102 protein-coding genes, 5 tRNA genes, 1 other RNA gene and 3 pseudogenes (1 of these 111 running past the window's edge) are annotated in these 115343 nt (G+C 39.0%); 61 read left to right on the top strand and 50 right to left on the bottom strand.

Annotated features, from left to right (window positions below):
* Window positions 1-244, bottom strand: the 5' end (the start) of a protein-coding gene (locus A3Q33_RS02075; RefSeq protein WP_081178413.1) for a type II secretion system protein GspD. 1274 nt of this gene lie to the left of the window's left edge; the window shows 244 of its 1518 coding nt (coding positions 1-244); the start codon lies at window positions 242-244; its stop codon lies off the left edge, out of view.
* A 576-nt stretch (window positions 245-820) separates the two neighbouring features.
* Between A3Q33_RS02075 and A3Q33_RS02080 the strand changes: the two genes are divergently transcribed.
* Window positions 821-2173 carry an 8-oxoguanine deaminase gene (locus tag A3Q33_RS02080; protein ID WP_081178416.1) on the top strand — a complete coding sequence of 451 codons (1353 nt, stop codon included), beginning with the start codon at window positions 821-823 and terminating at the stop codon, window positions 2171-2173.
* 185 nt (window positions 2174-2358) lie between these two features.
* Here A3Q33_RS02080 and A3Q33_RS02085 read toward each other — a convergent pair whose 3' ends face one another.
* Complete coding sequence (locus A3Q33_RS02085; RefSeq protein ID WP_081178418.1) at window positions 2359-3171, bottom strand: sterol desaturase family protein; 813 nt, start codon at window positions 3169-3171, stop codon at window positions 2359-2361.
* Window positions 3161-3568: a hypothetical protein gene (locus A3Q33_RS02090; RefSeq protein WP_081178421.1), complete on the bottom strand. Its 408-nt coding sequence runs from the start codon at window positions 3566-3568 to the stop codon at window positions 3161-3163. The genes A3Q33_RS02085 and A3Q33_RS02090 overlap by 11 nt, the downstream gene beginning before the upstream one ends.
* Window positions 3569-3665: 97 nt before the next feature.
* Here A3Q33_RS02090 and A3Q33_RS02095 point away from each other — a divergent pair, with 97 nt between their 5' ends.
* Window positions 3666-4598, top strand: a complete 933-nt coding sequence (locus tag A3Q33_RS02095) for an AraC family transcriptional regulator (protein WP_081178424.1) — start codon at window positions 3666-3668, stop codon at window positions 4596-4598.
* Between the two features lie 362 nt (window positions 4599-4960).
* Here A3Q33_RS02095 and A3Q33_RS02100 read toward each other — a convergent pair whose 3' ends face one another.
* The 9 genes and pseudogenes from A3Q33_RS02100 to A3Q33_RS02135 all read right to left on the bottom strand — a co-directional run bounded on the left by A3Q33_RS02100 (window position 4961) and on the right by A3Q33_RS02135 (window position 11977).
* Window positions 4961-6085, bottom strand: coding sequence for a hypothetical protein (locus A3Q33_RS02100; protein ID WP_081178426.1), 1125 nt, complete (start codon window positions 6083-6085; stop codon window positions 4961-4963).
* A 108-nt stretch (window positions 6086-6193) separates the two neighbouring features.
* A pseudogene (locus A3Q33_RS20540) lies at window positions 6194-6319 on the bottom strand (IS3 family transposase); the annotation flags it as partial.
* 237 nt (window positions 6320-6556) lie between these two features.
* On the bottom strand, window positions 6557-7330 hold the full coding sequence (locus tag A3Q33_RS02105; protein ID WP_231295767.1) for a transposase: 774 nt from the start codon (window positions 7328-7330) through the stop codon (window positions 6557-6559).
* Between the two features lie 272 nt (window positions 7331-7602).
* Entirely contained in the window at window positions 7603-8577 is a 975-nt protein-coding gene (locus A3Q33_RS02110; protein WP_081178431.1) for a transposase, read from the bottom strand.
* 86 nt (window positions 8578-8663) lie between these two features.
* Window positions 8664-8771, bottom strand: a pseudogene (locus tag A3Q33_RS20545) (Type I secretion system protein TolC); the annotation flags it as partial.
* A 194-nt stretch (window positions 8772-8965) separates the two neighbouring features.
* A pseudogene (locus tag A3Q33_RS02120) lies at window positions 8966-9250 on the bottom strand (transposase); the annotation flags it as partial.
* A gap of 112 nt (window positions 9251-9362) precedes the next feature.
* Window positions 9363-9656: a type II toxin-antitoxin system PrlF family antitoxin gene (locus A3Q33_RS02125; RefSeq protein ID WP_081178435.1), complete on the bottom strand. Its 294-nt coding sequence runs from the start codon at window positions 9654-9656 to the stop codon at window positions 9363-9365.
* A 252-nt stretch (window positions 9657-9908) separates the two neighbouring features.
* Window positions 9909-10247 carry a hypothetical protein gene (locus A3Q33_RS02130; RefSeq protein ID WP_081178437.1) on the bottom strand — a complete coding sequence of 113 codons (339 nt, stop codon included), beginning with the start codon at window positions 10245-10247 and terminating at the stop codon, window positions 9909-9911.
* 194 nt (window positions 10248-10441) lie between these two features.
* Window positions 10442-11977, bottom strand: a complete 1536-nt coding sequence (locus tag A3Q33_RS02135) for a Fic family protein (RefSeq protein ID WP_081178439.1) — start codon at window positions 11975-11977, stop codon at window positions 10442-10444.
* A 243-nt stretch (window positions 11978-12220) separates the two neighbouring features.
* Here A3Q33_RS02135 and A3Q33_RS20550 point away from each other — a divergent pair, with 243 nt between their 5' ends.
* From A3Q33_RS20550 to A3Q33_RS02145, 3 genes are all read left to right on the top strand, one after another.
* A complete protein-coding gene (locus A3Q33_RS20550) occupies window positions 12221-12382 on the top strand; it encodes a hypothetical protein (protein ID WP_155866677.1) in 162 nt (53 codons plus the stop codon).
* A 349-nt stretch (window positions 12383-12731) separates the two neighbouring features.
* Window positions 12732-13619: a tyrosine-type recombinase/integrase gene (locus tag A3Q33_RS02140; protein ID WP_081178441.1), complete on the top strand. Its 888-nt coding sequence runs from the start codon at window positions 12732-12734 to the stop codon at window positions 13617-13619.
* Window positions 13616-14674 carry an IS91 family transposase gene (locus A3Q33_RS02145; protein WP_081178443.1) on the top strand — a complete coding sequence of 353 codons (1059 nt, stop codon included), beginning with the start codon at window positions 13616-13618 and terminating at the stop codon, window positions 14672-14674. The genes A3Q33_RS02140 and A3Q33_RS02145 overlap by 4 nt, the downstream gene beginning before the upstream one ends.
* A gap of 240 nt (window positions 14675-14914) precedes the next feature.
* Here the strand turns inward: A3Q33_RS02145 and A3Q33_RS02150 are convergent, their stop codons facing one another.
* Together A3Q33_RS02150 and A3Q33_RS02155 are read right to left on the bottom strand one after the other, a co-directional pair.
* A complete protein-coding gene (locus A3Q33_RS02150; RefSeq protein WP_081178445.1) occupies window positions 14915-15403 on the bottom strand; it encodes a DUF2306 domain-containing protein in 489 nt (162 codons plus the stop codon).
* Between the two features lie 130 nt (window positions 15404-15533).
* On the bottom strand, window positions 15534-15986 hold the full coding sequence (locus tag A3Q33_RS02155; RefSeq protein WP_155866678.1) for a hypothetical protein: 453 nt from the start codon (window positions 15984-15986) through the stop codon (window positions 15534-15536).
* Between the two features lie 208 nt (window positions 15987-16194).
* Here A3Q33_RS02155 and A3Q33_RS02160 point away from each other — a divergent pair, with 208 nt between their 5' ends.
* Together A3Q33_RS02160 and A3Q33_RS02165 are read left to right on the top strand one after the other, a co-directional pair.
* Window positions 16195-17157: an integron integrase gene (locus tag A3Q33_RS02160; protein WP_081178449.1), complete on the top strand. Its 963-nt coding sequence runs from the start codon at window positions 16195-16197 to the stop codon at window positions 17155-17157.
* A gap of 13 nt (window positions 17158-17170) precedes the next feature.
* The gene (locus tag A3Q33_RS02165) at window positions 17171-17587 is read left to right on the top strand and encodes a hypothetical protein (RefSeq protein ID WP_081178451.1); all 417 of its coding nucleotides are present in this window, start codon (window positions 17171-17173) and stop codon (window positions 17585-17587) included.
* Window positions 17588-17650: 63 nt separating this feature from the next.
* Here the strand turns inward: A3Q33_RS02165 and gcvP are convergent, their stop codons facing one another.
* From gcvP to A3Q33_RS02200, 7 genes are all read right to left on the bottom strand, one after another.
* Window positions 17651-20551: an aminomethyl-transferring glycine dehydrogenase gene (gene gcvP, locus A3Q33_RS02170; protein ID WP_081178453.1), complete on the bottom strand. Its 2901-nt coding sequence runs from the start codon at window positions 20549-20551 to the stop codon at window positions 17651-17653.
* A gap of 253 nt (window positions 20552-20804) precedes the next feature.
* The gene (gcvH, locus tag A3Q33_RS02175; RefSeq protein WP_081149426.1) at window positions 20805-21194 is read right to left on the bottom strand and encodes a glycine cleavage system protein GcvH; all 390 of its coding nucleotides are present in this window, start codon (window positions 21192-21194) and stop codon (window positions 20805-20807) included.
* A gap of 164 nt (window positions 21195-21358) precedes the next feature.
* Window positions 21359-22447 (bottom strand): glycine cleavage system aminomethyltransferase GcvT, encoded by a 1089-nt coding sequence (gcvT, locus tag A3Q33_RS02180; protein ID WP_081178455.1) that lies wholly within the window; start codon window positions 22445-22447, stop codon window positions 21359-21361.
* A gap of 385 nt (window positions 22448-22832) precedes the next feature.
* Window positions 22833-24143, bottom strand: coding sequence for a UbiH/UbiF/VisC/COQ6 family ubiquinone biosynthesis hydroxylase (locus A3Q33_RS02185; protein ID WP_081178457.1), 1311 nt, complete (start codon window positions 24141-24143; stop codon window positions 22833-22835).
* 73 nt (window positions 24144-24216) lie between these two features.
* Window positions 24217-25494 (bottom strand): 2-octaprenyl-6-methoxyphenyl hydroxylase, encoded by a 1278-nt coding sequence (ubiH, locus tag A3Q33_RS02190; RefSeq protein WP_081178459.1) that lies wholly within the window; start codon window positions 25492-25494, stop codon window positions 24217-24219.
* Window positions 25495-25544: 50 nt separating this feature from the next.
* Window positions 25545-26879: a Xaa-Pro aminopeptidase gene (gene pepP, locus A3Q33_RS02195; RefSeq protein ID WP_081178462.1), complete on the bottom strand. Its 1335-nt coding sequence runs from the start codon at window positions 26877-26879 to the stop codon at window positions 25545-25547.
* Window positions 26880-26969: 90 nt separating this feature from the next.
* Window positions 26970-27539 (bottom strand): UPF0149 family protein, encoded by a 570-nt coding sequence (locus A3Q33_RS02200; RefSeq protein WP_081178464.1) that lies wholly within the window; start codon window positions 27537-27539, stop codon window positions 26970-26972.
* A gap of 233 nt (window positions 27540-27772) precedes the next feature.
* Here A3Q33_RS02200 and A3Q33_RS02205 point away from each other — a divergent pair, with 233 nt between their 5' ends.
* From A3Q33_RS02205 to A3Q33_RS02245, 9 genes are all read left to right on the top strand, one after another.
* Complete coding sequence (locus A3Q33_RS02205) at window positions 27773-28078, top strand: cell division protein ZapA (protein ID WP_081178466.1); 306 nt, start codon at window positions 27773-27775, stop codon at window positions 28076-28078.
* Between the two features lie 139 nt (window positions 28079-28217).
* Window positions 28218-28399, top strand: a non-coding RNA gene (gene ssrS / locus A3Q33_RS02210) — 6S RNA.
* 435 nt (window positions 28400-28834) lie between these two features.
* Window positions 28835-29689 carry a glutamate racemase gene (gene murI / locus A3Q33_RS02215; RefSeq protein ID WP_196798035.1) on the top strand — a complete coding sequence of 285 codons (855 nt, stop codon included), beginning with the start codon at window positions 28835-28837 and terminating at the stop codon, window positions 29687-29689.
* Window positions 29690-29961: 272 nt separating this feature from the next.
* Entirely contained in the window at window positions 29962-31149 is a 1188-nt protein-coding gene (gene metK / locus A3Q33_RS02220) for a methionine adenosyltransferase (RefSeq protein WP_081178468.1), read from the top strand.
* Between the two features lie 261 nt (window positions 31150-31410).
* Complete coding sequence (rsmE, locus tag A3Q33_RS02225) at window positions 31411-32157, top strand: 16S rRNA (uracil(1498)-N(3))-methyltransferase (protein ID WP_081178470.1); 747 nt, start codon at window positions 31411-31413, stop codon at window positions 32155-32157.
* A gap of 179 nt (window positions 32158-32336) precedes the next feature.
* Window positions 32337-33290: a glutathione synthase gene (gene gshB / locus A3Q33_RS02230; RefSeq protein WP_081178472.1), complete on the top strand. Its 954-nt coding sequence runs from the start codon at window positions 32337-32339 to the stop codon at window positions 33288-33290.
* 75 nt (window positions 33291-33365) lie between these two features.
* Entirely contained in the window at window positions 33366-33920 is a 555-nt protein-coding gene (locus A3Q33_RS02235) for a YqgE/AlgH family protein (protein ID WP_081178474.1), read from the top strand.
* Window positions 33920-34357 carry a Holliday junction resolvase RuvX gene (ruvX, locus tag A3Q33_RS02240; protein WP_081149408.1) on the top strand — a complete coding sequence of 146 codons (438 nt, stop codon included), beginning with the start codon at window positions 33920-33922 and terminating at the stop codon, window positions 34355-34357. The genes A3Q33_RS02235 and ruvX overlap by 1 nt, the downstream gene beginning before the upstream one ends.
* 93 nt (window positions 34358-34450) lie before the next feature.
* Window positions 34451-35404, top strand: coding sequence for an AEC family transporter (locus tag A3Q33_RS02245; RefSeq protein WP_081178476.1), 954 nt, complete (start codon window positions 34451-34453; stop codon window positions 35402-35404).
* Here the strand turns inward: A3Q33_RS02245 and A3Q33_RS02250 are convergent.
* The 3 genes from A3Q33_RS02250 to A3Q33_RS02260 all read right to left on the bottom strand — a co-directional run bounded on the left by A3Q33_RS02250 (window position 35401) and on the right by A3Q33_RS02260 (window position 38419).
* Entirely contained in the window at window positions 35401-35946 is a 546-nt protein-coding gene (locus tag A3Q33_RS02250) for a DsrE family protein (RefSeq protein ID WP_231295768.1), read from the bottom strand. The two genes, A3Q33_RS02245 and A3Q33_RS02250, sit on opposite strands and share 4 nt — an antisense overlap.
* A 275-nt stretch (window positions 35947-36221) precedes the next feature.
* Window positions 36222-37349, bottom strand: coding sequence for a PilT/PilU family type 4a pilus ATPase (locus tag A3Q33_RS02255; protein ID WP_081178478.1), 1128 nt, complete (start codon window positions 37347-37349; stop codon window positions 36222-36224).
* A 26-nt stretch (window positions 37350-37375) separates the two neighbouring features.
* Complete coding sequence (locus tag A3Q33_RS02260; protein ID WP_081149400.1) at window positions 37376-38419, bottom strand: type IV pilus twitching motility protein PilT; 1044 nt, start codon at window positions 38417-38419, stop codon at window positions 37376-37378.
* A 69-nt stretch (window positions 38420-38488) separates the two neighbouring features.
* On the opposite strand from A3Q33_RS02260, the gene A3Q33_RS02265 reads away from it, so the two are divergent.
* The 7 genes from A3Q33_RS02265 (at window position 38489) to tadA (ending at window position 43944) form a co-directional block, all read left to right on the top strand.
* Window positions 38489-39163 (top strand): YggS family pyridoxal phosphate-dependent enzyme, encoded by a 675-nt coding sequence (locus A3Q33_RS02265; protein ID WP_081178480.1) that lies wholly within the window; start codon window positions 38489-38491, stop codon window positions 39161-39163.
* 136 nt (window positions 39164-39299) lie between these two features.
* Window positions 39300-40112 (top strand): pyrroline-5-carboxylate reductase, encoded by an 813-nt coding sequence (proC, locus tag A3Q33_RS02270; protein WP_081178482.1) that lies wholly within the window; start codon window positions 39300-39302, stop codon window positions 40110-40112.
* 104 nt (window positions 40113-40216) lie between these two features.
* Window positions 40217-40765, top strand: a complete 549-nt coding sequence (locus A3Q33_RS02275; protein ID WP_081178484.1) for a YggT family protein — start codon at window positions 40217-40219, stop codon at window positions 40763-40765.
* 71 nt (window positions 40766-40836) lie between these two features.
* Window positions 40837-41277, top strand: a complete 441-nt coding sequence (locus A3Q33_RS02280) for a DUF4426 domain-containing protein (protein ID WP_081178487.1) — start codon at window positions 40837-40839, stop codon at window positions 41275-41277.
* Window positions 41278-41637: 360 nt separating this feature from the next.
* Window positions 41638-42237: an XTP/dITP diphosphatase gene (locus tag A3Q33_RS02285; RefSeq protein ID WP_081178489.1), complete on the top strand. Its 600-nt coding sequence runs from the start codon at window positions 41638-41640 to the stop codon at window positions 42235-42237.
* On the top strand, window positions 42238-43383 hold the full coding sequence (gene hemW / locus A3Q33_RS02290) for a radical SAM family heme chaperone HemW (protein WP_081178492.1): 1146 nt from the start codon (window positions 42238-42240) through the stop codon (window positions 43381-43383).
* A gap of 30 nt (window positions 43384-43413) precedes the next feature.
* A complete protein-coding gene (gene tadA / locus A3Q33_RS02295) occupies window positions 43414-43944 on the top strand; it encodes a tRNA adenosine(34) deaminase TadA (RefSeq protein WP_081178494.1) in 531 nt (176 codons plus the stop codon).
* Window positions 43945-44497: 553 nt separating this feature from the next.
* Here the strand turns inward: tadA and A3Q33_RS20555 are convergent.
* Together A3Q33_RS20555 and mltF are read right to left on the bottom strand one after the other, a co-directional pair.
* Window positions 44498-44656: a hypothetical protein gene (locus tag A3Q33_RS20555; protein WP_155866679.1), complete on the bottom strand. Its 159-nt coding sequence runs from the start codon at window positions 44654-44656 to the stop codon at window positions 44498-44500.
* Between the two features lie 236 nt (window positions 44657-44892).
* The gene (gene mltF / locus A3Q33_RS02300; RefSeq protein WP_081178497.1) at window positions 44893-46326 is read right to left on the bottom strand and encodes a membrane-bound lytic murein transglycosylase MltF; all 1434 of its coding nucleotides are present in this window, start codon (window positions 46324-46326) and stop codon (window positions 44893-44895) included.
* Between the two features lie 195 nt (window positions 46327-46521).
* On the opposite strand from mltF, the gene purL reads away from it, so the two are divergent.
* Entirely contained in the window at window positions 46522-50472 is a 3951-nt protein-coding gene (gene purL, locus A3Q33_RS02305; protein ID WP_081182210.1) for a phosphoribosylformylglycinamidine synthase, read from the top strand.
* A gap of 83 nt (window positions 50473-50555) precedes the next feature.
* Here the strand turns inward: purL and A3Q33_RS02310 are convergent, their stop codons facing one another.
* The gene (locus tag A3Q33_RS02310) at window positions 50556-51428 is read right to left on the bottom strand and encodes a universal stress protein (RefSeq protein ID WP_081178499.1); all 873 of its coding nucleotides are present in this window, start codon (window positions 51426-51428) and stop codon (window positions 50556-50558) included.
* A 311-nt stretch (window positions 51429-51739) separates the two neighbouring features.
* Between A3Q33_RS02310 and A3Q33_RS02315 the strand changes: the two genes are divergently transcribed.
* Entirely contained in the window at window positions 51740-52015 is a 276-nt protein-coding gene (locus A3Q33_RS02315) for a hypothetical protein (RefSeq protein ID WP_081178501.1), read from the top strand.
* A 118-nt stretch (window positions 52016-52133) separates the two neighbouring features.
* Window positions 52134-52808, top strand: a complete 675-nt coding sequence (locus A3Q33_RS02320) for a nitroreductase family protein (RefSeq protein ID WP_081182214.1) — start codon at window positions 52134-52136, stop codon at window positions 52806-52808.
* A gap of 86 nt (window positions 52809-52894) precedes the next feature.
* Here A3Q33_RS02320 and A3Q33_RS02325 read toward each other — a convergent pair whose 3' ends face one another.
* Together A3Q33_RS02325 and A3Q33_RS02330 are read right to left on the bottom strand one after the other, a co-directional pair.
* Window positions 52895-53107: a hypothetical protein gene (locus A3Q33_RS02325; RefSeq protein WP_081178503.1), complete on the bottom strand. Its 213-nt coding sequence runs from the start codon at window positions 53105-53107 to the stop codon at window positions 52895-52897.
* Between the two features lie 20 nt (window positions 53108-53127).
* Window positions 53128-53481 (bottom strand): ribonuclease E inhibitor RraB, encoded by a 354-nt coding sequence (locus A3Q33_RS02330; protein ID WP_081178505.1) that lies wholly within the window; start codon window positions 53479-53481, stop codon window positions 53128-53130.
* A gap of 212 nt (window positions 53482-53693) precedes the next feature.
* On the opposite strand from A3Q33_RS02330, the gene A3Q33_RS02335 reads away from it, so the two are divergent.
* Window positions 53694-54566, top strand: a complete 873-nt coding sequence (locus tag A3Q33_RS02335; RefSeq protein WP_155866680.1) for an RluA family pseudouridine synthase — start codon at window positions 53694-53696, stop codon at window positions 54564-54566.
* A gap of 287 nt (window positions 54567-54853) precedes the next feature.
* Here the strand turns inward: A3Q33_RS02335 and dapA are convergent, their stop codons facing one another.
* The 3 genes from dapA to A3Q33_RS02350 all read right to left on the bottom strand — a co-directional run bounded on the left by dapA (window position 54854) and on the right by A3Q33_RS02350 (window position 57055).
* Window positions 54854-55762: a 4-hydroxy-tetrahydrodipicolinate synthase gene (gene dapA / locus A3Q33_RS02340; RefSeq protein WP_502687213.1), complete on the bottom strand. Its 909-nt coding sequence runs from the start codon at window positions 55760-55762 to the stop codon at window positions 54854-54856.
* 76 nt (window positions 55763-55838) lie between these two features.
* A complete protein-coding gene (locus A3Q33_RS02345) occupies window positions 55839-56234 on the bottom strand; it encodes a hypothetical protein (RefSeq protein ID WP_081178511.1) in 396 nt (131 codons plus the stop codon).
* Window positions 56235-56269: 35 nt separating this feature from the next.
* Complete coding sequence (locus A3Q33_RS02350; protein ID WP_081178513.1) at window positions 56270-57055, bottom strand: hypothetical protein; 786 nt, start codon at window positions 57053-57055, stop codon at window positions 56270-56272.
* 176 nt (window positions 57056-57231) lie between these two features.
* Here A3Q33_RS02350 and A3Q33_RS02355 point away from each other — a divergent pair, with 176 nt between their 5' ends.
* The 4 genes from A3Q33_RS02355 (at window position 57232) to A3Q33_RS02370 (ending at window position 62027) form a co-directional block, all read left to right on the top strand.
* Window positions 57232-58530 carry a CinA family nicotinamide mononucleotide deamidase-related protein gene (locus A3Q33_RS02355; protein WP_081178515.1) on the top strand — a complete coding sequence of 433 codons (1299 nt, stop codon included), beginning with the start codon at window positions 57232-57234 and terminating at the stop codon, window positions 58528-58530.
* Window positions 58531-59163: 633 nt separating this feature from the next.
* Complete coding sequence (locus A3Q33_RS02360; protein ID WP_081178516.1) at window positions 59164-59490, top strand: hypothetical protein; 327 nt, start codon at window positions 59164-59166, stop codon at window positions 59488-59490.
* A 37-nt stretch (window positions 59491-59527) separates the two neighbouring features.
* Window positions 59528-61213, top strand: a complete 1686-nt coding sequence (locus A3Q33_RS02365) for a flagellar assembly protein A (protein WP_081178517.1) — start codon at window positions 59528-59530, stop codon at window positions 61211-61213.
* Window positions 61214-61253: 40 nt separating this feature from the next.
* Window positions 61254-62027 (top strand): DUF2884 family protein, encoded by a 774-nt coding sequence (locus A3Q33_RS02370; RefSeq protein WP_081178518.1) that lies wholly within the window; start codon window positions 61254-61256, stop codon window positions 62025-62027.
* A 158-nt stretch (window positions 62028-62185) separates the two neighbouring features.
* On the opposite strand, the gene A3Q33_RS02375 is transcribed toward A3Q33_RS02370, so the two are convergent.
* Together A3Q33_RS02375 and A3Q33_RS02385 are read right to left on the bottom strand one after the other, a co-directional pair.
* The gene (locus A3Q33_RS02375; RefSeq protein WP_081178519.1) at window positions 62186-62947 is read right to left on the bottom strand and encodes a hypothetical protein; all 762 of its coding nucleotides are present in this window, start codon (window positions 62945-62947) and stop codon (window positions 62186-62188) included.
* A gap of 487 nt (window positions 62948-63434) precedes the next feature.
* Window positions 63435-65084, bottom strand: coding sequence for an electron transfer flavoprotein-ubiquinone oxidoreductase (locus tag A3Q33_RS02385; protein ID WP_081178521.1), 1650 nt, complete (start codon window positions 65082-65084; stop codon window positions 63435-63437).
* 333 nt (window positions 65085-65417) lie between these two features.
* Between A3Q33_RS02385 and A3Q33_RS02390 the strand changes: the two genes are divergently transcribed.
* The 4 genes from A3Q33_RS02390 to A3Q33_RS02405 all read left to right on the top strand — a co-directional run bounded on the left by A3Q33_RS02390 (window position 65418) and on the right by A3Q33_RS02405 (window position 68450).
* Window positions 65418-66170, top strand: coding sequence for an electron transfer flavoprotein subunit beta/FixA family protein (locus A3Q33_RS02390; RefSeq protein WP_081178522.1), 753 nt, complete (start codon window positions 65418-65420; stop codon window positions 66168-66170).
* Window positions 66167-67093 (top strand): electron transfer flavoprotein subunit alpha/FixB family protein, encoded by a 927-nt coding sequence (locus A3Q33_RS02395; protein ID WP_081178523.1) that lies wholly within the window; start codon window positions 66167-66169, stop codon window positions 67091-67093. The genes A3Q33_RS02390 and A3Q33_RS02395 overlap by 4 nt, the downstream gene beginning before the upstream one ends.
* 133 nt (window positions 67094-67226) lie before the next feature.
* On the top strand, window positions 67227-67625 hold the full coding sequence (locus tag A3Q33_RS02400) for an SUI1 family translation initiation factor (RefSeq protein WP_081178524.1): 399 nt from the start codon (window positions 67227-67229) through the stop codon (window positions 67623-67625).
* 36 nt (window positions 67626-67661) lie between these two features.
* Window positions 67662-68450: a response regulator gene (locus tag A3Q33_RS02405; protein WP_081178525.1), complete on the top strand. Its 789-nt coding sequence runs from the start codon at window positions 67662-67664 to the stop codon at window positions 68448-68450.
* 47 nt (window positions 68451-68497) lie between these two features.
* Here the strand turns inward: A3Q33_RS02405 and A3Q33_RS02410 are convergent, their stop codons facing one another.
* On the bottom strand, window positions 68498-70063 hold the full coding sequence (locus tag A3Q33_RS02410) for a sigma 54-interacting transcriptional regulator (protein ID WP_081178526.1): 1566 nt from the start codon (window positions 70061-70063) through the stop codon (window positions 68498-68500).
* Window positions 70064-70382: 319 nt separating this feature from the next.
* On the opposite strand from A3Q33_RS02410, the gene megL reads away from it, so the two are divergent.
* Window positions 70383-71594, top strand: coding sequence for a methionine gamma-lyase (gene megL, locus A3Q33_RS02415; protein WP_081178527.1), 1212 nt, complete (start codon window positions 70383-70385; stop codon window positions 71592-71594).
* A gap of 35 nt (window positions 71595-71629) precedes the next feature.
* Here the strand turns inward: megL and A3Q33_RS02420 are convergent, their stop codons facing one another.
* The 4 genes from A3Q33_RS02420 to topA form a co-directional block, all read right to left on the bottom strand.
* Window positions 71630-72061, bottom strand: a complete 432-nt coding sequence (locus A3Q33_RS02420; protein ID WP_081178528.1) for an HIT domain-containing protein — start codon at window positions 72059-72061, stop codon at window positions 71630-71632.
* A gap of 54 nt (window positions 72062-72115) precedes the next feature.
* On the bottom strand, window positions 72116-73048 hold the full coding sequence (gene ylqF, locus A3Q33_RS02425) for a ribosome biogenesis GTPase YlqF (protein WP_081178529.1): 933 nt from the start codon (window positions 73046-73048) through the stop codon (window positions 72116-72118).
* Between the two features lie 277 nt (window positions 73049-73325).
* A protein-coding gene (locus A3Q33_RS02430; RefSeq protein WP_502687237.1) for an IS630 family transposase occupies window positions 73326-74292 on the bottom strand; the annotation gives its coding sequence in 2 pieces (ribosomal slippage) (window positions 73326-73893 and window positions 73892-74292; 969 coding nt in all).
* A gap of 268 nt (window positions 74293-74560) precedes the next feature.
* A complete protein-coding gene (topA, locus tag A3Q33_RS02435; protein WP_081178530.1) occupies window positions 74561-77236 on the bottom strand; it encodes a type I DNA topoisomerase in 2676 nt (891 codons plus the stop codon).
* A gap of 398 nt (window positions 77237-77634) precedes the next feature.
* Here topA and A3Q33_RS02440 point away from each other — a divergent pair, with 398 nt between their 5' ends.
* Window positions 77635-78741, top strand: a complete 1107-nt coding sequence (locus A3Q33_RS02440) for an arginase family protein (protein ID WP_081178531.1) — start codon at window positions 77635-77637, stop codon at window positions 78739-78741.
* 91 nt (window positions 78742-78832) lie between these two features.
* On the opposite strand, the gene A3Q33_RS02445 is transcribed toward A3Q33_RS02440, so the two are convergent.
* Window positions 78833-81043: a beta strand repeat-containing protein gene (locus A3Q33_RS02445; protein WP_081178534.1), complete on the bottom strand. Its 2211-nt coding sequence runs from the start codon at window positions 81041-81043 to the stop codon at window positions 78833-78835.
* Window positions 81044-81507: 464 nt separating this feature from the next.
* Between A3Q33_RS02445 and A3Q33_RS02450 the strand changes: the two genes are divergently transcribed.
* A complete protein-coding gene (locus tag A3Q33_RS02450) occupies window positions 81508-82848 on the top strand; it encodes a dicarboxylate/amino acid:cation symporter (RefSeq protein ID WP_081178536.1) in 1341 nt (446 codons plus the stop codon).
* Window positions 82849-83013: 165 nt separating this feature from the next.
* Here A3Q33_RS02450 and kdsA read toward each other — a convergent pair whose 3' ends face one another.
* The 7 genes from kdsA to hemA form a co-directional block, all read right to left on the bottom strand.
* Entirely contained in the window at window positions 83014-83856 is an 843-nt protein-coding gene (kdsA, locus tag A3Q33_RS02455) for a 3-deoxy-8-phosphooctulonate synthase (RefSeq protein WP_081178538.1), read from the bottom strand.
* A gap of 36 nt (window positions 83857-83892) precedes the next feature.
* Entirely contained in the window at window positions 83893-85155 is a 1263-nt protein-coding gene (locus tag A3Q33_RS02460) for a DUF819 family protein (RefSeq protein WP_081178540.1), read from the bottom strand.
* Between the two features lie 71 nt (window positions 85156-85226).
* Complete coding sequence (locus A3Q33_RS02465) at window positions 85227-86027, bottom strand: SirB1 family protein (RefSeq protein ID WP_081178542.1); 801 nt, start codon at window positions 86025-86027, stop codon at window positions 85227-85229.
* A gap of 38 nt (window positions 86028-86065) precedes the next feature.
* Complete coding sequence (locus A3Q33_RS02470) at window positions 86066-86440, bottom strand: SirB2 family protein (RefSeq protein WP_081178544.1); 375 nt, start codon at window positions 86438-86440, stop codon at window positions 86066-86068.
* Between the two features lie 49 nt (window positions 86441-86489).
* Window positions 86490-87329 (bottom strand): peptide chain release factor N(5)-glutamine methyltransferase, encoded by an 840-nt coding sequence (prmC, locus tag A3Q33_RS02475; RefSeq protein WP_286160904.1) that lies wholly within the window; start codon window positions 87327-87329, stop codon window positions 86490-86492.
* Between the two features lie 50 nt (window positions 87330-87379).
* Entirely contained in the window at window positions 87380-88468 is a 1089-nt protein-coding gene (prfA, locus tag A3Q33_RS02480) for a peptide chain release factor 1 (protein ID WP_081178546.1), read from the bottom strand.
* 187 nt (window positions 88469-88655) lie between these two features.
* Window positions 88656-89924, bottom strand: coding sequence for a glutamyl-tRNA reductase (gene hemA / locus A3Q33_RS02485; protein ID WP_081178548.1), 1269 nt, complete (start codon window positions 89922-89924; stop codon window positions 88656-88658).
* A 303-nt stretch (window positions 89925-90227) separates the two neighbouring features.
* On the opposite strand from hemA, the gene lolB reads away from it, so the two are divergent.
* The 12 genes from lolB to A3Q33_RS02545 all read left to right on the top strand — a co-directional run bounded on the left by lolB (window position 90228) and on the right by A3Q33_RS02545 (window position 97196).
* Entirely contained in the window at window positions 90228-90854 is a 627-nt protein-coding gene (lolB, locus tag A3Q33_RS02490) for a lipoprotein insertase outer membrane protein LolB (protein WP_081178550.1), read from the top strand.
* Between the two features lie 4 nt (window positions 90855-90858).
* Window positions 90859-91725, top strand: a complete 867-nt coding sequence (gene ispE, locus A3Q33_RS02495) for a 4-(cytidine 5'-diphospho)-2-C-methyl-D-erythritol kinase (protein ID WP_081178552.1) — start codon at window positions 90859-90861, stop codon at window positions 91723-91725.
* A gap of 123 nt (window positions 91726-91848) precedes the next feature.
* Window positions 91849-92796, top strand: coding sequence for a ribose-phosphate pyrophosphokinase (locus A3Q33_RS02500; RefSeq protein WP_108455350.1), 948 nt, complete (start codon window positions 91849-91851; stop codon window positions 92794-92796).
* A gap of 297 nt (window positions 92797-93093) precedes the next feature.
* Window positions 93094-93726, top strand: coding sequence for a 50S ribosomal protein L25/general stress protein Ctc (locus A3Q33_RS02505; RefSeq protein WP_081178554.1), 633 nt, complete (start codon window positions 93094-93096; stop codon window positions 93724-93726).
* Between the two features lie 142 nt (window positions 93727-93868).
* Window positions 93869-94453: an aminoacyl-tRNA hydrolase gene (gene pth / locus A3Q33_RS02510; protein ID WP_081178556.1), complete on the top strand. Its 585-nt coding sequence runs from the start codon at window positions 93869-93871 to the stop codon at window positions 94451-94453.
* A 32-nt stretch (window positions 94454-94485) separates the two neighbouring features.
* Window positions 94486-95577 carry a redox-regulated ATPase YchF gene (ychF, locus tag A3Q33_RS02515; RefSeq protein WP_081178558.1) on the top strand — a complete coding sequence of 364 codons (1092 nt, stop codon included), beginning with the start codon at window positions 94486-94488 and terminating at the stop codon, window positions 95575-95577.
* 433 nt (window positions 95578-96010) lie between these two features.
* The gene (locus A3Q33_RS02520) at window positions 96011-96364 is read left to right on the top strand and encodes a DUF3718 domain-containing protein (protein ID WP_081178560.1); all 354 of its coding nucleotides are present in this window, start codon (window positions 96011-96013) and stop codon (window positions 96362-96364) included.
* A gap of 204 nt (window positions 96365-96568) precedes the next feature.
* Window positions 96569-96645, top strand: a tRNA-Met gene (locus A3Q33_RS02525).
* A 30-nt stretch (window positions 96646-96675) separates the two neighbouring features.
* Window positions 96676-96760, top strand: a tRNA-Leu gene (locus A3Q33_RS02530).
* 51 nt (window positions 96761-96811) lie between these two features.
* Window positions 96812-96886 (top strand) — tRNA-Gln (locus tag A3Q33_RS02535).
* 71 nt (window positions 96887-96957) lie between these two features.
* Window positions 96958-97032: transfer RNA gene (locus tag A3Q33_RS02540), tRNA-Gln, on the top strand.
* A gap of 79 nt (window positions 97033-97111) precedes the next feature.
* Window positions 97112-97196 (top strand) — tRNA-Leu (locus A3Q33_RS02545).
* 516 nt (window positions 97197-97712) lie between these two features.
* On the opposite strand, the gene A3Q33_RS02555 is transcribed toward A3Q33_RS02545, so the two are convergent.
* From A3Q33_RS02555 to A3Q33_RS02565, 3 genes are all read right to left on the bottom strand, one after another.
* Complete coding sequence (locus A3Q33_RS02555; protein ID WP_081178562.1) at window positions 97713-98729, bottom strand: IS110 family RNA-guided transposase; 1017 nt, start codon at window positions 98727-98729, stop codon at window positions 97713-97715.
* Between the two features lie 261 nt (window positions 98730-98990).
* A complete protein-coding gene (locus A3Q33_RS02560) occupies window positions 98991-100157 on the bottom strand; it encodes an FAD-dependent oxidoreductase (RefSeq protein WP_081178564.1) in 1167 nt (388 codons plus the stop codon).
* Window positions 100158-100188: 31 nt separating this feature from the next.
* On the bottom strand, window positions 100189-100686 hold the full coding sequence (locus A3Q33_RS02565) for a 2OG-Fe(II) oxygenase family protein (RefSeq protein WP_196798036.1): 498 nt from the start codon (window positions 100684-100686) through the stop codon (window positions 100189-100191).
* A gap of 279 nt (window positions 100687-100965) precedes the next feature.
* Here A3Q33_RS02565 and A3Q33_RS02570 point away from each other — a divergent pair, with 279 nt between their 5' ends.
* The 11 genes from A3Q33_RS02570 to A3Q33_RS02620 all read left to right on the top strand — a co-directional run bounded on the left by A3Q33_RS02570 (window position 100966) and on the right by A3Q33_RS02620 (window position 115184).
* Complete coding sequence (locus tag A3Q33_RS02570; RefSeq protein WP_081178566.1) at window positions 100966-101415, top strand: hypothetical protein; 450 nt, start codon at window positions 100966-100968, stop codon at window positions 101413-101415.
* Between the two features lie 43 nt (window positions 101416-101458).
* A complete protein-coding gene (locus tag A3Q33_RS02575) occupies window positions 101459-104254 on the top strand; it encodes a ligand-binding sensor domain-containing protein (protein WP_081178567.1) in 2796 nt (931 codons plus the stop codon).
* Window positions 104255-104391: 137 nt separating this feature from the next.
* On the top strand, window positions 104392-105834 hold the full coding sequence (gene miaB / locus A3Q33_RS02580) for a tRNA (N6-isopentenyl adenosine(37)-C2)-methylthiotransferase MiaB (RefSeq protein ID WP_081178568.1): 1443 nt from the start codon (window positions 104392-104394) through the stop codon (window positions 105832-105834).
* 137 nt (window positions 105835-105971) lie between these two features.
* Window positions 105972-107051 (top strand): PhoH family protein, encoded by a 1080-nt coding sequence (locus A3Q33_RS02585; RefSeq protein ID WP_081178569.1) that lies wholly within the window; start codon window positions 105972-105974, stop codon window positions 107049-107051.
* Entirely contained in the window at window positions 107041-107511 is a 471-nt protein-coding gene (gene ybeY, locus A3Q33_RS02590; protein WP_081178570.1) for an rRNA maturation RNase YbeY, read from the top strand. The genes A3Q33_RS02585 and ybeY overlap by 11 nt, the downstream gene beginning before the upstream one ends.
* A 204-nt stretch (window positions 107512-107715) precedes the next feature.
* Window positions 107716-108594, top strand: a complete 879-nt coding sequence (locus A3Q33_RS02595) for a CorC family transporter (protein WP_081178571.1) — start codon at window positions 107716-107718, stop codon at window positions 108592-108594.
* A gap of 18 nt (window positions 108595-108612) precedes the next feature.
* Window positions 108613-110169 (top strand): apolipoprotein N-acyltransferase, encoded by a 1557-nt coding sequence (gene lnt, locus A3Q33_RS02600; protein ID WP_155866683.1) that lies wholly within the window; start codon window positions 108613-108615, stop codon window positions 110167-110169.
* A 285-nt stretch (window positions 110170-110454) separates the two neighbouring features.
* The gene (locus A3Q33_RS02605; protein ID WP_081178574.1) at window positions 110455-111732 is read left to right on the top strand and encodes an efflux RND transporter periplasmic adaptor subunit; all 1278 of its coding nucleotides are present in this window, start codon (window positions 110455-110457) and stop codon (window positions 111730-111732) included.
* 120 nt (window positions 111733-111852) lie between these two features.
* Window positions 111853-112554 (top strand): ABC transporter ATP-binding protein, encoded by a 702-nt coding sequence (locus A3Q33_RS02610; protein ID WP_081178576.1) that lies wholly within the window; start codon window positions 111853-111855, stop codon window positions 112552-112554.
* 60 nt (window positions 112555-112614) lie between these two features.
* A complete protein-coding gene (locus A3Q33_RS02615) occupies window positions 112615-113925 on the top strand; it encodes an ABC transporter permease (protein WP_081178578.1) in 1311 nt (436 codons plus the stop codon).
* 44 nt (window positions 113926-113969) lie between these two features.
* Entirely contained in the window at window positions 113970-115184 is a 1215-nt protein-coding gene (locus A3Q33_RS02620) for an ABC transporter permease (protein ID WP_081178580.1), read from the top strand.
* Window positions 115185-115343: the final 159 nt, after the last annotated feature.

Genomic DNA, 115343 nt, shown 5'->3' on the forward strand with positions numbered 1-115343 from the left:
CAGTTAAGGGATTTTCTACTTTCGACTTTACTAGATTGTTGTCGCTGTTATGCACTAATTTAAGTGACGTATTCGAGGGAATACCATACAAATTGGGGATGGTTGGCTTATTTAAGTTTTCAGCTTTTACAGCAACTGACTCAGAAGGTTTTGCTTGTGTTGAATGTTTACTTTCATTTATCGAGCTACATGCACTCAATATAACCAGAGTAAGTATGCGGCAAACATTTATCCCAATACACATCCGCTGTCCTATTTTTAATAGTTATTATTAAAGCGTTATTTATGTCACCTCAAAGTAATTTAATAGTAGAAATAAAAGCTCGACTTAGCCAGAAAAGACAAAATTTAGTTATTTGGCAGCCAAAAGTGAATAACCGAAAAAACTGATTTAACAACTCCTATAGCATATATCGTAAGTGATTTTGGCGCTGGAATTAAGTTAATATATCAATGGGGTCAGTATCAATGGGGTCAAATTTTAAATACAATCTCTCTATCACGAGGTCAGAGTTAATGATGTAAGTATCAATAACTTTAACCCTATTGATTTGTCTTGATTTAAAGTATTGCGCTAACCATAATTTAATCCAAGTATTCTTTATAAAAACCAGATCATAAGTTATTTTATAATTGACATCGTGGTTTTTTATTGTTCAACTATTTATCGACAATGATTTGAAGGCAATCATTAAATAGCTGTGGTCTATGACCAACTAATATTACACCTTTCCGGTTTGTGTATTATTGGCTTCTACATCCGGGTTTAAGTAATTAAGATTTTCTTAATTTTTTCTAAACCTAATGACTAGGAGTTACTATGCAGGTTACATCTCAACGAATTTGGATCAAAAATCCCCTCGACTGTTTAGACCCAGCTTACGCGGGTGGTATTGTTATTCAAGATGATATTATTGTTGAATTAATAGCTGCTGGCTCTGAGCCATCACAAGCTGTTGATGAAGTAGTTGATGCACATGAACACGTTCTTATCCCCGGCTTAATCAACGGGCATCATCATTTCTATCAAACATTAACTCGTGCTTTTCCTACCGCGTTAAATAAAAATCTATTCCCTTGGTTACAAAGTCTCTACCCGGTTTGGGCTAAGCTAACACCGGAGATGATAGCGACATCTACCCAAATAGCGCTTTGTGAATTACTACTCTCTGGTTGTACTACAGCAAGTGATCATCATTATTTATTTCCTGATGGTTTAGAGCATGCTATTGATATTCAAGTAGAACAGGCGACAAAATTAGGTATTCGCGTGCATCTTACCCGTGGTTCAATGAGCTTAGGTGAAGACCAGGGCGGTTTACCTCCTCGAACAACTATTCAAACTGATCGTGAAATTTTAGACGATAGCCAACGGTTAATTAAGGCCTATCACCAATATGAAGATGGTGCGATGACGCGTATTGCACTAGCGCCATGCTCACCATTTTCTGTTAGTGAAGAGTTAATGCGCGCAACGGGCGATTTAGCCCGTGAACTTGATGTTAGATTACATACTCATTTAGCCGAAACCCATGATGAAACAGACTTTTGCATACAAATGTTTGGTGTACGTCCTGTCGACTACCTTGAGCGCGTTGGTTGGTTAAATAACCGTACGTGGTTGGCGCATGGTATTCACTTTAACGATGAAGAAATAGCACGATTAGGTAAAGCTAATGTGGGTATCGCCCATTGCCCCTCATCAAACATGCTCTTAGCGTCAGGGCAGTGTCCGACCATTGCACTGCAAAATGCGGGTTGTCCTGTGGGCCTTGGTGTTGATGGCTCTGCGTCAAATGATGGTTCGAATATGATTGGTGAAGTCCGCCAAGCGTTATTACTACAACGCTTACGTTATGGCGCTAAAGAGATCACTCATCAAAAAGCCTTCGACTGGGCAACAAAAGGCTCAGCTGGGTGTTTAGGTCGTGATGATATTGGTGAAATAGCGGTGGGTAAACAAGCCGATATCGCTCTATTTAAACTTGATGAAATACGTTTTGCTGGCTCAGGATCACCTGTGGCAGCAATATTACTTTGTGGTGCAACTAAAGCAGATAAAGTTATGGTTGCCGGTAAGTGGCGTGTGTTAGATGGTCAAGTAGTTGATATTGATATTAATCAATTAATGGCAAAACAAATTACGCTAGCTGCACAATTAGCTCGTGCTTAATTCACTTAAAATATCAATGGGGCCAAATATCAATAACCCCATTCATTGCTCTCACAGAAAATGCGTTCGTTTTTTCAAGCCGTAAATCAATATTCTATGGATCAGCTAAAACTAGCGATGAAAAATAAAATCGCTAGTCAGTAAAAAATACCTTAGTAAATTTATATTCTTGTCTTAAAGCAAAGCTATTTCAATTTACTTGGCTTATCAATGAGTAGCTTTATTGCCGATATGATATTTTTTTGCTGTTTAATATTTCTTATTAAAATACGCCATGGTGTAAAAACCACATCAAAAAATGCTACATCGTATTGGTAACCGACGACTCCGTAGCGCGGTTTTTCACCATCTGAGCAAACAAATGTTCCAAATAGCTTATCCCAAATAATCAATACTCCAGCGTAGTTTTTATCGATATATTGCGGGTTACTAGCGTGATGAAGACAATGATGTGTTGGGGTATTAAAAACCTTACCTAATAACTTAAATTCTGGTCCCATTTCAGTATGGACAAAAAACTGAAATGCCAAGTTTAGCGCAACAATTGCTAATACTAACTTGGGCTCAAATCCTAAAATAATCAGCGGTAACCAAAACAGCCACATGCCAACCATAGGGTAGAAAAGGCTTTGCCTCATCGCGGTTGAAAAGTTCATATTGTTAGAGCTGTGATGAACAACATGAGCAGCCCATAGCCAATTACATTGATGACTGCTGCGGTGAAACCAATAATATAAAAAGTCCTGCAAAATAAATCCGGCAATAACTGAAAAAGCCGTCAATTCAAAAGAGAATAATGCAAAGGAAGAATGTAACCAAAAAAACAACGGCAACAAAGCTAACATGGCCAATATATCGGTGGCCTGATGCGAAAGTGCTAAGCCAAGGTTTAGCAAAAACTCTTTTATTGAGTAGCTATTTTTTCGCTTTAACAGCTCCATAATGATGGCGATAATAAATAATGGACTCAATAAAATTAAGATAAACTCAACAGCCATTGACTGATCTCCATAGTCGTTTTCCTGCTAGGGTAAAGTCGTAATACATGACAAGCTTTAATAACCAAGTCGGTATCCAAGTGTTGCTCTGCCCTTCTATTTGATAATGTAAGTAATCACCATTAGCAGCTTGAATATAATTAATTTCGCCTCGATGGTTTTTAACCGGCCCGCTACCCTCTATTTGGTAGATAAGTTTACTATCACAAAGATGAAGGATTTTTTCCGTAAACTGATGGCCTCTCATGTTTATTAATCTACGGCGGCATGAATCATGTTTTTCAAGTTCAACAAATTCGCTGGCAAAAATTTCGCTTAAAAATGCACAATCAGCTAGACAAGACATATCGAAATGTTTCTCGCTTGGCAGTTTTATGGTGATGTCTAATAATGTCATATTAAGTAATTTCGCAATGGCAAGTTATGCTAGCTTAATCTGTTTAATCGCGACATACTTGTTTAATCATGTCATTTTTTTGTCTTAAGGCGCCATAATGTCAGATGTAAGCCGAGAATATTGTCAAATAATAGCCGCAAATATACCTAAGTCTTGGCTCAATTGTCAGCGGATACCTATTAAGATATACCTACAGGGTTTGAATATTACCGCAAAAGAAATGCGCGATACTTTATGGGGTTTTACCGTGGGTAAAACGATTACAAGCGCTGAATATGGCTTACTCGGTTATTTAGTGGAGTCGTGTGATTCTTTAAAGGCAGCACTTGACGCTTTATTGCAGTTTGATAAAACAGTGGCCGATATTGGTGAAATACAATTCACCAATATTGGTAATACAGCCAGCCTAAAGTGGCTACCTTATTTTCAAAATCGTCATGCAGTTTTACGTAATATGACGGCTTGGGTTGCTACGGTAAGACGATTAACCGGTAAGCAATTAACCCCTACAGTTGTTAATCTACAGGATGATTTCTCTAGTAAGGAACTAAAAACCCTCACTGAATGGTTTGGTTGTTCGGTGCAAGCTTCGTGTGACTCAAATGACATAATTTTCGATATATCTTTATTAACTATGCCTATTTTAACGCGTAATGAACTGGTAAATAATCATTTGTTGTTAGCAACGCAAGAAGCTAAAAAGTCTTTTATCGATCAACGTGGCTGGTTAAGCCAAATACAGCCTGTGCTTCATAGCGCTGATTTACACCATTTTACGTTAATGACGTTGGCGGGAACACTCTGCATGTCGCCACGCACATTACAAAGAAAGCTCAAGCTAAATGAAATGAGTTTCAGTCAATTGCTTGACGATGAAAGAAAGCGGCGCTTTGAACAGTTTGGTAATATGATGCGAAAACAAATGTTAAGCAACTTACTTGGCTACAGTGAACAAGCCTCTCTAAATAGAGCCTCTAAGAGATGGTTTGGTGTTTCACCAAGTCAGTATTTTAAAAAACACAGCACGTGAAATAAACGATTTATCGTTTTTATTATGCGTAAAACCGCAGGCACTATTGTTTATACATATCTGTTCGCCAAACCTTACTGGTTGACCATCTCGGGGTGTGTTGCTAGGGTTTAGTTTTCACAATACTTTGGGTTAACTTCCACAAATCACCAGTATCAAATAATTTAACAGGACATATATCTTAAATAATTTAGGATGAGTGTCCTGTTAACTTTGTTAACTTGTAACCAACAGAAGCATATTCCACTTAATATAATAGTCAGTTACTTTTAAATTAAGTGGCTTGGTCGAACTATAAGGCATTCAATAAGTAATAAGTATGGCATGATCACCGCAAGTTCCGTTAGCTATACGCTTACAATTTAACATCTTGCAGTAATAGAACCTAGTGTACAACTAGTTGTGCCATGTGCTGTAGAACATGTTTTGTACTTTATTGTTTTAGTACAACCTGATCCTGTTGAAGGAAGCCAGATCGAGCCGTCATTATTACCCCCCGGACCTGTACTGCCGCCTGATTCTCCATGCTCAATCTCTACATCACCACCCCTTTCTAATGCATCTAATAAACAATTTGATACAAGGTTTATTTTGGCATCAAAAGGAACACCACTCATAAACCTACCTATAGGAAAGCCATCAATTTGGGATGCACCTCTATTTAATTCAAAAGAAAGAGCTAATACTCTTCTTCCATTAACATTAGCCTCCCCCCCATATGAAACGTTAAAAGATAAGTTATTATCCGCATTACCACCATAAAAAATATTTGCAAAAACACCTATATTATTATGATGTAAAGTAATATTAACTCCTGCTCCATTCGCTGAAATTTGAAGTCCTCCTCCAGAAGTTAACGATTCATGGGAGAGGTCAGTCCAACTCTGATCTCCAATTTTATTTGCTATTTGATTATTTAGTTCTCTATGAGTAAATCTTTGAAAGCTTTCATCGGTAATATAATTTGCAGGATGGCTTTCACAAGATTCATTACTTTGGCTAGATATTTGCTCAAGCCCTTTAATTTTTTTCAAGTTAGATGTGGAGTGCCTTTGAGTCGACGCTAAGCTAGTATGTAATGAACCTGCTTCTTGAACTCCTCTACGAAACTCATAATCAATATCATAAAACTCTTCTAACGCATTTCTTTCATCATTCGTTAGAGATAGATCTGTTGCTTTTATTAATTGTGCATCACTAAATTGAGACTGCTGAGTCGCAGAAATTTTGAACTTAAATGCGGTTCTGCTTAGCGGGTTAGTAACAATTATATTTGTTGAAGTTGATGCACATTGATAAGTTGTTGAACCAAATTGAGAGTTACCATCGTTTAGGCCAATTACTTGGCAGGTTGGCTTTTTGTAATAAATTTTTGCAATATTAACCGAATCGCTGTAATCACAAGTGTCACACGATTTAGTTTCGGTTAAAGCGGCATAAACTGAACTACTAAGGAATATCAGTCCTATAGTTAATACTATTTTCATAATAATCCTTTAAATATAGAATAAAAACCACTCAAAAACCGAGTAAACTTCACACTATCAATATATAATGACCTGATCAACTAAATTCAGACACCCCAGTTAAGTTCGTTAAGCTACCTTTTTCAATTCTCTTTCTTTGCCTTCATACACATTTGGACTTTGGTAGCCCAGATATGAGTGCAATCGTTTGCTGTTGTACCACATCGTTATGTAGTTCATTACATCTTGCTGAGCTGCAATATAACTAGGACATCCATTCTAAGGAATTAAAAAAGACTGCAAGCTATAAGCTTTTATAAGCCCTTTCGCTGTTATGTGAAATTTAATAGATGGCTAAACAGAGTTCACAGAATCATTCGATAATGAAATCAGGCGAAAACTTAATGATTTAAGTGTTTTAAAGGCGTAAAAAAAACTTAAATCATTAAGTTTGAGGCCAATGTCTTATCGGGTATCGTTAAAACTAGATGGTTAAGCTAACAGTTTTTCACAGCACTTTAGGTTTTGTCGTCGCTTAAGTTCATGGTGTTGATAATAATCGGTTAGTGCCTCACTACGGCCTACCGCACCATGAAACAACTTTCTAAAACCTTTCGTCAGTATTAACCAATTGTCTGGATTTATTTTTAGCCGCTGCAACAGCTCATGTTGGCTCTGGGCAATGTAGCCAGCTTTATCTTCACGCATACAACGCCCTGTTAATTCGATTAATTGCAGATAGTCGATTAACTCAAACGGTAAACCTTTAGGCATGTCGCCTCTGGGGTTACCGACAAAGGGCAGTAGGTTTGTCGGTTGCTTTCCCTCTTGGGCTTTGATAACACGCGCTTTTACGCTGGTGTAGGCTGAGGTCTCAGGCGTTTGTGCTATGCCTGCTCTAACTGGGTTTAAATCTACATAAGCCATGCAAGCAGCAAGTGCCGCTTCATCAAGTAGGGCTTGTGATTTAAAACGTCCTTCCCAAAACCGACCGGAGCAGTTATATTCTTGATTGGCTTTTCTGGCAATGCTTTCATTGAGTAATCGCATAAACCAACTGATATCCATTAACCGGCTGCGATAGCATTCAATGGTATCGTTTAATGTCGGTTGTAAGTATTCCGCAATGGGCTCACCGCGACAATATTGCTGTGTTAACAAGGTGCCTTTAAAGAGTTGGTGCCAACGCTGAAGTACTTCCTCATTCGACCATGACTTGGCAATGGCCTCATCAATAAACAGCACTAGGTGGCTATGGTTGCTCATAATGGCATAAGCACATACGTCGATGGCGAACACCTGACTTAAGGTTAGAGAATTTTAAAATGACACTCATCTTAAATACGACCTAACTACATATCATCGAAATTTAAATATATCACCCGTTATCATGTTTAATCGGCACATTTTTAACAACTAGAGGCTAAATTATCGATTAATCCCCCAGCCTACACCAAAATATCAATTTTATGGCAAGTTTAAGCCTCAAGTAATGACCCGTTATGTGTATGGCTTTTTTTGATTAGTGAGCTCTGTGTTTACGCAAAGAGTTTATTGCAATGGCTTAAGTTTTGTCGTCGTTTTAACTGTTGATGTTCGCAGTAATCACTGAGTACATCTTCGCGGCCTACCGCCCCATGAAATTGTGTTCTAAATTCAGTTGTGATGATTAACCAGTTTTCAGCCGATATGTTTAATCGGTTGAGTATGCTCGGCAGGCTGTCTTCGATGAAGCCCGGTTTATCTTCTCTGATGCAACGACCCGTTAATTCGATTAACTGTAAATAGTCACTGAGCTCAAACGGTAGACCTTTGGGCATACTCTTTCTGGGGTTACCAACAAAGGGCATTAGCGTGTTAGGTTGTTGGCTTTGTTTTGCTTGTTCACAACGCAGCTTAACGCTGGTGTGCTCTGAGCTTTCAGGTGTGTCGGCAATATTAGCGCGAATAGGGTTTAAATCAACATAAGCCATACAAGCAGCAATGGCGGCTTCATCAAGTAACGCTTGAGATTTAAACCGTCCCTCCCAGAATCTGCCTGTACAGTTATCTTCTTGATTAGCGGCTCGGGCAATACCTTCATTAATGTGGCCCATAAACCAACTGATTTTCATCAGTCGTTTTCGATAAACCTCTGCGGTAGCTTCAACAATATCCAGTAACGGTTTCGCTAATACATCTCCACGGCAGTATTGTTGTGTCAGTAACGTGCCTTTGTGTAAACGGTGCCAGCGCTCAAGGACTTCATTCATGCTCCATTGCTTGGCTGTTGCCTCATCAATAAATAATACGACATGGTAGTGATTACTCATCACTGCATAGGCACAAACGTCAATCGCAAAGACTTGGCTGAGAAAATGTAACTTATCCTCAACCCATGCGCGACGATGCTCATAACTTTGCCCTGTAAAGGCATCTTCACCACATAAAAAAGCACGTCGAACACAACGTGAAATACAATGGTAATACGGGGTATCGACTAAACTGATTTGTCTTTTTCGAGGGGTTGCCATCCTAGCTTCCTGATTAAAATCCTATTTGCACAAGCATAGAACAGCGTTAATAAAATGCAAATTTGAGTGAGTGTCTTGTTAATTACCGTAAAGGCATCTTCACCACATAAAAAAGCACGTCGAACACAACGTGAAATACAATGGTAATACGGGGTATCGACTAAACTGATTTGTCTTTTTCGAGGGGTTGCCATCCTAGCTTCCTGATTAAAATCCTATTTGCACAAGCATAGAACAGCGTTAATAAAATGCAAATTTGAGTGAGTGTCTTGTTAATTACCAGTCGTTTTCTGGCGGTAGTCATCAATAAAATCCTTTTACTTTGACGGGTGTAATAAGCCTAGTCGAGGGCTTAATATTTATCAATTAAAAATGGATGTCCTAGTTAATATTGCTGAAGTACTTCCTCATTCGACCATGACTTGGCAATGGCCTCATCAATAAACAGCACTAGGTGGCTATGGTTGCTCATAATGGCATAAGCACATACGTCGATGGCGAACACCTGACTTAAGGTTAGCAATTTGTCTTCAACCCAGCCGCGCCTATGCTCAAAGCTTTTGCCAGTGAATTTATCTTCGCCACAAAGAAACGCACGACGAACACAACGAGAAATACAATGATAGTAAGGGGTGTCAACTAAACTGACGAGTCGTTTTCTGGCGGTAGTCATCAATAAAATCCTTTTACTTTGACGGGTGTAATAAGCCTAGTCGAGGGCTTAATATTTATCAATTAAGAATGGATGTCCTAGTTAATTGTTTTTGCACAAGCATAGAACAGCGTTAATAAAATGCAAATTTGAGTGAGTGTCTTGTTAATTTTATACTTGCGGTAAGGGGCTGAATCTTTTCAGGATACTCTTGCATATCTTTTGCAACAAAAGCTAAAAACGACTCAACAACGGGATCACTTTCTGTAGGTTCAACACGAGAAAGTATGACACTGCCATTTGGTTGAATGATAAATTTTATTTTATCTTTTTTATTCAAATGCAGAGCTTTACGAACAATACTAGGAACGGTTGTTTGAAATCTATCTGTCAATGTAGATTCAGTTTCTAAAGTGGCTTGTGTCATAGTAACCTCCAAAATATTAGGTTTACCTTACAACGGTAATGCAATCGCATTACCGTTGCAACTTTACCTATTTAAGAAGCTTTCATCACTTAATGCTGTATTCATAGAGTCATCAATAGGACCAGAGTTAATTAATGCACTTCGATACTACCTTAAACAATGAAAACGAGTCTAAGATATTTTTTATTATTTTATATCAAATAGTTACTAATATTCACAACCTGTTAACTCACTTAATACTGAATACACAATCTATGCATTTTTTAAATATTTTTTGTCTAATGCCTCATCTGATGTTAAATGAACATCAATAGTAGGCCTTGCTCTATCATCAAATGATTTTCCCTTAGTCGCATAATAGTTTTCATTTTTTGTAGCGTACTTAGCTTCAGGATTGCTTTTTTTCTTATTACCTTTTGATTTTACTATTTTTTTATTGCTTAGTTTAGAAGGAATAATCTCAAAATATTCATTCATCTCTGCTTCAGTCTTAGAGTTAGCTTTTAAATATTTAGCAAGCAAGTCTTCTTTACGCTCAGTGCTCAAATCTAACTTATCTAATTTTATAGTAAATTGTTTTACCAACTTCATTATTTCCTCCAGAAGGTTTGAACATAATAACTAACCACTAGGCGCCAGCCTCTATAGGTGGGTTAGTTCTAAATTTAACAGAGTAAATTTAACAGAGTAAATTTAACAGGACACTCATTTTAATTTAGGATGAGTGTCCTGCTAATTTTGCTAATTTATACAATGACTAACTGTTCACCGACAAAATGGTTTACTTAATCAAGCAAAAACACTTCTTGATATTTATTTTCTATTTCTTTTACTTCAACATCAGTTAGTGCAGAGAACTCTCTAGTTGTAGCCCTTATCGATAACCTACCATTACCCTGACGCAAAAAGTTAAGTAGTAAACTTAAGTTTTTTTGAGGCATATCAAACCGATTATTTACATAGTTCCAAATTTCATCGTATCTTTCAAGATAAAGGACTTCCTCAGGAAGAACAGTGTCTACAGTATCTTTTACGCACTCAAATAAAAACTCCACTTGGCGTGTCATATCTCCATATCGATACAAGTCAGCCGTTTCATTTGTTACATGAACATTGTTATCTATCGTTGGTTGCCATTCAACATACTTTAAACGTGGTTGTGTAAACTGCTCTAACACGGCTTTGTACTCTTCTATTTTTTCTAGAATTACTGCTGATACGGGAAAAATAACCCCTTTAGGCGTGAAGCCACTCTCAGCTAGTACATGATGAATTAAGTAGCGATGAATTCGTCCATTACCATCTTCTAACGGATGAATAATAACAAACGAAAAGGCAATGATTGCAGCAGCTAAAACAGGATGGAATCCTGAGTCTTTCATTAATTCATACCCATTTAGATAAGCAGCGAGTAGCTCATCAAGATCTTCTGGTTTGGCTGATATATGTTCAGGTATTGGTATGTTGGTCACACGATCATGCTCACCAACAAAACCGCCAACGCAACGAATTCCCGGCAGAATAAATCGACTATCAGGAATGACTACTTCTTGTAAACGTTCTATCTCTTCTACGGTTAATGGCTGCATGCCTGCTTGACCGATAACTTTCCCCCATCGCTCTATACGATTATGAGGAGGCGCTTCTCCTTCAATGGTATATGAAGCCTTAGAGTCTGAAAGCAGTAAAAAAGCAGCAGCTCTTGCAAGTAAGTCACTGTGAACAGTCCCTATATTCTTGACCGCTTTTTCGTCTAGGTTTTCTCCAATATACTGAACTAGCTTCTCTGTTTTCTTAATTAAAGGACAAAACCCTTTAACACCCGGTAAGTTGTTATTTATTCGTTGGCGTGAAACCTTGGTTTTGGCGCAGCCAAATTGTAGTTTTTCATTTAGCGCGTCAACATAATTACCAGTAGTAACATCCTCAATGGGTAGTACTTGCGCAGTGAGCCATTCATAGAAAAACCAAATTCTGCGGCTATACGCCCCTGTTATTTCATTTTCAACAGAAGCAGTAATATCTTCGATTGCCAAAGCGCCAAATAAACTTTTCATAATAGCTAAATCAACACCTTCGTATTTCAACGCAAATGTTAATTGTGCAAACCAATGGGCTTCAGGCTGATAACGGCTTCCCCATATTAACCACCTTCCTTTGCTTCGTTTAGCGTTTATAGCTGGAACAATGGCGCATATCGCATTAGGAGCAGGTACGCTTAGTTGGAATTCATTGATAATCCAAGCATATCCAACCAGCTCAGCTTCAGGCTCTGGATAGATTTCTTCATCAAAGAACTTTGCGCGTTTAGCTAATAACATATTACCCACCTAAAAATGATGATTTACCATGAAAAACGATTATCGACCATGAAAAACGATTATATAATTCATTACCTCATGAATTATGATTACAAACTATATTATGACTGAAAATTTAAATCAACTGCGTGAAAAATAATTACCAGGCGTGAAATATGGTTATACTTGATGCGACCGTGTGAATGATGGTTATTAGTCTTTGCCTATAATGAAAGGTAAGTAACTAGCAATGAGCATAAGAAAATGATCCCCCAAGAACAGCAAATTATTTCACAGGTAATAGAATGGGCTGGAAGTATTGACGCTGCTAAAAAATGGTATGAAAGAGAGCAAATACCAGCGCTTGATAGCACGGCAAAATCGCGGTTGATAATGGGCATCATCAGGCGGTATTGGATTACTTAGACGGCATTGCGGTTGGTGGCTTTTCGTAAGCACTCGTAGCGACTTGCAGTAACACAGGATTAATATTCAAACAATTTAACAGGACACTCATTTTAATTTAGGTTGAGTGTCCTGCTAATTCTGTACCTAGCTAATTTTTGGGGCATATGCATCCTTGAAAACCTAACGCCCAAATAACGGGCTAAAAATAGTGGGCTAAAATGGAGCGGAGCGAACAGCCCGCTGTTTTTAGTCCTTGTTGATTTGCTTGTTGAACGAAGCCGCTCTGCGGCAGAGTAGCTTTGAAACTACCTTCCATACTCAATAATAACATCGTCATTGTGACGGTGTGTTATTGGAGTATAACCTCATGAATACATCACAAGAGCAACACTATAATTTTCTTTATGAACAACATCTTATCAACTTAAGACTGCAAGGTAAACGTCCTTCAACTATTGATGCTTATGCCCGTGCTGTACGCCGTATAACAGCCTTTTTTGATAAGTCACCTGATACGTTAACAACGGCTGACTTAAAGCTGTATTTCAACAACCTCATTCAAACCCATTCTTGGAGTACCATTAAGCTTGACCGTAACGGTTTGCAATTCTTTTACCGCTATACGCTCAATAAACAATGGGAGTGGCTTTCTATCGTCAAGCCTCCTCAAGTAAAACGCATCCCCGATATTTTAACACCCAAGCAAGTGGATGATGTGATTAATCAAACCAAGCAACTTCGCTACCAAGTGTTTTTTATGACCCTTTACAGTATGGGGTTACGCTTAAGCGAAGGCCTTAATTTAACCATACACGATATTGATAAATCGACCATGTTGGTACATGTTCGTGATGGCAAAGGAGGAAAAGACCGCATGGTACCTCTGCCTGAGCTCACCCTCTTAGCGCTAAGGGATTATTGGAAAACTCACCGCCACGAGCGTTTGATTTTTCCTGGAACTCATACAAAAACGAATACGCCTATGGATAAAGGCAGTGTTCAAAAAGCGTTAAAACGTGTGCTTCAAGACTGCCACATTAAAAAACTCATTAGCCCACATTCGCTGCGTCATTGTTATGCTACGCACCTGCTTGAACAGGGGCTTGATTTACGCTCTTTACAGCATCTATTGGGACACGCAAGTCTCAACACCACGGCACGCTACACACAACTCACGAAAGTTAAACAACGTGATATGTCACGCGCGGTAAATCAATTAACAGATAAATTGACCATTACATGGTCGGTAAAATGAGCACCTTTATCGCGTTACTACGTCAACATCATCAAGCCCTTGAAACTCAGTATAGCCGTCAACTATCACATGATATGCGCCAAGCGATTTTTGCCATGCTGTCATGTAAAACGGGGCAACAAGGTCAATCATTATGGGCATGCTCAGCTTGTGAGCATCATGAGAGCCAAGCGCTTTCTTGTGGTCATAGAAACTGCCCACAATGTCAGCAAAGCACAACGTCAACGTGGCTTGAAAGACAAAAACAAAAACGCTTACCTGTGCAATATTACATGACAACCTTTACCTTGCCCTATGAGTTAAGAGCGTTAGCTCGCAAGCGACCTAAAGCCCTATATCAAATAATGTTTAGTGTCAGCGCGTCAATCTTAAAAGATTTTGCACGACGTAATAAGTTAGGGACAATAGGGTTTACGAGTGTTTTACATACCCACAGCAGAAGACGTGAGCTGCATCCTCATATACATATCATAGTGCCCAATGGCGGTTATGATGCAAAACGTAAGCAGTGGAAGCAAGGCAAGCCGGGTTATTTGTTTAATGCGAAGGCACTCGCTAAGGTATGGCGAGCTCGCATATTTGAGGCAATTAACCAACATCCTGAGTTATCGCTGAAAGACATTAACATCATGCCAAAGCAATGGGTCGTTCATTGTAAAAAGGTGGGCTATGGTCTGCCTGCGTTAAAATACCTTTCAAGATACCTTTATCGTGGTGTATTAGCGGACAAAGATATTATCAGCCATGACCATAAAAACGTCACCTTTCGTTATACAAATAGCACCACTAAAAAAACTGAAACACGTACGCTACCCACCTTAACGTTTCTGATGCTGATATTACAGCATGCATTACCTAAAGGGTTACAGCGTGTTCGAGACTATGGTCTCTTATCCTCGGGCGCTAGGAAAATACGATTATTGATACAGTTTTTATTAACCGAGTTTACTCACCTTTTACCGCCAAGCATCACACCATCCAAACCCAAAGCAAAACGGGCTTGTCCGTGCTGTCAGCATCAGATGCTATGTACTGGCGTCATTAGGGCTGGCTAATAAAGAAAGAAAGAAAAGGATGATGGTGTAAACAAACGCTCATGAGGAAATAAATATTCTATGCATAAATAACTGAATTAACAGCGGAAAAACACCCAGGTTTTTCGCTTTGGCTCAGTGCGCCTTGTATTTACATACAAGGCCAACCCACCTTGAAAATCAATCACGCTATTTACTATATAAAGCAGGCTCCGGGCTTGTCCAACACCCGAATAGGTGTCGGCTACGCGACACCTATTCTTATTTGTTAGCAATACCTACCACCAAGCTGCTCTTATGTTTTTTTATATAATAACCACCAAGCCAAGTAATTAGCAATGATGCCCCAATAACTACCTGCCAAAAAGATACACCTAAACTCTCCAATGGAAGGCGAACAACAGTTTCAGCGGCAAAGGCAGCCCATAAACCAACATAAGACCATGACATTCCGGAGTAATGCCATTGTAGCCAGTTATCATGATGCCTAAATAAAAGAGGAGATAAAATACCGAATAAAACGGTTAATAATGAAAATACAGCAAGAATATGAAATGGACCGAATGTAAATAAAACGTGAGTAAACAAAGCGGTTATATTCATAGAAATCATTGATGCTACATAAATATAACCCACTTTTTTATGGGTAAGTGTGCCTTTTGTTTTGAATACTACGTAAGCACCAGAAATTAAAGCTACTACAGCTAAAATAGTATGGAAAGCACCTATTGTTGACTCAAATATACCCATATCGCTAAACCTCCATGTATTGCTAACGCTCTATTAACAGGCAAAATAGAGTTGGCTAAAATAGGTGAACGGAGTGAACAAAAAGCCAACTTTATTTTGTCCTTGTTTAATAGCTTGTTAGGTGCAAAATTTAATATTGCCCTTTTAGCCACCTTTTTGCTGTAAGCTTCTCTAGTTTTCTTCTGTATTTTTTAGATGAAAACTCTTCAATATTTCCCTTCATAACATCAAAGATATCTTCTGTTATTATTGCTCCAATTGCATGAATGGCTTCATGTCGATTCAGTCCTTGCCTTGTAAGTTTTGCAATGGTCTCAGGTAATAAATCAACTTCCATAGCTAATTGATTCTCAACTATCACATGGATTGATGCATGAAGTTGCAAACCATCTTCGGTTAATTCAAGATCTAACCCTGAATGGAAATCATGAACCAAATCAATTCGTGTATATTCGTCTAATGCTAACCAGTTTTCGGAGTCTACTGGTTTATTGGGATTATATGTATCCATTGTTGCCTCGAATGCATGAGTTGACTTTGCACCTAACAGCTTATTATGAGGAAAAAATTCTTGTTTAAACAAGGAAAAAATCCTTTTTTCATATTTTAAGATAATCAAAACATACCTTATTTATTCAATATCTACAATAAGTTACTAATAAAACATTTCGTTATGTTAAAGACATAAACGAGAATATTTCCTTTTTATTGGATGAAAGCAGGAAATCGCACTAAACTGTACAAATATACAGCACAGCTTAGTGCATAACAAAATAAATAAGGATAAATATATGAGCTCTCTTTTTCTTACCCATATTAAAGAGCAGATGTGGACAAAAAGGTATGCTAAACGCACTATCGAGTCTTATTTATATTGGATAAAAGCGTTTATCATTTTTAATAATAAGCGGCATCCTAGCACTTGCCATAATCATGAGGTTGAGTCTTTTCTCTCACACCTATCTAATGTCGTTAATGTGGCGCCTAAAACACAGGCATTAGCATTGAATGCCTTATCGTATATGTACAAATATGTGCTTAAAAATGAATTAACATTGGAATTAAACTTTAATAAAAGCCATATTCAGCAAAAACTGCCTGTCGTACTAACTCAAAAAGAAGTATCAGCACTGCTTGTACAAATTGACGCTAACTATCAATTAATTTGTCAACTTATGTATGGTAGCGGCCTACGATTAATGGAAGCTGTTCGTTTACGAGTACAAGATATAGACTTTGATTTTTATACTGTAAGAGTTTGGCAAGGTAAGGGAGGAAAAAACCGCTGTGTGACTTTGGCAAAAGAGCTTGTTGATGCATTAAAGATGCAAATAAATAGCGTTGAACTACTTTTTAGCTGTGACTCTAAAAACCCTGATTATCAGGGTGTATATTTACCTTTCGCACTCAGTAGGAAATACCCTAATGCACGAAAAGAGTTGGGATGGCATTATTTATTTCCTTCAAAAAGACTCAGTATAGATCCTGAAGTAAATGCACTTAGACGACATCATATAAATGAAACATCGATAAGAAAAGTAGTAAAACAGTCGGCAAAGAAAGCGCGTATAGAAAAAAACGTTACTTGTCATACATTACGTCACTCCTTTGCTACGCACTTATTACAGCGAGGTGCTGATATTCGCACGGTTCAAGAGCAATTAGGTCATACTGATATTAGAACAACACAAATATATACTCATGTTATGCAAGCTGGTGCGAATGGTGTACGTAGCCCTTTATCTGACTTATAAATAGGAGAAATTCATGGGCATAAGTCCAAGAGTGCATTTTTTTGACCAATACGGCAAAATAGAAAAAATTCCATACCGTAAATTCGAACGCCTATTAAGTGCCGACAAGGCTACATGTTTTCCTAAGTACGCTTCTGAAAAGGTTAAGTGTTCTATTTCTTATGTCGAAATGGAAAATCGTCAGGCAATTGAAATTCTTCATTGTGACTATTTACTGATACCTTTTAATCAACAGGGTCAATTAGATATAGACCGATATGCACAGGGCACAGCATTAAAGTTTCAGTCTATTGATCTGCTCAATAGCTTTAACAATATTACTTATATACAACCTGAATTAGCAAAAAAACAATATATGAAGGACTTTACATGGCAGGCAACCCCACAACAAATTGATGCAATTGTAGCGCATATTTTTTCTAGCAAATAAAACGAAAAAGGCGAACCATTTCTGGTTCGCCTTTCTAATCAAAGCTCTAAATTTTTGAAAAAATTAATCTTCATAACTAGAAACAGGAGGACAACTACAAATTAAATTACGATCCCCATATACATCATCAATACGGTTAACTGTTGGCCAAAATTTATTCGCTGCTGCCGCAGGCACTGGGAATACGGCTTCTTGAATGGTGTAACCACGATCCCAAGGTGCTGTAATATCTGCTAGTGTATGTGGCGCATTGTGCAGTGGGTTGTCTTCGCTTGTCCACTCGCCTGACTCAACTTTACGTACTTCATCACGAATTGACACCATGGCTTCAATGAAACGGTCAAGTTCTACTTTTGACTCTGATTCTGTTGGCTCAATCATGAACGTGCCCGCTACGGGGAACGACATGGTTGGAGCATGGAAACCGTAATCGTTCAAACGTTTAGCAATATCAACTTCTGTAATGCCTGATGACGCTTTAAGTGGACGCAAATCAACAATACATTCGTGTGCTACACGGCCATTTTTATCAGAGTATAAAATTGGGTAGTGTTGGCTAAGTTTTGTCGCTAAGTAGTTAGCGTTAGTTATCGCGTATTTAGTTGCGTCTGTAACACCTTTTTTACCAAGTAAGGCAACGTATAGGTATGAGATACATAATATACCGGCACTGCCGTATGGTGCTGCTGATACTGCGCCATTACCTTTGGTGCTTTCGCTGACGTTGATCAATGCATGGTCAGGTAAGAAAGGTGCTAAATGCGCTTTAACGCCGATAGGACCCATACCCGGACCGCCACCACCGTGTGGAATAGCGAAAGTTTTGTGTAAGTTTAAGTGTGAAACATCAGCGCCAATTAAGCCTGGTGATGTAACACCTACTTGAGCGTTCATGTTTGCGCCATCAAGATAAACTTGGCCACCATTCTTATGCACTATGTTACAAATTTCAGCAATGGTCGTTTCATATACACCGTGCGTAGACGGGTATGTGATCATGATACAAGATAGGTTGTCGGCTAACTCTTCTGCTTTCGCTTTTAAGTCTGCCATGTCAACGTTACCTGATTTATCACAAGCCACTACAACCACTTTCATACCCACCATCATGGCAGATGCTGGGTTAGTACCGTGCGCAGATGATGGAATTAAACAAATGTTACGATGCGCATCGCCGCGGCTTTCGTGATATTTGTGAATCGCGATAAGGCCAGCGTACTCGCCTTGTGCGCCTGAGTTAGGTTGCATTGAAATGTTGTCGTAACCGGTAAGTTCTACTAACCAATCACCCAACTCGTCAATCATTTGCTTGTAACCTTGTGCTTGGTCAACAGGGGCAAATGGATGCATGTTGGCAAATTCAGGCCATGATACTGGGATCATTTGTGCTGTAGCATTCAGTTTCATGGTACATGAGCCCAATGAAATCATTGAATGGTTAAGCGCTAAATCTTTGTTTTCTAACTTTTTGATGTAACGTAGCATCTCAGTTTCACTGTGATACGAGTTAAATACTGGGTGCGTTAAAATCGCAGACTCACGTTGTAACGATGCAGGGATTGATGAATGACCACAGTCAGTAATTTGTTGGTCAAGTGCGGCTACTTCTAAGCCGTGCCCTGCGCCTAATAAAATATCAAACAAAGTCGCTACGTTTTCGCGTGTCGTAGTTTCATCTAACGAAATGCTGATTTGACCTTCAACGTCAGTGCGGAAGTTAACGCCAGCCGCTAGTGCACGTGTAACGATTTCATCTTTATTACTGACGTTAAACGTTAAGGTGTCAAAGTAGTTAGCGTGAATTGCCGTTAAACCTTTAGACGCTGCACCTAAACATAAAATATCAGCAAAACGGTGAATACGCTGAGCAATAATTTTTAAGCCTTTAGGACCATGATAAACCGCGTAAAATGCGGCCATGTTGGCTAATAACACTTGTGCAGTACAAATGTTTGAGTTGGCTTTTTCGCGGCGAATGTGTTGCTCGCGCGTTTGCATGGCCATACGTAATGCTGGGTTATTGCGTGTGTCTTTTGATACACCAATAATACGGCCCGGTAATGAACGTTTGAATTTTTCAGAGGTAGTAAAGAATGCGGCGTGTGGTCCGCCGTAGCCCATTGGCACACCAAAACGTTGGGTTGAACCGATAACCGCATCTGCACCTAATTCGCCTGGCGCTTTTAATAGCACTAAGCTCATGATGTCGGCAGCAACAGCAACAATACCTTTTTTCTCATGCACTTTAGCAATTAGGTCGCTAATGTCAGTAATTTCACCGGTGGCACTTGGGTATTGTAATAACGCGCCAAATACGTCGTGATCAACCACTTCGTTCGCCGGAGCTACAACGATGTCGAAATCAAACATTTCGGCACGTTGCTTAACTAAGTCGATAGTTTGTGGGTAAACGTCGCTTGAGATAAAGAACAAGTTTGATTTCTTGTTTTTTGACACACGCTTAGCTAATGCCATGGCTTCAGCTGCTGCTGTGCCTTCATCAAGTAATGACGCCGACGCTAGGTCTAAACCTGTTAGGTCGATACACATTTGTTGGAAGTTTAATAAAGACTCTAAACGACCTTGAGCAATTTCTGGTTGGTAAGGCGTGTATGCCGTGTACCAGCCTGGATTTTCTAACACGTTACGCAAAATAACGTTCGGTGTAAGTGTGCCGTAGTAACCTAAACCAATATATGTCTCGTTTACTTTGTTCAAGCTTGCCACTTTCTTTAAGTCGGCTAAGGCTTGTACTTCAGTTTTGCTTTCTTCGATAGCCGGTAAATCAGCTAAACGAATATCACTTGGTACGATTTGGTCGATAAGCGCGTCAATAGATTCAGCACCAATATCGTTGAGCATAGCTTGCGTTTGCTCGGCATTAGGACCAATGTGGCGGCTAATAAAATTTTGTCTTTGCTCTAATTCAGCTAAAGATAACGAGTCATTATTTTGAGTAGACATAAAACAGCTTCACTATAAAGTTGATAGTATTTAAAAAATAAAGCCTCGGATTCTTGCAATAAGAAAGAGGCTTCAAAATGCTTTAGCTAAGTCAATCGATTTTAGGCACAGGTTAATGGTTCCAGACTTAACCTAAGTACCTACATCCATGTAGGCAAAGCCGTCAAGTTGCGAGCCGTTGGAGCTTACTGTAGTAAGTGACAAGGCGAGCAACGCCGACAATGCAGACTAAAGTTGATTGACGACGCTAAAGTTAGTCTTCGTCGATCGAGTTTGCGTAACCTTCAGCATCTAGCAAGTTCTCTAACTCACCTTCGTCTTCAATTTTTAACTTGAATAACCAACCGTCACCAAACGCGTCTGAGTTAACTAACTCTGGTGAATCTTCAAGGTCTTCATTCACTTCAATGACTTCACCTGTTACCGGTGCGTAAATGTCTGATGCTGCTTTTACAGATTCTGCTACGGCAACGTCGTCACCTGTACTTACTGTATCGCCAACTTCAGGTAATTCAACAAATACCATGTCACCTAAAAGGCCTTGTGCGTGTTCTGTAATACCGACAGTAACTACACCGTTGCCTTCGTTACGTACCCATTCGTGTGATGTTGCATATTTTAATTCTGAAGGAATGTTGCTCATTGTTTGGTTCCTAGTCTGTATTTTTAAATTTTGTTTAAATTTTTGTTTAAATGACCATAGTATGAAGCTGCTTGCGCTATTCAATCATACTATAGCTTAAATTTTTTGCATTTTTAATAAGGTTTTATCACTATCTAATGAAAGTTAGCGTAGACCTTATGGGTTTAAAAAACTTTTTTGCCGTTACGCACAAAGCTCGGCTTAATGACTTGCACTTTCACTAGCTTTTTACGCATTTCAACTTCTACTGTACTACCTAGAGCAACGCTACGTGGAACACGCGCCATAGCGATACTGTGGCCTAATGTTGGAGAAAAAGTACCCGAGGTAATAATACCTTCGCCGGATTCAGTAAGTACTTTAAGACCCGAACGTAATACGCCTTTTTCTTCAAGTACTAAGCCGACTAATTTAAGTTGGTCGCCAGCAGCACGTTGCGCGGCTAATGCTTCTCGGCCGATAAAGATACGATCTTCTGGTTCCCAGCTAATGGTCCAAGCCATGTTAGCGGCTAATGGCGACACACTTTCGTCCATGTCTAAACCATAAAGGTTCATACCAGCTTCTAAACGTAAGGTATCGCGCGCACCTAAACCACAAGGTTTAACACCTGCGTCTAGCAATTGTTGCCAAAGGTCAGCCGCTTGCTCAGCAGGTAAGGCGATTTCATAACCGTCTTCGCCTGTGTAGCCAGTTGTAGCAATAAATAAATCGCCCGCTTGTGCTGAGAAAAATGGCTTCATACCATCAACAGCCGCTATTTGCTCTGTAGTAAGTAATGTGGCTACTTTAGCTTTAGCTTGTGGACCTTGTACGGCGATCATGGCAAATTCTGGACGTTCAGTAACGATGACGTCAAAACCTACAGATTGTTCGTTGATCCACGTTAAGTCTTTTTCGCGTGTAGCTGAGTTAACCACTAAGCGATAATCTGTATTGCTGAAGAAGTAAATGATCAAATCATCAATAACACCGCCTTCAACGTTACACATACCGGTATAAAGTGCTTTACCAACCACATCAAGCTTAGCAACGTCGTTAATCACTAAACGACGTAAAAATGCTTGTGCATCAGCGCCTTTAACATCAACAATAGTCATGTGTGAAACGTCGAACATACCAGCGTCTGTACGCACGGCATGATGCTCTTCAATTTGAGAGCCATAGTTGATCGGCATTTCCCAACCGTAAAAATCAACCATTTTGGCGCCAGCTTCTATGTGCTTAGCATGTAATACTGTTTTATTTGTCATCGTACGTTTCACTCACGTTAGTTGTTTTATCTAAGTTTTTTTAGCGGCTTAAATATACCTAAACCTAGGATAAAGACGGAAGATTTACAAAAAGTGCCGAGGATTATAGCTCTGAGTAACTGTTGATTCAACAGATAAGAATGCATATTTGAAATTTAAAACCGACTAAAGTAAGTATTTAAAATTATATTTTTAAAAGTATGCATTTAAAAAATATAATTCCTTGTGAGTATGAAATACAAGCCTGTGGCAAACTTAAATTTTATATCCGCGAAAAGAATAAAAACAACTATTTTCCCAACGAACAAATTTGTACTTGGCAAGATGAGAAAATAGCGTTTTTCTTGACTTAATGGTCAATAAAAATGAGGTGTTTTAGATGAAACTATGACTGATTATTATGCTGCGATAAATTTTGTGGTACTTGTTGTGCCCGTGCTTTGGCTAATTTGGGTAAATTGCCTTTAAAACCTAACGCTTGATTTATCATTATCGCTTTCGCTGGTTTAAAGTTATTGAGCAACGACATGCCTAAACCACGCAGTAATTTAATCGCGCTTTGCTGTGGTGTAAAGGCTTGTTTAATGGCTTCCATCGCGGCGATCATTTCTGCCGCTTCACTTTTACGCCAGCGGGCAAATTGTTGTAATGATTTATCGCTATACCAAGCATTATCATCCATACCACTCGCTTGTGCTTTATTAAGTTGCTCAGTGATGGTTTGTGATAAAGCCGCGGCGTCAAGTAATCCTAAGTTAACGCCCTGCCCAGCTAATGGGTGAATAGTATGTGCGGCATCGCCTACTAACACCATGCGACCTTTAGTAAACGCTTGGGCGAAACGCATGGTTAACGGATAGGTAAATCGTTCGCTGACTAATGTTACTTGTCCAAGTTTACCATCGCTAGCCGCGGTAATTTCTTTGCCAAACGCTTCTGCTGACAAAGCAGTTAACCGCGTAGCTTCTTCAGGGCTAGTTGACCAAACAATTGAGCATAAATTATTTTGATATAAGGGCAGTAACGCCAACGGACCAGTGTCTAAAAATACTTGCCAAGCGGTATTTTGATGACCTTGCTGACACTTAACCGTGGCAACAATGCCATGATGATCATAATCTCGAAACGTTAACGGCACATTCATTTGCTTGCGCACCCAAGAATTGGCACCGTCTGCGCCAACCACTAACTTTGCTACTATCGGCATAGGTTGGCTGTTGCAGTTGGCTTCAAAGGTGGCAAATACTTCGTTTTCGCTCGGGTTTAGTTGTTGGAGTTTATGCTCGGTAAAAAACTCGATACCACTGTCTTGCGCTGCTTTATACCACAAAGCATTTCGTATAACATTATTTTCAATGATAAAACCTAATTGCTCAGGCCCTTCGCCTACTGTTGAATGGCTTACATCTTTTAAAGCAAAATCAAGTTGTCCGTAACCGGCTTTATCCCAAATATGCATATCGTGATAAGGTTGTGCGCGTTGGGCAATAATGTCTTGCCAAACATTAAGGTTGGTAAACATTTGCTGACTGGCAGCATTAATGGCGCTAACACGAACTTCAGGCTCATCGCTAATCTCGCCAACAGGTGCGTTATCAACAATAGCGACACTAAGCTCGCTTGCTTGGCGAATAGCCAGTGCCAATGTTAGGCCAACCATGCCGCCGCCGACAATTAACAGATCAAATTTTTGCATTGTTTGTCACATTCATGATTTTAACATTCACTTTTAGCATTTATTTTTTGCATTTACTTTTTGCATTCATTTTTTAATAGCCCATCGTTTTCTTAACTAGGGCGTTTTTCAGCGTTGGAAAATAGTTTAATACTTTTAAACCAATATTTCGCCCTGCTACTAACGGCGGTAACTGATTCGAAAACAAAGTCACTAAAGAGTCGGTTAAGCTGATCACTTGCTTTTGGTCTTGCTGACGCGCCTTGCCATATTGCATTAAACTCGCAAAAGCGCCGATGTCTTGATGCCCAGCTAAAGCTTTTTTGATGACCTCAGTCATCTCGCTAACATCACGTAGCCCTAAATTAAAGCCTTGTCCGGCAATCGGGTGAATAGTATGTGAAGCATTTCCAATTAGCGCCATACGATGATAAACCTGCTCGCTCGCTTGTACTAATTTAAGTGGATAAATAACCCGTTTACCGACTTGGGTAATATTGCCTAGCCAATGACCGAACGCTTTCTCTAACTGCTGAGCAAATTCTTTATCCGACAGGTTTAGCATTTTTTCAGCTAACTCTGGTGTTAACGTCCACACTAATGAGCAACGCCCTGCACTGTTTTGCTTTGCTGCATTGGAACTAGCACTAACGTTTGGGGCCGCTGACAAAGGCAACATGGCGATGGGGCCTGTTTCGGTAAAGCGTTCGTAAGCAATATTTTTATGATGAGTAGAAGTTGCCACATTGGCAATTAGCGCAGATTGTTGATAGTCACGACTGGTGGTGGCAATGTTGGCAAATTGTCGACAAGGTGATTTAGCGCCATCACAGGCTAGCAATAACGCAGCAGATAATTTTAAACCTGAGTTTAATTCAACATTAACTTGCTCAGCTTGCCACTTTACATCGCTAATACTGTCAGGGGTAAACCAAGTCACATTACTTTTGTTGGCTAGCGCTTTTAAAAACGCAGCGCCAATACTCGACATTTCGGCAACATAACCGAGGGCATCAACTTGGTGATGCTGAGCATAAAGCCGTGCTTTGCCATAATAACCACGATCTGAAATATGAATATTTTTAATAGGCTCTGCGTGGCTTTGTAAATATTGCCATGCGCCGATACTTGCTAAATAATTAGCGCTGCCATGTGATAAGGCTAAAACACGATCATCAAAACTCGCAGCCGACTCAGATAATATGGGGTTAGCTTCAATAATAGCTATTTTCAGGGGTTTTTGATTATGATCACGCAGTGCAGATAGGCTCAGCGCCATTAGGCTACCCGATAATCCGCCACCCGAAATGATCACATCAAAGTGCTTGGCGGAAGTAGGCGTATTATTTGAGCTAGCTGCACTCTTTTCCATCGTTAACCTTTAGTGTGAGTTTACTGAGTTTAAGTTTACTGAGTTTGAGTTTACTGCGACATTAACGCTTCAATATCAGCGATAGTTTTCGGCGCATTAACCGTTAAGTTTTCAAAACCGGATGCAGTGACCAATATATTGTCTTCGATACGCACGCCAATACCACGCCATTTTTCATCAACAGTTTTATCAGTGCTCGGAATATAAATGCCAGGTTCAATAGTCATGACCATACCGGCGACAAATGGACGTAATTGCTCGCGCTGTGGGCTAGCATGGTAATCGCCAACATCATGCACATCAAGACCTAACCAGTGCCCTAAACCATGAATAAAATACTTTTTACAGGCGCGTTGGGCTAACAATACGTTTACGTTACCCTTTAAAATGCCTAAATCATATAAACCCTGGGTGAGAAACTGACAAACTATACGGTTTAATTCAGCAAGCGTTTGGCCTGGCTTAATAGCGTTAATTGCGAGGTTTTGGCTGTCTAACACTAATTGATAAATAGTGCTTTGTTCTGTATTAAATTTGCCATTCACCGGAAATGTACGGGTAATATCAGCGGCATAACCCGCTAATTCGCCACCGGCATCAATCAATAATAAGTCGCCGTTATTGAGCACTTCGTCATTGTCGGTGTAATGTAAAATATTGGCATTGTCGCCACCAGCAACAATTGAACTGTATGCAGGGTGACGTGCGCCATTAGTCGCAAATTCGTGCAGTAATTCTGCTTCTATTTGATATTCAAATTTACCCGCTTGAGTTTGTTGCATGGCGCGTTGATGTGCAGCGCCACTAATGACATTAACTTGGCGCATAATGTCGAGCTCGGCATTTGATTTATGTAACCGCATTTCATCGAGTAAGCCACTGCAATCAATCAAGGTGGTTGGTGCTTTAACACCCGTGCGAGCCGCTTTTCTAATTTCAGCTAACCAGGCCAGTACTTGTTGCTGAAATTTATTTTGCTCATGCTGACAAATTAATACCGCCGACTTACCGATAAACAGCGGCAATAATTGCTCATCAACTTCGTCTAAAGTAAAGCAGCTGTCAAACTTGTACGTTTCAATAGCTTGTACTTGACCAACGCGTCGTCCATGCCAAATTTCTTGTAGACGGTCTTTTTCACGGGAAAACAAAATACTTTGCGCTGAATCGTCACCTTTAATTAATACCAAAACTGCATCAGGTTCGTTAAAGCCAGTAAGATAATAAAAGTGCTTACTTTGGCAAAACGGATATTCGGTATCATTACTGCGCGTGACTTCTTTGCCGGCAGCAATTAGCGCAAGGCTGTTGGCTGGCATTTGGGCAATAAAATCGTTTCTTCGCTGAAGAAACTCAGCAACGGGCAACAAGGTATTTTTGATCATGTTTATCAGTTTACTTTTTATAGCTAAATTTTTATCACTAAATTTTTATCACTAAAGTGCTTTTATCGCAAAGCACTTTAGTCGAAAAATCTAGTGCAAAGTTTCTGTTTTATCCTGTTGCGCTGGTGGCGCGCCTAATTCGGTAAAACAAAGTAAAGCGGAGATCCTAACATATTCAGCAATTTCAAAATAAGCTTGCTCGGTAGCTTCATTTTCTTCCATTTCGTCAGACAAGTTAGCAATTTCACCAAAATCTACCAGCACTTCTTTAACATCTTCAGACAAAGCCGCATTTTTTGTTTGTTGTAAGCCAAAGCCTAAGTTAAAGCCTTGTACCCATTTACCGAGTGCATGTCCACGTTCAATAATTGAGTCGTCGTCATCTGGCAGCATTAATTGGAAACCATATGAGTCATCAAGAATTTTCTGCCAAATTTCACTGTACATGTTTTTTACTAAGCTTTTAATTGCTGTTGGTAATCCTTCAGCATTATTTAGCATGTCGTTAACCATAGCGATATAGTCGCTACTTTCGAACTCAAAGCCAGCAGAAATCAAACCGGTAAGCACACCATGAATTTCAGCGGCATGTGCTTCAATACCTTCACTGGTTAAAATCGCTTGTACGGAGGAAAAATCTAAAGAGGTGCTATCAGCCATAAAATATAAATTCAATCGGGGTATATTGCTAGCTATCTTAACATTGGCATAGCCTTGATTCCAGAAAAAACCATAGAGATCACTTGCATAGTGTAACACTCATCGTTATAGTTCCCCTTTATGGCGCACTAAGTTTTGTTATCACTATTTTTCTTGGTATTACAAGCTAGTAGCGTAATATTTTGAGCTAACGGCTCATTAAACTAATATGATGCATTGAGAATAACAACGCAATGAGCCAACACACAGTCACTATAAATGTTGCCAACAAACGACTAAAAGTCGCTTGTCCTGCTGGCCATGAGTCTGCGTTGTTGCAAGCGGCGAATGAAATAAACCAGCGTTTAGAGCAAGACGCTAAGAAATCTCAATCAGTAAAATCCCCCGAACAAGCCTTAGTAATGATGTCATTAAACCTTGCCCATGATTTAATTCAAACACGTAATGATTTAGAGCAAGAACGTGAAAAAATGCAAAGCAAAATAGAATTGCTACAAGCGACTATTGAACAAGCCGTAAACCGCCCTAAAACTGCCTAGTTAGCTGCTTCAGTATTTTATAGCTTTTAAATAAAGCCTTTTCGTTCAAAGAAACTTCAATTTGTTCAAGCATTAAGCAATCAGGTCTTACAAGTGATAAAAGACTTAATTAGACAGCTAATTTTCGCTATAATGGTTTCGACTTCTGGGGTGTTTGTATGCGAACTATGTCCCTGAGCCGATAAGTTTTACCTAAGGATGTTGATTATTAGCTATTGTGCAAGCCCGGCTCGTATCGGGAAGCCTACGGTTAGAATGATACGTCCGCCCTGAACACCCGGTGTTCAGGACAAATGTGAGCTGCGGCACCTTGGAAGTCACCTTTCTTATCCCTCTCTGTTTCATCCTGTTATTCTTCTAAAGTATTCATCGTTAGCGCTTTCATTATGTATTAGTTTATTTAGCTTAATTTGATCGTGACTCGCGAAAAATAAATTTATTCACAGGAAGAAAAGCAGGAGGAGTAAATGAGGAAGCGACCAACAACTTTACACCTATTTATGCAAGGCGCAGTTGCTTGAACGTGGTAGCTATAAGTCTTTAGTTCACAACTCATTCCCTTCTTATTGTTTTCTCCCTGTAAAAATAAAGAGTCACAGTAAAAGATACGGTATATTAAGTAAAAGCTCAGAATAAGCGCTCACTGTCGAGTTTAGGCAGTTAATATCATTACCAAAATATCTATAGATCTGATTTGCCTGTTGATAATATACTTAGTACAACTAACTTCGCCATGAATTAAGTCGCATCAATTTAATGCCAAACCAAAAAAATACCAATATAACCGCAGCAAATTCAGCTACAGAAAATAAACTGCAAGCAACTAACAGTGATCCTATTGGTATATTCGACTCCGGCGTTGGCGGCTTATCTATCGCGCAATGCATAAATCAGCACTTACCCAATGAAAACTTACTCTATGTTGCCGATACTTTACATGCCCCTTATGGCGACAAGTCGGCTGAGTTTATTCAACAACGCGTTAATGAAATAGCTCAGTGGTTTATTGAACGCAAGGCCAAAGCAATTGTTGTTGCCTGTAATACCGCCACCGTAAATGCGATTGATCAACTCCGTAAAAATATTTTAATTCCTGTTATTGGTGTAGAACCCGCGATAAAGCCAGCAGTAAACTTAAGTAAAAATAAAAAAGTGGCGATATTAGTCACTAAAGCAACAGCTCACAATCCGCGTTTTTTAGGCTTAGTTGCGCAATATAGTCGTAACAGCGAGGTCATTGTTCAGCCCTGCCCTGGCTTAGTGGAGCTGATAGAACAAGATAAGAAAAACTCGTCTGAGTGCAAATTAATGCTAACCGGATATTTGCAACCTTTGCTGGCAAAAGGCGTAGATACTATCGTGTTAGGTTGTACACATTACCCGTTAGTAAAAAACTTGATTAACGAAATTTGTGGCAACAATGTCGTGATTATGGAGACGGCATTGCCGGTTACCGAGCAATTACAGCGACAGTTAGCACTTTATCAACTTATTAATACCAGTAATAACTTAGGCACAACTACCTTTTATAGTTCTAAGTGCTGCGAAACTCAGCAAGCACTCTTTAATCACATTTGGCAACGCCCGTTGCAATTAAATAGTTATCCTTAATCCTAAAAGTACGCTCACGTCAGTCTTTCCTGCTTATCTCCACAGTTCCAAAACATTAACTGGCAAATAACTGTTACATATATTCTTCAAATAAACAGACCAATTAAAGACGTTTAGCCATCTAGGCGTAAATAACTCTAGGAATAAGTTAGCTAAACAGTTAGAATATCGCCATTAAAGACTAATACTAATTATGCGGTTATCGCTCGGTGGCTTATAAATGAGTCCAATTGGTATAAGATTGTTTTTCAGTTAATTTTTACAGAGGGTTTATGTCTACACACCTTTTTACTTCTGAGTCAGTGTCAGAAGGACATCCAGATAAAATAGCCGATCAAATTTCTGATGCGGTTTTAGATGCTATTATTGCCAAAGATAAACATGCACGAGTTGCCTGCGAAACTATGGTAAAAACGGGTGTTGCGATTATTTCTGGTGAAGTTTCAACAACAGCCTGGGTAGATTTAGAAAGAATTACCCGTGATGTTATTTCAGAAATTGGTTACACATCTTCTGATGTTGGCTTCGATGGTGAAACCTGCGGCATTATGAACTTAATTGGCCAACAGTCACCAGAAATTGCTCAAGGTGTTGATCGCGTTAAGCCTGAAGACCAAGGGGCTGGTGACCAAGGTTTAATGTTTGGTTATGCTACCAATGAAACCGAAACTTTAATGCCTGCGCCTTTATACTATTCGCACCGTTTAGTTGAGCGTCAAGCTGAAGCACGCAAATCAGGTATTTTACCTTGGTTGCGTCCTGATGCAAAAAGCCAAGTTACCTTTATTTATGAAGATAACAAGCCTGTTGCTATTGATACAGTTGTATTGTCTACACAGCACAACCCTGATATCAAACAAGAAGATTTACATGAAGCGGTAATGGAAAACATTATTAAGCATGTGTTACCTGCCGAGTTGTTAACGAAAGACACTAAATACCATATCAACCCTACTGGTCGTTTTGTTATTGGTGGCCCGGTTGGTGATTGTGGTTTAACAGGTCGTAAGATTATTGTTGATACTTATGGCGGCATGGCACGTCATGGTGGTGGTGCTTTCTCTGGTAAAGATCCATCAAAAGTTGATCGCAGCGCGGCTTATGCTGGCCGTTATGTGGCTAAAAACATTGTTGCAGCGGGCTTAGCTGATCGTTGTGAAATTCAAATATCATACGCAATTGGTGTTGCTGAACCGACTTCAATTTCAATTGATAGTTTTGGAACGGGTAAAGTGTCTGAAGCGCGTTTAGTTGAAATTGTACGTGAACACTTTGACTTACGCCCATACGGTATAACTAAAATGTTAGACCTGCTACACCCTATGTATAAGCAAACAGCGGCTTATGGTCACTTTGGTCGCGAACCATTTGAGATGACGGTTGGCGATGATACCTTCACAGCATTTAGCTGGGAAAAAACAGATAAAGCTGAAGCGTTACGTTTATCTGCTGGTATTTAATTTACAATGCTTGTTTAACAAAACCGCTCTTTGAGCGGTTTTTTGTTAATTAGCTATCGCTAAAATAAATAAAGTCGATTATTTTCCTGCCTATTAATTGAATTTAGTATTCAATGCCCTTATCTACTGGCTATGTTATAAATTGCAGCCAGTGACAAATCTTGCAAAAATACATTCGCCTTTCAGCAATAATAGCCTTAGCGTTAATAGTTAATGTAAACTCAACAAATTAAAAATAAATAGCAGATATGGATAACCTTTATGCGTAACCCTCGTATTTACCAAGCACAAACCTTTGAAGTGGGTCAGACCCAAGCATTAAACGAAGATGCTTTTGGCCATATTGTGCGAGTATTACGTCTTAAAAACGGTGACGACATTACGTTGTTTAATGGCGTAGCAGAACAGGCAGGATACTTTGAGTACCAAGCCAAACTTGCTAACGTGGGTAAAAAAAGTGCTGATGTAGAGGTTATCGCTAAAAAGCTAATTGAAAACGAGTCGCCACTGAATATACATTTAGCCCAAGGTATTTCACGGGGTGATCGCATGGATTTTACCTTGCAAAAGTCAGTAGAATTAGGCGTTAATACTATTACGCCAATTTTCACCGAGCGCTGTGGTGTAAAGCTTAGCGGCGAACGCTTAGAGAAAAAACACCAGCAATGGCAAAAAATAGTGATAAGTGCCTGTGAACAAAGTGGCCGTTGCGCGGTCCCTATAGTAGCAACACCGATTTATTTAGACGATTGGTTACAGCAAGACAGTAAAGCCTTAAAACTGAACTTACACCCCAAAGCCGAGCATTCGATTATGAGTTTGCCGATAGAAAATCAACGAGTGCGGTTATTAATTGGCCCAGAAGGCGGCTTAAGTGATGATGAAATTGCCAGTGCTAACACAGCTGGATTTCACGATGTATTGCTTGGGCCTAGAGTACTGAGAACAGAAACAGCAGCCCTAACGGCAATTACGGCATTACAATGTCGTTACGGTGATTTAAATTAACGTAGCGTTAAGTTAGATACAGCGCATAATGATTAACAGAATTAAACGACTCGCTGCAGTAAGACTGTGTAATACCAATTTGATTAATTAAGTGATCTACTTTTTCATGAGGAAAAATGAGCAGCTAATTAATCAACTTGGTATAAAGCATTTATGATAAATAACTTTTAGGAAAAAATATGAGCATAAAAATTGGCGTTGTTATGGACCCTATTTCCGAAGTCAAAGTAAAAAAAGACTCTTCAATGGCCATGATGCTTGAAGCGCAAGCGCGCGGATATGAAATTTATTACATGGAGATGCAAGATCTCTACTTAGAACAAGGCGTTTGTCGCGCAACAGCGGCAAAAGTAAAAGTATTTGACGATACTGAACATTGGTATGAGTTAGAGGAACGCGAAGACATTAATGTCGCTGATTTAGACGCGGTATTAATGCGTAAAGATCCGCCGTTTGATACTGAATTTATTTATGCTACTTACATGTTAGAACGTGCTGAAGTTGCCGGTACACTCATTGTTAATAAGCCACAAAGCTTACGTGATTGTAACGAAAAACTATTTACTGCTTGGTTCCCAGAGCTGACACCTAAAACATTGGTAACACGAAATAATCAAAAGATCAGAGAATTTCATAAAGAAAATAAAGATATTATCATCAAGCCTTTAGATGGTATGGGTGGCTCATCAATTTTCAGAATTGGTGAAAATGATCCTAATGTTGGCGTAATTCTCGAAACTTTAACGGCACATTCAACACAATATGCTATGGTTCAAGAGTACCTACCAGAAATTGTTGACGGTGATAAACGTATATTAATCGTTAACGGTGAACCAATGCCTTATTGTTTAGCGCGTATTCCTGCACAAGGTGAAACTCGCGGTAATTTGGCCGCAGGTGGTCGCGGTGTAGCACGTCCTCTTAGTGCTAGCGATAAACTTATTGCAGAAACTATTGCTCCAGAATTGAAAAAACGCGGTTTATTTTTTGTTGGTTTAGATGTTATTGGCGACAAAGTCACTGAAATCAATGTCACTAGCCCAACGTGTATTCGCGAAATTGAAGCAGCATACCCAATAAATATTAGCGGTAAATTAATGGATGCTATCGAGCAAAACATTAGAAAGCGCTAATTTAATCCTTTTAGTATTAGATGCTAAAGGCATGTTGCCTTTAGCGTATTTCTTCTTGATTATTAAGGTATATTTATGAATAGTTTTGAAAATCAACTTTTGATTGCTATGCCCAATTTAGACGACTCCTATTTCAATAAAACGGTAACTTATATTTGTGAGCATAATGCTGAAGGGGCGATGGGTTTGATCATAAACCTTCCTATCAATGTCACCCTGAATGAATTACTGACGCAAATTGATGAAGACAAAATTGATGCGCCAGAGTTAGACCAGCAAGTATTAACCGGTGGCCCTGTATCCCAAGATCGAGGTTTTGTGTTGCACAGCACTCAAACGGGATGGAATAGTTCTTTAGCTTTAACCGATGATGTAATGATCACCACCTCGAAAGATATTTTAATGGCGCTTGGCACAGAAGGGGCACCGGCAAAATTCATGGTCACACTTGGCTATGCTGGTTGGGGCCCTGGGCAGTTAGAAGAAGAAATAAAAGCTAACTCTTGGCTGTTAACGCCTGCTGATGGCGATATTATATTTGATACCCCCATTGAGCAACGCTGGAAAAAAGCCACTGAAAAACTGGGTATTGATATGGCGCATTTATCCAGTGAAGTTGGTCATGCATAATGGCAAGTAAAGCAGTAGTTGGAGAACGTACAATCCTCGGTTTTGATTTTGGTAAAAAGTATATTGGTGTAGCCGTTGGACAAGAATTAACTGGCTCAGCTTCGCCTTTAGGCTCAGTTAAAGCGCGTGATGGCATTCCTGATTGGGACGGCATGACAAAGTTTATCAAGGAGTGGCAACCAGACTTTATAGTGGTAGGTTTACCGCTAAATATGGATGGCAGTGAGCAGCAACTAACCCATGACGCTAAAAAGTTTGGTAACCGGGTGTCTGGCCGTTTTGGACTTAAAGTTGAGTTTCAAGATGAGCGGCTAACCACCGCCACCGCTAAAGAAGCCTTATTCGCTGAGGGTGGTTATCGCAATCTTAAAAAAGATAATATCGACGCAGCATCGGCAAAATTAATTATAGAAAGTTACTTTGAAAATCAATATTAATCCTAGCAAGCAAAATAAAACGACTCTTTTATTAGCATTACCTTGGCCTTGTTGGTCGTGGCTTACAACATCACCTTCTAATATAGGCGTTTAATGGATACTTTTACGCTTATTAGCCCATTAATTATTGTTGGCTTTATTGGTTTTTTATTGGCTAAAAGTGGCTGGTTTAATAAAGACCAAGTTAATACACTGACTAGATTTACCTTTAACGTTGCTATTCCGGCCTTTTTATTTCAACAGTTAGCCAATGCCGATATGAGCACCATAGATTTAAATATCTATAGTGCCTTTTATTTACCCTTGCTATTGGTTTATGGCATGGCGTTGGCGATAAACTATTATTTTCACAAACATTTAAATCACGATCTTCCTGCCTCAGCCGTTTACGCTTTTGGCGCTGGTTATTCCAATAACGTTATTGTGGGAATGCCTATCGCTTTAATGGTCTTAGGTGAGCAAGTATTACCGACAATATTTCTGGTGGTGAGTTTACACAGTGCGCTGTTAATTGGCCTAACGAGTGTATTAGCGGTTAACATTGGACAGTTTAATTGGCGAATTTTTCTAAAACAAACCTTCTTCAATCCATTATTAATTGCCATAACCGGTGGTTTTATTATTAATTTAATGGCAATAGAGTTGCCAGTAATAGTAAATAGTAGTTTGCTATTGCTAGGTAAGCCTGCGATTACATTGGCACTTTTTTTACTCGGCGCCTCGTTAGCTTTTTATAAAATACGTAGCGAAGTAAGATTTATTATTACTGCCAGTGTATTAAAGCTTTTACTGCTGCCAAGTTTAATCCTGATAACAAGTCACTTTATATTCCACTTTCCAACGCTTACCACCATGACCTTAGTTATTTTAAGTGCAAGCCCTGCAGGGGTAAATGCCTATTTAATTGCTAAACAGCATGCAAAGCATCAAGAAACCACAGCCGGAATAGTGGTTGTTACCACATTAATATCTACCGTTTCTATTCCGCTATGGATATGGGGTTTGTCGAGTTTTTTCGCTTATAAAGCAGCATACGTTGTCCATTAGAACGGGTTAAGTGTATAACCTTGGTTTTGTAATACTGCATGCGCGGTCATAGCAGACAATGCCATTTTAACGCCTGGCATAATCATTTTATTGGAAATATTGTGGTACGCTGCCGATTGGCCGCATAAGTAAATTGTTACCTGGTTTTTCATTAAATCTTGCAACAATGCCTTATTCGCATTTTTTTGCTGAAATTTCTCTTCGTACAACGGCTCTTTTAATAAATCAAAGCCTGCTTTGCCATGCACTACTAGTGCTAAATTAATATTTTCTAACGCCACCCCATTAGCTACATGCATATTGATAAAACGCGCTAGGGTTTCAATGCTGCCGTTTACTTTACCAACCCCACCTTGCTCCCCAATATCAAAAGCGACATTAAAAGTGGCATTAGTATCAAGCTTAAGGTCTTGCTGAACTTTGGCATGTTTACCGTAGTTTTTAATTACCGGGCCAGCCGAAAATTTATCCGCACTCGCCGTGGCGATATTCGCTGTAATTAAAGCTAAAATCATCATGGTAAAACGTATTCTTGATAACATTGGATTGTCCTTTTATTGTGAGTAAATATTTTTCTTAGCTGAAGTATTAGCTGAAGCTTACTAGCGATAACGAAACCGCTTCAAGTTTACTGTTATCCAATAGAGTCATATACTTATAAGTTACTGAGATGACAACTAATGGTTATATCGCAGCCGTCTTGCATTCAAAATGCTTTGGCTTCTATAAGGCAGTGAACAAAGAAGCCAGTGCTTACAAACAAAAAAAGCATGCCGATATAAGCATGCTTTTTAGTATTTACTGACTTCAGTGAATTTTACACTTCTTTCGGCGCTAAACCATCAATAGTGACACCAGACAATGAGCCTGTTCCACCTTGATCATTACTACGCAGTTTGATCATTAAGCGTAAATCATTTGGTGAATCTGCATGATGTAAGGCATCAGCGTAATTGATCAGACCTTGTTGATATAAATTAAAAAGTGCTTGGTCAAATGTTTGCATACCTTGGTCGGTAGATTTTTCCATCACTTCTTTAATGCTACCAATATCACCTTTTTTAATTAACTCAGCGATATAAGGCGAGTTTAGTAAGATTTCAATCGCGGCTAAGCGACCATTCCCATCACGCGTTGGAATTAATTGTTGAGCAACTATGCCACGTAGGTTTAACGCAAGATCAAACAGCAGCTTACCATGCTGGTCTGCAGGTACTAAATGCATAATACGATCAATAGCTTGGTTTGCATTATTGGCATGCAAGGTAGCGATACACAAGTGACCCGTTTCTGCGAAACTCAATGCATGCTCCATCGTTTCTTGGTTTCGAATTTCACCAATCAATATAACGTCAGGGGCTTGGCGTAAAGAGCTTTTTAGCGCAGCACCAAAACTTTCTGTATCTAGCCCTACTTCGCGTTGCGTTACCATACATTTAGCGTGTTCATGAACAAATTCAACAGGATCTTCTATGGTCAAAATATGGCCGCGAGAATTTTTATTACGATAGCCAATTAGCGCGGCCATCGAGGTTGATTTACCCGTACCCGTGCCACCAACAAATAAGACTAAGCCACGTTTTGACATCACCACGTCTTTGAGTACCGAAGGTAAACCAAGATCATCCGCTTCTGGTATTTCGGTCACAATACGACGAATAACCATGCCTGCCATATCACGTTGCCAAAATGCTGAAACACGAAATCGGCCAATACCGTCAATTGAAATTGCGAAGTTACATTCTTTCTCTTCGTCAAATTCAAGTTTTTGTTTATCCGACATCGCATCATGAACCAAACCTAAAGACTCGGCTGCAGATAAAGCCTGATCATCAATAGGAACAAGCTCACCATTAACTTTTGCACTTACCGGCAATTTAGCCGTAACAAACATATCTGATGCTTCGTGATGCACCATTTTTTGTAATAAATCATGAAAATTCATTTGATTACCTTTTGCTTTTTTCGAGACTAGTAACCACTAAATTGGTTTTTATCTTGTGCTTTGTCCATGGCATCTTGTCTGGTGATCATGCCCCGACTAACAAGGTTTTGTAAACATTGATCCATAGTTTGCATACCATGAGACATACCGGTTTGAATAACAGAATACATTTGCGCAATTTTATCTTCACGGATAAGGTTACGAATGGCCGGCACACCCATCATAATTTCGTGCGCAGCTACACGACCACCACCAACTTTTTTAACCAGTGTTTGAGAAATTACCGCACGTAATGATTCTGAAAGCATTGAACGCACCATGGCTTTTTCTTCACCTGGGAATACATCAATAATACGGTCAATAGTTTTTGGCGCTGAAGTTGTATGCAAAGTACCAAAAACTAAATGGCCAGTTTCCGCGGCGGTCATCGCTAAACGTATGGTTTCTAAGTCACGCATTTCACCAACTAAAATAACATCGGGATCTTCACGTAACGCTGAGCGCAATGCCGCGCTAAAACTTAATGTGTCACGGTGTACTTCACGTTGGTTAATTAAACATGAATGGTTTTGATGAACAAATTCGATAGGGTCTTCAATGGTTAAAATGTGATCGTGTTTAGTTTTGTTAATATGATCAACCATGGCCGCAAGCGTTGTGGATTTACCTGAACCCGTAGGACCAGTAACCAAAACTAAGCCACGAGGTAATTCCGAAATATCCCGAAAAATATCAGGACAACCTAAGTCGTCTAATGACAATATTTTACTAGGAATGGTTCGAAATACAGCGGCAGGACCACGGTTTTGGTTAAAAGCATTGACCCTGAAGCGCGCTAAATTTGGCACTTCAAAAGAGAAATCGACCTCTAAATTTTCTTCATACTCTTTGCGTTGGCGATCATTCATAATATCATAGACCAAAGCGTTGACATCTTTTTCGTCAAATGCTGGTATATTTAGCTTACGTACGTCACCATCGACGCGAATAGATGGGGGTGTACCCGTTGATAAATGTAAATCTGAAGCATTATTTTCCACACTAAATGCGAGTAATTCGGTAATATCCATACAAACCTCTGAGTCTAATTAATAATTAACTAACAACTGAATAAGTCATTGAGAGCTGAAATAAACAATATGATTGCTATTAAAGATAATATTGCTGCTGTAGAACTGCAAATTTCTTCTGCTTGTCAGCGCGCTAAACGCAACGCTAATGAAGTTACTTTGCTTGCCGTTAGTAAAACTAAACCTATTGAAATGCTCGAGCAAGCTTACACGGCTGGGCAACGAAATTTTGGCGAAAGCTATGTACAAGAAGCGGTTGAAAAAATTACCGCATTGCAAAATAAGACGGATATAACGTGGCATTTTATTGGCCCAATTCAAACGAATAAAACCAAGTTAATTGCCAGCCACTTTTCTTGGGTACATAGCATAGATAGAATCAAAGTTGCAAAACGCCTTAACGAGCATAGGTCTGGTCAAGATACCCCGCTAAACATTTGTTTACAAGTGAATATTAGTGGTGAATTAAGTAAATCTGGCGTTTTGCCTCAAGAGCTTCCTGCACTGCTTAGTGTTATCGAAAGTTGTGACAATTTATGCTTACGCGGTTTGATGGCCATTCCAGAAAAAAATGCTTCTCAAGCAAGCTTTATTGAGATGCAAAACTTATTCTTGAAACTTAAAAAGCAATACCCAAGCATGGATACCTTATCAATGGGTATGTCTGCAGATTTGCAACTTGCTATTAATGCGGGATCTACCTTGGTTCGTATAGGTTCAGCAATATTTGGTGCTAGAAGCTAAATAAATCAGCTCAAAAAATAGTACAATAGAACAAATTAAGTTCCACTAGCAATAGTGGCAGCTTTAACATAATAGAATTTTGATATTCGAACTAAAAATTATATCCATTGAATCAGCAAAACTTGATAGGAAAATTATGAAAAAAATAGCTTTTATTGGCGCAGGAAACATGAACGGTGCAATTATTTCGGGTCTTATAAATGGCGGTTTTAACCCTGAACATATTATCGTATCGAATCCTTCAGCTGAAAAGCGTTTAGCACTGCAAGCAGTACATGGTATTAAGCAAACACAGTGTAATATTGAAGCAGCAACTTTTGCTGATGTTATCGTGCTTGGCGTTAAGCCTTACCTTATTGAGGAAGTTTGCCAACATTTAGGTAAGAATATCGATATTACCGATAAATGTTTTATCTCTGTTGCTGCAGGATGCACCATTAAGCAAATAGAACTTGCGTTAGTTAAGCCCTGTACTGTGATCAGAACTATGCCGAACACCCCTTCACAACTCGGTTGTGGGGTTTCTGGAATATATGCTAACGCTCACACTACTGAAGAAGAAAAAGCGTTCACAACAACACTTATGGAGTCTGTTGGCATCGTTAAGTGGTTAACTTCTGAAGAACAAATTGACCATATTATTGCTGTGTCAGGCTCAGCCCCCGCCTATTTTTTCTTATTTATGGAAGCGATGCAAAAGCAAGCTATCGCTTACGGCTTTAGTGAGCAAGATAGTCGAGAGCTAGTACAGCAGACCGCTTTAGGTGCCGCTAAAATGGTGATTGAAAATAAACTCCCCATTGGCAAGTTACGCGAGAACGTTACTTCTAAAGGTGGTACAACCCAAGCCGCGTTAACCTCTTTGATTGATGGTGGTTTAGAAAAGTTGGTATCCAATGCCATGAATTGTGCCGTAGATCGCGCTAAAGAAATGGCGAAAACGGCTTAATAGTATTACTATCGGCATACTGGAAGTACTAAGCATTTAAGTAATCAGTAAAACACTGATTACTTTAGTTTTTTATATTATAAATTATTATTTTGGAGTTTTAGATGGAAGCAATTAATTACTTGCTTAAATTTGCCTTTGACACATTTCTCATGATTTTAGTGTTACGCGTTTGGCTACAACTTGTTCGCGCTGATTTTTACAACCCACTCAGTCAGTTTATTGTTAAAGTGAGTAACCCTTTAGTTATCCCATTGCGCCGCATTATTCCGGGTGTAGGTGGCGTTGACTTAGCGACTATTGTGTTAGCTTATATTTTCGCTACCTTAACTTTTATCATCATTCCATTACTCAATGGCGGCCCCATTGATATTATTTCTGCTTTATATTTAGGGTTAATTTATCTCATTAAGCAAACGGGTGTCTTGCTGTTTATTATCATGCTTGTAATGGCGTTAATGAGCTGGGTAGTGCAAGGTTACAACCCAACTCAAATGATTTTCAGTCAATTAACCGCGCCGATATTAACACCAATAAGACGTATTATCCCAAGCATTGGTGGCCTTGATTTATCAGTGCTTATCGCCTTTTTATTATTAAATGTAATTAATATTTTACTTGGCGGTTGGGTGCCATATTGGTCGATGCTCTAAACGTTAATTTATCCTAATGAATATCGTCGTATATACTTAATAAGAACGACTTAAATTATAAGGTCAAAAACATGAAAAAAGTTATTAGTAAACTCGTGACATTAGTTTTTTTAGCCGTCACGTTTATGGCTTCTGTTAATGCTGAAAACATGAAAAAAATGGACGACATTAATGTTCATTATATTGCTTTAGGTTCCACGTTTTTAACGCCTGAAATTGCTAAAGCTTATGGGATTGAACGTAGCCGTTATAAAGGTTTGATTAATATTTCAGTACTTGATAACACACAAGCCAGTCACCCATCAAAAATGGTTAATATAAGCGGTAGAGCGCGTAATGATGTGGGCCAAATTAAATCACTCGATTTTATGGAAGTAAAAGAAGGCGATGCAATTTATTACCTAGCACAGGTCAGCTACACCAACGAAGAAACCATTTACTTTGATATTAATATCACCGACAAAGGTAAACAGCATAATTTAAAGTTCACACAAAAATTTTATGTGGATTAGGTTTAGGTTAATTAAATAAATAAAGCCTTCAAGGCTAATGTATTATTTTACTTTATAGTAAAGCGGCAATTGATTTGCCGCTTTTTTATTGACCGCTACCGAGTACATAACGGCTATTAGTCAGCTGATATTACCACGCTACTTGCGCTAAGCTTTATATCTAGCTGAACAACATAATTCCTCAGGTGTACTGCACAATTCAGTGTTTGACGCTCCCCCTTTACTGCAGATTAAGGTATTATGCGCGCCATTGTTTTAATTAATTTATCTAGTCGCCTACTTATTAGTATCGATACTGGGTAAATGGCTTATTTAAGTTAACTATTTAAGCGCGTAATGTAAAAAGTAAAAGGTGTTTTCATGACCACTATCGTATTAGCAACAGGTAACAAAGGTAAAGTAAACGAACTGGCAAGTTTGTTGGCAGCACAAAATATTGAAATTAAGCCGCAAAGCGAATTCAATGTTCCTGATGTTGCGGAAACGGGCACAACCTTTGTTGAAAACGCAATTATAAAAGCGCGCCACGCAGCAAAAATTACAGGTTTACCCGCTATTGCTGATGATTCTGGTTTAGAAGTTGACGCTTTAAACGGCGCACCAGGGGTTTATTCTGCGCGTTATGCAGGTGAAAACGCCAGTGATGACGACAACACCAACAAGCTTTTAAATGCGCTAGAAAATGTTGCTGATGATAAGCGTACCTCACGTTTTCACTGTGTTTTGGTTTATATGCGTCATGAGAATGACCCTACCCCCCTTATTTGCCATGGTGTTTGGCAAGGCAGTATTACCCGAGAAAAAATAGGCGAACAAGGCTTTGGATACGACCCTGTATTTTGGCAGGCTGATCATCAAATGACATCAGCACAATTACCACGAGATCTAAAAAACCAACTTAGCCACCGCGGCCAAGCACTTAATAAACTCGTACCACAACTTTTAGAAGCCATACGTTAAATGTTAATTGCCCCGCCGCTTTCGTTATATATTCATATCCCTTGGTGTGTTGAAAAATGCCCTTATTGTGACTTTAACTCTCACGCATTAAAGCATGCGATTCCTGAGCAAGACTATATTGCCCAGTTGCTGCTTGATTTAGACAGCGACATTGAGCGTTTTAGTTTAAATAATAGACCCTTGCACTCAATTTTTATTGGCGGTGGTACGCCAAGCTTATTTTCAGCCCCCGCTATCGACCAGCTACTAACTGAGGTATTACGGCGTTTTGAACATAAAGCCGATATCGAAATTACCTTAGAAGCGAACCCTGGTACTGTTGAAGCAGAAAAGTTTATTGGCTTTTTTAATGGCGGTGTTTCAAGATTATCTATCGGGGTACAAAGCTTTGCTTCAGATAAGTTAATTAAGCTAGGTCGCATTCATGATAGCGAACAAGCCAAAGTAGCGGCAAACTTAGCCAGCGAATGTGGCGTAAAAAGCTTTAATCTTGACTTAATGCACGGTTTACCTGAGCAAACGGTAGCCCATGCACTTGATGATTTAAAAACGGCTATTAGTTTAAATCCTAGCCATATTTCTTGGTATCAACTCACCATTGAACCCAATACGGCATTTCATTCTCGGCCACCAAAACTACCGCAAGATGAAGTACTTTGGAATATCCAAGACCAAGGCATTGCGTTATTGAACCAAGCTGGATATCAACAATATGAAATTTCAGCCTACAGCAAGCCTGAATTTCAATGTCAGCACAACCTTAACTATTGGAAGTTTGGCGATTATCTCGGTATTGGCTGTGGTGCTCACGGCAAAATTACTGATGTTACAAACAAAACCATTCATCGTACGGTGAAAGTTAAGCATCCAAAAGGGTATTTAGATACCAGCAGAAAAGCGCTTGATAAACTGCATACTGTTACGGCTGAAGAATTGCCCTTTGAATACATGATGAACCGTTTGCGCCTATTTTCTGGTTTCTCACTTGAAGAATACCAAGCTTTTACGGGGTTAAGCATCGATAGTGTTTTACCGACATTATTAAAAGCTCAAGATAAAAACCTGATGGAGTTTGATGGCACACTTTGGTCAGTAAGCAAGCTTGGGCATCGATACCTTAACGATTTATTAGAAATGTTTTTATAGTTTATGAAGAACCCGCTTACAGATAAACTTATGACTAAAATTATCAGTCAACCAAATGATGACAGTTTTTCTGAACTCGACATTAAGTTTATGCGCCGAGCTATAGAGCTGGCTAACATAGCAGACAGCCATAATGAAATACCGGTAGGTGCGGTGGTAGTTTATGCAGGGGAAATTGTTGGCGAAGGCTTTAATCAGTCGATCATGAATAATGACCCCTCTGCGCATGCCGAAATGCTAGCAATTCGTGATGCAGGTAAAAACTTAAAAAATTATCGTCTGCTCGATTGCACGCTATACGTTACTCTTGAGCCTTGCCCTATGTGTGCAGGCTTGTTGGTACATAGTCGTATTAACCGATTAGTTTTTGCCAGTGAAGACTCAAAGACAGGCGCAGCGGGCAGCGCATTTTCATTAGTAAACCATGAAAAACATAATCATCAAGTGACTGTAAAGTCTGGCCTTTTAGCAGACGAGTGTAGCGTTATGCTTTCAGCTTTTTTTAAACGTAGAAGAGCGGAAAAAAAAGCCGAAAAACAAGCAAGAAAATCACAGCTATAAACTCACTTCATGACCTAAAATCATCTAAAATGAACTGAAAATTCTATCCATGTAAAGTGCTATTAATCTACAGGCATAGCGTAAAGCCTAGGTTAAAAGCATAGCTTAAAAATATTAGGTTAAAGCTGAGATATTACGCATGACTTTCCCGCCCAATATTGCCGTGTCTACGTCATGTAATTTCCGACGGTTTTTAATTCAACTAGTGTGGATTGTTCATCCCTTATCATACCAACGTAAATGTCTTGCATTAGATAAGCCCTAACATTGCAGTTTTGCTAATTTAGCCAATGTAATACCATATATATCCATTCATTAGCTGGACTATTTTATGCGCAGGTAGATGGGTATGAATATAGAAGCGATGACAAATTATTGAGATTTTATCCGTAATACTTTTATTGCTTTAGCGCTTTATTTAAATCGCTAAAGCTAAGATGAGGACTACAGTAAGAGGGAAAAGTTATCGCCGAGGAAGGCACTTAACGCAAATGGATTGAGATATTGGTAAGCGAGTTTATTACTAATGCAGTTTTTATTTCAATTTTACGAGTTAGCGATTTTCTAACTCGTTATTTTCGTTTATTGAACGTATTTCATGATGAAACTGCTCAGATGCAAACTGAGTATGTCGACGGTTAGCTAATCTTACTTTGTTACGTTGTAATGTTCTTTTTCTTTGGTTACTGACTAAACACTTTTTAATTCTCATATCCACCTCCTTGGCGTACGTTTAACTTATTTATTAGCTAATTTATTCGCTAATTTTTTAAGTAGAGACGTTTATATTATTTATCTAAATATTAACTGTCTATGACATAAATATTACCTAAACATTATGTCATACAGGCAATACTATGACATATAGACAACATTTACTATTATCACTCGCATTTATGACACTTTGATGAAATAACAGATTATGTTTCTGGTACAACCTAACATTTTCTAATGTATTTCATTCACCGCTAATTCATTTTTCGCTGCGCTTTGCTTAGCCTGATCATCCATCCATGTTAATGTATCATAGTAACGACGAATATTTTCAACATAATTAACCGGTTCATCGCCACGCGCATAACCATAGCGAGTTTTCTTATAATATTTTTTCTGTTTTAACAACGGCAAGCGCTCCTTTACTTCCACCCAACGGTCAGGATCTCCACCTTGTTGCTTAGTAATTTTACGAGCATCATTTAAATGCCCTAAGCCAATGTTATATGAAGCAAGCGCAAACCAAAGTCGATCAGGCGAGGGAACTCGTGCTGGCATACGTGCAATCATTTGCTTAAAATACTTAGCGCCACCTCGAATACTCTGTTCAGCATCTAAACGACTTTTTATGCCCATTTGTTTAGCTGTCGGCAAGGTTAGCATCATCATACCACGCACACCGGTATAAGAACGGGCATGAGGTTCCCAATGCGACTCTTGATAGCTTATAGCCGCTAACAAACGCCAGTCTACCTCTTGTCCATATTTTTCAAAAAGTGGTTGATACTCCGGTAATTTATTTGCAATAGCCTTAATAAACATACGTGTATCTACGTAGTTAAATTCTTCAATATGACCATAATGTTTATCATTCAAAGCCAACAAAACACCGTTATGATGAACTTGCCCAAAAAACTCAATTAAGCTGGCAAAAATAGAATCGTCACTATGTTTATTGATCATCCAAGCTAATGATTCTTTTTTACGAATAGTAAAGCCTATACTGATTTCAGGATAATAACGGCGACTAACGGCCAAAGTATTCGTGTCTGCAATGGTGTAATCAATTTCGTCAGAAAGTACACGTAGTAAAAGCTCTTCGCTATCTAATTCACTGGTTGTCGACCATGTCAGTTCCGGGTTAGATAATTTTAATTGTGATAAACTTTCTACGTGACTTGAGTGCTCTAATACTTCTAATGTACCTGTTAAATCAGCCAAAGTGCGTGGTCTAATATTACCCTGCTTAAACACTAGCTTTTGACTAACATCATCATAGCTTGGTGAAAAATGATAATTTTTAAGCCGCTCATCAGTTACCGCTAGCCCAGCAGCGAGCAAATCAACGCTACCATTATCCAGCTGTTGAAATAAATCATTTAAATTATAACTAGGCATCATTTTTAATTCGACACCTAAATATTCGGCATATTTTTGCGCAAGTTCATATTCAAAACCTGCGGGACCTTCGGCGTCAAGGTAATAACTAGTGTTACCATAAAGTGTGCCAACGGTTAAATAACCACGATCAATAATACGCTGCAAATTTGCAGACCTATCTTGCGATTCACAAGCAGACAACATGAGGATACATGGCAATAAGAACAAGGCCAGCAGCTTATTCAGGCTAACGTTATTTGCAAATGATTTTATTTGTGTTTTTATCATAATCTCTATTGTCACGTGAATTGAGTTATTTAAAAAGCTATTTTTTGCGCCTAGACATCTTTTCCCCTCATGAAATTCGCTTGAAATGAGACAAATCGTTTCTCTAATCGCCCTATTTCATCTATAATACGCGCGTTTTTTATCCTTAATTTTGTTAATTAATATAACCCGGTGAAATAGACTATGTCGATGTTGATGAAAACCTTTCGCGGTGCGCCAGCACTATCTGATTTTAGAGTAAACAAGCTATTAAATCAGTGTTCTGAGCTGCAATTGCCTGTCACGGATATCTATGCTGAATTTACCCATTTCGCTCATGTTTCAGCAGATTTAGACGTTGAAGAAGCCTCGGTTTTACAGCAACTTCTTAAGTATGGCCCTACAATTGAAGAACATGACCCCGTTGGGCAGTTTTTATTAGTAACACCACGACCTGGCACGATATCTCCTTGGTCATCAAAATCTACCGACATTGCTAACAACTGTGGTTTAAGTAAGGTTATTCGCCTAGAGCGCGGCTTAGCTTACTACGTCAGCACCGAAAACAGTGCAGCATTAACGCCAGCGCAACAATCGACATTAAATAATTTGATTCATGATCGCATGATGGAATCAATTTTCACTGACATCAATGAAGCCAGCGCACTTTTTGCGAGTGCAGAGCCTGGTGAACTTACCAGTATTGACATTGAACACGGCGGCAAAAACGCATTAGTACAAGCCAACATTGAACTAGGGCTTGCGCTAGCAGAAGATGAAGTAAATTATTTATTTGAAAACTTCAGTAAACTTGGCCGTAATCCGCACGACATTGAGCTTTACATGTTTGCCCAAGCAAACTCTGAGCATTGTCGTCATAAAATATTTAACGCCGACTGGACTATCGACGGTGTAAAACAGCCGAAATCGCTATTCAAAATGATCCGCAATACCCATGAAGTAAACCCTGACTTTGTATTAAGTGCTTATAAAGACAACGCTGCGGTTATGGTAGGTAACAAAGGCGGCCGTTTCTTCCCAAATCCTGAAACAAATGTTTATGGTTATCACCATGAAGACATTCAAATTTTAATGAAAGTTGAAACCCACAACCACCCTACTGCTATTTCTCCTTACCCAGGCGCTGCAACGGGCTCAGGTGGTGAAATTCGTGACGAAGGCGCAACCGGTATTGGTTCAAAACCTAAAGCAGGCTTAGTAGGATTTTCAGTTTCAAACTTACGTATACCGGGTTTTGAACAGCCATGGGAAACTGACTTTGGCAAACCAAATCGTATCGTTTCAGCCTTAGATATTATGACGGAAGGTCCATTAGGTGGCGCAGCGTTTAATAATGAATTTGGTCGCCCAGCTATTTTAGGTTATTTCCGTACCTACGAAGAACAAGTTAACTCGTTTAATGGCAGTGAAGTGCGTGGTTATCACAAGCCGATTATGTTGGCGGGTGGTTTAGGTAATATTCGTGACGAGCACGTACAAAAACGTGAAATTGTTGTTGGCGCTAACTTAATTGCCCTTGGCGGTCCTGCAATGAACATTGGTTTAGGTGGCGGTGCTGCTTCTTCAATGGCATCAGGTCAATCGGCTGAGAGTTTAGATTTTGCTTCCGTACAACGTGAAAATCCTGAAATGGAACGTCGTTGCCAAGAAGTTATTGATAAGTGTTGGCAGTTAGGCGAAGAAAACCCTATAGCTTTCATTCATGACGTTGGCGCGGGTGGGTTATCAAATGCCTTTCCTGAGCTAGTTTCAGATGGCGGCCGTGGTGGTGTTTTTGAACTGCGTAACGTACCTAATGATGAACGTAGCATGGCGCCTCATGAAATCTGGTGTAACGAATCTCAAGAACGTTATGTTATTGCTGTATCAGATAAAAACTTAGCGACGTTCGAACAAATATGTCTTCGTGAACGTGCACCATTTTCTGTTGTTGGTCGTGCAACTGAAGAAGAGCACTTAACCGTTACTGACTCACATTTTGCCGGAAACGATAAGTTAGCTACGCCGATTGATTTGCCACTTGAAGTATTATTAGGCAAAACGCCTAAAATATTCAAAGACGTTGAAACAAAAGTAGCCACTGGCGATAACTTTAGCGTTGCCGATATCACGTTAACTGATGCCGCAGAGCGTATTTTATCTTTGCCGACTGTTGCAGAAAAAACCTTCTTAATCACCATTGGTGACCGCTCGGTAACGGGTATGGTTAATCGCGACCAAATGGTTGGCCCTTGGCAAGTACCTGTCGCCGATTGTGGTGTTACCGCATCAGCGCTTGATTCATACCACGGCGAAGCTATGTCGTTGGGTGAACGTACACCGGTTGCCTTATTAAACTTTGGTGCTTCAGCACGTTTAGCCGTAGCAGAGTCATTAACCAATATAGCCGGTACTGATATTGCTGGTCCTGACGGTGATAGATTAAACCGAATCAAACTTTCAGCAAACTGGATGTCACCTGCGGGTCATCCTGGTGAAGATGCCGGTTTATACGAAGCGGTTAAAGCGATTGGTGAAGAACTTTGTCCAGCGCTTGGTTTAACGATTCCGGTTGGTAAAGACTCGATGTCAATGCGCACACAATGGGATGAAAATGGCGAACAGAAATCGGTAACCTCACCTATGTCGTTAATTATCACCGCTTTTGGTGTTGTTGAAGACATTCGTAAAACCGTAACACCTGAATTAAGAATTGATCAAGGTGAGACTCGCATCGTTGCCATTGATTTATCTAAAGGCAAACAGCGTTTAGGTGGTTCATGTTTAGCACAAGTTTATAAACAGCTTGGTAATGAAACCCCTGACGTGGATTGTCCTGAAACCTTAAAAGGTTTCTTCAATGCCATGCAAACATTAGTGCGTGATGAAAAACTGATTGCTTATCATGATATTTCTGACGGCGGTTTATTCACCACAGTTGTAGAAATGGCATTTGCTGGGCATACCGGTGTTGATATTGATTTAAGCAAACTGACTTCAGCATCAGGCAACGATGTTGATGTATTGTTTAATGAAGAACTTGGCGCAGTAATTCAAATTCGTGAAAGTGATGTTGACGCTATCCACACCGTTTTTGCTGAATTTGGTATTGAAGATTGTTGCACTGATATTGGCCGTATTAATAACGAAGATACTATCCGCTTTAGCCGAGATGGCGAAGTGGTGTTAGAAAATTCTCGTACTTATTACCGTACTACTTGGGCACAAACCACCCATAAAATGCAGTCATTACGAGACAATCCAGAATGTGCTCAACAAGAGCATGATGTTAAATTTGACACTGAAGACCCAGGTTTAAGTGCTGATTTAAGTTTTGATATCAATGAAGATATTGTGGCTGATTTAATGGCAAAAGATGCACAGCATGGTACTAATCCTCGCATTGCTATTTTACGTGAACAAGGGGTTAACTCCCATGTAGAAATGGCAGCAGCATTTGACCGTGCAGGCTTTGTTGCTATTGACGTACACATGTCAGACATTTTATCTGGCCGTACTGATTTAGCTGACTTTAATGGTTTAGTGGCTTGTGGTGGTTTCTCATACGGCGATGTACTTGGTGCTGGTGAAGGTTGGGCAAAATCAATATTGTTCAACAAAGATGCTAAAGCCATGTTCAAAACCTTCTTCGAACGTGAAGATACTTTCTCGTTAGGTGTGTGTAACGGCTGTCAAATGTTGTCAAACCTAAAAGAAATTATCCCAGGTTCAGAAGCTTGGCCGCGCTTTGTACAAAACAAATCAGAGCGATTTGAAGCACGTTTTAGTTTGGTTGAAATTCAAGAAACGCCGTCTATCTTCTTTGATGGTATGGCTGGCTCACGTATGCCAATCGCTGTTTCACATGGTGAAGGTCGAGCGGAATTCAGCTCTGACGACGCTATTGATAATACGAATGAGTCTGGCACAGTCGCCATGCGTTTTGTTGATAACTATGGTCATATTACTGAAACTTACCCGGCTAACCCGAACGGTTCGCCTGACGGTATTACAGCACTAACCACAACAGATGGCCGAGTGACTATTATGATGCCGCATCCTGAACGTGTATTCCGCACGGTTGCAAACTCATGGCACCCTGACGAATGGCAAGAAGATTCACCTTGGGTTCGTATGTTTAGAAACGCACGTAAGTTTATAGGTTAAGCTCACAGGCTTATTGCAGGAATAAGTTACTGTGTGTCATCAGAAAAAGCGCCTTTTGGCGCTTTTTTCTTATGGCAAAAAAATTAATTGCATACATTCGCTTTTAAAATAAGTGCATCACATGAAAGCCCATCAATCACATAATCTGTAGAATGCCCTTTAAGTAAATCAATTAAACCATGATGTTCACCTGCACCTAAAGTAACAATGTCAGCATTATATTTTTTCGCTTCATGCGGAATAACAAATTCCGGCAAGCCGGGCTCAACGTGCATATGATCTTGCTCTACATCAAAGTTAGATGCAGAGCTTTGTAAATGACGCCAGTGCTGTTGTAATGGCTCTTCAACCCCTTCCTCAAGTAAGCGATCTTCTAACGAAATACTCGGTTGCTCTTGATAACAGTTAATTAAATGAACTTCGCTGTTTAAAAGTGCCGCTAAATAACGACTTTCCTCAATCATAAACTGGTTCAATTTTTGGTGTTTATCTGTTGACTCTTCTGTTTCTAATGCCGCTAAAATATTGCCTCTATCCGGCCATTGTGTTTTACCAACGAGCAAGAGGTTAGTATTACCTTCTCGCAATAAATAATGGTTATCAGACCAAGATAAACCCCAACGAAAATGTGCGGCATGTATGTCTTTAATTAATAAATCATAACGGTGATTAGCCACTTCTGCCAATACATCTTGGTGAGAAAATGGAGCTGAACAATATTTTATATTGATATCAATTGCCAATTTTTCTAGATTATGTCCATTTAACAAGGCTGAGCTTGTCGTCTTTTGTTGATAAATTAGCTCAAGATGCTGCTCTATTTCTTTATCATGCTTATTGGCTATGATAGTTAAATTCGCTTTAGCACTGTGTGCAATCCTCAACGCTTTCAGCAATAAGGTTTGATTTAGGCCGATATCCTCAGCAATCACTAAAATATTTTTAAAGTTTTTCATCTTAAAACCTTATTTATCCCTAAGTAGCTCGCCCAATAATTTTAGTCCATTTAAATCGCTTCGTAGAAAATTATCTTATCATCCAACAAAAAATAATTTAAAAATTTTAATATTCTGTAAATAATCAAACACAAAATATTATAAATGTCTGAAATAAAATACTTTTAACACCTCACTATTTATCACAGTCGTAAGTTTATAAACTAAACCTCTTACATATACTATTTAGGAATAAAAATTAACTTATATATTCCAGTTTAGTTAACTATACTCAGTGACTGATAATTACTTACTCCAAAAGAGCCTTGCCAATGAAAACTGCGACGCCGTTAAAACCTCTCGATTTACAGAGCATGATGATTGCAGCCTATGTATGGTTACGGATCACGTTGAGCTACTTTGTTGTTGGTGCTGTTATCACAACCCTAATATCTGCTTATATACAAGCGACTAACTTACCCGTTATTAGCCTAATTATGACCATTTTTCTTTGTCTTGGCGTTTACAAAGCGGAGGCTACACGCCGGTTTACCGGTCTGAACAACTATTTCATTCAGTTATCTAATCAAAAACATCAAGATTACTAAGTCAGTATCCTCCCTGTATTTAGTCCAGTTGTTTCATGGTGTTATTTCTACATAAGCTTGCCTTATGCCTAACTTTATCGATAAGCTAGAAAGAAATAATGTAAGAGCAACAAGTATTATGAAAGCCCATGATTCATCGCCTTTAAGCGATTATATTGAATATCCAAGCGACGAAATGTTACAGCGTTCTGCTGATTTTTATGAAAATATTAAACGCCGCCATAGTGTCCGCAGTTTTAGTAACCGCCCGGTTGCAAAGCGCATTATTGAAAACTGTATAAAAGCCGCTGGAACCGCGCCAAGCGGAGCTAATCATCAACCTTGGCATTTTGTCGCCATCAGTAGTCACGAAGTAAAAAAACAAATTCGCCAGCAAGCAGAAATTCACGAAAGTAACTTTTATCAAGGTCGCGGTAGTGATGAATGGCTAGATGCGTTAAAACCTTTAGGTACAGATGCTAATAAACCTTACTTAGAGCACGCGCCATGGTTAATTGCTGTTTTTAGTGAGAAAAAGGGTGGCATTGCTGTCGAAGATAAAAACACCAATTACTACGTACATGAGTCGGTGGGTATCGCTACCGGCTTTTTAATTAATGCGTTGCATTCAAGCGGCCTAGTAACGTTAACCCATACACCAAAGCCTATGTCTTTTTTAACAAAAGTATGTGACCGTGATGAAAATAGTCGCCCTTATATGCTGATCATTGCCGGTTATCCGAGTGAAGACGCGACAGTGCCACATCACGCCATGAGCAAGAAAAAGCTTGAGGATATTGCGACATTTTTGTAAAGCAGATAATGAGCATTAAGCTACGTTGCAGCACTACGTGTCAAACGTAGCTTTTTAGCTTTTTATCTTTTTATCTTTTTATCTTTTTATAATACAAAGTCTAAAGCGATATTTGTGCAACCTTTTGCACAAAATAAACCTGTGGTTTTTTTATCTTCTGGCAAAGTAACTCTAATAGGTGTTCCGCACTGCTTACAAGCAATGTCTCGGCCCGCCAGCACTTTTTTTATTAACGCTTTTTGATCATTAAATGACTTAGCGCTAACATTTTTAAGACGGTCAAACTGTTGAACATCCATAGTATTCCTCTATTTTTCTATTACTTTGTATTACTGTTATCAACACAGTACCAACCGTCATATTTACCTGAAAATGGTGAGGCACTTGAGGTTAATAACTCTTGATAAGCGGCTATATTTTCATAGCTTGCTGACATAAATGGATAGGCTGTAATTTCCCAAGGAAAAGCGTCATCGCCTTGATAAGGGCAAAATGAAAGTTTTTGATTATTTTCTAATAACAATTGACCAAACTTTAATGCCTGCTCCTGATCAGAAAAAATAACCGAAAATTCAAATTCTCTCTCTAGCGTTAAATCATCGCCCGCTGCTAACATTTCCCATAATGCGTTACCGACATTGTCGAGTGGAAACAATTCTTCATTACGTTGCATTTTTTATATTCCTCAGTTTTATTAACGCACATTTTATCGTTGTCTTAAGTTAAAAACTACGCTCAATTTAACTTAATTAAGCTTAATTAAACCAATACTAAAATTTTATCTGTTATTTTATCTCACTAATATTACGCGTTGCCTTCAGATACGCCAATTTAGGCAATAAATTTGTTAAACTACCTGATATAAGTTTATTAAGTAGATTTGTTTTGAAAAAATTTGAATGTCATATCAATATTGATCGCACAATAAGTATAGTGGAAGCGCTACAAATTCAATGTGACTTAACGGTCGGTGAAATAAAAAAAGCGATAGATAAAGGTGCCTTATGGCATAGCAGAGGCAAAACAACGCAACGCTGCCGTCGGCTGAAAAAAAAGTTACATTTAGACGATAAACTGCATTTTTATTACGACGCAACGGTATTGTCGCAAATACCGACACCTGCAACATTGATAGCAGATTTAACTGATTATAGTGTTTGGTATAAGCCTTATGGCATGTTGTCTCAAGGCTCTAAATGGAGTGATCACTGTACGATCACGCGCTGGGCACAAAAAAACTTACTGCCTGAACGTGCGGTTTTTCCGGTTCATCGTCTTGATCGCGCTGCCACAGGTTTAATTTTAGTCGCCCATAGTAAAAACGCAGCGCGGGCGTTAAGTTTAATGTTTGAGCAACACCAAATAGAAAAAACCTATCACATTATTGTCCACGGCGATCATCAACAGCGACCGCAACCTGAAATAATTGACTCGGCGATTGATGAAAAGGCTGCTCGTAGCCACTTCCTAAACCTTGAATATAATCAAGAAAAGCATTTATCTTTAGTACAAGTAAACATTGAAACGGGTCGCAAACATCAAATACGTATTCACGCAGCTAGCATCGGCTTACCCGTAGTGGGTGACAGGCTGCATGGAAGCGAAGCTGCGCTAAATAAAATCAATGCAACCAATGAGCAAGTCGATCTGCAGCTATGCGCCGTACAGCTAAAGTTTATCTGCCCAATAACACATGCAGAGCAAATATTTTCTCTACCCGAAGCGTTACGACCGCAGTTAGAAAAACTAAGCGAGTAGTGCGATCTTTGCTGCCAATTTGATTAATAGCCATTTGATTAATTAAGTGTTCTACTTTTTCATGAGGAAAAATGGATCATGACAAGGCATAAACTTAGTCAGTAGTTATTCATTTTAGTCATTAAAAATGAGCAGCTAATTAAGTAACTTTGTATAACTAGTTTGCTAATGTAAAAAACCCTAGAAAGTAAAACAGCGAGCATAAGCTCACTGTTTTTTTATTTTCAGGTCATAAAGTTAACGAAAGCTAGCTAACTAAATTAACTAAATTAACTAAATTAACTAAATTAACAACAATATTTGAAGTCATCATCAGCCATTAACATCAGTTTATCGCCAACAATCTCATCCTTAGCCAATTCAGCAAGCAGCGCTAAACCTTGTTCACGCTGAATTTTAGTTAATGCTTGGTAAGGCATTCTGAATATAGGAGCAACAGCACCTGTCATCATCAGTGCTGTATTAATGGCAATTGGGTTTGGTTCACAGAAAAGCCATTCCATTAACGGTTGCATACGTTGCTGTAAGCTATCATTAGGTGCATCCATCAACTGTCTCATCAAACTTGGGACAATGTTCGATGTTACAGAAATAACACCGTGAGAACCGTGCTGATGACGCCCTGCTGCACTTTCGTCGTCGTTACCTGACCAACAAGCAATGCCTCGTTCTTCATAATAAGCTATACGGTCATTACCGGTGCACTCTTTCACACCAATAAAGTTTTTATGTTTTGATAGTGGCTCAATTAACTCTGGCGTTAAATCCTGCCCAGTGCGACTTGGCACGTTGTAAATAAAGGCAGGTCCAATATCAAACAACTTCTGAAAATGTGCATTGACACCCGCCGTTGAGCTACGACCGTAATAAGGATTAATTTGCAGTGTCGCATCCATACCCGCGGCAAATCCATACTGCGTTGCTTTAATGGCTTCTCGGGTATTATTGCTACCAGTATTGCCAATAATCAGTAAATCTTTACCATGTTTGTGAACACTATGAGCGATAAGAATTAAATGCTCTTCCCAAGTAAGTAAGTGCCCTTCGCCAGTTGTACCACCAACAACAATACCATCAACACCTGCTTTAATTTGTTCAGCAACGAGTTGATCATAAGTATTAAAATCTATCTCGCCTTTGGCATTATATGGTGTTTTGATTGCCGTCATTAAACTGGCTGCTTTAAATTGCTTCATCCGAACTCTCAAAAAAATGATTAATGGAAACTGGTGATAAGGAGGCGGTTTTCTTAAGCGCCTTTGTTAAATAAGTTTAACTTAGCGCAATATTATCAATAACTCGACGTAGGATAAACACTTCATTGCTCAAGATGTGTTGATATTCAAAAATTAAGCTATTTAATGTCAACACACGATAGGCGTGGTAATTTTCATCATGCTCTAAATCAGCCGCATAATGTTCATCGTTGATGAATTCACTTTTACTAATAGTAAAATGAATATCTCCAACCAACCCCCAATCACCTGACTCAACCGATTGCTCTGAAACAGTGCCATGGTCATCATGTTGTATAAAAGTAAACTCATAGCGGCCATCAGCTGATATTTCTGCAAACTCGGTAAACAAATAGCCTTCGTTGTCTCGTTCGCTGCGATACCATTTACCGAACAATAATGCTCGGTTGTACGATTGTATCTTCTTGGTCATTTTATAAAACGTCTTATTAATTTACGGGTATAAAGCTAAAGGTTTGCTGGGGTTTCAACAATTCCGTATTTATTTTTCATGTCAGCTATTTGCTGGCTGTATTCATTTAAGAACAGATCAAACTCTTGAATAATTTCAGGATGTAAAATAGTAGAAAAATGAAAAGCATAACGCTCATGTTTAATATGTTTATTCAGTACAATCGCGTCTTGATCTTTGTTTAATAACTGAAGATTGTAATCAATCACATTTTTTTCAATATTGATCGCATCAATATTACCATACAATAAATGCTTAACTAAGCTATAAGCGGAAGAATTTTCAACTAATTCAATTGTATTATTATCCACTCTGTCGTACCAAAGTGTTGGAAAAAAACCAAAAATAGTGCCCAAACGTTTAATGGCCTCTCGAGGCATGTTTTTATTTTTTTTCAAGACAAAAGTACCGGCAATTAAGTACAAGACTGGTTGACTGAAGGTGAGCTTTAATTTTTTACTTTCACCAGAACGCCAACGTTCGTTATCGGGAAATTTAAAATCTATTGTTTCTTCAACATACCATTTATCAAATCGCTTCACCGGTAGTGCGACAAATTTGAATTTATAACCTTGATGGCGAAAAAAAGTGCTTAACAATTCTTTAGTAAAGCTATTGCGGTCAAATCCCTCGGCAGAAAAATCGTATAAGGGATAATAACTAACATCCTCTACACCAATAACGTACTCTTTAGCCTGTAGGGTGTTAAAGCCAAAAGATGACATAACAATGAAGGAAATCAGTAACGTATTTAATAGCCATAACTTTTCTAATTGCTTCAATTGTACGCCTCACTTACCTTGCATTGAATCTGTTTTAATAATAATAGTTCAAATCACAGCCTGTGTAAAAAACAACCTATGCAAAAACAACCAAAACATAATTAGCTAAATTTTCTGCGCAATCATTAAGTTTTTTCGTTAACATAAACCACAATGGAATTGAACTTTGGAGCCGCATGACTACTCACGTAAACATATTATTGACCGGTAATGAATTGATGAATGGCGATGTTATTGATACTAACTCAGTAATGTTTGCACAGCAGCTCAATGACATTGGCTTAAGTATTAGAAAAAAAGTCACCATTGCTGATGATTTACTCCTTTTACAGGCAGAAATAGTTCAGCTGACTCAAACAGCACAAGTCCTTATTATTAACGGTGGTTTGGGCCCTACGATTGACGACCTTACATCACAAGCATTAGCCCAAGCATGCGGTGTTGAGCTGCACCTCAATCCTGAAGCCCATTTGCATCTACAAAAATGGGCAGAGCGAAGAAAGACCACACTCAATAAACCTAATTTAAAACAAGCCTATTTGCCTGTAGGCTGTGAAATTGTTGCTAATGAAACCGGCAGTGCTGTTGGTTTTAGTATTAAGTTAGGCCAGTGCCTGATTATTTGTACTCCTGGGGTGCCAAGTGAATTAACTCACATGCTAAAAGATGAAATAATTCCTAATTTACAGCAGCTATTCCCGATGCCCACCAAGCATAACCTTGTTCGATTGCAGACTTTTGGTCTTGGTGAATCAACCTTACAGGCATTAGTGAATGACAACCTCCCTGACTGGCCAAGTGAAATAGAAATTGGCTTCCGTGCGGCAATGCCTGTGCTTGAAATAAAGTTAAGCGCTCAATGCGCTAAAGGTAAAACGATATTGCCACAATGGCAGGATAAATTAAGTGGCTTGTTAGGCGACCATATTCTCTCAACGGGCAAGAATAACCATACCACTATTGCCGATTACCTTGTGCCCTTACTGATTAAAAAACAGCAAAAAATCACCCTTGCAGAGTCTTGTACCGGCGGGTTAATTGCAAGCCAAATTACCGCGATACCTGGGGCTTCAGCAGTTTTTGAAGCAGGTTTTGTCACCTATTCCAATGATATGAAAAGTAAAATGATCGATGTACCAGCAGCAACGTTAGTTAATCATGGCGCTGTTAGCGAAGAAACGGTGTTAGCCATGGCTAAAGGTGCTTTAGCAAGGTCTAATGCCGACTATGTCATCGCAGTTTCCGGTATAGCAGGGCCCGATGGCGGCACAAAAGATAAACCTGTTGGCTCAGTTTGGATAGCCTGGGGAAATCAGCAAGCCTTGCATGCTAAGTATTATTGTATTCCTGCCGTTAGACAATATTTCCAGCAAATTGTCGCCGCTCGCAGTTTAGATTTAATCCGACGAAATTTAATAAACAGTCAAGAACGTCCCCACTACGACAAAACAAGTTATAAAAATAACACGCATTAACGATCCTGTTTTATAGACAGGAAAAATGCGCAAATACCAAAGTGTATTTGTTAATAGCTCAGTCGTTTTATACCAATTGGATTGATTAAGTGATCTACTTTTCATAAGGAAAAATGAGCCGCTAATTAATCAACTTGGTATAAGGCAATATGCTCTTAAAATATTTAACAAACTGCATACAGGCAATAATAATTAAATAACTGACATAGTAGTGGATTGTTTTAACGAGTAGAAATAATCGACAAATTAGTGAGATATGTATCGATTTACAAGGTTATACTCAGGTAAACGCTAGGTTTTATATTGCTTAGTAATTTAAATGTTTATATATTTGGAGTATTTAAATATTGCTAATAGTTCGAATGTATTTGAAGCAATAAATTTCAATAGTAGATTTGATAAAAGTTATACCAATTTGATTCATTAAATGATCCACTTTTTTATAAGGAAAAATGGATAATGATAAGGCATAAAATGTAGTCAGTAGTTATGCTACTTATAAACTTTATAACGCCGTCGTTATTCATTTTAACCATTAAAAATGAGCCGCTAATTAATCAACTTGATATTAAGTGTACTTAAAGCGTTAAGATAAAAAGTACCTAATAACTCATTAATAAAAAGGAGAATACTTTGATTGAAAAAAATTTTATAACCAGTGGTCGAAATACTATTATTCATAAAAATAGAAAAATTGATCTACTTGTGGTTAATGGTAATCATCCAGTAGTAATAGTCGGCCATGCTGGTATCGATTTATATGACGGTGTTATGCCAACAAAACGTTCTGAGGCGAAAAAAGCCTACCAAGAGCTTCTTGATGTTAGTACAGCTGAAGTATTTGGCGAAGAAAAAACCTTAATATTTGTTCAAGCATTAGACAATAAAGAATATAAATTAGATTATTCAAAAGTAGGCACAGTAAATTTTATTAAAGTTCATCAACAAAATTACATTTAGAAACGATGATTTTTTTTAAAAATGGAGTTATACGCGTGTGACCCAGGCAAGTTTAGTAAGTAACGATAAAAATAACATCGATCTAGTGCTGTCTCCAATAAAAACTAAGACTCCACTGACGGTAGCAGATATTCATACGCTAGTTGAAAGTTCGGCATACAATAACCTGTATGTGGTAAACGGTAATATTAAAAATGCCATCGCTGAGCTAAAAAGTGTTTTAAAGCCTCTACAAGAAAACCATACCGGTCGTGAAATAAAATACCAAATACTTGAGCGTCGCGATGCGATTTTCGCCATTAATATTGATAATGACAACATGTCAGCTACGGCTGAGATTACCACTGCACTTGGTGGTAAACACCTGAGTCCAAAAGAAATACTTGAAGCAGCTCAGGCAGCTAATGTGTGTAAAGGCTTCAGTAAAGATGCATTGGTAAAGCTTGCCGAGCGAGCATCTAAAGAACCTGCCGGTTCGATAGTAAAAGGTGAAATAGCTCACGGTAAATTACCGATAGACGGTAAAGACGCTTATATTAAGCATTTAGTAGAAAGTGCACAAGATAGAATATTACGGCCAAAAGAACGTGAAGATGGCAGCGTTGATATGCGTGATCTTGGCGATATTATCTGTGTTAAAATAGGCGATCCTCTCGCAAAAAAAATCCCCTATACTTACGGTATTCCCGGCTATACCGTCACGGGTGAAATATTAGAATCTGCACCTGGTAACGATATTGAAATACGGGTTGGTGATGGCACCGTTTTAAGTGAAAAAAACAACAGTATTTTAGTTTCTACCTTAGTTGGACTTCCGCGCATTATCGAAAACGGTATGGAAGTTGACAGTGTTTATTACCTTAAAAATGTTGATGTCAGCACTGGCCATGTTAGATTTGAAGGCAGCGTTATTATAGATGGTGACGTTGGGGAAGGCATGAAAGTATCAGCAACTGGCGATATTTCAATCGGTGGTTTTGTACAATCGGCTACACTAGATGCCGGCAGAGATATAACCATTGGTACGGGTATTATTGGTAAAAAACAAGAAACGGAAGCTCTTGATATAACTAAAGTTAGCATGAGCGTTAATATAAATGCCGGTGGTAAAGTATACGCAAAATACAGTCAATACGCTGATATTACCTGCGACTCATTACGCGTTGAGACGCAAATGATGCACAATATTATTAAAGTTGATAAAACCCTTTGGGTTGGTAATAAAGACAGAGCCAATGGTAAACTTATTGCCGGTTATGTCAGTGCAGGCGAATCAGTTCGTGCCGGTACCATTGGTGCAACAGCAGGCAGTTTCACTATCATTACTTTCACAGATAAAATGAATGACTATATAGAAAGAATTGCAGAAATTGATCTGTCTATCAAAAGTGAATCCACACAATCCTCAGAATTAAGAATTGCCGCAAATAAATTAAAAAGTTTGCCTAAAGAGAAAGCAAAGCCCGAGATGCTAGCAAAAGTAGTCTCTACTTATAAGTATCATACGAATAAAATAGCGGATTTACTTTTTGAAAAAGAGTCGCTTGAAGAAGTATTGCAAGAATATATGAACAATGTCTATGTTGAAGCCAACGAACGTGTCTATCATGGCGTTCAAGTAATCGTTGGTGAGTTTCAAGAGAGATCTCGCCGTGAATATGGTCCAAGTCGCTTTAAATTTAAAGAACGAAAAATTCACATAGACCCGATAGTTTCAACGTAAAAATCTACGCTATAACCCTTATAAAATATGGAGTCTTGCTATGGCATTTATTGCCCGCAGCTTATTAATTACTTGTTTATGTATCAGCGCAGCAAATGCTCAACAATGTGATATTAATTTCAATTATGGCGTGATCATTGACCCTAATCACCTTCGCATTGTTAATAAGGGTCAAACCTATGTGCAAATAAACGGTCAGCATCAACTTTTTGTTAATGGCAGAGAGATCTCCCTTAACAACGAACAAAAAAACCAATTAAGCGAATACACTAAAGGGATTCGCTCTCAAGTGCCTGCTATAGTTTCAATTGCTATTGAAGGGGTTGAGCTTGGACTGAAAGCTGTTAATAAGGTTATTAGCAGCTTAACGGGTGAAAACAGCGCGTCACATCAACAGTTTCAAGACAAGTTTGATGAAATGAAATGGCGACTGCGTTCCCGTTTTAATCATAGTGATGAAAGCTACTATATTGCGCCACAAGACTTTGATGACTTTGATGAAATTTTTGCTGGCGAATTTGAAAAAGAAATAGAAACAATTGTTACTGACTCTGTCGGCACTATTTTAGTAGCGGTTGGTGAAGCCATGACTCATCGAGAAGAACAAAGTACTGAACAACGCGTCGAAACCTTTGACCAGCGCATTGAAACGATGGGAAATGATATAAAACTCGATATTAGCAATCAAGCTAACGCTCTGGAAAATAAAGCGGAAATCATTTGTGCAAGCCTCATAAAACTTAATCAGATTGAGAACGAGCTACAGCTGGGCATTCCAGCCTTAGTCGATTTTAACTTAATAGAAACTAATTAACCTATCTAGGGCTTACCTAGGCGCGTTAGATAAACTTACTAAGATATTTACCCCCAATAAATCTTCAAAATAGACATTTAAAACTGTGTTATAGAAAAAAATTAGAGTTAATTATTGGCTAATAATATTAAAATAAACCAGTAATTAACTCTCTAGCATTACAACTCTTTACTTATATCCCAAAGATAATCTTGATGACTGGTACAGATTTCACTAAATTCTTCACTATGTTTATTATTTTTGCCATAAAGCGTATCAAGAATACGTTCTTGCGCTTTTAATAAATCAGAATAATTATCTGCTGTGGCCGTTTGTAATCGACGGTACTTTCCGCCTAGCACATGAGACATCCAACCCCATGATGTTAGTTTACCTTTACCTACTTCGGCATTAAATACGGGCGCGAAATGTTTTTTAAAAATTTCATCGGCTTCTTCTTCACCTGAAAAGCTACATTCCATGTAAACAGATAAACTAGCTTTACCGCGAGTTGCACCGTCTAAAGCAGGCCGACTACCTGTAACATATTGCCAAATATAATCTTCATGGGATTTACAGCCTCGGCCAACGGCATCAATACTATCCCCGAAAACATCTGAGAACTTTTCGTTCATGGAATCTTGAGCAGCAAATAGTGCGTCGATGCTCGGTGCTGAATGATACAAAATTCGGCGCCATTGTCCTCCTGTATGGTGTTTGAGCCAACCCCAGTTAGCGATAGTGCCACTTTTAACACTTGCGTTATAAATAGGAGCATAGTTTTTTAAAATTTGTTCATCTACAGCAGGCTCCTGCTCGGGTTCGCAATTAAAATATGTCGAATAAACAAACATTTCTGGCTTTTCTTCAGCAGCACAAAACACTGAAATTGGAATGAGTAGAACTGCGATTATTTTAGGTATAACTTTAGACAGGTTCATAGTAAATAATCCTTAATTTTTTAGTACACGTTGATAAATAAAAATACCTTTCATTCGTATGACTACAGACTAACCCTAGTACAATTATACGATTTCATTAGACTGATATATTATAAAAAACTAAGCCTGGTATTCGATTCGTCTAAGCTAATTTCTAGCCGCTAAGTACCGTTTACCTAGGGAGTAATTAAAAAAATTAAAATAATAAGGAAGAAATTACCGAAAGGTCACAGACGAGGTCAAATCAACTTAGTGGCTTAACGTAGACTGTAGAAAACATTAATTTCGTAAGATCTGCGATGGCTAAGATGACCATGCCATCGAGAAATTGCATAGTGGGTAGACACTTAATTTTTACAATAAAAAATTTAACCGTTCAACAACGTGCAGATCGACTAAATGTCGTGAAGCCATGGATGGCTAACAACGGAGTAAACATAAAAAAACCTGCAAAAAGCAGGTTTTCTTATGTTTATTACCAACAATATTACATGTTAGGGTAATTCGGGCCACCGGTACCTTCTGGTGTAACCCAAGTAATATTTTGGCTCGGATCTTTTATGTCACAAGTTTTACAGTGCACACAGTTTTGCGAGTTAATAACAAACTTATCACCCTCTGGTGTACTTTCAACTTCATATACACCCGCTGGACAATAAAGTCGCGCAGGCTCCGCATATTTAACTAAGTTAACCCCAATAGGAATGCTACTATCAGCCAATTTCAAGTGGCATGGCTGCTCTTCTTCATGGTTAGTGTTCGATAAAAATACTGATGTCAGTTTATCAAAACTCAATTTATTATCAGGTTTTGGATAATTAATCACCGGTGCATCTGCCGCTAGCTTTAATTGCTCATGATCTAAGCTGTCATCTTTAAAGTTGAACGGTAACTTACCACCAAAAAAGTTTTGGTCTACGGTGTTATAAGCGCCGCCCCAAAAGGTGCCAAACTTGTGCATAGCAGGGCCAAAGTTGCGCGTATTATAGAGCTCTTCATATAACCAAGAGTTTTGAAATTTATCAGTAAAGTTGGTGAGATCTTTGCCACCTTCATCACCTGACACTAAGGCTTCAAAAATAGTTTCAGCCGCCAGCATGCCAGACTTCATCGCGGTATGATTACCTTTAATTTTCGCGAAGTTAATAGTACCGGCATCACAGCCAACTAAAACAGCACCAGGCATGGTCATTTTAGGTAATGAGTTAAAACCACCTTTCGCCATAGCTCTTGCGCCATAAGACACACGCTTACCACCTTCAAGGTATTGGGCAATTTTAGGGTGATGTTTGTAACGTTGGAATTCATCAAACGGACTTAAATGCGGGTTGCTATAACTCAGGTCTACAATTAAGCCGACAAATACTTGGTTATTTTCTGCATGATATAAATAACCGCCACCGTTAGTGTCTTTTTCAAGCGGCCAACCAGCAGAATGAACCACTAAACCTTCTTGATGCTTTTCTGGGGCAATATCCCAAATTTCTTTAAAACCTAAACCATAATGCTGTGGTGATTTATCAGCATTTAAGGAAAATTTAGCGATAAGTTCTTTGCCTAAATGACCACGACAGCCTTCCGCAAACACCGTGTATTTAGCTTTTAGCTCCATACCCGGCATAAATGAATCTTTCGGCTGACCTTCTTTGTCGAGCCCCATATCACCAGTAATAACACCGCCAACACTACCATCTTCATTATAAATAATGTCTTGTGCTGGAAAGCCTGGGAATATTTCAACGCCTAATTGCTCGGCCTGCTCGGCTAACCAACGGCAAACATTACCCATGCTAACAATATAATTGCCTTCGTTATGCATGGTTTTAGGCACACTAAAACTAGGTAATTTAACCGCGCTATCTTCGCCATTAAATAAATAAATATCATCGCCGGTAACCGCGGTGTTTAAAGGAGCGCCTTTTTCTTTCCAATCTGGAAATAGCTCAGTTAATGCGCGTGGTTCAAAAACAGCGCCAGAAAGAATATGAGCACCAACTTCAGAGCCCTTTTCAACTACGCACACCATGAGTTCTTGTTCTTTTTCTTGTGCTAACTTCATGAGTTGACAAGCTGTTGACAGGCCTGCAGGACCGGCACCAACAATTACAACGTCAAATTCCATTGATTCGCGTTCCATAAGATCTCCCATCATTCAATTATTTATGTTTTTATGTTTTTCCTGAATAAATCAAACACTCGTTTGATTTTCAAACACCTGTTTGATAACATCAAACATTATAGATATATTCGTGTTAAATACTATCTTGTATTGCATTTTTTACCGATATTATTTATTTAAAGGCAATTTGACTGAACATACTGACAAAATATGTTGACGAAAACATAGTCTACAAAGACGTTGACGTAAACAAAGTCTACAAGTAATCTTTCAAACAAATATTTTAGCGTTAAACTAAATTCAATTTAGTTTAACCAACTTTACATACAACAAGCATAATCAGAGGCAACGATGAAAGTATTAGTACCCATCAAACGCGTTATTGACTATAACGTAAAAGTACGTGTTAAAGCAGACAATTCCAATGTCGATCTTGCTAATGTAAAAATGGCAATTAACCCGTTTTGTGAAATAGCTGTCGAAGAAGCCGTTCGTTTAAAAGAAGCAGGCACAGCTACAGAAGTAATTGCGGTATCAATTGGTACTAAATCTTGTCAAGAGCAGTTGCGAACAGCACTTGCGCTAGGTGCTGATCGTGCTATTCACATTGATACAGATGAAAACTTAGATTCAATTAACGTTGCTAAGTTATTACAAAAAATTGTTGAAGAAGAGCAACCTCAACTGGTTATTCTTGGTAAACAATCAATAGACAGTGATAACAACCAAACAGGCCAAATGTTAGCCGCTCTTACAGGTATGGCTCAAGGTACATTTGCCTCTGCTGTAACTATTGATGGCGATAAAGTTAACGTTACGCGTGAAGTTGATAGTGGTTTACAAACTATTTCATTGAATTTACCAGCGATTGTCACTACTGACTTACGTTTGAATGAACCTCGCTATGCGTCATTACCTAACATTATGAAAGCAAAGCGTAAGCCATTAGATGTAAAATCTGCTGCTGACTTTGGCATTGACTTAACAGCACGCACTAATTTAATAAAAGTAACACCGCCTGCAGAACGTAAGGCCGGTATTATTGTTGAAAGCATTGATGAATTAGTAGAAAAATTAAAGAATGAAGCGAAGGTGATATCATGAGCATTTTAGTATTTGCAGAGCACGATAATAGCGAATTAAAATCCGACACACTAAAAACAGTTGCCGCTGCACAAGCTATTGGTGGTGACATTCACCTTTTAGTTGCGGGTCATAACTGTCAAGCCGTGGCTGAAGCCGCCAGTAAAGTTAATGGTGTTTCGAAAGTATTAGTGGCTGATAACGCCGCTTATGAACATCAACTAGCTGAAAACGTATCTTTATTAGTTACTGAGCTTGCAGCAGATTACAGCCATATCATTGCTACAGCATTAACAACGGGCAAAAACTTTATGCCTCGCGTTGCTGCGTTATTAGATGTTGCGCAAATTTCTGACATTATTGCTGTAGAAAGTAGCGACACGTTTGTTCGTCCTATTTACGCAGGTAACGCCATTGCAACGGTACAAAGTTTAGATAGCAAGAAAGTTATTACCGTTCGCTCTACAGGTTTTGACGCCGTAGCAACCGATGGTAATGCTGAAATTGTTGCTTTAGACAACGTTACTGATGCCGGTATTTCTAGCCATGTAAGCGATGAGCTTTCTGTTTCAGAACGACCTGACCTCGGCGCTGCAAGCGTGGTTATATCAGGTGGTCGTGGTATGCAAAACGGCGAAAACTTCAAATTACTTGAAGGTATTGCTGATAAATTAGGCGCTGCCATTGGTGCTTCTCGTGCTGCAGTTGATGCTGGCTTTGTACCAAACGATATGCAAGTAGGTCAAACAGGTAAGATAGTTGCTCCTGACTTATACATTGCGGTAGGTATTTCAGGTGCTATTCAACATTTAGCGGGCATGAAAGACTCTAAGGTTATTGTTGCGATTAACAAAGATGCAGAAGCACCAATATTCCAAGTAGCTGATTATGGTTTAGTGGCTGATTTATTTGACGCTTTACCAGAATTAGAAAGCAAGCTTTAAGCTTAGTTCTTCTAAAATCATCTATACCCGCTCAAATGTTTGATTTGCACAAATCTGTAAATTGAAACAGAACGGGTATATAATAAAACCACTCTAGTAGTGGTTTTATTTTATCTAAATTATAGAAATTCTTATGACAAAAACATTTTCCAGTCTCAGCGATTTAGCAAGTGCTTTCGGTAAAAGTATTGACGATACAACTCATCAAGATACTAAGCATGATGAAGCTTTGGTTTATTCAACAACTGACGGTAGAATTACCCAAACTAAAAATGTCGCCGTAACTCCTTCTGATGGCTTTGCAAAAGTACGCAGAGAAACTAAAGGGAGAAAAGGTAAAGGTGTTGTTACCATTACCGGTTTAGGCTTAGATAATAAAGCCTTAAAAGAACTGGCAAAAAAACTGAAGAAAACCTGTGGTACTGGTGGTAGCGTGGTAGGCGAGATTATAGAAGTACAAGGTGATAAACGTGAAGAAATAAAAGCCGTACTTGAAAAAAATGGTTTTAAAGTCAAATTTATTGGTGGCTAAGCCTTTAATTTACAGTAAAAAACAAAAAGTGATGCTATGGACCCAAGTGAATTATCGTTACTGGTTGTTGAGCCTTCTGACTTACAAAGAAAAATCATTATAAAAGAGCTAAAACAACAAGGTATTACCCAAGTTGCCGAAGCAAAAAATATTGCTGAAGCTTATGCTAGTGCAGAAAGGCATCCGCGCGACTTAATTACTAGCGCTATGTACTTTGATGACGGAGACGCCATTGAATTACTCCATAAAATACGTAATAACCCCAGCATTGCCGACACCCCTTTTATGCTTGTTACTAGCGAGCATCGCCGCGAATACCTTGAAGAGTTTAAACAATCAGGGGTTATTGCTCTACTACCAAAGCCCTTTACTTCTAATCACCTAGCGACAGCGATCAGCACTACCATTGATTTATTATCTACTGATGAATTAGAGCTCGAGTATTTTGATGTTCACCAAATACGTGTTTTGCTCGTTGATGACAGCCGCCTTGCAAGAAATCACATTAAACGTGTACTGAACAATTTAGGCTTGTTAAAAATAACTGAAGCAGTTGATGGTAGCGAAGCGATTAACCTATTAAAAGAAAACATGTATGACCTAGTGGTTACTGATTACAATATGCCTGAAACTAATGGTAAAGAACTGACGCGATATATTCGTAATGAAAGCGGACAGTCACATATCCCTATACTTATGGTAACCAGTGAAAGTAATGATACTCATCTAGCGAATATTCTCACTGAAGGCGTAACGGCAATGTGTGACAAGCCATTTGAGCCAGAAAACGTTAAAAAAATTCTTTATAAAATATTGGAAGATTGATCCCCCCTGCCAATAGATATAACTTTCTAACTCCTATCTATGATCACCTAACCATTGATACCAAATTGACGTAACTTCATCGCGATTTTGTTATGAGAAACCTTTAATCGTTCTGCGAGCTTTCGCGTTGTTGGATAATAAGGATACAAAGCTGTGATTAACTGCTCTTCAAACTTTGCTTGAGCGCTGGCCCAATCCTTTACCTCAGTTTCTACTTTAAATTCAGCCGTTTTAGTGCCTTCCTTTTGCTTAAACTGAGCTAACGCGACACTAATATCTTGCACAGAAATATTACCATGTTCATTTAACGCTACCGCTCTGAACAGCACATTTTGTAATTCTCGTATGTTACCTGGCCAGCGATACGAGGCGAGTAATTGCATGGCACTTTCATCTATCATCGCTTGTTTTAAGTTCATTTGGGTTGCCGCTAATACCAAAAAATGACGAGCTATTAGAGCGATATCCTCTACCCGCTCTCGTAACGGAGGCGAATTTAAATTAAGCACGTTCAAACGATAAAACAAATCTTCTCTAAACTTTTGCTTACTGATCATGGTTAATAAGTCTTGATGAGTAGCACTAACCACTCTAATGTTTGCCTGTAATTCTTTGTTGCCACCCAAGCGGCGAAATTTAAAGTCTTGTAAAAAGCGTAATAGTTTTGCCTGCAAATAAGGTGACATTTCAGCAACTTCATCTAAAAACAATGTTCCACCTTCGGCTAACTCAAGTAAACCTGGCTTACCGCCCTTTTGAGCACCAGTAAAAGCACCGTTTGCGTAGCCAAATAATTCACTTTCAAGCAGATGCTCGGGTAAAGTCGCGCAATTAATGGCTAAAAACGGCGCTTGTTGGCGATTACTCGCGTTATGTAAAGCTCTGGCAATTAACTCTTTCCCTGTGCCTGTTTCACCATTAATTAATACCGGTAATTCTAATTCGGCAAAACGAGCAGTTTGCTCTTTAAGTAATTGAATACTCGCTGATTGACCAATAATGTTATCAATCCCCTGCTCATCTCGGGTTTGCATTATGGATATTTGACGACCTAAGCTGGTCACTGATTTTAACGAAATTACAGCGCCCGAGCTGTTTTCTTGCTCACTAATAGGGCTAATCTCTGCTAAATAACTTTGCCCTGCAATGTCGACATTTTGTGAGCTAACTTGATCCAATAAAGGCAAGACTATGTCGATATCTAGCAGACTATTTACTTTTACGCCTTTAAGTTGCTCACCTAGTATGGGCGATACACCTTTGTGACGTTGATGATTCACCAAGAGTTTTTCGCTCGCTTGATTTAAAGCCATCACACGTGCATTTTCATCAATATCTATAATAGCGTCAGGCAAACGATTAACTAATGCCCTTAAATGCCGCTCACGGCTTTCTGATGGTAATAAATCAACTTTGCAGCAGTGAATAATCCCAGGTACGCTCATTAGCGCTTTTTTTACGGTATTAAAACTTACGGTGCTAGTGGCCAAATGAACAAATATAAATTGTGAGCTAACTTCCATCGCTTGAATATCTAAAGCCAAACGCGTGAACGTTGACAATATTTCTTGGCTAATGCCCATGCGGTCTTCAGATTTGATTTCTATTCGCACTTAAACCTCTAATTTAACAAAATACAAACTCGCCTTGTAATAACTATATTACTTAGTAATTAAAATATTACAACAAGGGAAAGTTTCAGCAAAGCCATGCATAGCAAGGAATGCCTATTTATTTCCTGTAAATATACTGGTGAGTGATACTGAACTGTAATAAAAAAAGTACAAGAATAATAACAACAACCAGACGGTACCCGTAAGCTACTGATAAATAACAATATAAATAGATGGCAGTATAATTGCTATAACAAGACTACTAAGTAATAACTTAACACGACAAACAATAACAATTCTCCGATAAATAAGGTATCTCATGTCATCAAGTAAACACATTGAAACCCAAGCGATTCATTCCGGCCGCATTAATGACGAGCAATTTGGCTCATTAGCGACGCCACTTTATCAAACGTCTACGTTTATTTTTGAAAACGCACAACAAGGTGCTGATAGGTTCGCCGGTGAAGCTGAAGGTTATATTTATAGCCGCTTAGGTAACCCAACAACTCGTCAATTAGAAATGCGAGTAGCTGCAATGGAAGGCATGGAAGATGCCGCTGCAACCGCAACCGGCATGGGTGCTGTATCTGGCGCTTTACTGGCAAATTTATCTTGTGGCGACCATTTAATTTCATCAAAAGCCGTTTATGGTTGTTCTTTCGCGTTAATGAATCATCAACTTACCCGATGGGGCATCGAAGTGAGTTTTGTTGATATGGCAAACCCTGCTGAAGTTGAAGCAGCAATAAAGCCAAATACAAAAGTTATCTTTTTAGAAACACCGGTCAACCCCAACTTAGCGGTATATGACTTAGCCGTTATTGGTAAAATAGCGCAAAAGCATAATATTATTTCTGTTGTCGACAACACCTTTTTAACACCGGTATTACAACAACCAAGAAAATATGGCATCGACATCGTTGTACACAGCGCGACCAAATATTTAAACGGCCATGGTGATGTGGTTGCTGGCATTATTTGTGGTACCAGTGAAATGATCATGAATATAAAAATGACCGTTTTAAAAGATATTGGTGCAACAATGAGCCCGCATGACGCTTGGTTGATCATGAGAGGTTTAAAAACATTACCAATTCGTATGGAACGCCATTGCAGTAACGCTGAAAAAATAGCAGAGTTTTTAGAAAATAATGAAAACGTTAGCCACGTTTATTACCCTGGTCTTAAAAGCCATCCGGGGCATAAATTTATCGGCACACAAATGAAAGCGGCTGGCGGGGTAATCGCTTTTGAAATAAACAGTGACTTGGCAGGTGGTGGCGATTTTATTAACCGTATGCAATTATTTTCAATAGCCGTAAGTTTGGGTGATGCAGAATCACTCATTCAACATCCTGCGTCTATGACACATTCACCTTATACTCAAGAAGAACGGTTAGCGGCCGGCATCAGTGATAGTTTAATTAGAATATCGGTTGGGCTTGAAAATGTTGATGACTTAATTGCTGATTTAAGCCAGTCTCTTGCCATGATAAAACAGTCGACTGTAGTTAAAAGCGTTGCTTAAGCAAAATAGACAACGCTATTTTTAATGCTTAATACCTAACTATCAGCAGCTAATATTGCTGATAGTTTAGGTATTATACGGTTTTTAACCGCTTCTAGCTCTTCATCTGTATAAGGTGTTAGCGCTTGCTGTCCCCAAATGGGCTTAGGCCAACAGGCATCATTTTTAAAACGCACGATATGGTGTAAATGTAATTGTGGCACAACATTACCTAATGCTGCGACATTCATTTTATCACCGTTAAATTCCTGCATCAGCACTTCACTAAGCATGCTAGATTCGTTTAATAACTGTTGCTGTTGTTGCCAATCAAGTTGATAAATATCTTGAATTTCTTCAACTTTTGGCACCAAAATAAACCAAGGAAAAGCACTGTCATTACACAATAACAAACGCGAAAGTGGAAAATCAGTAATAACAAAACAGTCATTGGCTAATTGTGGATGTAATTGGAATTGCTCACTCATATTGCTACCTTAATCCTTAAGCTTATTATAGTTAACTTTTGACGTTGAAGATGACTAACGCTTATTACGGCGGCCTCTACCACGCGCTATTTTTTTAGCTTCTCTGGCAGCGACTTTATCTTCTTCAACTTTATCAAAGTGAATCACTTCCGCCATCACCATTTCAGGTGTTTCAAATGAAATAGCGCCTAGCGTTTTATCACGAATTTCATTAATTAATATTTCAGACGCTTTATGAAAGTCAATGTGTCCTCCGCTTTTAACACAACCACGACGTTTTCCGATTGCTTCAATCAACTCGACTTCTTGCTCTGGCAGTTCTTCAATTTTGTAGCGCTCTTTTAACCGCTCAGGGTAAGCCGCTAATAAATACTCGGCAGCAAAACAGGCAATTTCTTCATGGTCGAATGCCGTATCTTTAACGGCGCTTGTAATCGCTAAACGATAACCACTATTTTCATTTACTATCTTCGGCCAAAGCATACCTGGGGTGTCATATAAATATAAACCATCATCTAAACGAATGCGTTGTTGGCCTTTAGTGACTGCAGGTTCATTACCGACTTTTGCTTTTGCTTTACCGACAAGTGTATTTAGTAAGGTAGATTTACCGACATTAGGAATACCCATGATAACGGCATTAATTTGCTTACCTGCTTCATCTTTACTCGCCGCTAATTTTCGAATTAAAGCCGGAAGCGTCTTAGCAACAGAAGGCGCTTCTGTGGTTAATGCAATCGCTTTAACGTTGTGCTGAGATTCTAAATAATCAAGCCATAGTTGAGTGATTTTAGGATCGGCAAGATCTGATTTATTTAAGATTTTAATTAACGGTTTATCACCACGAATTTCGGTGATCATAGGGTTTTCGCTACTGAAAGGTAAGCGTGCATCACAAACTTCAATCACCACATCAATTTGCGGTAAAATCTCTTTAATCTCTCGTTGGGCTTTATGCATATGCCCCGGGAACCAATTAATCGCCATAATAAATCTTTTAGAAAATAAACCAGATTTTATCACTGATGTTAATGAAAAGCTTTTGAAACTCGACATTGTTTTTTACATCATCGCTTTTTTACATCGACGCACAAGGATGTGCTAATGCCGTGATGCCATGAATGGCTAAAAGCGACCATGAGATCACAACTTTGCCGACAGGGATGTCGGTACTTGAGTTATGTCTGGAACAAATAACTCGTGACGACAGGGATGTCGGTACTTGAGTTCTGTCTGGAACAAATAATACCAATCTGCATAAGCATTAAATCAGATTAATCCAGTCACGATTGCATAACGACATTACTCTTTTTATGTCACTTCTGAAGATATTCCAAGCATTGCTGCATTCATCAACTATATTTTCATAGCCATTAAAACATCTATTGGCCAAGCAGTTTTGTCTTAGCCATTGCCACACTTGCTCAATTGGGTTTAACTCTGGGGAATAAGGGGGTAACTTGATCATGGTTAGATTTTTTAAATCTTCAAATGTGTCTTCCGTATGCCACCCAGCTCCATCCATTACTACAACAGCATATCTACCTTCGGGTGTCGCCTGTGATATTTGTTCTAAATGCTTTTTCATAACGTCTTTATTCATTACAGGTGAGATCAATGCCTCTGTAGCGCCTGTCGAAGGACAAACAGCCCCGAACATGTATGCATATTCGAACTGTTGTTGTCTTACTGCTCTCGGTCTACTACCCGTTTTCGCCCATAACCTTGTTGTTGTATTTTGCTGGCCGAATCGTGCTTCATCTTGAAACCAAACATCAACTTTATCTAAGCTAATATTAAAGGGGATGTTAAGGATCGTTTCCATCTGGAAGCTTTTTAAAAACGTCCTGGACGCTTTGTGATTGCTTAGGATGCTTGGATCGGCTTGTTATCCAGGAGTATCCTAGTTTCTTCAGTATTTTATATACATGATCTCGATGATAATCTATGTCGAATTCTTTTTTGATAAAGGTACAAAAGTCTTGCCCCATAAGTCGACCTCCCTCCGCTGAGCAACTCTGATTTTCAACGTATTGAGCAAGTTGGCTGAGTTGCTTTGGAGAAAGCATGGACGGTCTTCCTTTCGGGCTAACACTATCAAGGCCCGACAAGCCTTTTGAAAAATATGCAGTGACCCAACGATTAACACTTGAACGAGCGACTTTTAATGTCGTTGATATATCGGTTCTGCTCAGACCATCTAAAAAATATGAGACAGCAAGAAAACGCATACGCTTTCGCCCATTTTGTTCCTTTCGTGATAACTTGAGTAAATCTACTGAGGTGAGTTGTTCCAAAACGTGGTATCTGCTTCAAAAATAAATAGCATTAGATCACATCTTTGTGCAGATTGGTATAACTCGTGACGACAGGGATGTCGGTACTTGAGTTATGTCTGGAACAAATAACTCGTGACGACAGGGATATCGGTACTTGAGTTCTGTCTGGAGCAAAAAAAAAGCGCTCAATGAGCGCTTTCTAGTATAGACATAAACTTAGCTATGCGGGTTTTTTCGCTTTAGGCTTAGCTTTAGCCTTTGCCTTAGCTTTTACCACTTTCTTCTTAGCAAGCTCTTCAACCCACTTATCATCAACATATTTAGCATTCCAGCCTGTTGCTTTACCTTCAACTTCTGTCATGACATATTGTGACTTAGTTTTACGGCTATAACGTACAACAGCTAAGTTGCCTTCTGGATCTTGCGTTGGGGCATCAGCAAGGTAATAGAACTTTTCTGAAATTCTATCGCGAAAACGTGCTAATTCAGCCACTTTAGGCGCACGAGTTTCACGTGACCTTGGGAAAGTATTCGCAGCTAAGAAGATACCGGCCGCACCATCACGTAAAACAAAATGTGCTTCAGACTTTTCACATTCTAGTTCAGGCAATTGTACAGGATCTTCTTTTGGTGGCGCAGCTTCGCCACTAGCCAATAACTTACGGGTATTTTTACATTCACTATTAGTACAATCAAAATACTTACCGAAGCGGCCAGATTTAAGCTCCATTTCAGCTTCACAACGATCACACTCTAAAATAGGACCGTCGTAGCCTTTAAGCTTAAATTCACCCTTCTCAACTTCAATACCGTCACAAACCGGGTTATTACCACAAACATGCAATTTCCGTGTTTCGTCAATTAAGTAACTGTCCATGGCCGTGCCACATTTGTTACAACGGTGCATAGCACGTAATGCTTCGGTTTCTTGATCTTCAGCTAAAACGCTAACGGCTTCTTCACCCGGCGTTAAGTTCATGGTTTTAGTACAACGCTCTTTAGGCGGTAAAGCATAACCAGAACAACCTAAGAAAACACCTGTTTGCGCGGTACGAATACCCATTTTCCGGCCACAAGTCGGGCAGTCAATATCGGTTAATACGGGCTCGTTATTGCGCATGCCACCTTCTTCTGTCGGCATATCGGCTTGACCAAGTTGCTGAGTAAAGTTTTTATAAAAACCATTCAGCACGTCTTTCCAATTCGCTTTACCTTCAGCCACTTCATCAAGCTCTTGCTCCATGTTGGCGGTAAAGTCGTAGCTCATTAAGTTTTTAAAGCTTTCAGATAAGCTATCGGTAACAATTTCACCCATTTTTTCCGCGTAAAAACGTTTCGTTTCTAAACGCACGTAACCACGATCTTGAATGGTTGAAATAATTGACGCATAAGTAGAAGGACGTCCAATTGAACGTTTTTCTAACTCTTTTACCAATGATGCTTCACCAAAACGTGCTGGTGGCTTGGTAAAGTGCTGTGTCGGGTTCAGTTGTTCAAGTGATAATACTTCACCTACAGATAAATCTGGTAAGTGTTTATCATCACCTTTTGACAATTGTGGATGTACTCGAGTCCAACCATCAAATTGCATCACGCGGCCTTTGGCTTTTAAATCAAAACCTGAAGCACCAACGGTAATGGTACTGACCGTGTAACGTGCTGCTGTCATTTGACAAGCAACAAACTGACGCCAAATAAGGTCGTACAGTTTTTTCGCATCGGCTTCAATACCTTCCATAAATGCGGATTCAATTTTTACATTTGACGGACGAATCGCTTCATGGGCCTCTTGAGCACCCGATTTACTGCTATATACTTTGGCTTTTTCTGGCAAGTAATTCTCACCAAAATTATCGCTAATATAACCACGACACATTTCAACCGCGTCTTTACTTAAATTGGTCGAGTCGGTACGCATATAAGTAATATGACCCGCTTCATATAAACGCTGAGCTAAGCCCATTGTTCGTTTAACACCAAAACCTAATTTAGTACTCGCCGCTTGTTGCAACGTTGAGGTAATAAAAGGCGCTGACGGCGTACTTTTAGACGGTTTGTCATCGCGTTTATTAACGGTATATGCTGAACTTTTTAATGTGGCTAACGCTTTATTCGTGTCGGCTTCATTCGTTGGTTTAAATGCTTTGCCATTTTCATGGGTAACGTCTAATGGAAAATCTAACCCTGAGGCTGTTTTCGTATCAGCGCTAATTTCCCAAAATTCTTTCGGGTCAAAAGCTTTAATTTCACGTTCTTTTTCAACTACTAACTTTACGGCAACAGACTGAACACGGCCGGCGGATAAACCACGAGCCACTTTTTTCCATAATAACGGGCTAACCATAAAGCCAACCACGCGATCAAGAAAACGTCTTGCTTGTTGCGCGTTTACCCCTGGCATACTTAATTCACCAGGCGTAGAAAAGGCTTGTTGAATCGCATTTTCAGTTATTTCATTAAAAACAACACGTTTGTATTTATCGTCGTCGCCACCAATAATTTCTTTTAAATGCCAAGCAATCGCTTCTCCCTCGCGATCCAAATCGGTTGCGAGATAGATGGTGTCAGCAGTACTGGCCAGCTTAATTAATTCATCAACAACTTTTTCTTTACCTGCCAGTATTTGATAATTTGCCTCCCAATCATTCTCAGGATCAATGCCCATACGATTAACAAGTGCTTGCTTGTCACGCTTGGCTTTATATTTAGCCTTCGCTGCAGGTGCCATTTTACGCACTTCAGCGGGTGACTTAGCTGCTACCTTTTTACCGGTACTACTATGTGGAAGGTCACGAACATGACCGACACTAGATTTAACAATAAAATCTTTACCAAGGTACTTGTTAATTGTTTTCGCTTTGGCTGGCGATTCCACAATTACCAGAGATTTTGCCATATTATTTTATATTCCTACTAAGCTGACTGTGTCAGTTGCGTCAAAGTTGTTTGCACCGAGTGACTTAATATTGCGCGAGCAAAATATTAAGAAAAATTGCAATAATGAATAAAACTGAGACGTAAAATTAAATTTGAGATTGAAATTACTATTAGATATATCTGTAAATTAGCGAGCTGACAAGCAAAAAATTTTTATATATATGCCTTTTTACAACTTTTAGCTATAATGATGCGAATTTTTCGGCGCCATCATAATCGACTTTTTAGCAAAACTTAAGGGCTGAGAGAGAAATAACTTCAGTTTTTCACCTGTAATAACAATTTTTTACAATCACTCCAGGTAGATTGCGTTCATTTTAGTGAATTTCAATGCCTATTAATAGGAAGAGAATATACATGACAGCTTCATGGTCAACCTTTAAAAATAAAATTAATCAATGCTTATGCCCACCAGGTAACGGCGTTTTTACCGTTAACACTGCAAAAGAACGCAAGGAGCGTTTGCACAACGCCTTATTTGGCCAATCACACGATATAGAGTCACTATGGCAACAAAGCGTTGAAAAACTGCCTGAATCGACTAACGCGGTGATTCTCGGCATTGCTTCAGATTGTGGTGGCGGAATTTTACGTGGCGCAAACTGGGGACCTTTATTTGTTCGCTCAACGTTATTAGAGCAATACCCTGACTTAAATGCTTTTGATTTAGGCGACGTGCGCGTTATTCCACATTTGTTACATGATAAATACCTTAACGAAGCCACCATTGCCAATTGTCGAAAAGCACTTTATCAAGATGAGAATAGCCCGTTCCCTGTTAGTCCATTAACAATCACGGAAGATGTATTACATGACTTTTATGCTGAGTTCCCTAAGAAAGGCATATTTGGCATAGGTGGTGATCATTCGGTCAGCTATCCATTAACAAAAGCGTATTTACAAGCGAAGAAAAAGCAAGGCATACGTGCGGCAATTATTCACTTTGACGCACATACTGACTTATTAGTTGAACGCTTGGGTATCGACTTATGCTTTGGCTCATGGTGTACCCATATTTTAGACGACCTAACCGATCGTCGTGACTTAATCCAAATAGGCATTCGCTCAAGTGGCAAACCTAAATCACATTGGGAAAGCACGTTTGGCGTTAAGCAACATTGGGCGCATGAAGTTAAAGAGCAAGGCGTAGAAGCGATAATTGCAAAAATAATCAAACAATTAAAAGACGATAAAGTAGACGAAGTCTACGTCAGTTTTGATATTGACGCGCTTGATGAAACTTATGCCTCGGCTACAGGCACACCTGAGCCAGATGGTTTATCACCTAACGAGTCAATGCAAATATTACGTGCGGTAGCGGCTCAATGCCCAATCACTGGCGCTGACATGATGGAAATAGCACCATTTACCGATAGCACAGGTTTAGGCGAAGTAAGCCGTGATAGAACGCTTGCAGCAGGTGCTGAGATTTCAGCGTTCTTGATTGAAGAAATGAACAAGTAGCAGTGAGTTAAATATATTAATTAATATTTTTAGTAATATTTGCTCAAAAAAAAGCCGTTCAAAGAACGGCTTTTTTCATAAATAGTACGAATTAATTACTGTCCGAACAATTGTTTGAATTACCAAATGGACTTGTACCGGAAGGTGGCGGCGCATCTTCATTCAGCACATCTACCAGAAATGCAGGCAAAACAAAAACCACTTGTTGTGAGCTTTCAGTACCGCCAACTTTTGCGCTAACAATTAAATTAATATTTACCCAGGCACCAAAATTTTGTGGGTATTTAATATCAATTAAAGCACTACCTTGGTCATCTGTTGTAACTTCTCCAAGTACAGCTGCAACATTGCCAGGGGTTAAGCGCCCATCACCGTTAATATCTTCCCCTACATCTAAAACGCCATCAATATTTAAATCTTCATTGTCGCACGTTGTGCTGACTTCAGCTCCCCACTGATCAAATTCATCTTGTTCATCCAACAATTTTATCCAGCGCCCTTTCCTGTAACTTTTAGGTACTGCAGATACTGTTAAAACAGTATTCTTTGCTGGAGAAGCTGAATCTACATCTGTGACAAATACAACATATTGCTTATTGAATGTTGCACTATCCACTTCAATTAATTCATTTCCTGTTCCTAAAGTAATAAATAAATTTCGATCTGCAACTGTCAAAGTTACAGAATCTGTTTGTGAAGGTGTATCTTGAACTGTCGCAATAATTGACACGCCATCCTGCGCAGACACTGAATTTGACGTGTAAACTGTGCTAGCACTACCATTACTATCTGTAACTGCAGTTGCCGGCAATATATTCCCACCGCTAGTATCTGTTAAGGTAAATTCAATTGTTTTTCCTTTAACTAGATTACCGTTAAGATCTTTTGCAACAACAGAAATGGTTGAGGTATCCCCATTTGGTGCAATCGAGCTAGGCGAGGCTTGAGTTGATAGACTATTAACGCTTTCGGCAACAAATTCAAACTCAAGCTGATTACTTAAAGTAATACCATCTTGTGTTCCTGTAACTGTCACTAGAGCTTTCCCAGCGTTAGTTGAACTAATTATTGCCTCAACCTTTCCATCTACAGTGGATGCAGAATTTGAACTTAACGTGCCTCGTGTGGAGGTAAAATTAACAATAGTACCGTCTGCAATTGCTGTATTTGATTGCATCCAAGTAAGCTCAATTGTGGCATTATTGGATAGTAACACATCAGGTAAAGCGTTAGTTCCCGGTGTAACAGTCCCTTGACCATTGTTAAAGCTACTAAATAGAAATGAATCAGCTTGAACCGTCACATCATGATTAGTTGTCACTCCAACAGCATTAGCCACTATCGAATTCTTACCGCCAGTTGTTCCTGTTACAACAAAGTTTGCTTGACCAGTTATATCGGTAGTAACAGAATCGACGATTGTAATTGCTGCCACATCACCTGTTGTTGGAGGCATCAAAGATAAATCAACTTTGGCATTAGGTATCCCAACACCTTCTGAATTTAAAACTTGGATAAAAAAGCTATTATTGTCATTAATAGCTAACGACGACGACCCTGTTAAATTAATACTAGTTCCAGTAACTTGAACATTAAGGGTATCGGTTACTTGCCCACTTTTAGAAGTTATTGTAATAACACGGTTAGTAGGCTCATTATTCGTTTTTAATATTGCATTGGCTTGCCCATCAGCACCAGTAACAGAATTAATAATTTCAAGCTGCCCTGAAGTTGAACTGAAGGTAATAGTTACTCCTGCAACAAGATTATTATTTATATCTTTTGCGATGGTAGTTAACTGGACGTCTTCATTACCACTAGATGCTATTTGCTGACTACTGGCAAATAAACTAATGTCATTAGCAACAGGAACACCCGCAGCACCACCGTCACCTGCACTCTTGAACGTTATGGAATTAGAGTCAACACCATCGACAGTCGCCGTGATTGAACCATCACCGCTACTAACACCAACGAGCAAGCCTATTTCAGCTTTACCATCTGCATCAGTACTACTTGTATTTATGTCGGTACTAAAACTGACCAAATCTATATTGCTAACAGTGAAAGTAACTAACTTATCTGATAGCGGTGTACTACCTTGCATGACGGTTACTGTTAGCGTTTGAGGTGTCGCTTGTGTAAGGTTTTTATCCGAAATTTCTAAAGAAACCGTTATAGCGTCTGATGAACTACCATCGCCGCTGCCATCTGTGGATTCGGTGAACCCACCACTACTACCGCCACAACCGACTAAGGTTGCAAACAGTAAAATTAAACTAAAGCGTTGAAGTAGCGCCATAAAAAGCATCTCCCTGGTAATTTTTTATCAACTTATTCCATCTTAACCGAATTTTTCTAAAAAGGTCAGTGATTAACAAAAAAAACATATTTAATTGAAAATAGCTGGCTTCTAAGGTTAGTAATCTGTTCGTTTTCCTAAGGATAACAGGGTAATTCATTAATTATGTAGACAATTTATCGGCAAGAAAATAGCTTTAGATCACAAGTTATATCTATGGTTAGGAGGGAAATATTCATTGAATATGAGAGTACCGCTAAATTTATGTTAGTAGATTAGCGTGGTTTTAATGCGCTGATTAATATCAATCAGCCATTAACCTCTTTGTTAGTGCTCAAATTTAGTCACAAACAAAGCAGTGACTAAATTAATCTCATAAAATCAAAGCCCACTAAAGCTTTAACATTTGATTTCTGTTCGTCGCAATAACATAATAAGGCATCGTACATTAAAACTAGAAAAATATGGCTGAAAAAAAGCAAGCAAGTTTAACGACTAGAATTGTTACCGGCATGGTGGCAGGTATTCTCGTTGGCACAATTTTACAATGGCTAATGCCAGATGGCTCAGATCTTGTCATTCCTTTATATCTATTTGATTTTTCACTGCGCGGCTTTTTTGTTGATGGTGTTTTTGAAGTTATCGGGCAAATATTTATTTCTAGTCTGCAAATGCTAGTGGTGCCTTTAGTCTTCGTATCCTTAATTTGTGGCACCTGTTCGCTAAAAGATACCACTAAACTCGGTAGAATTGGTGGCAAGGCTATTGGCCTATATCTTTTAACAACCGCTATTGCCATTAGTTTTGCGATGAGTTTAGCTTTACTTGTTAGCCCAGGTGAAGGAGTTGACATGGTAGCAGGCACAACCTTTACCAGCCGAGAAGCTCCGTCGCTAGCGCAAGTATTGATTCAAATGTTCCCAAGTAATCCATTTGCTGCTTTTGCTCAAGGCAATATGCTGCAAGTCATTATTTTTGCCTTATTATTTGGTATCGCTATCGCGTTGTCAGGTAAAGCCGGTGATCGCGTTGCCGCTTTATTCGAAGATATGAGCGTTGTTGTTATGCGCCTGGTGACTATATTAATGAACATTGCACCTTATGGCGTATTTTGTTTATTGGCGGGTTTGTTTACCGATGTATCGTTAAGCACCTTCGGCAATTTAATCGAATACTTCATGGTGGTCGTTGCTGCATTGTTATTACATGCCTTTATCACTTATCCTGTTTTGCTAAAACTACTTACTGGCTTAAACCCATTAATCTTTTTAAAGAAAATGCGCGATACCGCCATTTTTGCTTTTTCGACTTCAAGTAGTAATGCCACATTACCTATTACGTTAGAAACAACGACTAAAAAAATGGGTGTTAAGAACTCTATAGCGTCATTTACCGTGCCATTAGGTGCCACCATTAACATGGACGGCACTGCGATAATGCAAGGTGTTGCCACGGTATTTATCGCGCAAGTTTTTAGCCAAGATTTAACGCTTTCTGATTACTTAATGGTAATACTAACAGCCACTTTAGCGTCAATTGGTACAGCAGGCGTGCCAGGCGTTGGCTTAATTATGTTAGCTATGGTGCTAGAGCAAGTAGGTTTACCTGTTGAAGGTATTGCATTGATTATTGGTGTAGACCGCTTATTAGATATGACGCGAACCGCGGTTAATGTTACCGGTGATAGTATGGTGACCGTTATTGTTGGTAAGTCTGAAAAGCAATTCGACGAAGCCGTATTTAACGATCCAGATGCCGGTAAAAATATTGAAGATATCGACTTTCATCATTTAGATAAAAGCTAAAATGGTTGATGAATGTTGCTTTATTTAAGTAAAGCAACACCAACAAAAAAGGCGCTAATTAGCGCCTTTTTTATTTTTGAAACTGGAATCATCTACTGACAGTGATGTTATAAAAGTTGAAAATTAACTCCTAGTCTACAACTCCCGGTATCTCAGTTTGACTTTTTAACCCGTGATAAGTGGTTCAAAACCTTTGACTAAATCATCAATTGCTTTCATTTGCGCTAAATACGGTTCAAGTTTATCCAGCGGTAATGCACAAGGGCCATCACACTTCGCGGTTAATGGATCAGGGTGTGACTCGATAAATAAGCCGGCGATACCAATCGCCATACCGCTGCGTGCTAGCTGTGCAGCTTGAGCACGTCGACCGTCTGCCGAGTCTGCTCTTCCGCCAGGTTGCTGCAAAGCATGAGTAGCGTCAAAAATAACAGGGGCATAGTTTTTCATCTCATCCATGGCTAACATATCAACAATTAAATTATTGTAGCCAAAACAACTACCGCGTTCACAAAGAATAATATCTTCGTTACCTGACTCAGCAAATTTGTTGATGATATGGCGCATTTCATGAGCAGCAAGAAACTGTGGTTTTTTCACGTTAATAATCGCACCAGTCTTTGCCATAGCTACGACTAAATCAGTTTGACGAGCTAAGAATGCTGGTAGCTGAATGATATCAGCAACTTCGGCAACCGGTGCAGCCTGATAGATTTCATGTACATCGGTAATAATTGGTACATTAAACGTCGATTTAATTTCTTCAAAAATCTTTAAACCTTCGTCCAAGCCTGGGCCACGATAAGAGCTGACTGACGAACGGTTAGCTTTATCAAACGAAGCTTTAAATACATATGGAATATTGAGTTTTTGAGTTACTTCAACATAATGCTCGGCAATAGTCATCGCTAAATCGCGCGACTCAAGCACATTCATGCCACCAAATAATACAAAAGGTTTATCGTTTGCGATATCAATATCGCCCAGTGAAATTAATTGCTTAGTCATAATATTTCCAAATTTATCTATAGATTAGCGGCTGCTTTAGCTGCCAACAATTCTTAACAATTGGCCACACAACCATGCCATATAAGTACCTAAAGCATAGCCAAAAACGGCTAACAAAACCCCTACAGGTGCAAGTGACGGGTGGAATGCCGATGCAATGACCGGAGCAGATGCAGCACCACCAATATTAGCTTTACTGCCGACCGCTAAATAAAATACCGGTGCTTTTATAAATTTACGCACAGCAAACAATAATATGACGTGTACTGCCATCCAAATTAAACCAATGACCATATATTTAGGTGCTTCAACAATTTGTGTAATATCCATATGCAAGCCGATAGTTGCGACTAAAACATAAAGAAAACTACTACCAACTTTTGAAGCTCCCACCGATTCTAGCTTTCTCACTTTCGTAAATGAAAGAGCAAGTCCGATGCTGGTTACTAAAACAATAATCCAGAATAATTTGCTGTGTAAACTAAACTTCTTTAGTTCAGGATAATTGTTTTGAAAAAATGGTACCAAATAATCAGCGGCTAAATGTGCTAAACCGGCGGCACCAAAGCCAACGGCTAAAATAAGCATATAATCTTTCAGCTCAGGCTGTTTTGAATTCTCGCGAGTCTCGGCCTCAACTTTTTCAATCAAACGGTCAATACTTGATGTATCTGCACCATTTTTTGCATCAATACGCTTATGGTTTGCTGCCATATAAAGTAAAAATGCCATCCAAATATTGGCGACAACAATATCAACCGTTACCATAATGGTAAATATTTTACCGTCAGCACCGTATATTTCTTTCATGGCGAGCATATTTGCGCCACCACCGATCCAACTACCCGCTAAAGCTGCCATACCGCGCCAAACAGCATCAGGACCAGAAACACCAATTAACTCAGGCCATACTGCTGAAACAATTAATAAGGCGATTGGTCCACCGATAATCACACCAACCGTACCAGTTAAAAACATAATAATGGCTTTACTGCCTAAGCCAGCAATCGCTTTAATATCTATGCTAAGCGTTAACAACACTAAACAAGCAGGTAAGAGAAAATATTTTGCTACTTCATCAACTTGGCTAACATCAGCACTCACAATACCAAAAGTATTTAATAGTGATGGGAGTAAATAACACATTAACAGTGCTGGAACATATTTATAGAATTTACGACAAGCCGCGCTTTGGCTGTTAGATGTATAAAAAACAAAACCTAAAATTAGCGCTAAAATGCCGAGCACGGTGGCATCGTTCGTGATCAATGGCGCATTAGCCAAAACTGTATCTTGCATTATTTTTCCTTTTAATTTTTACAATTTACGCTGTTGTTAATTTTTATATTTTTTAAACAGGTAAAATTTTATTAGTGTAATATCGTATCTGAAATTGAAATTTTATCTAGTTCCAGCTTCAATAGCTGTGCAGCTGGATCTTTTGGGCATTGCTCAACAAAGTATTGATAGTCATCATAAGCCACTTTGAAACAGTCTAATTGGTGTAATAAAAAACCACGGTCACGACGTTCAAATGGGTCATTTGGGTTAAGCGCTAAGAGCATATCAACACACTTTAACGCATCATCGTAAGCCTGTTCACGTATAAAAGCAGCTTTAAGACTGGTGATATGTTCCAACACTAAGCTTTCTTGCTTCATTATATCGAGTGTTACTTCAAATGGGTCGCCTGAAATCTCATTCATACGCACATCTAGCTCATGCCAATTTAGCGACTCACCCGTTACAGGATCAAATATAATGGCATAATTGTCATCGCATATAATTCTCAACATGGCTTTTTCAGGGACAAAAACAATGTCAGTTTTACAATCACAGGCATTCGCTACATAAGCAATAAGCACCGCTTTCAAGATCGGTGAGATCAGTTTATGTGCTAACGCAGTTGATGTCTGATGTGAAATTACAGGCCAATTTTGTTGCTGATTATCAATAAAAAGTTGATCAACAAACAAGGCATTTATCAATACCTCTGCACGCTCAATTGGGTCTTCTATTTCATCAGTTTCAGCTTGGCAATAAGCCACCAGTTCATCCAATTCACTTTGAACAGCCGTTTTTTTGCCAAAAATAAACTCTTCGACTAATAAAAAAGTTTGTAGTAATTCATTTTTTTCAGATTTAATCTCTGATAACAACAATTCGTTCATGCATACTCTATTAATTTTTAATACTTAATTTTAACGGCTTATAAGCCAGCTAAAAATACGGTTTCCTTGCTTATGGCGATACGCACAATCAGCATTATCCAACCTATAGCACCCAAAAAGCCAATAATTTGCATGGTACGATTTCGCGCTAATTTAAGGGTGTAGTAACCGGTAAAAATATAAGCAAATACGGCTAATATTTTTTCGGCTAACCATAATTGTTCACCTGGATTTATCGACAGTTTAATCGCTAAAGCAATACCAAGACCCAGCAGTAAGGTATCGATAATATGTGGGGCAATTTTCAGCCATTTCAATGACAATTTATTTGAATTAGCTAATGTTAAAGCAAAACGAAAGGTAAACAGTAAGATACTGATCACGGCAACGGTCATATGTAAATGTTTAAGCATGATGAACTCCTTTAAGTTTATTGTTTTTGTTATTTAATCAAATTGTTATTTATACTGAGTAACAAGCCCAAGTAATTCGGTCGTTGTTACTATAATCTTTTATTGTTTCAATTTCGCTGTAAGCTAAATTCGTTAAAATTTCTTGTACAGCAATACGTTGTTCAAAGCCGTGTTCAATATATAAAAATCCACCAGGCTTTAAGAAGTTTAATGCTTGGCTAGCAATAATTTTAATGTCAGCTAAGCCGTTATCCGCTGCAACTAGTGCGGTTTTCGGCTCATACATAACATCACCTTCATTAAGATGATAGTCATGCTCATCGATATACGGTGGATTACTGACAATAATATCAAAGCGCTTCTCACGAGAAACCTCATTAAACCAATCACTTTGATAAATATTCACCTTTGATAGATGTAAATTATTGGCGTTGCTAATGGCAAGCGCTACGGCATCATGACTAAAATCAACCGCCTCTATTGTCCACTGAGGTCGCTCCGACGCTAAAGCTAACGCGATGGCACCGGTACCTGTGCCTAAATCTAAACAGTTTAAGCTTGCGAAATCGTGATGAGACAATACAAGTTCAACCAGCACTTCGGTATCTGGACGAGGTATTAAGGTGGCGGGAGACACTTGTAATGGTAATGACCAAAACTCGCGCAGTTTAACAATATAGGCGATGGGTTCGCCCTGAAATCTGCGCGACAATAACTCAGCAAATTGCGTAGTTTGCTCTAGTGACAACTTATGCTCAGGCCACGTTAATAAAAAACTCGGTGATTTATCAATTACAAAGCAAATTAATAGCTCAGTATCTAATTTAGCACTGTCAGAATGAGGCAACAAAAGTTGCTCGCCAAAAGTAATTAATTTAGCCATGGTCATCGATGATAAATGCTCAACCGATAACCCTTGCCCATGTTCTGATTCAATCACTAATGCTGCTCTGAAAGCTCTGCCAATAAGTCAGCCTGGCTTTCTTGCATAATTGGCTCAAGTATCAAGTGTAAATTACCTTCCATGATCTCGTTTAAACGATAAAGTGTTAGGTTGATACGATGATCACTCATACGCCCTTGCGGGAAGTTATACGTACGAATTCGTTCAGAGCGATCGCCACTCGCCACTAAGTTACGACGAGAAGACTCTTCGGCACTACGGCGTTTTTCATCTTCCGCTTGCTGTAAGCGCGCTTGTAAAACTGACATAGCTTGCGCACGGTTTTTATGCTGCGAGCGTTGGTCTTGACATTCAACTACCACACCACTTGGAATATGGGTAATACGAATAGCTGAATCGGTTTTATTAACGTGTTGTCCACCTGCTCCTGACGCACGGAAGGTATCTACTTTCAAATCAGCTTTATTGATTTCAATCGCTTGTGACTCTGGAATTTCAGGCATCACAACAACAGTACAAGCAGACGTATGCACACGACCTTGTGATTCTGTTTCTGGTACACGTTGTACTCGGTGACCACCAGATTCATACTTCATTTGACCGTAAACGCCAACACCATTAACCTTAACTACAATTTCTTTAAAGCCGCCTTGCTCGCTTATGTTGGAGTTCATTAGTTCGATTTTCCAACCTTGCTTTTCAGCATAGCGACTGTACATACGGAATAAGTCACCAGCGAAAATAGCGGCTTCATCGCCACCTGCGCCTGCGCGAATTTCAACAAAGCAATTATTATCGTCTTTAGGGTCACGAGGTAATAACAACACTTGCAGCTCGCCAGTCATTTCTTCTACCGCTTTCTTAGCCGATTTAAACTCTTCTTGCGCCATTTCACGCATATCAGGGTCTTCATCTTTGAGCATTTCTTCTGCCGTAGCAAAATCATTTTCCGCTTCTTGATAAGCATGAAAAGCAGATGTGACCACTTCTAATTGTGAGAATTCTTTTGATAAAGCTTGGAATTTTTCTTGATTGGAAATAGTTTCAGGATCAGACAATAACGCTTGAACTTCTTCAAAGCGTTCGACAAGTATCTCAAGTTTTTGGTAAACAGATTTATTCATTAAATGATCTTATATAGTCAATAATTGATGAATTACCCGCGCATTATATTCCACTAAGCGGGTAATTTATACTAAATAGGGTTGCAATCGAGCAATATAAAGAGCTTAGCTATGAGATACAACGGGTGTGGGGTTAGCGACAGTTAATTTATTCATAGCTTATTTACGCAATTGAATAAATTAAAGGCTACTTTTTATCTTCTATGTTGAAAATGTCTCGCAAGTACACAAGCCTATCTAGTTCTCCACCTTGCGCGGCAGACTGTATTGCACTTGTCGGCGCATGCATAAATTTATTGGTTAACTTAGTAGCAAGTTCGGCAATTACCGCTTCAGGGTTTTTATCGGCGGCTAATTGTTGCATGGCTTTTTCGAGCAATTGATCACGGTTATCTAAACACTGTTTACGATATGAAATCACCGTATCTTGAGTGTTTAATCCCCGCAACCATGACATAAAACTAGAGGATTGTTCCGTAACAATACCTTCAGCCATAACCGCTTCTTTACGACGATTATCTAAGTTTTTTGTAATAATATTTTGCAAGTCATCAACGGTGTAAAGAAATACGTCCTCAAGATCTGATACTTGCTCTTCAATATCACGAGGCACAGCTAAATCAACCATAAACATTGGACGGTGCTTTCTTTTCGTTAAGGCTTTTTCTACCATGCCTTTACCAATAATGGGTAAAGTGCTGGCTGTTGAACTGATCACTATATCGGCACTGGCCATCATTTCTGGAATTTGCGCCAGTGTAATAACATCGGCACCAAATTGTTTCGCCATGTTTTCAGCGCGACTTAACGTTCGGTTAGCTACCGTAATATGACCAACATTATTTTCGTATAAATGCTTAGCCACTAACTCAATGGTTTCTCCAGCCCCGACAAGCAAAACGCGGGTTTTGTCTAAACTAGCAAATATATGTTTTGCTAAATTAACGGCGGCAAAAGCAACAGACACAGCACTTGCGCCAATTTCGGTGTCAGTTCTAACTTGTTTAGCCACACCAAAAGTACGTTGAAAAAGGCGGTCCATAACTAACGCCATCGAGCCTGCAGCTTTGGCTTGTTTGTAGGCTTGTTTCATTTGCCCCAATATTTGCGGCTCACCAAGTACTAAAGAATCTAAACCACAAGCAACACGCATCATGTGGTTCACAGCCTGTTGGTCTTGATGCCAATATAAACTTGGGGTTATGGTAGACGCTGGTACATTATGATGCTGTTCTAACCAACGCACTAAACGTTCTTGCGTCAGGGTTACATCACCATCTTGCACTATGTACAACTCGGTTCGATTACAGGTAGATAAAATCGCGGCTTCTTTGCAGTCTACTGAAAGGATCAGTTCCTGCAAAGCCGAGCTCAAGTTATCAGGGTTAAATGATATTTTTTCCCTAACAGCAACCGGAGCGGTTTTATGATTGATACCTACTGCAACTATCGACATATGAATATATTGAGTCCAAAAAATTTAATGGCCGGCAAAGTCTGCGGCGAATGATTAATCATCTTACGGCTTATATTATACGCATTTGGTGGTTATATTGCGGCTTAATTAACAGCTTAAATGACTAATTGATCTTATTATCTGCTAGATATTGAAAAAAACCTATGATCTGCGACGAAAAATCGCGATAATTTTACGTAAAATATCTTTCAATTGAAAGCATGTAAGCTATATGTTTTTATTATTTGTTATAGCTTCACTTGATTGGGCTAGCTTTTTCATTTCAACCACTACAGGAATGCTATGTATAGTAAACAGTATAGTAAACGACTCATTACACTATTTTTTGTTGGTATATTAAGTGCTTGTAGTAGCATCAACGACATTCCAGTCGATAAAAATCAAGTAAACCAAGATATCAATAGCCGTAATAAACAAGTATCAAAACTCAATAGCTGGACCATAGCCGGAAAGATAGCCTTCATAAATAGTCAAAAACGCCAAAGTGCTACGCTGCATTGGCAGAAAAATGCTGCAGATAAAACCGAGTCGTTAAATTTATCGACGTTATTTGGCATTAAAGTATTAGAGCTTAATCAACTGCAAGATAATTTCACATTGGAAGTTGGCGGCAATCATTATAATACGCAGGACTTAGACCGTTTAATCTATGAACTTACAGGCTTAAACCTACCCACTCGAGCCATGAATCATTGGCTAAAAGGCTTAGCATTTTTACCAGAAGACAAGGTGGTTTATCATGCAAAAACATTGCTTCCAGAGTCTTTAACGAGTCGTTATAACAATGAAAACTGGCTGATAAAATACACTAAATATCATCACATTGGACCATATCAATTGGCTAAACAGCTAACGATTACGCAAGGCGATTTAAGTATAAAAATTGTCATACATTCATGGGTAGTTTAACGAGATGACCTTGAATAACAAAACCTTCATTACATTTCCTTCACCGGCGAAACTTAACTTGTTTTTGCATATTGTCGGCCGAATGGACAGCGGTTATCACCAACTAGAAACCGTTTTCCAGTTTCTTGATTATCACGATACTCTTGCATTTAATGTCACGGTTGATAAAAAAATAACGCTACTGACACCAATCCCTGGCGTTGACAATGACGATAATTTAATCGTAAAAGCCGCTAAGTTATTACAAAGCTATACCAACTGTACTCAAGGTGTAGACATTAAACTAGACAAGCGATTACCTATGGGGGGTGGCTTAGGTGGAGGTTCATCAAATGCAGCGACCGTGCTGCTAGCGCTTAATGCGCTCTGGCGAACTAAGCTCGATACTGCCCAACTGGCTGACCTAGGTTTAAAATTGGGTGCTGACGTGCCAATATTTATTCATGGCTTTGCCGCATTTGCCCAAGGAATTGGCGAGCAGCTAACCCCGGCTTCGCCAAAAACTTATTGGTACTTAGTTTCTAAACCTAATTGCAGTATTTCTACACAAAGTGTTTTTACGGCAGCAGATTTAACGCGAGATACGCCATCTATACGCTACAGCGATGAAAATATCGATAATTATCACAATGATTGTCAATCTTGGGTAATAAAACACTACCCCGAGGTTGCCAAACTACTGGCTTGGTTGATAGAATACGCGCCGTCCCAGATGACAGGAACTGGTGCGTGTATCTTTTCACGTTTTAGCTCTAAACATGACGCGTGCTACGTGCAATCTTTACTACCTACAGGTATAGAATCATTCGTAGCCGAAGGACTAAATCAATCGCCCTTACATGCTGCAATTGCGGCAGTAAACGACAATTAAGTTCGGATAAAATTAATATAAATGCCATTAAAACTGGCAAAAATAAAATAATTTGCTGATATTTAACTTACCGTTTTATTCAGTATCGTAATTTAAATGTCAAAAGTTTCTGAGGAACTGACAGTGCCTGACATGAAGATCTTTGCGGGTAACGCCACCCCTGAACTGGCCAAACAAATCGCTAATCGTCTATATATCACCTTAGGCGAAGCCAAGATTGGTAGTTTTAGTGATGGTGAAATTAGTGTTGAAATTACTGAAAACGTGCGTGGTGCGGATGTTTTTATAATTCAATCAACTTGTGCCCCTACCAACGATAACTTAATGGAACTAATCGTGATGATTGATGCGCTTCGTCGTGCATCAGCTGGACGTATTACTGCCGTTATGCCTTATTTTGGCTATGCTCGTCAAGACCGTCGCGTTCGTAGTGCTCGTGTACCAATCACGGCAAAAGTTGTGGCTGACTTCTTATCAAGTGTAGGCGTTGACCGTGTATTAACGGTTGATTTACACGCAGAACAAATCCAAGGCTTTTTTGATGTACCAGTGGATAACGTTTTTGGTACACCAATTTTATTAGAAGACATGCTGGCTCGTAACATTGAAAACCCAGTAGTAGTTTCTCCTGATATTGGTGGTGTTGTTCGTGCTCGTGCGGTGGCTAAATTATTAGATGATGCAGATCTTGCCATTATTGATAAACGTCGCCCTAAAGCTAACGTTGCACAAGTTATGCATATCATTGGTGATGTTAAGGGCCGTGATTGCTTCATCGTAGATGACATGATCGACACTGGCGGAACACTTGCAAAAGCAGCAGAAGCATTAAAAGAACACGGTGCTAAACGCGTATTTGCTTATGCAACTCACCCAGTACTTTCTGGTAATGCGGCTGAAAATTTAAGAAATTCAGTTATTGATGAAGTTGTTGTAACTGATTCAATTCCATTATCAGATGAAATTAAAGCGCTAGGTAATGTTCGTCAACTGACCTTAAGTGGTATGTTGTCTGAAGCCATTCGTCGTGTATGTAACGAAGAGTCTATCTCTGCAATGTTTGATGCGTAAGCGTTAAGCGAAAAATGTATTGATAAAAAAAGCACCTTTGGGTGCTTTTTTTTATACTTGTTAATTCCTATTCCAGTAATCAGTAGTTTAATTTACATCCAACACTTGAAGTAAAATTTAAAGATAAGTAATGGATCTCGCCCCGCTTGGGTGTTATCATGCTGCGCCTTTTTTAGCGAATTATGCTGAGTAAGTTACTTAGTTGACTGCTTAGTAAATATAAAGTTGAAAAAGGAACAGGTTGCTTTTGGTCGCAAAAAGTAACAACTTTTAATTTTTTATATAATGGATATTACCATGACAGATTTATTTACATTGGATGCTGAAGTACGTACAGATTTAGGGAAAGGTGCGAGCCGCCGCCTACGTCACGCGAACAAAGTTCCAGCAATTATATACGGTGAAGGCAAAGAGCCTGTTTCTTTAACGTTAGAGCACAAAAATGTTTTCCGTGCACAACAAGAAGAAGCATTTTACTCTCACGTTTTAACGATCAACGTTGACGGCAAGCCAGTTGAGTGTCTTTTAAAAGACATGCAACGTCACCCGTTCAAGCAAGTTGTAATGCATTTAGATTTTTTACGTATTAACGCTAAAAATGCTGTACAAGTTAATGCTCCAATTCATTTCCTTAATGAAGAAGAAGCAGAGAAACTTGGTGGCACTATGGCTCACCATATGAATGAAATTGCAATTACATGTTTACCTGCTGACATTCCTGAGTACATCGAAATTGATGTTGCTCACTTAGAACTTGGTCAAACGCTACATTTATCAGATATCACTTTACCTAAAGGCGTTACTTCTGACGAACTAGCTAAAGGCGAAGATCATGACCAAGCAGTTGTTACATTAAACGCTGCTAAAGTTGTAGTTGAAGATGAAGACGAAGACGCACCTGAAGCACCTGCAGAAGCTCCAGCTGAGTAATCGTTAACATTATTCACAATGAATAAGCTTAAAGGGAAATGTTTTACGACATGCCCTTTAAGCTTTTTAGTTTTAAATGTACTTGTTTTAAATGTATTTGAGCTTATAAACATAAGTTTCAACAACAAGAGAAAACTATTAGATGGCGATTCAGTTAGTAGTCGGCTTAGGAAATCCAGGTTCCGAATACAGTAAAACCCGTCATAATGCTGGTGATTGGTTCGTTCAAGAACTTGCTTCACGTTATAACATTTCACTAAAGCCAGAAAAAAAATATTCAGGTCTATATGGTAAAGGATTGATTGCTGGGCAATTAGTTCATCTTCTAATACCTACCACTTTTATGAATCGTAGTGGACAGGCCGTGGCACCATTAGCCAACTTTTTTCGTATTCCCGTTGAAGATATACTCGTTGCTCACGATGAGTTAGATATGTTACCCGGCGTTTGTAAAATCAAACAAGGTGGCGGTCACGGTGGCCACAATGGCTTGCGCGATATTATTTCGAGCATGGCTAATAACAGAGAATTTTATCGGTTACGCATTGGCATTGATCATCCAGGTCATCGCGATCGCGTTACTGGGCATGTGCTTGGAAAAGCGCCTGCAAACGAACAAAACTTAATTGACCAAGCGATAGACGAAGCTGCACGCTGTTTTGAAATTTGGCAAACAGACGATATTAAAAAAGCTCAAAATCGTCTACATTCTTTTAAAGCGCAATAATGACTATTGCGACAACATTATAGGTAAACATCATGGGATTTAAATGTGGTATTGTTGGCTTGCCCAACGTAGGTAAATCAACACTTTTCAATGCGTTAACTAAAGCGGGCATTGAAGCTGCGAACTTTCCCTTTTGTACAATTGAGCCGAATACAGGCGTTGTTCCTGTACCCGACCCACGCTTAGATGCCTTAGCAAGTATAGTAAAGCCAGAACGAGTTCTTGCAACGACTATGGAATTTGTTGATATTGCCGGTTTAGTGGCTGGTGCTTCAAAAGGTGAAGGTTTAGGTAATAAGTTTTTAGCTAATATTCGTGAAACTGATGCTATTGGCCACGTAGTGCGTTGTTTTGAAAACGACAATATTATTCATGTTGCTAATAAAGTTAGTCCTATTGATGATATAGAAGTCATCAATACTGAATTAGCTTTATCAGACATGGATACAGCAGAGCGTGCTATTTTTCGTCTAGCCAAGAAAGCTAAAGGCGGAGATCAAGAAGCTAAGTTTGAAATGCCCGTGCTACAAAAAATATTAAAACATGTCGAAGAAGGTGAAATGGTGCGTTCTTTAGAGCTGACTAAAGAAGAAAAAGCTGCCGTTGCCTACTTAAACTTTTTAACCATTAAGCCAACCATGTACATTGCCAATGTTAATGATGATGGTTTTGAAAATAACCCTTACCTTGACCAAGTTCAAGAGATCGCGGACAAAGAAGGTGCAATCGTTGTTGCTGTTTGTGCTGAAATCGAAAGTGAATTATCTGAAATGGACGATGAAGACCGTGTTGAATTTATGGCTGAGATGGGATTAGAAGAACCTGGTCTAAACCGTGTTATCAATGCGGGTTACTCATTACTGCACTTACAAACCTATTTTACCGCAGGTGTAAAAGAAGTTAGAGCTTGGACTGTAAAACAAAATGCTACCGCGCCACAAGCAGCCGGTGTTATCCATACTGACTTTGAAAAAGGCTTTATCCGTGCAGAGGTTGTAGCCTATGATGACTTTATCGAGTTCAACGGTGAGTCTGGTGCAAAAGAAGCGGGTAAATGGCGTTTAGAAGGCAAAGAGTATCGTGTTAAAGATGGTGACGTAGTTCATTTTAGATTTAATGTTTAACACTTGATAAGTAGGCAAGTTGCTATATTCGCAACTTGCCTTAAAAAAGAGAAAACCCTCTATTCCTGCTTTTCTCTTTCCTTTATCTCCCCGTAAAAATATTAAAATGGTTCATCAGGAGATAAAAAATACGTGATAAAAAATAAAATCAGCGGTTTTGCTGCTTCTCAGTTTTAAAGTCGCTATCCTTCCTTTCTCATTCATTTTGATAACAACTAATAACGCCACTCAGTATTTAGCATTAAACCTGTTTAAACCTCAGTCTAATGACTTATTTAGATGTTAGGTATTAGCTAAAAGTCATTGCGATGACCTTTACTATATTTAAATAAGCACATGATTTAACGCTTTCAATCATTTACCCAAAAAACTGGCAAAGTTTAACTTTACAGATAAACTTTCTAAGCAACAGAATAATTATTATAGGAATTATATGAAAACTATCTTTATAGCATCTTTAGTACTCGCCATAGCATTTTCTTACACACCACAAAGTTTAGCCTTTGATGACAGCATGTCATTGCGTATCTGTGAATATGTCTCGATAAACGACAAAAAACGTTTACGTAAATATTTAAAATTAAATAATCTTAAAATAAGATCGATTTTTGATAACGTTCAATGTAATGGTGAAAATTTACTCGAGTTTGCTGCTACCTCAAATGCGTTAGATGTTGGTGAATACTTAATAGGTAAGTTACCCGTCAAAACAGTGAGTGATAATTTGGCCGTGGTAAAGAAAAATTCAGCACACCTCGCAAAAGTAGCAAACGAGCGTATAAAATAAAGTTCGCTAATTTAAATAAACAAACTTGTCAGTGATATTTACAAATATGTTTGTCTTTGACTGTTAGTTTTGCACATATATCCGACAAATTGCACATTGAATAGCCAAACAAGCAAAAAGTCTTATTTAATTGATAAAAAACGGTTGACGTATCGCAATCAGATTTGCATAATACGCGCCACTTGCTGAGAGGCAAGATGGAACGGCTACATAGCTCAGCTGGTTAGAGCACATCACTCATAATGATGGGGTCCCAGGTTCAAATCCCGGTGTAGCCACCATTTTTACTCTTAGTAGTAAATAGAAGAAATGCGGGTTTGGCGGAATTGGTAGACGCGCTGGATTTAGGTTCCAGTATCGAAAGATGTGAGAGTTCAAGTCTCTTGACCCGTACCATTCTACTAACATTCATCATCATGATATTTGTTAGAAAGTAAGTAACATTGTTGGGGTATAGCCAAGCGGTAAGGCAGCGGGTTTTGATCCCGTCATTCTGAGGTTCAAATCCTCATACCCCAGCCACTTTCTTTTACTCTCTGTATTATTCGAAAGTCCATCAATGTTACAAACTTAATTAAATAGAAGTATTCTGTTGGGGTATAGCCAAGCGGTAAGGCAGCGGGTTTTGATCCCGTCATTCTGAGGTTCAAATCCTCATACCCCAGCCACTTTCTTTTATTTATGTTCTATAGTTAATGTAGTAAATTTTTAAATAATCTTAGTTCATCAAGATTACTACCTGAAAATGCGGGAGTGGCGGAATTGGTAGACGCGCTGGATTTAGGTTCCAGTATCGCAAGATGTGAGAGTTCAAGTCTCTCCTTCCGCACCATTTTTTAATCTATTTCTCTTCTTTGTTATCTGCTTCACAAAACCCAAGCTATTTGTTCTTATATTTAATCTCATTTTCACAACCTGATATTTTCAACCTTTATTATCATTGAATCTAGTTGTTATACCAAATGTAATAAGTTATTGACCAATTTTAAGCGAGGATAAATTGTTCAAGAATACATGTTTATTGTTCCAGACTAAACATAAGTACCTGCATATATGGACCCACTCCGTTTGCAAGACATTTAATCGTTATGTAAGAGAAAATCATTGCTCTCATATATCCGGCCTGTTTATGAAGGATTTTTACCTTCTGGCCCCGATGGTTGTTTGCGCTCACACTCCTCATCATCCCTCCGGCTTTTTTATTAGCCAATGCAGGTACCAGGTTTTGTGCAAGCCAGTCTGACTATCTTACCATCCGATTAATTTATCTTTTGCAACTGAAGTAAAAGGGTTTTACTGTTATCTCATCACTGAAACCAATCTAACTTGCTTCAGTTTTGAGCTTTATTTATATAGCCGGGCGATAACTTTCCCCCTTCGCCATTATTACCCAAGCCATTCTTGCTATTTTATTCGCCACAGCAACGCATGCTTTGTTGTGTCCTCGTCGGGATTTTAACGCTTGTGCCCACAAACTAAATCGGTCAGTTTTGTTTTCACTGTGCCTTAATACTGCCCGGGCCCCGTGGATGTATAGTGTTCTTAAATAACTATTACCGCGTTTACTTATACCGAGTAAGGTGGCCTTTCCACCCGTTGAATGCTGCCCAGGAACAAGCCCAAGCCATGCCGAAAAATGTCGACCATTTACAAAGTCTTTTCCATCTCCTGCCGCTGCATAAGTAGCGCTAGCTGTGATTGCCCCAATACCTAATATTTCATCTAAGCGAACACATATTTCATTTTCTTTATTCATCGTGTTTAAGCGAACTTCACACGCTTTAAACTTCACTTCTGTGACTTGAAATTCAAGCCATAACTCATTAAATATCTCCCGACTTAAATACGTTAACTCATTTGTCGCATCCTCTAAAATATCCGGCAGTTCATTGTGAATTGCAGAAATACCTTTATTGATGACAATGCCATATTCTCCTAACAAGCCTCGTATCTGACTTGCTAATGCTTTACGTTCTTTCTTTATGCGTTCACGTTGTCGATGGAAGTTTTGAATATCTTGTTGTTCTATCGATTTAATTGGCACAAACCTCATGGTCGGGCGTTGCGCTGCCTCTGCAATACCTTCGGCATCGTTATAATCATTTTTATTGCCTTTAACGAAGGGTTTTACATATTGAGGCGCAATAAGTTTTACTTGGTGCCCCAATTCAATAAATTTTCTCGCCCAGTAGTTCGCACTGCCACAAGCTTCCATTACAATTAGGCAAGGCTCTAATGTTGCCATGAAACTCAACACTTGTTTTCTTCTTAATTGTTTCTTTTTTACAAATCGCCCATTTTTATTCACAGCGAACATGTGAAAAATTGATTTTGCAATGTCTAAACCGATTGTAGTAATCTTCATGTTGATCCACTCCGCTTTTATAAATGATTGTTATCACTTTCATTTTGGCCCTAAAGAGGCCGGAAATAAAGTTGGAGTGGGTCCATACCATTATCCCTGCAGGCAGGCGTTTGATTGATTAGGGCATGGATACCCGTAAGTAGAACAATGCAGGAGCAATTGTCGAGTAATAGCGGGCGTGTGTGATTGAAAACAACGCAGTTATTGACGATTTAAACCACCTTAAAATGATCGATTATTTATTTCAATTGGTATTAATATTTATATGCCACAAGCATAAGCTAATGCTTTGTTTTTCAGGCTTGGTACAGTATTTACCATCATTAGTCCCGCATTTCGTGCTAGCTTAACCAATGGCGACACGTGTCCAAATGACAAATACAACGCATCCATTGTGGTCATCATTAACAAGTTATCTGTTCTTCTTTTTTGTTGATAACTGGCTAAAACCTTGGGTTCATGCCATGACTCTCCGTTGCCAATTGCTTTGGCGATAACATGCTGCAGCGCTTTAACATCTTTAAAGCCTAAATTGACCCCTTGCCCTGCCATTGGGTTAATGGTGTGCGCCGCGTCGCCAATTAACAGGATACGGCCTTTATGATATTGATTTGCATGGCGTCGTGTTAAAGGGAACGCCGCTTTATTGATGACTTCTACTTTTCCTAGGCGTGCAGGAAAGTTTTGCGAAATCTCTTGTGCAAGATTGTCATTAGATAACGCCGACAAGCGCTTAATTTCATCTTTATCATGATACCAAACCAATGAAGCAAAGTTGCCTGGCATGGGCAACATGGCAAGAGGTCCTGTGGGATAAAATTGTTGCCAAGTAATATCTTGTTGGGGTTTTTCTGTTTGAACATTGATCAGCATCGCTGATTGGGCGTAATCCCAACCCGTAGTACCAATATTCGCAAGCTTGCGTACGAAAGAATTGCCACCATCAGCACCAATAACAACTTTAGCACTGATAGTTTCAGACGATAACGTCAATTTAACGTCTGCTGAGCATTGTTCAATGTTGATTAAGGTTTCGGGGCACAATAACGTAATATTGCTGTGTTGTTGCAATTTCTGCCACAAGGCAAGTTGTATTAACCTATTTTCGATAATATGCCCTAAATGCGTTTGGTGAATATCTTCGGCATTAAATTCAGTATAGCTTTGCTCGAATTCCCATACCCCAAGTCGCTTATATGGACACATTCGCCATTGTTGCAATTGTTGCCAAGCATCTAATTGTTTTAAAAGCTGTTCCGAGGCGAGCGATATTGCCGAAACTCTTAGGTCAAAATCTTGTTCAGGAGAAAATATAGCAGGCGCACTTTTTTCAATAATGGCAACCTTTAACCCTAATTCAGCAAGTGATAACGCACTCGCTGACCCCACCATTCCACCACCTACAACTACACAATCAAATTGATTCATAATGCTTTTTTACAACTTTATCGACGTTAGGTTATTCTACCCAACCTGATATGGTAATTCGATGTTTATGTGCAGGATTATTTAGTAATTTAACGCTATGTGGCATTGGGTGCGATAATTTCAGAAGAGTCAGGCTGTTGAATTTAGGGGCTATAGTGCGTTTAAAGAATTTAATTCTTTGAGGGTAAAGCTCTAATTGGCCACCATATTTTTGTTGCCAACCGGTTGATAGTTGATAAATAAAGGCATATTTCCCTGCACTGCCGTCAGTATGATAACTGATAAATTGGCCTTTTTTATAAGCGGCAAAAAACGAATCTTGTAATTCACCTTTAATCAAAGAATGATGCTTCAATAAAGTCAGCACTTTCTGTCCAACATATTGATGTAAAGATGCTTGACCATGCTGCTTTGCATGTTTATTACTTGAACGATAAAAGGAAAATGAAAATTTTCGACGTTTAAAAGCTTTAGTTGCTTGTCTATGTCTTTGTTTATCAATTATGCTGGTTGAGATTTTATCTTTCACATGCATAAGTGGCCGGTATGGCGTAGTGAGTAAATTCCACTTTTTAAAATGATTAACGGTTATTATTTTTTTTCTTAACTGTTCAGCCTGCTGTTGGGTAAAAAGTTATCTATTTGGGTGTAACCTTTTTTTTCTAAAACCTCAATCCACTGCATATAAACTAGCCTAAAAAAATATAATGATGGATGATAACATTAATACAAATTAGTATTTCCTCACTATTAATATAGAGTAATTAAAAAAAGCAAACCAAAATAAAACTAACTAAAGGGATAAAATATGTCAGTATTGAGAAAAGAAAGCAGAGTCACTAAAGACATTAACCTCGTTTATGACTTTTGTGAAAAACCCAACTTAAGTCAATTAAAAGCCCAAGAAGATCGTGCAGTTATCGCTAAACTAAAAGCTGATTTAGTGTTACCGAACAATAAAATTTTAACGGTAGATATAGATTTTGATACCACAAGTGGCTACCATAATAATGCCATAATGGTGATGGACGATTTTGGTGTCGAAATGGTCGCCACTGCATTTGAAGTGAAATACGGGAAAGAGCATGCAGATAAAGTGCGTGAGGCATGGGCAAATAAACAAAGTGAAAGCTCACCTAGAAAGCCAAGCTACCTTTTGGTGCAAAAGCCAAACCTTGTTGATGAAGTGCCAAATACTTATGCTGTATGTGGCGAAGAACGCCATCCCCCTAAAGAAGCGCCTACTAGCATCACTTAATGCGAGTTACATCCATACTTGGACAAAAAAAAATAAGCGGTGCATGTTGGCACCTCTTATTATTATCATTGCGAGCATACACTCCTCTAGCACACTAGCAAAAAACTTAAGTAACCAATTTATTAATAGCGACGCTATTGTTCAGGACAATAATGGTTTTATTTGGCTAGCGACCACCAATGGTCTAATCCGCTACGATAGTGAAAACAGCATTATCATCAACAGTAACAATAAAAATTGGCCTCTGCCGTTTAATTGGATCAACGACATCCACTTGGTTGATAACGACAAGTTACTTTTAGCAACCGAGACTCATAAGCTATGGCTATTCGACACTACTAACGGTAGTGCAACGCCATTGGCAACTGACTTAGAACATCATAATAGTGTCTATCAAGTTATCGAACACCAGGGTAAGTATTATCTTAATGTACCTAATAAGCTAAGTAATAAGCTGTATAGCGTTGATCCTTTATTACAGAAAAGCCAATTGTTAGCCGATAAAATTTTTATAAAATCGCTTCAACACACTCAAAAAAATGTTTATATATCGACACCTGATGCTGTATTTAAGTTGCAAGATGATAATTTAAAGGAAGTCGAAACAGGAAAAATTTCAACAATTTCGGCTGCAGGTTCAACTTTACTCATTGCAAAAGGCGATCAATTAATCGCTGTATCCGATAACAATAAAAGAATAATAAGATCCTTAAAATCACCCATTAGCGCGATAACATCGTCACATGATATGCGCAGTATATTTACCCTCGATAAAGCCGGTAATATTCACCAGTATAAGTTAACTGACTTAACCGAAATATTACATAGCTACCCTAAAATAGCATCGGCTTCCGTTGACAAAATATTTCATGATAACACTGGTGTGCTATGGGTTTTATCAAATCTTGGGATAAAGAAAATCACGCAATCTATCGCTAAGAATTACCCTAAAGTATTTGACGTTAAATTTAATGCTATTGCGTTAACTGTCCACCAAGATCAGCTGGTGCTTGGCAGTTATGGCGGAGGGTTAGGCGTATTATCAGACCATAGCAATTTTTTACCAAAAAACATCAATGATAAATTGACCTCTAATGGCAAGGTGATCACAGATTTATATTCGACCGGTAGTATCATCTACATCGCAACATTTGACGGTCTATGGCAGTTTGATCCCATTGCCCAAACGGTTAAACGAGTAAATTTCCCTAATAACAATATGCTACTGCTATCGATGAGGTATAAAGACGGTGCGCTATATTTAGCCACAAATAATGATGGTTTAATAAAATATAATATTGCTAACAGCCGTGTCGAATATCATATTAAAAGTGAAACTCTAAGCTCTGGAGAGGTTATTGATGCTTTGCCACTAGCCGACAACAAACTTTGGCTGGCAACCTCCACAGGTATTAACATTGTAGATACACAAAAAAAATTAGTCACTCAAATCGACAGTTTTGGTGAAAACAAAGTTATCTCATTACTTGAATATAAAGAGAAAGTTTTTGTCTCTACCAAAGGAGACGGTTTTTTTATTTTTAACTTGCAGGGAGAATTACTTTCACACATTGCTAAAAACACCAACTTTAGTTACATGAGCTTTATAAATGGCGAAATATGGATTTCTGGACGGCCTGGTTTATATCGCCTAAATCCTGATACTTATCAACTAAAAATGGTAGCTAATACCGAACAATACTCCTTTACAAAAAAACCCGTTTTACTTAACAACAAGGTCTATGTTGGCCATTATGGTGGTGTTATTGAAGTACCGCTGAAGGCTAAAGATACCGTACATGCAAAAATATTTATCAGTAAAACCATTACTTCTGGTAAAGCCGAATTATTAAGCACGGCTATTAATATAGATTCTCCGAATGATCTAGTTACCTTGCAACTCGCCAGTTTAGATTTTCGGCCAGGACAGGAAAAAAAATACAAATATCAAATTAATGGCAGCCATTGGAATGATATTAACGGTTCACAACTAACATTGACTGAACTGTCATCTGGCGAATATCACATTGAAATAATGGGTACTAATAGCTTAGGGCAATGGAGTGATTTTAAAGCCTATGCTGATATTAATGTTGCCTATCCTTGGTATTGGCACCCAAATAGCCAAATATTTTACGCGACCATCATGACTAGCTTAATTATTATTACTTTTTGGCTATTATATTTACGTTCGCGATCGATTAGTCGTATTCATAAAACCTTAAATGATGAACTCAACAGTCATAGCCAATCTACATCGATTATTCGTCGAAAACTACTTAAAATACAAAGCCTAATTGAGCCTAGCATTGAAAGCCAGACAGCAGATAAATCATCAAATACTGAAGCAACAAGTCCATATGTTCAATCATTGATAAGAGAGTGTTTAGATGAATTATCAACGCAGAATAGTCATGCAGCACCTAGTAGCCTATCGGGTAGCTCTTTAACCGTTGCTCTGCCCTACTTGGTTGATTACTTTCATCATCAATATCATGTGTTACTAACATTACACCTCAATATTGAAGACAGCGAAGCAAATTATGCTATTCAAAGTGCTATTTACCGTATTATTTACGAAGCGATATTAGCTGCAATTACTAATGGTAATGGTGGAATTTTTGAGGTTCACGTTAACAGAACTAGCGAAAAAATTTGGTTAAAAATCACTAATAACGAACAAAGCTTTGCACAATTTAACAGTAAAATTAATTTTGATATGGCGATGTATTATATTCGCCAAGTTGCCAATAAGTTTAACGCGACATTCCATACGTATGATAATCAAGAGCACGGTAGTGAAATAATTCTGTCAATTCCTTTGAGGAAAATTTCATAATGCGAAAAAGCACAGTACATTTTAACGCTAGTATATTTCTAAGCTAGCATCATAGGCCAAGAAAGAGTAAAATGTGCCTCCTTAAATTCTCTAGCAAAAACTAGAATCAATTTCATAGAAAAGATTAGGCGCGAATAATGAGTAAAAAGCTATACATCAAAACTTGGGGCTGTCAAATGAACGAGTATGACTCGCAGAAAATGGCAGAACTTTTAGACTCTACCCATGGCTTTGTTTTAGCCGAAGAAGCTGAAGATGCTGATGTTATTTTACTTAACACCTGCTCTATTCGCGAAAAAGCACAAGAAAAAGTATTTCATCAGTTAGGTCGTTGGAAAAATCTTAAAATAAAAAATCCTGATCTTGTGATTGGTGTTGGTGGTTGTGTTGCTTCACAAGAAGGCGATGCTATTCGTCAACGTGCTCCTTATGTCGATATGGTTTTTGGTCCTCAAACCTTGCACCGTTTACCTGAAATGATCCAACAAGTTACCGGAACTAAAGGTCATGTTGTTGATGTTAGTTTTCCTGAAATTGAGAAATTTGACCGTTTACCTGAGCCCAAAGCCGATGGTGCAACAGCCTTTGTCTCAATTATGGAAGGTTGTAGTAAATACTGTACCTTCTGTGTTGTACCTTATACCCGTGGTGAAGAAGTTAGTCGTCCGCTAGATGATGTTTTATATGAAATAGCGCAACTTTCTGAGCAAGGTGTCCGCGAAGTAAATTTACTCGGCCAAAACGTTAATGGTTACCGTGGTGATTCGCATGACGGTAGTATTTGTCGTTTTTCTGAACTCTTACGCCTAGTTGCCACGATTGACGGTATTGACCGTATTCGTTACACCACATCGCACCCAATTGAATTTACTGATGACATCATTGATGTTTATGCCGATGTGCCAGAGCTGGTCAGTCATTTACATTTACCGGTACAAAGTGGCTCAGACCGAATTCTAACGCAAATGAAACGTGGACATACGGCATTAGAATACAAGTCTCAAATTCGTAAATTGAAAAAAGTTCGACCAGACATTTGTATGTCATCTGATTTTATTATTGGCTTTCCAGGTGAAACCGATGCCGATTTTGAAGCGACAATGAACCTAATTAAAGCCGTAGATTTTGATTTAAGTTTCAGCTTTATCTACAGTGCTCGCCCAGGAACACCTGCGGCCGATATGGTTGATGACATTAGTGATGACATTAAGAAGCAACGCTTACAGATATTGCAAGACCGTATCAGTCAACAAGCGCTTCACATTGCTCGTCAGATGCTAAATACTGAACAACGTATCCTAGTTGAAGGTCCTTCAAAGAAGAATCCAATGGAGTTACGTGGTCGCACTGAAAACAATCGTATAGTGAACTTTGTTGCTCCTCATACGGTAATTGGCCAATTTGTTGATGTTAAAATTACTGATGTTTATGCCAACTCACTACGTGGTGAGTTAGTTCGCCAAGAAAGTGAAATGGGCTTACGTATAGCGCATTCACCGGCTGATATTTTAGCGAACAGTCATCACCAAGCAGAAAAAAATTCGGTTGATGAACTCGGCGTGGCTACTTTTACACCTTAGATTATAACGATGAAAGTTTAGTCTAAAAGCTTTGTTTCTAAGCTTTTTTTTCAAGTAAAGTCCATTAACCCGTATTAATGGCAAATACCGTGTATTTGCCATTTTAGCTTAATTTTTCAAGTATTCAGGAATATCAATTGAGTAAAAATACCAGTATTAACTTTGAATTATCTCCGACCGACAATAATCGCCTGGCAAATTTATGTGGCCCAATGGATGACAATCTTAAGACAATAGAACGTCGTATGGGTGTTGAAGTAAGCTACAGAAGCCATGAGTTTAAAGTTACGGGGAAAAGTTTAAATACTGCAGCCGTTAAAAAGCTTTTAATCGACCTGTACCTTGAAACAGAAATAGTTAAAGGTAAATCAGTCACTATTACCGCTAAGATGCTTCATTTAGCCATTGTGGACGCTGGAGCCTTAGAAGCTGAACCTAGTAAAGTTGATGCTAAATACGACGACATGGTGACCATTAAAACCAAACGCGGCATTATTAAGCCACGTAACGAAAATCAGCAAAGTTATGTGCAAAACGTTATTACTAATGACATTAGCTTTGGTGTGGGTGTTGCGGGTACCGGTAAAACTTATCTCGCAGTAGCTTGTGCTGTCGATGCTTTAGAGCGTCAAGAAATTAGACGAATTTTACTGACTCGCCCTGCGGTAGAAGCTGGTGAAAAACTGGGCTTTTTACCAGGTGACTTATCACAAAAAGTCGACCCTTACTTACGTCCACTTTACGATGCACTCTTTGAAATGCTTGGTTTTGAAAAAGTTGAAAAACTTATCGAGCGAAATGTCATCGAAGTTGCGCCATTAGCTTATATGCGTGGTAGAACGTTAAACGATGCCTTTATTATTTTAGATGAAAGCCAAAATACCACAGTAGAACAAATGAAAATGTTCTTAACACGAATTGGTTTTAATTCACGCGCGGTGATCACAGGTGACATAACTCAAGTCGATTTACCACGCGGACAAAAATCAGGTTTGCGTCATGCCATTGAAGTATTGGTAGATATTCCAGGCGTTAGCTTTAACTTTTTTCAATCAAAAGATGTCGTGCGTCACCCTGTTGTTGCGCATATAGTCGAAGCTTATGAAGCGTTTGAACAAAAAGAAAACCGTTTGAAAGCAGAGAAGCAGCAAGTGCGTGAGCAACAACAAAAAGTAGAAGCGTTAGCACGTGCAAGCGAAAGCAAACATGGCGAATAACACGGCTAATATTGTTGTCGATTTACAATTGGCTTGTGGTGATCAATCTGTCCCTGAAATAAATGATTTTCAAGGCTGGGTCGAGGCCGCACTTAAACCCTATAATAAATCCTTTGAGCTAACCATCCGGTTGGTGGACAGTGATGAAAGCCGTCAGCTTAACCATCAGTATCGTGGTAAAGACAAAGCAACGAATGTTTTATCATTCCCTTTTGAAGTACCTGAAGGTATTGAGCTTGATTTATTGGGTGACCTTGTCATTTGTGTTGATGTTGTCGAGCAAGAAGCGATTACTCAACAAAAAAGCTCAAACGCGCACTGGGCACACATGACGGTACATGGTTGCCTACATTTACTCGGTTTTGATCATACTGAAGATGATGAAGCAGATGAAATGGAAGCACTCGAAACTAAAATCATTACCGGCTTGGGTTTTGCGGCTCCGTATGAAATAAATTAGCAGAAAATAACAAGCCATTATTTGAACTACTCAAGTAAAATAATGGCTGAAGAAAGTAAACTTCAATTTATTACTTGAATTTATCAACAATCGGTTACAAACTGACCGAACTGTTTACATTGTAAAATATAGCAATTGAATTAAGTAAGTGAACAATTATTTATTTCACTTGATAATAAACCAACAAGGAATTAAAAAGGCTCTATGAGCGACGACCAACCCCACTCTAGTAACGGTTCTTCAAATAAGTCAATCTTGGATAAAATTATGCAAGTATTTACCGGAGAACCGAGAAGCAAAGACCAGCTCGTTAATGCATTAAACGATGCTGAAGACCGTGAATTTATCAATCCTGAAATCAAGCAAATGATCGAAGGCGTACTTGAAGTATCTGATATGAAAGTACGTGATATTATGATCCCTCGTTCGCAGATGATCACCTTAGATATTAATGATCCTTTAGAGAAGTCACTCGCTATTATAGTCGATTCAGGGCATTCAAGGTTTCCTGTTATCAATGAAGATATTGACGATGTTGAAGGAATATTGTTAGCGAAGGATCTATTAGCTTACGGCTTTAATCAGGTTGAAGAAGCTTTCACTATCTCACAGGTGATTCGCCCGGCAATTATTGTACCTGAAAGTAAAAAGGTTGATCCGCTTTTAAAAGAGTTTCGCCAACAACGTTATCATATGGCGATTGTTGTTGATGAATACGGCGGAGTATCTGGTGTCGTAACCATTGAGGATATCTTAGAGTTAATCGTGGGTGAAATTGAAGACGAAACTGATGATGCCATGGAAGAGGATATTAAATATCTTGCTGGCCAAGTTTATCAAGTAAAAGCCCTGACGGACCTTACCGACTTTAATAACTACTTTAAATTTCAATTTAATGAGAGTGACGCAGACACCATTGGTGGTATTGTTATACAACACTTTGGTCATATGCCTAAAAAAGGTGAGAAAATCACCATTAATAAAGTCATATTTAAAGTTACTGCAGCCGATAGTCGTCGTATTCAAACCTTGCAAATTACCGTACCAAAAGAACATGTTGTAGCAGGAAAAGTCGCTGATTAACACTTTATGCTAAAAAAAATGTTCCAACGAATCCACAGAAATATAACTGATAAAGAAAATGCCTTGAGCTTCTTTTTAGGATTGGCGTTAGTGTTGTGCTATGCGCCATTTTCTTATTATTGGCTGATGGCAATACTCTTGCCAACGTGGTTATACACATTGCAAGGAAAGTCAGCTAAAGCCGCCGCAAAACAAGGCTTTATTTTTGCTTTTGGTTGGTTTTCTGCTGGTATTAGTTGGGTACATGTCAGTATCGACCAGTTTGGCGGGCTACCGCTAGCTGTTTCGATATTACTGATGTTTTTTTTGTGTTTGTATTTAGCGTTATTTCTCGCCCTAGCTTGTTATTTCGCTGCCCGTTTTTCCTATCAAAATAAACTTAATCTTTGGCTTTTATTGCCCTTTTGGCTTCTCGCTGAGTTTTTACGCGGCGTATTATTAACTGGCTTCCCTTGGTTAACTTTAGGTTATAGCCAAATCGATGGTCCTTTAGCCGCTTTTGCTCCTGTTATAGGCGAAAAGGGGATCAGCGCGCTTATTATTTCCATCAGCATCGCTATCGTTTATATCATCAAACAGCAAAAGCGCTATCTTCATTTGGCTTTGCTTGCCGGTATAAGCGTGGCTAGTTTAGCTTTACAAAATACAGCTTGGGTAAATCCAACAGGTAAGTCTGTCAAAACGGTTCTAGTACAAGGAAATATCAAGCAAGCAATGAAATGGGCGCCAGAACTCACTTGGCCAACCATGTTGAAGTATTTAGACCTTACTCGACAACATTACCCCGCTGATATTATTATTTGGCCAGAATCCGCGATTACTGCGGTAGAGCCAAGTACGCAAGCGCAAGAGTTTCTAGAAATTGCTCAGAGCTCAGCCGCACTCAATAATAGCGCTATTATTTCCGGTATTATTGATTACAACTTCAATAGCAAAAACTATTACAACAATTTAATTGTACTGGGCAAAGAATCTCCTGACGACGACCAAGGGAGTTATCAATATAACAATGAAAATCGGTACGCTAAGCATCACTTATTGCCTATAGGTGAGTTTGTGCCTTTTGCAGACTGGTTAAGACCCCTAGCGCCATTTTTCAACTTACCTATGTCATCGTTTAGTCGCGGTGAATATGTTCAAAAAAACTTGCGTGCCAACGGCTATCAATTATTGCCATTAATCTGTTTTGAAGTCGCTTTTGCAGAGCAGCTTAGCGCCAACTTTTCTAATCAAACTGACTTATTACTCACCGTAAGTAACGATGCATGGTTTGGTGACTCACACGGTCCGCACCAACATTTAGAAATTGTAAGAATGCGCGCGTTAGAATTTGGCCGGCCTTTCTTGCGAGCAACCAATAATGGCATCACTGCCGTTATTGATCATCAAGGTGATATTCTCAAAAAAATCCCACAGTTTGAACAAGCCGTACTTAGCACTCAAGTGCCGCTTGTCACTGGGCTAACACCTTATGCACGCTATACGCGTATTATCGACTTTACCATTCCTTTATTACTCTTATTGTTGGCATTAATTCGCCGGCTGCAGCGCAAAGAAAGCCAAAACCTTACATAGGTGCCTGACTTTTAGCTTTTAGCTTTTAGCTTTGATTAATCGTACTTTTCTCAATGTTATTAGCAAATGTTATTAGAAAATATTATTAGCAAAGAACTTCCCTCTCACCCAACAATAACAAGCTATCTCCTACCAGTTTTTAGTTTTTCTCAACCAGCCTATAAAAATAATTTACCTGACATTTAAACCTTTTTCATTCTCGCTGCTACTTAGTAGATATCAATGCACTTTAGCAAATGGCCTTGCTTTAGATTTTGCACTGATTTGACATTCGGGGAATAAGTCATGTCTATTAAAGACACTAGTGAACAAGATATTCAAATAACAAAAAAAGCATCACCCAAAAAACGTTGGATAACCATCACCTTAACAACCATTGTTGTGGCCTGTATTATTTGGCAAGTAGCACCTTCTGCCTCTCGTTGGAGTAAAGCAGAGCAAACTATTTCGTTAGACCGTGTCCGTCTCGCTACCATTACGCAAGGCGACTTTATTCGTGACATTTCTGTATTAGGACGCGTTGTGGCAGCAGTAAGCCCGACGGTTTATAGCCCTGCTGATGGCACCATTACTTTATTGATAGAAGCAGGTAATGAAGTTAAACAGGGACAAATTCTGGCAAAACTTGAAAGCCCAGAGCTGAATAGCCGCTTATTTCAACAGCAAACAACCTTAGAAAGTTTACAATCAAGTTTCAACCGTCAAAAAATTCAAGCAAAAAAACAACGGCTCATAGACCAAAAAGCAGTCGACTTAGCCAATGTAAAGCTTGTTACCGCCAATAGAGAAAAGCGTCGTGCAGATTTAGGCTATGAAAAAAGTGCTATTAGCCAAATTGACTATGAAAAAGCGCAAGACGAATTAGAGCAAGCCAATCTGCAACATAAGCACGCAGTCCAAGATGCCGCCTTAAATATTGAAAGCTTAGACTTTGACAGTCAATCGTTAGATTTAGATATTAGACGCCAAAACTTATTGGTAAAAGAGTTACAACGCCAAGTTGATGGCTTGAATATCGCTTCACCCGTTAATGGCATTGTCGGTAACCTAAGTACGAATAACAAAACCTTTTTAAGTAAAAACCAAGCCATTTTAACCATAGTAGATTTATCACAGTTTGAAGTTGAAATTGAAATACCCGAAAGTTACGCCGATGATTTAGCCATAGGTATGGACGTTAATATTCAATTTGAACAACAGCCCTTTCGTGCTCGTCTAGTAACGATTTCCCCCGAAATACTGAATAATCAGGTTACTGGGCGAGTACGCTTCATTAGCGAAATTCCGAAAAAGCTTCGCCAAAATCAACGCTTAAATACCCAAATTATTCTTGAGTACAAAGAAAATATATTACAAGTACAGCGGGGCCAATTTCTAGAAAGTAGCGGTGGTCGCTTTGCCTATAGAGTTAACAACGGCTTAGCCGAAAAAACCGCAATTACCACAGGCGCGCGTAGCTTAAGTCATGTTGAAATTTTACAGGGATTAACGCTTGGCGATCAAATCATTATCTCGGGCACCGATACTTTCAATGCCGCCGAGCAAGTATTACTGAGTGATTAAACAGTCACCAAAAAACTCAATAAAGCATCAATGCACCCGGCACGATAAACGTACTTAAATTTCAACAGAAAATGCATAACAGTAGTACAGCACTGCTTACAAAATATAAGGGAATTCAACATGCTAGTAATGAAAAATATAAATAAAATATTCCAAACCGCAGATATTCAAACTCATGCCTTACGTGACTTTTGTTTACAGGTTAATGAAGGCGACTTTGTTAGTGTTACCGGTCCTTCTGGCTCAGGTAAAACCACTTTTTTAAATATTGCAGGCCTGCTTGAAACCTACAGTAATGGCGAATTTTTACTGGATGGTGAAGACGTTGGCAAGCTCAACGACAATGGCCGCTCTCGTATGCGTAATCAAAAAATAGGCTTTATCTTCCAAGGCTTTAATTTAATTCCTGACCTAAACCTCTATGACAACGTTGATGTGCCACTGTGCTATCGGGGTTTTAATGCCAAAGAACGTAAGCGCCGAATTGAAGAAAATCTTGAGCGTGTCGGCCTCTCCTCGCGTATGAAGCATTTACCAAGTCAATTATCAGGAGGGCAACAACAACGTGTCGCCATTGCACGAGCTTTGGCAACTAGCCCACGCTTTCTTATAGCTGATGAACCAACGGGAAATCTCGACTCTGAAATGGCACAAGGTGTTTTGAACTTGCTTGAAGAGATCAACCAACAAGGTACCACCATTATTATGGTGACGCATGATGCACAGTTAGCTCAACGTGCTAAACGTACCATTCAAGTTAAAGACGGCCGAGTCAGTGAGTTAGAAATAATAACACCACATATTAACCAAGCGATTGCTTAACTGATTCAAGCGTTATTAATCAAGTTGGTATTACAGAGTACAAAAAACAAGGACAATATTATGTTTAGTTATTATTTACGCCTCGCTTGGATCAGCATTCTGCGGCACTGGGGCTTAAGCCTACTTATGGTCTGTGCTATCGGCTTAGGCATAGGTACCGCCATGACTACGGTTACCGTAAACTATTTAATGTCGGCCAATCCAATTCCCGAAAAAAGCCAGCAATTATATTATGTGCAACTCGACAGTTGGGATGTTAACGACCCATTTGACGACGGTTTAAACCCGCCCGATCAGTTAACTTATACTGACTCAAGCAATTTAATGCGTGCTAAACAAGCTTTTCGCCAAAATGTACAAGCACAAGCCTTTGGCGTAATTGAACCTGCTGATCCTGAAATGTTGCCGTTGATTGTTAATGGCAGAGCTAACACTGCCGATTTTTTCTCAATGTTCAATGTGCCTTTTATTTACGGCAGCGGTTGGTCAAGCCAAAGTGATGAAAGTAAAGAGTTTGTGGTGGTGCTCAGTAAAGCAACCAATGACAAACTTTTTGGTGGCAAAGACTCGGTCGGTGAATCAATAAAACTTGAAGGTAATATGTTCCGTATTGTCGGCGTTATTGATACTTGGCAACCAAAACCAAGATTTTATGATATTACCACAGGCGCGTTTAACGACTCTGAAGATATATTTGTTCCCTTCCATTTAATTGCTGATGAAAAAATTTCCCGCTCGGGCAATACCAACTGCTGGAAACCCACCGGTGATGGTTTTAAAGCTTTTCTTGCTTCTGAATGTATTTGGACACAGTTTTGGGTGGAATTAAAAACTCAGCAAGATAAAGAAGATTACCTACAGTTTCTCAACGCTTATGTTGAAGAGCAAAAACAATTTGGCCGTTTTCAACGTCCAATGGATAACCGTTTAAGTAACGTGATGCAATGGTTAGAAACCCAAGAAGTGGTTGCTGATGACGCTCAAATGATGATGGCAATGTCATTTATGTTTTTGATTGTTTGTTTGTTAAATACGGTCGGTTTATTACTGGCTAAATTTTTAGGTAAAGCACCTGAAATTGGTCTACGACAAGCATTAGGTGCAAGCAAAAGCACCTTGTTTAGCCAATATATTATTGAGTCGGCCTGTATTGGTTTATTAGGAGGGATATTAGGTTTAATACTCGCTTACCTTGGCTTAAAAGGTGTTGAAGGCTTATATGGTGATTATATGAAAGGCTTAGCGAGTTTGGATACCAATATGGCGATATTAGCGGTGGTGCTCGCCCTTATATCCACTATTCTCGCCGGTTTATATCCAACCTGGCGTGCTTGTAACATCCAGCCAGCCCAGCAACTAAAAAGCCAATAAGCTTAGTGTAAATAAGCTTAATGCAAATAAAGTAAGGAATTATTATGTTAGAAACCGGACTAATACTGCGCGCTTTGGCTCGTAATAAAATAGGGGCTTTGCTCATCGCACTGCAAATTGCCCTCACCATGACTATTATGGTTAACGCTATTTTTATGATCCAAGATCGTCAACAGCAAATGCAGCGTGAAAGTGGCTTAGATGAAGCCAATACTTTTTATCTTACCAATACTATATTTGGGCAAAACTATAATATTCAGGCTCATTTACAAACTGATTTGCACATGATCCGCAACACGCCTGGTGTTGTCGATGCCATTCAAATTAATGCAGTGCCATTAAGCGGCAGCGGTTGGTCAATGGCTTTACAACATGAGTCAGGCGAAGATAAAGATGCGGTCGGCTCAGCAATATACATGGTGGATGACCATGCTATAAACAGTATGGGCTTAGAGTTGATAGCGGGCGCTAACTTCAAACAAGCCGATATAGAATTACGTAAAGATGGGCAATCCACTTGGCCAGCAAAAACCATAATCACCAAAGCTTTCGCTGAAAATTTATATCCTGGTGATTGGCAATCTGCGATTGGGAAAACGGTTTATATTTCACAAACACAACCGATGCAAATTATCGGTGTTGTAAAAGCGTTACAAGCTCCGTGGAATGGCTGGAATGGTGTTGAACGCAGTATGTTAGTGCCGTTTCAACGCGAAGCCAAAGGCAGTTATTATTTTATTCGCACGGAAGCGGGACGCCGCGACGAGTTAATGCCTATTATTGAAAAAGCACTCGCACAGAGCGATAAAGAAAGAATAATTCGTCGCGTAACAACGGTAGAAGAAACCCGAGAACGTAGTTATCTACAGCAAAATGCGACCAATAAAATTTTAACTACGGTAGTCATTACCCTCACTTTAATCACAGGTTTTGGCATTGTCGGCTTAGCTATTTTTGGTATTAATAGTCGCACCAAACAAATTGGTACTCGCCGTGCGCTAGGGGCAACCAAAGGGCAAATAATGCGTTATTTCATGATGGAGAACTTTATTATTTCAACTTTTGGCATTGTTATTGGCTGTGTGGGTGCCGTTGCCCTTAATATGTGGTTGGTTAACAACTTTAATTTATCGCCAATTAGTGTTGAGTTAGTCGCTTTTGGCGTTGTAACGCTATTTATAGTTGGGCAATTAGCTGTGCTTTATCCGGCAAGAAAAGCCTCTATGATAGCGCCAGCAATAGCCACGAGAACCGTTTAGGCAAAAGTGAGGTTTAAAACTGAGCTGTAAACTGAGCTGTAAACTGAGCAATATTAACTCTGTAACAAAAATTGCCGTTCCTACTTGTTATTAACAGAGTGAAAGTGGTCAATACCATTTAAAAATCAAGGGCCTTCAGGCCCTTGATTTTTATTGTTA

The sequence above is a fragment of the Colwellia sp. PAMC 21821 genome (assembly GCF_002077175.1).
GTDB lineage: Bacteria > Pseudomonadota > Gammaproteobacteria > Enterobacterales > Alteromonadaceae > Cognaticolwellia.

Excerpts from the sequence above, each read along its gene's own strand:
- gcvH (WP_081149426.1), bottom strand. The coding sequence starts at position 21,194 with ATGAGCAACATTCCTTCAGAATTAAAATATGCAACATCACACGAATGG.
- A3Q33_RS02450 (WP_081178536.1), top strand. The coding sequence starts at position 81,508 with ATGGCTGAAAAAAAGCAAGCAAGTTTAACGACTAGAATTGTTACCGGC.
- pth (WP_081178556.1), top strand. The coding sequence starts at position 93,869 with ATGGCGATTCAGTTAGTAGTCGGCTTAGGAAATCCAGGTTCCGAATAC.
- A3Q33_RS02235 (WP_081178474.1), top strand. The coding sequence starts at position 33,366 with ATGAATAGTTTTGAAAATCAACTTTTGATTGCTATGCCCAATTTAGAC.
- prfA (WP_081178546.1), bottom strand. The coding sequence starts at position 88,468 with ATGAATAAATCTGTTTACCAAAAACTTGAGATACTTGTCGAACGCTTT.
- kdsA (WP_081178538.1), bottom strand. The coding sequence starts at position 83,856 with ATGACTAAGCAATTAATTTCACTGGGCGATATTGATATCGCAAACGAT.
- murI (WP_196798035.1), top strand. The coding sequence starts at position 28,835 with ATGCCAAACCAAAAAAATACCAATATAACCGCAGCAAATTCAGCTACA.
- A3Q33_RS02090 (WP_081178421.1), bottom strand. The coding sequence starts at position 3,568 with ATGACATTATTAGACATCACCATAAAACTGCCAAGCGAGAAACATTTC.
- hemW (WP_081178492.1), top strand. The coding sequence starts at position 42,238 with ATGTTAATTGCCCCGCCGCTTTCGTTATATATTCATATCCCTTGGTGT.
- A3Q33_RS02570 (WP_081178566.1), top strand. The coding sequence starts at position 100,966 with ATGTCAGTATTGAGAAAAGAAAGCAGAGTCACTAAAGACATTAACCTC.
- A3Q33_RS02310 (WP_081178499.1), bottom strand. The coding sequence starts at position 51,428 with ATGAAAAACTTTAAAAATATTTTAGTGATTGCTGAGGATATCGGCCTA.
- A3Q33_RS02520 (WP_081178560.1), top strand. The coding sequence starts at position 96,011 with ATGAAAACTATCTTTATAGCATCTTTAGTACTCGCCATAGCATTTTCT.
- A3Q33_RS02145 (WP_081178443.1), top strand. The coding sequence starts at position 13,616 with ATGAGCACCTTTATCGCGTTACTACGTCAACATCATCAAGCCCTTGAA.
- A3Q33_RS02400 (WP_081178524.1), top strand. The coding sequence starts at position 67,227 with ATGACAAAAACATTTTCCAGTCTCAGCGATTTAGCAAGTGCTTTCGGT.
- A3Q33_RS02255 (WP_081178478.1), bottom strand. The coding sequence starts at position 37,349 with ATGAATTTTCATGATTTATTACAAAAAATGGTGCATCACGAAGCATCA.
- A3Q33_RS02130 (WP_081178437.1), bottom strand. The coding sequence starts at position 10,247 with ATGAAGTTGGTAAAACAATTTACTATAAAATTAGATAAGTTAGATTTG.
- A3Q33_RS02095 (WP_081178424.1), top strand. The coding sequence starts at position 3,666 with ATGTCAGATGTAAGCCGAGAATATTGTCAAATAATAGCCGCAAATATA.
- A3Q33_RS02465 (WP_081178542.1), bottom strand. The coding sequence starts at position 86,027 with ATGAACGAATTGTTGTTATCAGAGATTAAATCTGAAAAAAATGAATTA.
- A3Q33_RS02610 (WP_081178576.1), top strand. The coding sequence starts at position 111,853 with ATGCTAGTAATGAAAAATATAAATAAAATATTCCAAACCGCAGATATT.
- mltF (WP_081178497.1), bottom strand. The coding sequence starts at position 46,326 with ATGATAAAAACACAAATAAAATCATTTGCAAATAACGTTAGCCTGAAT.
- A3Q33_RS02605 (WP_081178574.1), top strand. The coding sequence starts at position 110,455 with ATGTCTATTAAAGACACTAGTGAACAAGATATTCAAATAACAAAAAAA.
- ybeY (WP_081178570.1), top strand. The coding sequence starts at position 107,041 with ATGGCGAATAACACGGCTAATATTGTTGTCGATTTACAATTGGCTTGT.
- A3Q33_RS20555 (WP_155866679.1), bottom strand. The coding sequence starts at position 44,656 with ATGAGAATTAAAAAGTGTTTAGTCAGTAACCAAAGAAAAAGAACATTA.
- A3Q33_RS02460 (WP_081178540.1), bottom strand. The coding sequence starts at position 85,155 with ATGCAAGATACAGTTTTGGCTAATGCGCCATTGATCACGAACGATGCC.
- A3Q33_RS02345 (WP_081178511.1), bottom strand. The coding sequence starts at position 56,234 with ATGACCAAGAAGATACAATCGTACAACCGAGCATTATTGTTCGGTAAA.
- A3Q33_RS02110 (WP_081178431.1), bottom strand. The coding sequence starts at position 8,577 with ATGGCAACCCCTCGAAAAAGACAAATCAGTTTAGTCGATACCCCGTAT.
- A3Q33_RS02280 (WP_081178487.1), top strand. The coding sequence starts at position 40,837 with ATGAAAAAAGTTATTAGTAAACTCGTGACATTAGTTTTTTTAGCCGTC.
- A3Q33_RS02505 (WP_081178554.1), top strand. The coding sequence starts at position 93,094 with ATGACAGATTTATTTACATTGGATGCTGAAGTACGTACAGATTTAGGG.
- hemA (WP_081178548.1), bottom strand. The coding sequence starts at position 89,924 with ATGTCGATAGTTGCAGTAGGTATCAATCATAAAACCGCTCCGGTTGCT.
- A3Q33_RS02370 (WP_081178518.1), top strand. The coding sequence starts at position 61,254 with ATGGCATTTATTGCCCGCAGCTTATTAATTACTTGTTTATGTATCAGC.
- A3Q33_RS02595 (WP_081178571.1), top strand. The coding sequence starts at position 107,716 with ATGAGCGACGACCAACCCCACTCTAGTAACGGTTCTTCAAATAAGTCA.
- A3Q33_RS02250 (WP_231295768.1), bottom strand. The coding sequence starts at position 35,946 with ATGTTATCAAGAATACGTTTTACCATGATGATTTTAGCTTTAATTACA.
- ruvX (WP_081149408.1), top strand. The coding sequence starts at position 33,920 with ATGGCAAGTAAAGCAGTAGTTGGAGAACGTACAATCCTCGGTTTTGAT.
- A3Q33_RS02575 (WP_081178567.1), top strand. The coding sequence starts at position 101,459 with ATGTTGGCACCTCTTATTATTATCATTGCGAGCATACACTCCTCTAGC.
- A3Q33_RS02615 (WP_081178578.1), top strand. The coding sequence starts at position 112,615 with ATGTTTAGTTATTATTTACGCCTCGCTTGGATCAGCATTCTGCGGCAC.
- gshB (WP_081178472.1), top strand. The coding sequence starts at position 32,337 with ATGAGCATAAAAATTGGCGTTGTTATGGACCCTATTTCCGAAGTCAAA.
- A3Q33_RS02140 (WP_081178441.1), top strand. The coding sequence starts at position 12,732 with ATGAATACATCACAAGAGCAACACTATAATTTTCTTTATGAACAACAT.
- ychF (WP_081178558.1), top strand. The coding sequence starts at position 94,486 with ATGGGATTTAAATGTGGTATTGTTGGCTTGCCCAACGTAGGTAAATCA.
- A3Q33_RS02470 (WP_081178544.1), bottom strand. The coding sequence starts at position 86,440 with ATGCTTAAACATTTACATATGACCGTTGCCGTGATCAGTATCTTACTG.
- A3Q33_RS02265 (WP_081178480.1), top strand. The coding sequence starts at position 38,489 with ATGATTGCTATTAAAGATAATATTGCTGCTGTAGAACTGCAAATTTCT.
- A3Q33_RS02085 (WP_081178418.1), bottom strand. The coding sequence starts at position 3,171 with ATGGCTGTTGAGTTTATCTTAATTTTATTGAGTCCATTATTTATTATC.
- A3Q33_RS02555 (WP_081178562.1), bottom strand. The coding sequence starts at position 98,729 with ATGAAGATTACTACAATCGGTTTAGACATTGCAAAATCAATTTTTCAC.
- A3Q33_RS02245 (WP_081178476.1), top strand. The coding sequence starts at position 34,451 with ATGGATACTTTTACGCTTATTAGCCCATTAATTATTGTTGGCTTTATT.
- A3Q33_RS02560 (WP_081178564.1), bottom strand. The coding sequence starts at position 100,157 with ATGAATCAATTTGATTGTGTAGTTGTAGGTGGTGGAATGGTGGGGTCA.
- rsmE (WP_081178470.1), top strand. The coding sequence starts at position 31,411 with ATGCGTAACCCTCGTATTTACCAAGCACAAACCTTTGAAGTGGGTCAG.
- A3Q33_RS20550 (WP_155866677.1), top strand. The coding sequence starts at position 12,221 with ATGATCCCCCAAGAACAGCAAATTATTTCACAGGTAATAGAATGGGCT.
- A3Q33_RS02080 (WP_081178416.1), top strand. The coding sequence starts at position 821 with ATGCAGGTTACATCTCAACGAATTTGGATCAAAAATCCCCTCGACTGT.
- purL (WP_081182210.1), top strand. The coding sequence starts at position 46,522 with ATGAAAACCTTTCGCGGTGCGCCAGCACTATCTGATTTTAGAGTAAAC.
- A3Q33_RS02375 (WP_081178519.1), bottom strand. The coding sequence starts at position 62,947 with ATGAACCTGTCTAAAGTTATACCTAAAATAATCGCAGTTCTACTCATT.
- A3Q33_RS02440 (WP_081178531.1), top strand. The coding sequence starts at position 77,635 with ATGACAGCTTCATGGTCAACCTTTAAAAATAAAATTAATCAATGCTTA.
- A3Q33_RS02160 (WP_081178449.1), top strand. The coding sequence starts at position 16,195 with ATGAGCTCTCTTTTTCTTACCCATATTAAAGAGCAGATGTGGACAAAA.
- A3Q33_RS02420 (WP_081178528.1), bottom strand. The coding sequence starts at position 72,061 with ATGAGTGAGCAATTCCAATTACATCCACAATTAGCCAATGACTGTTTT.
- gcvT (WP_081178455.1), bottom strand. The coding sequence starts at position 22,447 with ATGACAAATAAAACAGTATTACATGCTAAGCACATAGAAGCTGGCGCC.
- ispE (WP_081178552.1), top strand. The coding sequence starts at position 90,859 with ATGACCTTGAATAACAAAACCTTCATTACATTTCCTTCACCGGCGAAA.
- A3Q33_RS02165 (WP_081178451.1), top strand. The coding sequence starts at position 17,171 with ATGGGCATAAGTCCAAGAGTGCATTTTTTTGACCAATACGGCAAAATA.
- A3Q33_RS02185 (WP_081178457.1), bottom strand. The coding sequence starts at position 24,143 with ATGCAAAAATTTGATCTGTTAATTGTCGGCGGCGGCATGGTTGGCCTA.
- A3Q33_RS02315 (WP_081178501.1), top strand. The coding sequence starts at position 51,740 with ATGAAAACTGCGACGCCGTTAAAACCTCTCGATTTACAGAGCATGATG.
- ubiH (WP_081178459.1), bottom strand. The coding sequence starts at position 25,494 with ATGGAAAAGAGTGCAGCTAGCTCAAATAATACGCCTACTTCCGCCAAG.
- miaB (WP_081178568.1), top strand. The coding sequence starts at position 104,392 with ATGAGTAAAAAGCTATACATCAAAACTTGGGGCTGTCAAATGAACGAG.
- A3Q33_RS02275 (WP_081178484.1), top strand. The coding sequence starts at position 40,217 with ATGGAAGCAATTAATTACTTGCTTAAATTTGCCTTTGACACATTTCTC.
- pepP (WP_081178462.1), bottom strand. The coding sequence starts at position 26,879 with ATGATCAAAAATACCTTGTTGCCCGTTGCTGAGTTTCTTCAGCGAAGA.
- tadA (WP_081178494.1), top strand. The coding sequence starts at position 43,414 with ATGACTAAAATTATCAGTCAACCAAATGATGACAGTTTTTCTGAACTC.
- ylqF (WP_081178529.1), bottom strand. The coding sequence starts at position 73,048 with ATGGCGATTAATTGGTTCCCGGGGCATATGCATAAAGCCCAACGAGAG.
- A3Q33_RS02260 (WP_081149400.1), bottom strand. The coding sequence starts at position 38,419 with ATGGATATTACCGAATTACTCGCATTTAGTGTGGAAAATAATGCTTCA.
- A3Q33_RS02125 (WP_081178435.1), bottom strand. The coding sequence starts at position 9,656 with ATGACACAAGCCACTTTAGAAACTGAATCTACATTGACAGATAGATTT.
- lolB (WP_081178550.1), top strand. The coding sequence starts at position 90,228 with ATGTATAGTAAACAGTATAGTAAACGACTCATTACACTATTTTTTGTT.
- A3Q33_RS02405 (WP_081178525.1), top strand. The coding sequence starts at position 67,662 with ATGGACCCAAGTGAATTATCGTTACTGGTTGTTGAGCCTTCTGACTTA.
- A3Q33_RS02325 (WP_081178503.1), bottom strand. The coding sequence starts at position 53,107 with ATGGATGTTCAACAGTTTGACCGTCTTAAAAATGTTAGCGCTAAGTCA.
- A3Q33_RS02100 (WP_081178426.1), bottom strand. The coding sequence starts at position 6,085 with ATGAAAATAGTATTAACTATAGGACTGATATTCCTTAGTAGTTCAGTT.
- proC (WP_081178482.1), top strand. The coding sequence starts at position 39,300 with ATGAAAAAAATAGCTTTTATTGGCGCAGGAAACATGAACGGTGCAATT.
- gcvP (WP_081178453.1), bottom strand. The coding sequence starts at position 20,551 with ATGTCTACTCAAAATAATGACTCGTTATCTTTAGCTGAATTAGAGCAA.
- A3Q33_RS02355 (WP_081178515.1), top strand. The coding sequence starts at position 57,232 with ATGACTACTCACGTAAACATATTATTGACCGGTAATGAATTGATGAAT.
- A3Q33_RS02620 (WP_081178580.1), top strand. The coding sequence starts at position 113,970 with ATGTTAGAAACCGGACTAATACTGCGCGCTTTGGCTCGTAATAAAATA.
- A3Q33_RS02205 (WP_081178466.1), top strand. The coding sequence starts at position 27,773 with ATGAGCCAACACACAGTCACTATAAATGTTGCCAACAAACGACTAAAA.
- metK (WP_081178468.1), top strand. The coding sequence starts at position 29,962 with ATGTCTACACACCTTTTTACTTCTGAGTCAGTGTCAGAAGGACATCCA.
- A3Q33_RS02135 (WP_081178439.1), bottom strand. The coding sequence starts at position 11,977 with ATGTTATTAGCTAAACGCGCAAAGTTCTTTGATGAAGAAATCTATCCA.
- A3Q33_RS02390 (WP_081178522.1), top strand. The coding sequence starts at position 65,418 with ATGAAAGTATTAGTACCCATCAAACGCGTTATTGACTATAACGTAAAA.
- dapA (WP_502687213.1), bottom strand. The coding sequence starts at position 55,762 with ATGAAGCAATTTAAAGCAGCCAGTTTAATGACGGCAATCAAAACACCA.
- A3Q33_RS02445 (WP_081178534.1), bottom strand. The coding sequence starts at position 81,043 with ATGGCGCTACTTCAACGCTTTAGTTTAATTTTACTGTTTGCAACCTTA.
- A3Q33_RS02395 (WP_081178523.1), top strand. The coding sequence starts at position 66,167 with ATGAGCATTTTAGTATTTGCAGAGCACGATAATAGCGAATTAAAATCC.
- A3Q33_RS02285 (WP_081178489.1), top strand. The coding sequence starts at position 41,638 with ATGACCACTATCGTATTAGCAACAGGTAACAAAGGTAAAGTAAACGAA.
- A3Q33_RS02150 (WP_081178445.1), bottom strand. The coding sequence starts at position 15,403 with ATGGGTATATTTGAGTCAACAATAGGTGCTTTCCATACTATTTTAGCT.
- A3Q33_RS02105 (WP_231295767.1), bottom strand. The coding sequence starts at position 7,330 with ATGAGCAACCATAGCCACCTAGTGCTGTTTATTGATGAGGCCATTGCC.
- lnt (WP_155866683.1), top strand. The coding sequence starts at position 108,613 with ATGTTCCAACGAATCCACAGAAATATAACTGATAAAGAAAATGCCTTG.
- A3Q33_RS02200 (WP_081178464.1), bottom strand. The coding sequence starts at position 27,539 with ATGGCTGATAGCACCTCTTTAGATTTTTCCTCCGTACAAGCGATTTTA.
- A3Q33_RS02330 (WP_081178505.1), bottom strand. The coding sequence starts at position 53,481 with ATGCAACGTAATGAAGAATTGTTTCCACTCGACAATGTCGGTAACGCA.
- megL (WP_081178527.1), top strand. The coding sequence starts at position 70,383 with ATGTCATCAAGTAAACACATTGAAACCCAAGCGATTCATTCCGGCCGC.
- prmC (WP_286160904.1), bottom strand. The coding sequence starts at position 87,329 with ATGACCATGGCTAAATTAATTACTTTTGGCGAGCAACTTTTGTTGCCT.
- topA (WP_081178530.1), bottom strand. The coding sequence starts at position 77,236 with ATGGCAAAATCTCTGGTAATTGTGGAATCGCCAGCCAAAGCGAAAACA.
- A3Q33_RS02385 (WP_081178521.1), bottom strand. The coding sequence starts at position 65,084 with ATGGAACGCGAATCAATGGAATTTGACGTTGTAATTGTTGGTGCCGGT.
- A3Q33_RS02320 (WP_081182214.1), top strand. The coding sequence starts at position 52,134 with ATGAAAGCCCATGATTCATCGCCTTTAAGCGATTATATTGAATATCCA.